Origin of the sequence: Chitinophaga tropicalis (assembly GCF_009758205.1) — a bacterium.
Taxonomy (GTDB): Bacteria; Bacteroidota; Bacteroidia; order Chitinophagales; family Chitinophagaceae; genus Chitinophaga; species Chitinophaga tropicalis.
The window spans coordinates 403,701-511,191 of record NZ_WRXN01000006.1 but is presented as its reverse complement, the minus strand read 5'-3'; the positions used below and the strand labels follow the sequence as shown (position 1 = coordinate 511,191).

Sequence of the window (107,491 nt, the reverse complement as noted above, 5' to 3'; positions counted from 1 at the left end):
ATGTTTTGCCTCTTGCCATACTTCCTATAACACAATAAGCATCATATGGTTAACAAAAAGGCGCCTTTTATCTAAAAAAATGTATAAAAAGCTGAAGCCGTCCCAAATTACTTTTGAGACGGCTTCTTTTAATATTAATAATTGCGGATTACACCAAGGTCATAAGGAATATTGCCATATTCCCCATAGTTACCATTTACTACTCCCTGGATCAGCAGTTGGCAACGGTCAATGTTATCTATCTCCATTTTCTCATCTATGCCGGAACGTAAAGCCTCAATATGAGAAACCTGGTCTGTCCAGACCTCAGACAGAAAACTCAGGTTATCCCTCGAGGCCCATTTCTCGGCAACTTTTGTCCAGGTCCCGCCCAGGCTGCTGGCTGTCCATAACTCCTGGTACCGGTTGATGTCCTCTACAATCATGTAATATTTTCCATCTGCTTTGTTCCTGTAAACATGAGGCGCTTCAAAAGTGCTGGTGGCAACCACCGCAGGAGCTTCCCAGCTGTAAGGGAAGTTGGCTACGGTTGTTCTCCGCCTTTTAATGGTACGTGAACCATCCTGGGCAGAATAAAAACAATACACATAAGTACCGTCAGATATACACCAGAAGTCTATTCCATCGTTAAATCCCATGCTTCTTACAGGCGTCCATAAGGAAGGATTACCTACATCTGTCGATGTTGAGAATGAGGCTCCCTGCCCGCTCTGGTAGATCAGGAACCATTTGCCTTTTACCGGGAACCAGAAGACCTGCGGTGCACAGAAATAGGACCCTGCATTTAAGGCGCTCATGAAGGTGCGGTTGGCCGTTTTCAGGTTGGCAATGGAAGTAGCAGAGGCGTACCCCATGCGCCAGAGGCCACCGGTACCTTTGTCACGACCGGTATAAAAAAGATGGTATTTGCCGCCTGAGTAGATGATAGAAGGATCTTTTACCGCCAGGTCATCAAATGCTCCTGCCGGCCCATCCAGGAAGCACCTGGCTTCTGCATACCATCTTGGAGTCGGGTTTGCATCAGCAGTCACAACAGCGCTTAATTCTGTGGTGACAGACAATGAATCTTCCACCTGCTTTTTTGCACAGCAGGTGAATAGTGCTAGCAGTATAACCGCTACACTTACGTATTTTAACTGTTGCATAGCTTTATGATCAGGGGTTTGACACTAATGTTGTTATGCTGGATGCGGGCAGGTTAATACCAAAGCTGCCATTTGAGACACTCAAGGTACTTGATGTCAGGTTTGATGAGCTTGTAGTTACATAGCGATTGAAACCTGTAACTGTTACTCCGCTGATAGTAAATGGCTGATAGGTTATTTCAGCGTTTGTATTAATAGCAACAATGACAATTTTTGACCCGCTCTTATAAGCTGTGGTGTATACACCAGTGGTTGGATTGGCCGGACAGGCTATTTTGGTATACCCCGGGCGAATATATCTTGCAAAATGGGTCATAACATAGCCCAGTTTGGTGATATTACTGTTTTCATCTATTGGTCCGTAAAACCGGCGTATATACCACCACACGTACGCCGCCCATCCGGCATTCATACAATCGTGGATCTCTTTGGCGGCTGCCATGGCATTATTCCAGTCATTGCCACTGATAGAAGAATTGGTATAATGTTCCGTCATCCATACTGATTTACCAATGTTGCCTAAGTTATAGGGCGTTTTACCATAAATATGTCCGCTTACAAATAGTGTCTTTGATTTTGCGGTGGCATTGCCCAGGTATGTGTTTATGAAAGTCTGGTCCATATTAAATGGCTCCGGCGCCATTATGGGAGCGCCGCAATTATCGCCCTGGGCAGCTACAAAATTGGCGATCTCCGCCGCTGTGGCATGCATCCATCCTGAGGCGGAATAATTGGGTTCATTCCAGGGAGAGAGGGCATATACGCCGCCTACTGCTGTTGTATAAGCTTTCAGGTGAGCGGCATAATTTGCCCATGAAGATGATTTCAGGTAAAGTCCGTCCATCATCGACGCCGGGGCGTTCCAGGCGGTAGCAATTACTGTGGCACCATAACTTTTGGCTGCATCGATAGTAGGTTTTTCAGCTGCAAACTGGCTGCTGCTGGTGGGGACCATTACCCGCAGGATGCTCAGGCCAATTCCACTGGTAGTGGAAAAAGCTTTGGTCCTCTGATCAGTTGTCAGGTCACCTATCCATAAAGGAATACTCATACCGCCAAACCCCCGGATAGTTTGTTGTACGGTAGCAGCATCAATTGTAGCTGTTGCCAGTATGGCTGCTTCGGAGGAAGCATCGCCTCTCTGACCATTTGGGGTAATTTCTTCTGAAGCCTGGTCTTTGGAGCAGGAAGAAACAATTAAGCTAAGGGAAAGGCATGACATTCCCAGTGCCCTGAGAAGGAGGTTTGTTTTCATAGTTAATTTGTTTTCTGTTATTGTTTGATTTTGAGGTGATAATTTCACACGTGGAAATAACGCGACAGCGAATGTAATACGACTTTCAGGGGAACTGTGGTTGATTTCTCTAAAAAAATAGCACAAATGTTTAAAATGAACGAACATTCGTTTATATTTGCATCCAATTATGAGAAGTAAAGACGAAAATAAAGAGTTGGTTATACGCGAAAAAGCGATTGAGATGATTGTAAATGAAGGCTTTGATGGCTTAAGTATGCAAAAACTCGCAAAAGAAGCTAATATTTCGGCCTCAACAATCTATATATATTTCCAGAGCAGGGAAGACCTTCTGAATAAGCTTTTTATAGAGGTGCAGGAGAAGTTTGAAAAAGATGCGCTGAAAAATTTTGATCCTAAAATGGATTTTGAAAGCGGATTATGGCTGCAATGGAAGAACCGTTACAATAATATCAGTAAAAATCCACTGGAGTTTCAGTTCCATGAGCAGTTCCGTAATTCTCCGCTTATCAGGCATAAGGACATTAAACCTACTGCTTTCAAAGAATTAATGAATGAATTTGTACGGAACGCTGTTAAAAAAGGAGAATTGGTGAATATTCCCATTGTGCATTACTGGGCTATTGCTTTCGGGCCTTTCTATACCCTTGTAAAGTTTCACGTTGAGCAGGCCTCTATGGCGGGAACGCCCTTTACATTAAAAGAACAATCATTGAAACAAACCTTCAATCTTGTTATGAAGGCATTGAGACCTTAAAAATTTTTTCTCATTAAAACGAACGAACATTCGTTTATTAAACCAATATAACTATGACTATTAATCACCTGAATTTAATTGTTACTGATGTAACCCGTAATGTCAATTTCTTTGAAACCTATTTCAATTTTAAATGTGAAGCTGTAAAAGGAGATAATGTGCTTGCAGTTTTAAAGAACACCGGAGACTTTACGCTTGTTCTAATGAAGGGAGAAGAGGCTTCCTACCCTAAAGACTTCCATATCGGGTTTATGGTTGACAGTGAGGAAGAAGTGGAAGCCATTCATAAAAAATTGCTGGACGGACAGATCAATATTACCAGGGCTCCTGGAAAAATAAGGAACAGTTTTGGATTTTATTTTTATTTTGACAACCTGTTTATTGAGGTTGGGCATTATTTAAATTAAAAATATGGTACAGCAATTTGAGAAAACCCTTATCATAAACGCTTCTCCCAGTACCGTATGGAACGCATTAACAGATCCCCATCTGCTCAGACAGTGGATGGGGGACCCTGAAATGAAGATAGAGGTCATTACCGACTGGAAAGCAGGAGGTCCTATTGTCATAAAAGGTTTTCACCATGTGGTATTTGAGAATAAGGGCACAGTCCTGCAATTTATACCCAATCATCTCCTTAAATACGATTATTTAAGTTCGTTGTCACGATTGCCGGACACACCGGAGAATCGTACTATCCTTGAATTTATACTGACTCCTGCTGTTGATCAGACAACTCTTTCACTGACCATCAGCAATTTTCCTACTGACTCAATATTTAAACATATAAATCTTTACTGGCGGTCAACAATAGAAATACTGAAAAAATTTATTGAGCGATAAATATGCTGACCGGCCGGGTATGTTATTTTCATCGCAGTTTGTTGTTAAATTACAACCATGAAAATAAAAGCAATTATCACCGGAGCAACAGGCATGGTTGGTGAAGGCGTTCTGCTTGAATGCCTGGGCCATCCTGATGTAGAACAGGTACTTGTTATCAACAGGAAGGCCGGCGGCATCTCTCATCCTAAACTCCGGGAGATCATTCATACGGACTTTTTCAACCTCTCTCTTATTGAACAACAACTAATGGGGTATAACGCCTGCTTTTTCTGCCTTGGCATCTCCTCTGTTGGCGTGAGCAAGGAAGAATATAAACACATTACCTACGATCTTACCATGCATGTGGGGCAGTTGCTGGCAGGTCTGAACCCTGAAATGACGTTCTGCTATATTACCGGGGCAGGTACAGACAGCAGCGAGCAGGGAAAAATGGCCTGGGCCCGGGTAAAAGGAGCTACGGAAAATGCCCTGATGCGGTTGTTCAGAAACGCCTATATGTTCCGTCCTGGTTTTATGAAAGCCAGTCCCGGGCAGAAAAACATCAAAAGTTATTATAAATACTTTGCCTGGCTTTACCCTGTTGGCAGGCTAGTTTATCCTGCCGGCTTCTGTACACTAAAAGAAGTGGGGCAGGCTATGATCAATGCTGCCGTTAAGGGATATCCCAAAAAGGTGCTTGAAGTGAAAGACATTGTTGATCTGGCTAAAGCCTGATACAGGATGCGCTGCCGGTCAGGCAGCGTCCTGTAGTAAAATTTTCCCTCCTGTGCAAGTTTCCCTACAGCTACCATCCCTTTAAAAGAATAACTGATTTATTAATTAACTCATTCATAAAACATTGTAAATATGTAACAATGTGAAAATATTGTATCTTTCAGACTATTGTTAAAAACCCTGGCGGGCCCAGTTAACAAATGAGACCTAAAATTGTAATTAGGTGTATGTATCGTACATAGCCTGTTGCACTTATTAAAATATCTTACAATTGCTTAAAACCGGCAAATGGAGTCCAGTAAAGAACAAGCAGAAAAACCACTGATATCGAAAGGGATTGATGGCTTTTTCAGAGACATTTATTACATATTCAGGTTCATCAGCAGGTTTTTCAAAGAGGTTTTACGGCCCCCTGTAGAGGTGAAAGAATTTATACGCCAGTGTTACCTGGTTGGATATAAGTCATTGGCGCTGATCACTATGACCGGTTTTATTACCGGTCTTGTTTTCACGAAACAATCCAGGCCTTCCCTGGCGGAATTTGGTGCTACTTCCTGGCTGCCCTCCCTTATTGCAATTGCTGTGATCAGGGCGCTTGCACCGTTGGTAACAGCACTTATCTGTGCTGGTAAAGTAGGTTCCAGCATAGGTGCAGAACTGGCTTCCATGCGGGTAACCGAACAGATAGACGCTATGGAAGTATCTGCTATCAATCCCTTCAAGTACCTGGTAGTGACCAGGATCATGGCTACGACAGTATGTATTCCCGTACTGGTTGGTTATACCGGTCTTGTAGGGTTAATGGGGTCTTTTATAGATGTACACATGAACGAGCAGACAACGCTCACCACTTTCTTCCAGGAAGCCTTTAAGAATATTACATTCCTGGATTTCATTACTACCGGCGTCAAAGCTGTTGTATTCGGCTTTACTATTGGTGTAGTAAGTTGTTACCAGGGTTATCATGCTACCCAGGGTACCCAGGGTGTGGGTAAAGCGGCTAACATTTCTGTAGTAATATCCATGTTCCTGATATTTATTGAAGAGATCATTATTGTTCAAATATCTAATTCCATCCGTTAGACATGAAATCATTTACACCGGAAATAAATATGAACGAGAAGGTGATCGATATCCGGGACCTCTACAAGTCTTTCGGCTCCAATCATGTACTGCGTGGGATCGCTATAGATGTACATAAGGGAGAGAATGTTGTCGTACTTGGCCGTTCAGGCACCGGAAAGTCTGTATTGATCAAGATCATTGCAGGCCTGTTAACACCAGATTCCGGCTATGTCAACGTACTGGGTAGAGAAGTAGATAAACTGGATACACAAGGCTTACGGGAACTACGCCTTAAAATAGGCTTCTGCTTTCAGCATGGTGCACTATACGATAGTATGACCGTAGGCGAGAACCTGGCATTCCCTCTGAAACGGAATACCCCACATATTAAAAACGAGCAGGTGAAACGAATGGTGAATGTAGTGCTGGAAGCCGTTGGATTGGCGCAGACCATCAACCAGATGCCATCTGAGCTTTCCGGTGGACAACGCAAACGTATAGGCATTGCCCGTACGCTTATTCTCCGTCCCGATGTTATGTTGTATGATGAGCCTACCGCAGGTCTGGACCCTATTACCTGCACTGAGATCAACAACCTTATCAACGAAGTACAACGCCGTTTCAATACCAGCTCCATCATCATTACGCATGATCTTGCCTGTGCAAAAGCAGTGGGCGACAAGATAGTAGTAATGAAAGAAGGACAGTTTGTTAAACAGGGCAACTTTAATGAAGTGTTCAGCACAGAAGACGATCTGATCAAAGAATTTTATGATTACAACTTTATACAGTAAGATATGAAAGAAACAAGCAACAGGCGCTCAGTCATAGTCGGCATTTTTATCTTTATCGGATTGCTGATAGTACTTGTTGGCGTACTCGCACTGGGAGGACAAAAGAAGGCATTTGTGAAAGCCATCCAGGTAACAGCCATCTTTTCCAATGTCAGCGGTGTACAGGCAGGGAATATCGTCTGGTATTCCGGCGTAAAGGTAGGCTCTGTGAAAAAGATCACCTTCCTGACTCATGACAGCATAGAAGTGCTGATGAATATTGAAAAAAGCTCCGCGCCGTTCATACGGAAAGATGTGGTTGCAAAGATCGGTTCTGACGGCCTGGTAGGGAACAAGATCATTGCCCTCTCCGGCGGTACAGATAAGGCCCGCCCTATTCAGGATGGCGATCACCTGGGAGTATCTGTGGCCCTTAGCCCTGACGATATTATGAACACCCTGCAGGAAAACAATAAACAGTTACTGGGCATCACCAGCAATCTTCAGACAGTGAGTAAAAAGATAGTGGAAGGAGAAGGTACTCTTGGTAAACTGTTAACAGACGAGTCACTGTATAACAGCCTGGCGCTTACCGCTGCCGCCCTGCAGAAATCGGCCAGCAACACAGAAAAGCTGACGCAGGGGCTGGCAGATTATGCTCATAGTCTGCGCCGTGAAGGTTCACTTACCAACAGCCTTATTACGGATACCGTTGTATTCAGCAACCTGCGCACTGCGGTAGCCCAGATGAAAGAAGTGGCGGGTAATGCAAATGCTGTTGTGGAAAACCTGAAAAGCACCAGCCAGAGCCTGAACAGCAACCTGCAAAGTGCTTCTTCACCAGTAGGCGTACTGTTAAATGATGACCAGGCGGGAGAAGATCTGAAGCAGACGCTTATGAACCTCAACAAGAGTACCGGCAAACTGGATCAGAATATGGAAGCACTTAAACATAACTTCTTCCTCAGGGGGTATTTCAAACGGCAGGCAAAAAAAGCAGAGAAAGCGAGGAAAGACAGTATTAAGAACGCTAAATAATAAAGCAAGAGGCTGTATTGAATACAGCCTCTTTATATATAGAGCCCTGATAGCGCTATCAGGGCATTTACTTTACACCCTTCCACCATTCTTCAAAGACCTGCTCATTATTATGCAGGTCTACTACCTGCCCTATCATAGGCGTAGCCAGCGGAATATCAGCGATTGCCTTTATCCTGCTCAATGGTTCATCCCAGGGATGATTACTTAATGTGAATTTAGAAGAATGTACAGGTAACAGCCTCTTTGCCTTCAGGTCTTTTGCGGCCTTCAGCACTTCTTCCGGCTGCATGTGAATGTACTTCCATGCCAGATCATACTGACCGTTTTCAAGAATGGCAAGGTCTACAGGACCAAATCTCTTCCCTATCTCTGCAAAATGGGTATCATAACCGCTATCACCTCCTATATAGATCTTCATAGCTGGTGTCTGCAATACATAAGACTGCCATAATGTATTGTTCCGGGCAAAGCTCCTTCCGGAAAAATGACGGGTGGGTGCAGTATGTACCATAAATCCGTTTCCCAGGTCCACATCCTGCCACCAGTCCGTCTCTATGATCATATCAGCTGAATAGCCCCACCTTTCCAGGTGAGCCCCTACTCCCAGCCCACAGATCACTTTACCTACCTTTCCTTTCAGCGCCAGTATGGTCTTATAATCCAGGTGATCGTAATGGTCGTGCGATATGAACAGGTAATCTATTGGCGGGAAGTCGTTAACAGCGTAAATATCGGCACCTTTGAAAGCCCTGGTACCTCCGGGCAGGGGCGAAGCGCTGCCGGAAAATACAGGGTCTGCCAGGAAGCGTTTCCCTCCTGCCTGTATAAAGTAGGACGAATGGCCAAACCAGATCAGTACGTCCTGTTCGGGTGTAAGGGCCAGCAAATCAGTCTTTACAGATGGCAGTGAATCTACCGGGCGTAAACGGACCCTCTTTTTGAACATAAAATCATACAAAACGCCGCCCATACTATACCCTTCTGAGAGCTGCGGCGTGTTGTGAACATTCCGGAACTGCCCGTCTTTATAATGAGGTGATCGTTTTATCAACTCTAATCTTTTTCCTGACGGCTTTTCCCCGAATAAAGGATGTCTCATATATATTAATACTGTGATTATCAATAACACAAGTATAACCAGTGTTACTTTCAGGCATTTAACAATTATCCTGATTAATTTCTTCATACCAGTTTATTGACGAACCAGATGCCCGGATATTTTAACAAAACAAAAAAATATTTCGCTTGCTGTTCTAACGTGCATAATTTAATTTTGCACAATACAATTTTAAGCAATGAATCTTCTGAAGCTGGAAAATCAATTATGTTTCCCTTTATATGCCCTTTCCAGGCAGATCACCAACATCTACCGGCCGTTGCTGGAAGAGATAGATCTTACATATCCGCAATACCTGGTAATGATGGTGCTCTGGGAACATAAAAGATTGTCAGTAAAAGATATAGGCCATCATCTCTGGTTAGACAGCGGGACGCTGACGCCCCTGCTGAAGCGGCTTGAACAGAAAAAGCTCATTACAAGGGAAAGAGACCCGCAGGATGAGCGGCTTGTCCAGGTAGAGATCACGCCTGAGGGTATTTCCCTGAGGGAACAGGCAGAGAAGATCCCGCTGGAGCTTATCAATACCCTTCCCATTACAAAAACAGAAGGTAAACAACTGGTAAAACAACTCTCCGCCATTCTGAAAGGTTTATCAGCAGCATCATGATCAAAAGCAAAAATTCAGATATATGGAAACAATTTATACGGCGCAAGCTATAGCAACAGGAGGCCGGAACGGGCATGTAAAATCTTTTGATGGAGCACTGGACGCAGATGTAAGGGTGCCTAAGGAAATGGGAGGCCCTGCAGGGAGCTATCTGAACCCGGAAACGATGTTTGCTGCGGGATATGCAGCCTGTTTTGACAGTGCACTGAATCATGTAGCAAGACTGGAAAAAGTACAGACAGGTACTACAGCAGTAACAGCTTCAGTGAGTATCGGTAAACTGGATAATGGCGGTTATGGCCTTGCAGTTACACTGGAAGTGGAGATACCAGAGCTGGATAAGGTACAGGCTGAGGCATTGGTTAACAAAGCTCACCAGGTATGTCCTTATTCTAATGCCACAAGGGGTAACATTGACGTCAAACTGGTGATCAAATAAATAACAAGGCCGCATCAGATTGATGCGGCCTCTTTCACTTAAATCGATTCTTCATAGACATTCCCAAACCTGTCTGTCGCTTTCACCGTGATCTTCGTTGCCTGGGCAGATGGTTTTGCAAAGAACATATGGTCATTTAATGTTGGCTCTACAAACTTATGTTTCTTAGGCAACTGTGGCCCTAAATATAGTTCCACTGCCCATGGGTCATAAGCTGTCCGTTGTTCCATCGGACCTTTCAATATACCATCCTCATACCATTCTACTTTCCATTTGCTATCCCAGTTCCATACGTTTACCGCAATCTCTTCAGGAGATTCCGCCACTTTACCTTTGGGATAGATCCTCAGCTGTTTATCTTTATCTAAACCAGTAGATTTATAATACCATTTGATCTCAGCGCCGTCTACTTCATACACCCCATAACCACCTGGTGTACCATCCCCACAGATAGGCCCTGTCCACCATGCGCCGCAAACCGTGCCATGATTATGTTCCATGATGCCATCCTTTTCCCAGTTATCATTGAAATGGGTATGGCCGCTCATGATATGCACCTTGTAAGGAGCCAGCATTTTATATAGTTGCTCCCTGTTAACCACAGCGCCACCACCTATTTCTTCCTTAGCCCTGCGTGCAGTACCGGTGTAGGTAGGAATATGCAGGCTCAATACAATAGTAGAACCGGGTTTTACCAGCGCCAGGTCCTGTTCCAGCCATTGTAGCTGGTTTTCTGTGATGTAGCCTATATACTTTTTGGCTGCGCCAACAAAAAACACATCATCCAATGTGATATAGTGTATCTCTCCCCTGTTAAAGGAATAATAGGTAGGACCGAACTGCTGTTTGAAAGTTCTGGCAGATCCGTCATCAGTGCGGGCGTCAGTATCCATATCGTGATTGCCTATCACATTATAGAAAGGAATACCTGATAACTCAACTGCCTTTTTGTAATCTTCAAACAATTCAAAGTGGTCCCATACCAGGTCTCCGCAGCCAATGCCATGTATCAGCGTATCCTTGGGATAGGACTTTATCACCGCCTGCAAGTCAGGAACGGACTGGCTCAGCAGCAATTCACAGTCCTGTTTTGACCTCATCTGTGTATCGGCCCATACCACAAAGTTATGTTTGCGGTCATCCACCTTCAGCTTTTCCAGGTTGAAATCATGTTTGAATGAGCTGCTGTCTTTGGGAATAGCCTTGTAGAATTCTGTTATCCCCTTGTGCTCAGGGAAAGCATATCCTGCCGGTACACTGATATACACAAACTCTGCAGTACCATTGCTAAGCAATTCATACTGCCCATTCCTGTCTGTTTGCGTGATGTTAATACCATCGGTCACGGCTACACCCGCTATTCCTTTTCCCTGGCTCTGTACTTTTCCTTTCAGGGTAACACCGGAAAGGTCTATTCTTGTTTTTCTGAATAATGGCCTGGCGTTCAGGATAGCCCCAGGTACTGTCAGCAATGATCCTGTCAGACCAATGTTCCTCAAAAATTTTCTTCTGTTAAGCATAGCTGTTTATTGTAGTATTGTTGCGCCTTCTCCTTCTATTTCGCTAAGCGCAGATTCTTTGGTAAGTAATACGTTGTTCTGGCTTCTGGCCTTCATCCATTTTCCCAGGGAGGCATTATATTTACCGCCCAGCATGTTAAAGTATCCCAGGTCTGCAGTATTGTATACAAAGCTGAGGGTATTGATACCGCTTCTGTAATATTGCTGGTCTTCCAGTGTAATAGGATTCTTTACATCGTAGAAGTCTGTATTGGTGATACGGTAGCCTTTTTCCGGCGGACCAGCAGTATACAAACTACCACCGGTAGCAATAAAGATCACGTCTACAGGTTTGGAATTGACAGCTACTACCGAGTCTTTAAATACGGCTATACCAGAGGCATTACCGCTGTTGGCAAACAAACCGCCTGTTTTGGTGCCGAATCCGTCTCCGTCAGAAGTAGTATAGTTAAAGGCCCTGATCCAGTTTGAAGAGGCCATGCTGGTAGAGCTGCTTCCGTTTATCATTTTACCGGCGCCACCTACATAGAAGAAAGTGCCTTTCGCTGCTTTACCCTGGTAGAGATTGAATTTATAGGTACGCATACCGCCGGTAGCCCAACCTTGTGCAGGAAATCCTGTAGGAGTGGACGCATTGGCGTTGTTGGTCACTACTACTGCATAAGGGGTAGCAGCAAAGTCAATATCTGTGGTAGCCAACAGCTGTATATATTCATAGTTACCATCGCCACCTTTTACATCACTCATAAATCCGGTGATAAGTACAGGTGCAATCTCTATAACAGCGCTCAGCTCTACTACGTCTTTGGATGTGCGTACCCGTAACTGAGGGATCAGTTGCCCTTCTTTACCGATGGAGTTAAAAACAATGCCATAGTAATTAGCACTTACAGAAAGCGGTTGTTGTGCAAAGGCAGCAGTGGCTTCTGTATGTAAGGTAAGATCTCCAAACCCGTCATTGAGGTTCTTATCGCCTGCCAGTACATCTCCCGCTACGGGCAACGGGTTAAATCCCCCTTTCACGACCACAGACAATGTACTTTCATATGCTTCCGGATCAGACAGTATAAGATTGGTGGCTACGCGGTTAATAGGAATAGGATTACCTGAAGATACTTTGGTAATACGATCTGTAGTGATACCGACAAGCTCCAGCAAACCGTTCACCCTGTTCAGTTTTGCGCCTTCCACATTGATGATCACAGAATCTCCCGGCACAAAATCATTCGCAGCATCTCCCAGCGGAACAGCAATACCCCTGAGCTGCGATAAACGGCGGCTGTCCTGTACAATCAACAGACCAGCAGGCAGGTTACCGCCTGAATGATCGGATACCACCATGGCAGCAATGCTGTGAGAACCATCCATGTTACCTGTAGTAAGGGTCACTTCGCTTCCTTTATACAGGGCTCTGATATCAAAAATGGCTATGTAAGGACTTATTTGTGCACCGGGATAATTATCCTTCTTACATCCCCAGAATACGAGTAATGCCGGTAAAAAGACTGAATATATTATGAGCTTTTTCATTTCAGAATTTTTCATGTTTAACTTTTACGGTTTCTGCCACCATACCTGTGTGGAGATCACATCAGGGCCCTGGTTGTTTACTGCAATCCTGTAATTGGTAGGATTGGTGGATTGTACATATACCGGGTAAGTCATTCTTGCAGGCATTACCCCGTTATTTCTTAAGCCTGAGCCATGAGGCAGTGACGGGTGACCGGTACGCCTGTATTCAAACCATTGCTGCAGGTCTACCAGGAACAGGGCATAGTATTTCTGCAGATGTATCCTTTCCATCTTCTCTTCCAGCGTAGCGCTTTCTATCCACTGGATATCGGCAGCGGTCAGGTAAGTGGTGATAGGCACAGACCAGGCAGGTAGCCAGAGGGTGATACTGTTCAATGCACCATCGTTATAGAAAGTTTCAGCAGAACCATTGATCCATCCCTTTGCAGCAGCTTCTGCCAGGATAAATTTCACTTCAGCATAGTTCATGATCATACCGGCCAAAGGCTCTGTCTGCAGGGAAGTAGTAGAGGTATTGGAATAGAAATAGGCCTTTTTAACAGGATTCTCTCCGGGAGAATAACCACTTGGAATACCTTCGAACCTGCCAGAGTATGGAGCTATACCCCACCTGTTGATATTGTTTGTTCCATAGGTTGGAATGTCAATCCGGGGATCATTCCAGTCAGAAAGATTATCAATAAAGAAACTGCCAAGACCGGGAGATCTGAAGTCCTGTTCCCTGACGTTGCTCGAATAAGGCGATGTATAAGGTCCGGAACCAGTCCACCTTAAGATGGCAGATTCATCGTTACTTGCAATGACAGGATAAGAAGATGCTTTCAGATCAACGATCTCCTTGATCTTCGCTATACAGCTATCAGCTACTTCCGCTTTCCCGGAAAGCCTGAGCAGCAGTCTTAAATACAGAGAGTTACCGAATTTACGCCAACGAGCCACGTTGCCATAGTAAACAGGATCGCTGGAGGCATTGATACCAGTGCCGGTGCTTAGCAACGTATTTGCCTCTTCCAGTTTTTTAAAGATATCCATATAGATATCTTTCTGTGCATCAAAAGCGGGTTCATAGATACCGCTGTCTTTAGCAAGGTTAGACTGGAAATAAGGTACATCTCCGTAGGTGTCTGTCAGCATGGAATAGATCCAGGACTGACAGATCAGTGAGATTCCCATGTATGATGGATTATATGTCAGTTCCTGGCTGGCAGCCTTGTAGATGTCCTTGAAGTTGGTCAGCTCGGAATACCATCCGTTGTAGAGATAATCTGCCCAGGTAGCGCGATAGTCATACCTGAACACCTTTCCTTCTGCATCACTCATATCTACTGTTATCTGCATCAGTTCATTATTGAAGTTGCGGTTACGCAGCATGTTGTAGGTCATGGTGCTTACCAGTGCCGGCGCCAGCAATTGCTGTGGCAGAGCGGTAGGCGTTCCGTTGGGATCAGTATTGGTTTCCTTGAAATCCTTTGTGCAGGAAGAGAACAGCATACTGCACAGGAGGGCAATACCGGTTATTCTATATATGATCTGTTTCATTATCTGAAAATTAAAGTCCGATTACCAGGTTAAATCCGAAAGTACGGGTAGATGGGAACTGTCCTACCTCAAAGCCCCGTATGATGTCTGTTCCGGTCAGCGTACCAAACTCAGGATCAAACATTGGCCATTTTGACCAGATGAACAGGTCGCGGCCATATACCCCTACGGTAGCACGTTGCAGGCCCAGTCTTTTGGTCATGGCAGGATTGAGGGTATAGTCCAGGCGGGCTTCCCTGAATTTGATAAAGTCTGTGCTGAAAATGCTGCCTTCTGCATTGTCAGCACCGTAGTGTGAACGGTAATATTCATCAATATCAGTAGCTATTACATCATTCTTCCTGTATTTACCATCTCCTTCTGCCACCACACCATTACCAATGATACCGCTGTAGCGGCCTGGTAAGGTCTTGGCCAGTTTTCCCTGTTCAGCCATTTTGTAGTGAGTGAGTGAGTGTGCTATACCGCCGTACTGGGCATCGAATAACAGGTGCAGGTTAAATTGTTTGTACTGGAAGTCATTACTAAATCCCAGCTTCCATTTGGGAATAGTATTACCGAGAAATTTAACGTCTTCTGTGAGCAGGGCAAAACCGGTCTTGGAATCATAGATCACCTGGCCGTCAGGGGCGCGCTGGTATCCTCTTCCATACAGATCACCCATACTGCCGCCTACTTTCGCTACTACCTGTCCGCCTCCTACATAACCTGTTTGCAACACAACAGAGCTGTCTGCCAGTCTTTCTATCCTGTTGCTATTAGTAGAGAATACGATGTTGGTATTCCATTTAAGGCCTTTCTTAATTTCGACCGGAGTTGCATTGATGGCCAGTTCCAGTCCTTTGTTGCTCACTTCACCGGCATTGATCAGCACCTGTGTATAACCGGAAGCGCGGTCTACTATACGTCTTAAGTGCTGGTCTTTTGTATTGCCCCTGTAAATAGCCAGGTCAAAGCCCAGGCGGTTATTGAACATTTTCACGTTAGCACCTGTCTCATATGTGATAGTCCTCAGCGGCTTCAGATCAGGATTGGCTAATAGTCCGGGGTTTTCAAGTCCGCCCTGGTACAGGCTACCTGCAGTTACATAGTTATATGCTGTGAGATAAGAGGTAGTACCCCCGCTACCTACACTGGATGCAGAGAATCTCAGCTTGGCGTAGCTGAATGCTTTAGGCAGCTCAAATACTTCTGAAGCAATGAAGCTCAGGTTAAGTGAAGGATAAAAGAAACCGGCATTGGTAGTACGTTCAGGAGTGGCAAGTGTGCTTGTCCAGTCCTGGCGGGCAGTCATATCTGCAAAAAGAAATTCTTTATAGCTGGCGGCAAGAATACCATAGAAACTGTTGATAGCATACCTGCTGCGGAAAGGCATGGTTACCAGCGGACCAGCAGCGTTGGCCAGGGTATAGATACCAGGGAAGGTCAGGGAGTCTGCACGGGTCTCATCTCTGTTATACCTGTTCCTTAAAGCGCTTCCACCTGCTGTTACAGAAAATTCAAAATCAGGCGATACCTGTTTGGCGTACTTCAGCAGGAAATCGCTGCTGGCTTCCATAGCAAAGATGTTCTGCGTACGGTAGCTGCCTTTAGGGAACTTCGCACCAGCATCATAAGGTCGTTTCTGTGCACGCTGTTCGTATGAGAAGTCTATAGAGGTCCTTACCATCAGGCTTAATTCCTTTGTAAAGTTGTAGGTAGCCTGGATATTACCTGTAATACCGTTGCGGTTAGATTCGTTGATAAACTGATAAGCTACTGCATAAGGGTTTTCGGGATAAGAGCTGTAAGGATATTTAATAGCCTGATTTTCTCTTCCCTTTACCCAGTAATCCCTTAACCAGTCCAGGTTAGCATTGGGTTGCCAGAAAATGTACCAGTACATGAGCGACTGGTTACCATATCCTGAACCAGGCAGGTTATCGCTAGACTTATTAGTATAGTTTACTTTGGAGGATATCTGCAGTTTATCTGTCACCTTTGAATTAACAGACATGGATACGGTGTTGCGCTTGTATCCGGTATTGGGAATGATCCACTTGTTAGATACGTTGGTGAATGAGAAACGTGCGCTGGTCTTATCAGTACCACCATCTATGCTGATGCTGTTATTGAAGGTCTGGCCGGTCTGGAAGAACTTCTGTATCTGGTTGCGGTAAGGCACCCAGGGTGTTCTTTCTGTTCCCCTTGTTTGTGTAACAGGATCATACTGATAGAACATTTGTCCGTCAAACTTAGGCCCGTATGCAGAACTGGTACCGCTGGTGCTGGCGCCATCAGGAGAAGTGCCGTATGAATAATAATCTGCACCGTCGAGGCCCTGTCCATATGTATATTGCAGATCAGGCCAGCGATTCACCTGTTCCAGGGATGTGTTGGAATTCCAGGTAACGCCCAGGCCTTTTTTTCTTGATCTGCCGGATTTTGTTGTGATGATCACGGCGCCATTAGCGCCACGCTGTCCGTAAAGGGCAGATGCACCGGGACCTTTGAGTATAGTAACTGATTCAATATCTTCAGGGTTGATATCATTCAGACCACTGCCATAGTCGGCCGGCATATTATCACTGCTTGTGCCATAGGCCGATTCTCCATCAATACCGTTACGGCGGCCACTACTCTGATTTATCACCACACCGTCCACTACTATCAGCGCTTCATTGTCGCCGTTCAGGTTATTCTCTCCACGAAGAATGATCTTGTTGGAACCGGTAGGACCCGCATTTGACCTCACCAGGCTCAGGCCAGCCACTTTACCGGATAAAGCGTCTGTCCAGTTGGCAGACATTGCTTCTGTCAGGTCTTCTCCTTTAACAACGGTAGTGGCATATCCCAATGCTTTTTCTTTACGTTGAATACCCAGTGGGGTAGTTATCACCACTTCGTTCAGCGCCTTCATATCTGTTAACAGCTGTACGTCCAGGTTCTGTGTTTCTCTTACCGGTATTTCCCTGATGCTGTATCCCACAAAAGAGAAAACCAGCGAACTACCTGCCGGCACTGTAATCATATAATTACCGCTCATATTGGTGATAGTGCCTTTGGTGCCGTTCTTTGAGCGTACGTTCACTCCTATCAGGGCTTCTCCTTTTTCGTCTGTCACCTTACCACGGATAACGATATCTTCCGGTATAGCTCTTACCACAAATGAATTACCGCTGCGAATAGCTTCGTACCCGGTTCCCCGTAATGCAGTTCTCAGTATTTCAGGAACGGTGGCATTCTTCATGTTGAGAGATACCTTTATATTACTGTTCACATTATCTCCACTATAATTCACGACATACTTTGTGTTCTTCTGGATAAAGATGAACACATTTTTAAGCGGTTGTTTATCCAATGTAATATCCAGTCCTGACTCCGCTGTCTGCGCATATACGGATGGCCTGAACGCCCAGAAAAGGAATAGCAGTAATAGTGCTGCCAGCCTTGCCATACCCTTCAGTTGCGGGTAGCAGATTCCGAGCGGGCCTCCCCGCTTTTTTGTACATTTGTTCATTCATTTAAAAATTTAGCTCGTACTGAATTTGGGCACCCTGTTCCCGCAGGGTGCTTTTTTTATTGTATAATAATATGGTTATCAGTGATCGTATAACTGATGTTACTCATTAGTTTCAATTGCTGCATGACAGACTGAATACTGTTGTTCCTGAATGTAGCTGTAAACCTGTGTTTCAATAGTTCCGGATCTTTTACTTCAAATTGTATGGCATATTTATGCTGTAAGACCTGTAATACTTCCTGTAAGCCGGCATCCTGGAAGATACACTCTCCTCTTATCCAGGCTGCAACATTGCTGATGTCTGTTTCCTCTTTTATAATTGTCCCTTTATCCTTATCTAATATTGACCCTGTGCCGGCAATAAGCTCCAATGATGTTCCGGCGGTAACTGCTATCCTGCCACTGTTTACAAATACTGAAGCCTTTTTCTCATTGTTATAATCCCTGATGGAAAAAGATGTTCCCAGTACCTGTACTTTCAGTTGCTGTGTGTTTACAATAAACGGATGTTCTGCATCCTGTGCTATTTCAAAATATGCTTCCCCTTCTTTTAGGTAAACAATACGTTCGCTTCCTTCAAATTCTTCCGGAAATGATAATTCACTGCCACCATTAACAGTAATACGTGTTCCATCGGGGAGTAATAGTGTACCATGATTGCCGTCCGGTACACGCATGGTATGGTAACGTTTGGCCACCTGCACGTTTTTTTTATTGCCGGCTATAAAGCCATTCTTCCATAAAAAGAACAGGCTGCCTGAAACCAGGATAAACATGGCGGCATACTGGCTTATCTTCTTCCATTGAGAGAGTACTGTGCGCTTACCGGAATAACCTGTTGCCGTCCTTACGCGTTCCATTGCGGCTGTTACTTCATCTTCCGGCAATTCAAATTTTCCTTGTTGTAAATAATCATCTACAGGAAACAGTTCCAGGCGTTCTTCCTCAGTTAAAGCGGCCAATGCCTGTTGCAAGTCTTCTTTTTCTGAAGGAGTCAGCTTACCTGCTGCAAAATCATCCAGTTGTTTCCTGATACCCTGTAGATCCATTTAGGTGATAGTGTTTATTATAAGAACAATAAAACGGAATGGCTACCGTCAGGAAAGCAGGTTAAGGAATTGTTACCAGATAAAGAATATGCTGGCAATGCTGGCGCGGAGGGAACGGAGTACACGTCCTATATAACGTTCTACTGTTTTTTCAGATACTCCTTCCATAAGGGCTATCTCTTTGTAGGTAAATCCTTCTTCCCTGTTAAGCAGGTAATAACGGCGGGCTGTTTCTTCGTGAGTATTAATGGTGTGATCTATGATCTGCTGCTGTTCTTTTACTTCCATCTGGTTAAGCGCGGCAGATTGTGGTTGGCTGGCGCCCAGGTAAACAACTGTATAGGCATCATGTTGCTTCTTTTCTTTCAGAGCCAGTTTAAGATGATCAAGGAAACAGTTGCGGGCTATGATCAGTATATAACGTTGTTTTTCTTCAGGGGTTTCAGGAAGCAGGTCCAGCTTCTGCCATACTTTCAGGTAGGCTTCCTGGGCCAGGTCTCTTGACAGTTCTTTATTATTGCTTATCTTTTCCAGGTAGGCTACCGTATTGGGATAGGTTTCCTTAAATAGCCGGTCAAAATACATCGCACTATATGTGGTGTTGATTCGCATTTTTATTTTACCTGTTCAAGGGCGCTAAAGTAGATGCACAATGTAAATTTTGTGTTAACTTATCATTAAGTTTAGGGTAAGAATTTAAACCGGATCATACCATGATCGAAGAAACAGACGTGCGTATTGGTAACATCGTATGGTATTACGATTATAACATGATAGAAACCACCTTCCGCATAGAAGGTATACTGGCAGGTCATGTTTATAACTCGACCCTTCCCAAAAGCAAACTTCCTTTTGATAAAGTACATCCCTGTATACTGGAAACAGAGCATCTGCTGGAATTTGGATTTCTGCCGGGCGACAAAGAATACGGGGAAGATATTAATATCTATTCCTATAAATATAACCGTACAAACAGCATTTACATCAGGCACACTGCCAACGGATTTCAGCCGCTGGCCCCCTCTGCCTCTGGTATGGTGCCTTATGGCCGGCCATTGCTGCACTTGCATCAGCTACAGAATTTATTCTATGACCTGACAAGAGATGACGTTTTCATACAATAACCCTAATCAATGATTTTTTACAATTCTACCTTTCCAGCCCCTGGTACCTTTGTAAAAACAAATAAATGAAAAACACATTTCTGCTGCTGGTGTCTATGCTTGTTAATAGCATAGCTCATGCACAACCCATCTCTGAAAACAAAACAATTAAAATGAATAAGACAGTTGTAAACAGGTTGTACGAAGAAGTACTGAACAAAAGGAATATGACAGTATTAAATGATATCGTCTCTGAAGAATATACCAGCGTAAACGGGGCTAAAGGACCGAAAGGCTTTGAGGGAGCAGTGCTTCCCCTGCTGGCGGGCTTTCCCGACATCAGCTGGGAAGTGATATCATTAACCGCAGAAGATGACAGGGTAATAGCGCAATGGGAATGGAGAGGTACTCACAGGGGGCAGTTCCAGGAGTTTCCGGCCACCGGCAAGCAGATAACCAACAGGGGAGCGACCACTTACCTGTTGAAAAACGGCAGGATCGTCCATTCTGAAGTAGTACCAGACAGGCTGGGCTTCCGGCAGGAAATGGAATCTGCTCTTTTTAAGGATAAGGTATGTTTTATTGACAAGTTCCTTGTACCGGCAGCGGCCCAGGCTGCATTCAGAGAGCGGGTGACCATCAACAGAAAATTCATTAAACAGCTACCCGGGTTTATAAAGGATGCTGCCTATGAGTATACAGATAATGATGGTAACCTGGTATTTGTAACAGTGGCTCAGTGGGTTAGCAGGGATGCTTTCAACAAAGCCAGGGAAGCTGTACAAGCTGAATATAAGAAGGAAGGTTTTGATGCGGCCGAAATGTTCAAACGTCTGAACATTACGGCCGATAGAGGGCTATATACCGAATTGCAGGAACATTAAACGAAGGAAGTATACCGGCCTCAATAACCGGGTTTCGTCTTTGGAGAAACCTGGTTATTTGAGAGAGGTAAAGCCGGCTTGTGGCCAGCTACAAAATCAAACGGACATACTGCCTGAGAGCGTTCTTTCCTCTACTTTCCAGCCCCCGGCTAACTGCTGTATATCCCATAAGCGCTTATACAGCCCCGGGCAATTTACCAGCTCTTCGTGCCGTCCCCATTGCTCCACTTTCCCTTCATTCAGCACGAGGATGGCATCAGCATTCCTGATAGTAGCCAGCTTATGCGCCACTACTACAACTGTTTTCTCTTTTACCAGTTCCTGTATAGCTTTCTGTATATAGATCTCGTTCTCAGGGTCGAGAGAAGCTGTTGCTTCATCCAGTAATATTACCGGCGCATTTTTCAACAGCGCCCTGGCTATACTGACCCGCTGTTTTTGTCCGCCGGAAAGCATGTTACCACCCTCTCCTACCCTGCTTTGCAGCCCACCCGGCATTTCCCAGGCAAAATCAAGCACCTGCGCCTTTTCTGCTGCGTCCAGTATTTCTTCTTCTGTAGCGTCCATACGGCCAAAACGGATGTTGTTATAAATGGTATCGTCAAACAGGTATACTTCCTGGAACACTTCGCTGATAAGACTATATACCTGCTCAGGCTGCATATTCCTGACATCTGTACCTCCAATTTTTACTGAGCCGCCCTGCACGTCATGAAAGCGTGCCAGCAGGGAGGTGATGGTGGTTTTTCCCGAGCCGGAAGGGCCTACCAGCGCCAGCATACTTTTTTCCGGTATATGGAACGATACGCCGTCCAGCACTTTTTTCCCTTCTATATAGGAGAAATGTACATTGTCAAACTGCAGGTCATATTGGCGGGGAGTACCAGCTGTGCCGGACAACTGCGGTGGAGTATTCAGCAAATCCACTATGCGGGCCAGGCTGATATTCATATACCGGAGTATAGTATAATCTACCAGCGCCAGCTTCAGCGGTTCGTACAAACGATATCCCAGGATGAGGAAAGTTATAAGTGCCGCTACTGTCAGTGTGCCGCCGGTAAAGTAAGTGATGCCTGTATACGCCATCCACAGAAAACATAGTTCAAATATTACGGCTGCTGTGAGGACAAAGGGCCCAGGAATAGCTTCTGTGCGGATACTGGCCTTCCGGAAATCATTAAAAGCCTTTTCAAGCACAGTAAACCGCTTGCCGGTAAGACCATATGATTTGATATGCCGGATGCCCTGTACGTATTCCAGGAACCTGGCACCTGTTTCATTACGTGCCCGTATATGTTCTGCACCTTCTTTGAGCAGGAACTTCCCGGATATCTTCACCACCACCCAGCTGAGGGGCAGACCAACCAGCAATATCAGTCCCAGGCGCCAGTCTGTAACAAACAGAAACACTGAGATGATGATGGTGGAAAAGATGGTGCTGATAATATTGCCGATAGTATGTACAAAGATGAGCTCAAAATTAGCTACGTCCTGCAGCGCTACCGAAGCCAGATCTGCCGGATCCCGTTGTTTATAGGCTCCCATGGAGAGCTTTTGCAGGTGCTTTCCCAGCTTCATCCTGAGATGCGTGGAAAGTGTATATGTCATCCTGTTACTGGTAACGTATGTAGTGCCGGAAAACAACAGCTGTACTACCAGCAGCACTGCTATGATAATAACATAGGCCCATAAACGATGTTCATTCACCTGTGCAGAGAACAGCTCCCGGACAATGAGTAAAAGGCTGCCGGTTGGAACGGCCACAAACAGGCTGAGTAACAGCTCCAGCAGGAAGCTTTTACAAACAATGCCCGGCGCCAGACGGAATATATAAAAGATGTTTCTGATCATTTTCTTTCCTGGTTAAATAGTAAATTCTTTTGCGCGGATATGTGCATGCCACAGCTGCCGGTATACTTCACAATTGTCCAGCAGTTCTGCATGTTCTCCGATATCGGCTACAGTACCTTTGTCTATTACAATGATCTGGTCACTATCTACAATGGTGCTCAGCCTGTGAGCAATAACGATAACGGTCTTATTTTCTATAAGTTTACTGAAAGCCTGCCGGATCAGGTATTCATTTTCAGGATCACTAAAAGCGGTGGCTTCGTCCAGTACCAGGATAGGTGCATCCTTAAGAATGGCCCGGGCAAGTTGTATGCGTTGTTGTTCTCCTCCGCTCAGGTGAACGCCCCTGCTGCCCCAGCGGGTCTGGTACCCATGAGGAAGAGCTGCAATAAAATCATGGCAGCGGGCCGCTTTTGCTGCAGCAATGATCTCTTCTTCTGTTTTATCCATGCCCATGCGTACGTTCTCATATATGCTCTGGCCAAACATAAAGCTGTCCTGGAATACGAAGGAAACATCTGCCATCAGCCTTTCAGGGGATATCTGCCGTATATCCGTCCCTCCTATCAGGATACGTCCTTCCTTCACGTCCCAGAAGCGGGCAATCAGCTGTCCGACGGTAGATTTTCCTGCTCCTGAAGGGCCTACCAGCGCTGTTACTGTACCCTGCAGTACCTTAAAGCTGACATGGCTAAGCGCCTCCCTTTTCCCTTCATAACTGAAGGAGACATTATCAAACCTGATACTGAAATCGTCTGGCAACCGCTCATTCCCTCCTGTTTCCTGTTCATGTTCAAACAGTATCTCATCCAACCGTTTTACGCCGTGATTGATCACAGACAGCTGGGCTCCCAGGTTGTGCAGGGCAAACAACGGACGGATATAACCTACTCCCAGGATAAGGAAAAGAAAGAGTACAGGTAGTTCAAGACCATTGCGGAAATAAAAATACAGACCTACTGCCAGTACCGGCAAGGTGGCATTACTTACAAAGCTGCTAAATACACCGTATGCCACAGAAGTACGGCGTATGAAAGCGTCTACCATCTTCCTGAAATGAAATACTGCATTGCTGTAGCGGTCAAAACTTTCTCCTGTATGACCGAATATCCTGACCACCGGCATAGCTCTTATGTATTCCACCACAACCGCATTCATATGTTCCAGGGAATTGTGATAATCTGTGAGCATGGCCATTTTTTTCTTATTGAACATTAGCGGTACAGATACTGCCACCAGTATGATGGGCACACAGCTTGCCAGTGCCAGCCGCCAGTCAACGGTAAAAAGATATCCCAATGTGATCAGGGGCATGGCAGCACATTTTACAAAGTCCGGGATGGTATGGGCAATAAAGTTTTCAATACGCTCAATATCGTCTGCCAGTATTTTTTTCAGAACGCCTGAATTATTCCTGTTAATAAATCCCAGCGGCAACTTACCAAGCTTATCGGCCATTTGCTTTCGCAGCTCATAAAGAATATTGAATGCTGCTACATGAGAAGCCATTCCGGAAGCATACAGCAGCATATAAGCACCTGTTACACAAGCAATTGCCCAGACAATATAGTAACGAATAAGCGCCATATCCGGCCCGGGGCCCAGTAAGGACCTGATAATAGCATAGATCAGCAGGTAGGGCGTCAACGCTAGTAGTGCGTGCACTACTGCCAGTATACCAGAGAGTACCAGAAGCCGTTTACGGCTGCCCGCTATCTGCAGCAGACGGGCCACACCCGATTTTTTTGTTCCTTTTTCTGTGCTCATTTCTAAGTGATATATTTGTTAAAGCAAAATTGCAACTTGCCTTCCGGGCAGTTTTTATACTATCGGGATTTAAATTGACATAATCGGGATTCTTTATGGGAGTGATGATAGGCGATAATAAAGGCCAATGGCAACTGGTGAGCGAGCATAGCGCTCTTCAGATGTTAACGTCTGCTACCCCACTGGTAACAGAAAGACGCGAGAAATTCAGCTGGGGTACAGGCGATATGGAAATGGTGCAATTATTCTTCCAGAATATCTTTATTGTGTACGGCGATATGCACCTGCGTCAGCAGCACTTCCGCATGCTCAATTTCGATATGCCGGATACGGTAGAACTGCATTTTTCCTTACAGGGAGGCGGAACGGTATATAACAGGCTGACCGGCGATACATTTCAGTTCAGGGCTAATGAACATAACATCACTTATGTAACAGAGCTGGAGGGGGACGCTACCTATAATTGTGAAGTGCCGCATACCTTCTTTGAAGTTCATTTTGCTACCCCTTATTTCATTGAACTGGCAAAGGACCTCAATTCTGCAATGGAACACTTCCTGGAGAATGTAAGTAAAAGGAAGGATGGTAGTATTGCGGTGGAAAACCGCACTGCAACTATCCCTATGCTGCAATGTATCAGGGACATTATGAACTGTAATTATAAGGGCGGGCTGAAATTGCTTTACCTGCAGTCTAAATGTATGGAGTTGCTGTCTCTGCAGGCAGATGCGTTTGCGCAGGTTGAAACGCGGTCTGTGTTAAGATCGGCAGGTGATAAAGAACGTATTATCTATGCCAGGGATTATTTATTGTCCAACCTGAGCACTCCTCCTACTATCGATGAACTGTCTGTTATTTCCGGCACCAACAGCTTTAAACTGAAACGCGGTTTTAAAGAACTGTTCAACACCACAGTATTTGGTTATCTGAACAATGCCAGGCTGGACAACGCAAGAGAACAATTATTATCAGGTATTCCGATCAAGAACGTTGCCGATGAACTGGGATTTTCGTCTGTGCAGCACTTCAGCAGCGCCTTCAGAAAAAAATTCGGCTGTCCGCCGGGAATGTTAAAGAAACACCTGTAAGCCTTACTGCTTCCTTACATATTTTGTGAGGATCACAATTACCTGTCCCTCTATCTTTCCTTCTATCTGTTCTGTATTATCTTCCACAAGGCGTATATTCTTTACAACTGTTCCCATTTTTGCATTCAGTGTGGAACCTTTCACATCGAGCGATTTGATCAGCACAACTGCGTCTCCGCTTTGCAGCACGGCTCCGTTGCAATCCCGGTGAAGGTCTACGGTAGCATCGTTCTCATGATCGCCGGTGGCTTTTGCCCAAGCCAGCTTTTCATCGTCCAGGTACATCATGTCCAGGCTGTCTGCCGCCCAGCTCTCATTTCTCAGGCGGTTCAGCATACGCCAGGATACGACCTGAACACCAGGTACTTCACTCCACATGCTGGTAGTTAAACAGTTCCAGTGAGCGCTGTCCAGTTCTTCCTTCTTCTCTATCTGTGCAAGGCACTTGTTGCAGATCATAATACAGTTATCCGCATCGCTGCCGGATTGAGGAGGTACTTCATACAGCTTTAATGCAGATTCAGCCCCGCATAATTCACATTTGTGCTCACTTCTTTTCAACAGTTGTTCTTCCAGTTTCATGTTTATCCTTTATTAATGAAGGCTGCAAAGGTACTTAAAAAAAAGGCAGAGGGGAATATCCCCCTCTGCCCATACATAAAATCCCCCTTTTGTAAGAAGTCCTAGAAATTGGGGTTCTTAACTGCAGCGCTGCCTTCACCCGGCGGGTTCAGGTCAGATTCATCAGCAGGAACATCCCAGTAATCAAGGAAGTCGTAATTAATGGTCACATTGGTATTTACAGTGCCGGCAGATGTAAGGAAGGTATTGCCATAGCTTCCTCCACCATTGGTAACATCATATGTCCAGCCCCATCTCCTGCTGTCATAGAAAGACAGACCACGGAAAACCAGGGCTACTCTTCTTTCTTTTACAAGTTCATTCAAAGCTTCTGTTTCAGATAGCCCTGTACCGGCTACGGCAGTTACTCCGGCGCCCATATAATCACGCACAGCATCTATATAGGCAAGGCCTGCATCTGTATTATTCAGCCTGATATTAGCTTCTGCCAGCATCAGGGCGTTCTCTTCGTAGCTGCCTGCAATAAACAGCTCATACGCTCCTACTGTTTTACTGCCATACATGTACACGCCATCTCCGCCGCCGCCGTCAATAATACTGTAACGCGTACCAAAAGAGATATCATCGAGGTAGGTAGTGGCAGTATTAAAGTTAGCAGACAGGCGTTTGTCGTTGCTTGCGAAATTCTGTACAAACCGTTCGCTCAGCCTGAAGGTGGAGGAAGTGTTCACTCCTGTGGTCAGCGAAGCTACGGTACCTCCTGAAGCGGTGAAAAAGCCGTTGGCAGCGGCGCTTCTGCCGGTAAACACATAATCGCCTTTCTGGATACCGTTACCTGCCAGTGTAAGCACAGTGTTCCAGTCGGCCGCTGTCATTGGCGTAGTAGAGGAATTAACAATAGTAGCATTCGGGTTTTTGTTCACAAACGGGGCCAGCTTGTTAACAAGCAAGTTGCGGGCCAGCATGGTATTAATGTTCCTGATCCACATAGCGGTGGTAAGTACGCCTCCGTTGCCTACCTGGCAGAACGAAGGGATCAGTTCTGTTAGCACCGCCTGGTAATCGGATGTACTTGAAATGCCTGTTTGCAGGAGGCTGGCTGCCATGTTAAAATATTTGTTTGACTCTGCCAGTACAGAGTCTTTCACTACATAGTGATTGCTTTTTCCTCCTGCCTCATTCACGATCAGGCCGGAGTAATACATAGAACCTATAGATGCGTAAGCATATCCTTTCCACCAGTAACACCAGATCTTAATCGTATTGGCCCTGGTAGTGGCATCGCCGGAGAAAGATATATTGTCTATCAGGCTTAATACCGTATTGCAGGCGCTGTTCATTGCATACATGTTGAGCCATTGGTAATAGAGCGGGTTATATCCTGCTCCTGTCTGGGCGCGGGTGTTATTTGCCCGTAACTGGGAAATATTGGAAAGGGAGGTATTCACCTGGGTATTGTTGTCCAGGACATAATATTCAGGAATACTGATAGTACTGATCAGCTGGTTGGATGCCTGGGCACCGACAACGTCTGCCAGCAACTCGCTATAACCATAAGGCAGCGAAAAATAACTGTTACCCAGCCAGTCATCGCCATTCTTGAAACCGTTAACATATACAGCGCCGACAGACAATGCTACCAGGCCCGATTCTGTGTTTACATTTCCTTCAACAGTAGGCAGGTTCGGGTTTCCTACATTCAGTTCTTTCTTGCAGGCAATTGTACCGGACAATAGCAGTGTACAAAAAAGTATTACCAGATATTTATTGTTATTCATGACCTTCTTTTTGAGATAAAAAATTAGAACCCTACATTTAAGCCAACCATATAAGATTTGATATTCGGCAGTGTGCTATGGTCCACCCCTCTGTCAAATGAAGAGTTAACGGCGCCGGAGCTAACCTCGGGATCAAATCCGGTATATTTGGTAACAGTAAGGATATTCCGGCCGGTAAACACCACCTGCAGCTTTTTAAAGCGTTTAACGTTCATCACTTTGGCCAGATCAAATCCGAGAGAGATATTCCTTAATCTTAAGAAAGAAGCGTCCTCATAAAAATAATCTTTGGTGGCATTGTTACCGGGCCCGTACAAGCTGCCCCAGGAGCCGGAATAAGCGCTGCCGTAATACGCTGTATAAGCGGCAGTAGTACCGTTGATGGTAACAGGTTTCGTAAAGTCTCCATGAATACCGTCACGATACATCCATTCTTTTGTCTGGTTGTAAAGGTGACTGCCATATACCCAGTCAAACTGGAAAGAGAGAGAAACAATGTCTTTAAATGAAAAAGAGTTGATGAAAGAAGCATTGAACTTCGGATTAGGATCACCAAATGCATAGGTCTCGGCAGAGAACTGTATACCTCTTGTAGCAGTGTCTACCAGGTGACCATTTACAACTTCATATTTCCCCGCGTCAGCATCAGACAGGTACTTAGTACCATCTTTATAAACAGCATCTTTGCCGGTAAGCGCCTTTAAGCCATAGATCTGTCCTATCTTCTGACCTGCTGTAAGCACCAGCGCGGTACTGCCTGCCGACGAAGTAAGGATAATATCTGCGCCGCCATTGATCTTGTCTATCATGGATGCCTGATGACTGAAATTGGTTGTGAAATCCCAATTGAAGTTCTTTGAATGATATACCGGCAGGTTCAGCTGGAACTGGTAGCCCTTGGAAGACATGTTGATGGCATTATTCAATATGCCGGTGGCACCTGAAGAAAGCTCAGAACTTACCGTATAGATCACATTCTCGCTCTTGCGTTTCCAGTAGGTGAATGAACCATTCAGAGAGCCCAGCCATTTACCTTTGTTGAGGTTTACGGTAAAGTCTGTACCGGTTTCAAACTCTTTGGAAACTTCCACTTTCAATGCAGAGTTCTGTGCAGTTTCAGGTACAGAGTATACCAGTGAAGATCCGAGAGAGCTTTGGTTCAGGGTAGGATACCTGTCAAAAGGGCCAGGCTGTATACCTGCTTTACCATATGCTGCTCTCAGTTTAAAATAAGGTATCCTATCCTCCATTTTTGCTGACCAGAAATTAAATGAAGAAGGCAGTACATAACCATCTACGTGAGGGAATGTGAAAGGAGAAGAACCACTGCCAAAGGCGGAAGACCAGTCACTTCTGAAACCACCGGTGATACCGCCATAATCACCAAAATCTATTTTCTGGTTCAGCAGGTAACCATAGGTCACAAATGTTTCTTCATAGTTACCATTGGTATTGGTGACAGAAGAAGTAGGCGCCACATGTACTTCTGTAGCTGTAGCCAGGTTGACGGGTGATGTCAGGGGCAGGCCCAGGCCGTAGATATCATACTCTTTATACTTATTCTTACGGTAATCGTATGAGATCTGTGTGCTGGTCTGAATAGGGATATTCAGGCCAAAGTCTTTTTCAAAGTCGGTTTTGATGTAGGCGCTACCCAGGAAGTTCTGGAAGGTGGTATTATAATCCCATTTATCTATCTCGCCTGTCAGATCAGAGGCGAAGGTGTAAGCCCAGGAATCATAGTAGGTAGCATTGGCGTTCTGTGTCTGGTTCTTATAGGTCCAGGTAGTAGTCTCTGTTCTGTAGTTGATACCGTATTTGGCGTCCAGTTCCAGGAATTTGTTCACCTGGTAATTTGCGTTAAAGCTTTGAACGATGTCTATTTTATTATCCAGCCCGCTTACATACTGCTTGACATAATATGGGTTGAAGGCGTTTATACTGAGAAAGTCGGCGGTCTGATATGCAGGGGAATTTCCGTCGGCCATTTTATACTTCAGGTCAAAGAAAGGCGAGGTATTCAGGAAGCTGAAAACATCGTCTACATTACCTGTCTTACTGCCTTTACCGTAAAGATATCCTCCGGCCCCGCCCAATCCGGGCACTAGTGTATTCTTTGTATATACCAGCTGTGTAGTGGAACGTATCCTGAAGCCTTTGAATATCTCTGTGCCCAGGTTGGCGGTGAAGTTGGAACGATCTACGTAACCATTCTTCATCACCGGGCTGGTGGTATGGTTATTGGCTACAGAGATTGCAAAATCACTTTTATCTGAAGCTCCGGAGAAACTGATGTTGTTATTCCAGGTATTTCCTGTCTGGAATACCTGTTTGAAGTGATCATAATACTTCAGGTTGGCATTGTAAGATTTATTGGCAATGTTACGCGGGTCCAGCACTCCATAACGGGTGGCTCCGCCATAAGTATAAGAGATCCCTTCAATGGAACCATAATCGTTGTACGTAAGGATGTTGCCTGAAGCGTCTACAATATTATTGTTTGCATCTGTCAGGTAAGGATGCTTATCTGCTTTCTTTACGTTGCCACTGTTAATATAGCTGTTGAAGGAATAGTTGGTATTATAATTAACAGCTATCGTTCCCAGCTTTCCTTTTTTGGTGAAGATCTGTATTACACCATTGGCTCCCTGTGCACCGTATAATGCTGCTGAAGCTGCGCCCTGCACTACTTCTATGCGCTCTACGTTACTCAGGTCAAGTGAGTTGAAGTCTGTAGCTGAAACCTGTACACCATCCATCATGATGAGAGGTTTGGTACCGTTCTGCACAGTATTAATACCTCTCAGCAGTATGTTGACAGGGTCTCCGGGGTTACCACTGATAGAAGATATCTGGGCACCGGGTATTTTACCTACCAGCGCCTGGTCAATAGATGTGGATGGTCCGCTGGTCAGTTTATCTGAAGTGATGGACTCTACTGCAATACCCAGTTTTCTTTTGCTGGTGGCTGTTCCCACACCGGTTATCACTACCTCGGAAAGTATCTTTTTATCAACGCCCAGTTTTACATTAATAACGGTGCCGTCTATTGGAACCTCTTTGGTCTCAAATCCGATCGCAGAGATAATAAGGGCTTTCCCTTTGGTTGCAGGTAAACTGAAAGCGCCTGTACCATCTGCGATGGTAGCGCCTCCTCCTTTGATCTTAATAGTTGCTCCTGGAATAGGGTCTCCGGCATCGTCAACAACGGTACCGGTAATTTTTGAAGTGGTTTGTGCCTGTAACGGACAAGTAAATGCATGGCATAGCAATACCATCAGGCATAGCAGAAGGCTCTGTCTTATCATAGATGTGCTTTAAAATGTGACTGTCGTAAGTCTGTTATATTGTTATATTAGCCATAAAATGGGCTTCCCGGCTGTTCTCCGGCTTGTTTGTTGTTCACCAATAAAATGGCATTGTCCCCCCATGCCTTTCAGACACAGTACAGATAGATGTGGTTAAATGCTTTACGCGCCTGAATTGGCACGCATATTCCCGTTCCAGATAAGTGATTATCTAATCAGTAGTTACAAACAAAGGATCAAGAGTAAAAGACTTGTAAGGATACATGTGATCTGTGAGCGTCATAAGCAATCACCAGGTGGTTCACTCTCTTCAATGCCGTCATTGTTCCATCACAAAAGTTCAGTTCGCATTTAGATTTTGGTTCAGCGTTCGATTTAGTTGTATTCTTATCGAGTAAGCGTCTGTGTAAATATAATCGCTTTTTTCAAACCAGGCAATAGGAGAAAGCGATTTAAAAAAATATACTTAAAAGAGTAATCGGATAGCAGGGCATTTTTATCCGGTCTGAAAAAATAATTTTTAAATGAGCGCTCGCTCACTTATCTTTGTATTCATATGAGACCGCGTGACGAATCAAAAATTTCCGCCATTAATGAAAAGGCGATAGAAATGATCGCTGATGAAGGCCTTGAAAATTTCGGCATCAATAAGCTGGCAAGAGCAGTAGGTGTATCTCCTGCAACTATCTACATATATTATCCGGATAAAGATGAATTAATTAACCAGATAAGTATAAGCGAAGGCTTAAAGATGTGTAGTGCTGTACTGGACGGGTTTGATGAGAATATGAACTTTGAAGAAGGGCTATGGATACAATGGCAGAACAGGGCCAGCTATGCTATGGCCAATCAGCGGGGCACCAGGTTCTTTGATCAGCTACGCCATTCTACTTATAAAGAAAGAATGCAGGAAGCAATAGGTGAAGAAATGAAAAAGAAGGCAGGTGGCTTTGTCAAAAATGCTATTAAACGGGGAGAAATAAATGATATGCCTATGGAGGTATATTGGTCTGTCGCTTTCGCTCCTTTATATTCTCTTGTAAAATTCAATGAAGATGGGTATAGTCTTGGAGGAAGGAAATTTAAGTTAACACAAAAGATCATGAAAGAAACTTTCAGCTATGTAATCAAAGCGTTAAAAAAATAGCGCGGCATCCGGCCATCAGCCGGTTAAATACAACGTTATCTATATATTACCCAACTGCCTGTTGTGAAAACAACACAGGCATAACCATGCAATAAACGATCAATTTATCAACAAATCAACTAATGATGAAAAACGCCATTCCATTCACTCCCTATCAGAAACTGGTCATAGTTTTACTGACCTTAACCCAGTTTTCCGTAGTACTGGATTTCATGATCATGTCACCTCTGGGAGATATGCTGATGAAGTCATTAGATATTAACACACAACAATTCGGCCTTGTGGTATCTGCCTATGCTTTCAGTGCAGGTACATCAGGATTGCTCACTGCAGGTTTTGCAGACCGCTTTGACAGGAAGAAGCTCTTTGTATTCTTCTATGGCGGCTTCATTATAGGTACGCTCTGCTGTGCCATCTCTACTACCTATCCTATGCTGGTGGCAGCCAGGATAGTGACCGGCCTGTTTGGCGGCGTGATCGGCTCCATTTCCATGGCTATTGTTACAGACCTTTTTCCCATAGAACAGCGTGGACGGGTAATGGGATTTACGCAGATGGGATTTGGCGCCAGCCAGGTCCTGGGCATTCCTATCGGCCTGTACCTGGCTAATTTCTGGGGATGGGAAGCTCCCTTCTTCCTTGTGGTGGGTATTGCAGTGGTACTGATGTTCCTTATCTGGACAGGTATGCAGCCTATTACAGCGCACCTGGCTTTTCAAAGGAAAAAAAATGCGCTGGAGCATTTGTGGCATACTATAAAAAAAGGGCATTACCGTGCGGGATTTGCTGCCACTGCGCTGTTCTCTATAGGAGGTTTTATGATGATGCCTTTTGGCAGCGCATTTGCCATCAACAACCTGCATGTTACACAGCAGCAGTTACCATTACTGTTCATGGTATCGGGTATTGCTTCCCTGGTGGTTATGCCGTTAGTAGGAAAACTCAGTGATAAAACCGACCGCCTGCAGCTGGCTATCATCTTTACCTTCTTTATGATGATCATGGTAGCTGTTTATACACATCTGACGCCTTATCCTTTACCGGTGATCATTATGCTGAACGTGCTGATGATGATCTGCCTTATAGGGCGTATGATCCCTTCTATGGCGCTCATTACCGGCGTGCCTGAAATGCAGGACAGAGGAGCTTTTATGAGCGTCAACTCTTCACTTCAGCAAATAGCCGGAGGTATTGCGGCTGCGGTTGCGGGGATGATAGTGGTACAGGAAACCAAAACAAGTCCGCTTAAACACTATGATACTGTGGGTTGGGTTATCATTGGTGTTTCTATGATATGTATCCTGTTACTGGCAAGAGTAAGCAGTATTGTAAAAGAGAAGGCGAAAAATGCCGCTCCTGTTATGCCGAAGGTTGATGTTATACCGGAAATGTAAAGAAAAAGGCCCCTGCAGATCTGCAGGGGCCTTTTTCTTTTTACACCGTTTCGTCCAGCACTACTGCTTCGGGGGCGTTCTTTCTGACAGACTCAATGCCATTATCTCTGGCAGTTGTACTGCTGTACATTTCACTGGTGCCAATTACCTGTCCGTTAGTGGCTTCCAGGTTAAAATAATGATTTCCGTTCTTAGCTTCTTTCTTTTCATAACGATCTTCATGAGGGGCGTTCTTTTTAACGGATTCAATACCGTTCAGGCAACTTGCCTTTGCATTATATCCTTCACTGATCAGGATAGTCTCTCCATTACCGGCTTTCAGCTTAAAGCGGTATTCGCCGTTGGGGCTTTTGGTAACATAGAATTTACTCATCGTGTGATGTATTTAAATAATGGAAAAATAAGTGGTGTATCCGTTTGAATTTTATTGAAGCAATAACAAAAATCAGTTCACATCTTTTCCTTCTTTTAACAGCCCGATCATACGTTGCAGGCTTGATTTATTCTGAGGGTCAGGAGCCAGGGTTTCAGCCTGTGTTGCATATTTCAGGGCAGCCTTATAATCGCCGTTAGCGGAGTATCCTCTTGCAAGGCCTACCAGTGTGGTAAACTGACCAGGATATTTCTCTGCGTTCTTTTTGAAGATGTCCAGCGCTTCTTTATTTTGCTTCTGCTGCACCAGCTGTCTGCCGTACTGGTGTAATTCCTGCATACCGGCGTAAGGCATGGCTTTCTTCATAGCAGCCGCCGCTTCGTCTTTACGCCCCAGCTTATTCAGTATCTGAGCTTTTGTGCTCCAGGCAGCAAAGCTTTTATCTCCTCCAAAAGTAGTGCTGGTAGCGGTATCAGACCATAACAGCGCTTCGTCCAGGTTTACATCGTGCTGCAGGCTCCATTGGGCTGCCTGTTCCCATCCTTCCCACAGGAATCCCCTGGAAGAACGGAGCTCATTACGGAAAGATGTTATCTGGTCATTGATATAATCTACTTCCACCTTAAAAGGAAACATCAGTTTTTCCCATTGCAATCCTATCACCGCACTATTTTCGGTCTGATCCATGAACTCGTATTTGAGCCGTTCTACATTCTTATCCAACGCAACCGGTTTTACTTTTATTCTCAGTACATCTTCTTTATCGTTGTAGTAATAGCTACCCCAGGAGTTGGAGTTCCGGGAGAAGATGACGGTACTTTCATTGGGGCCGTAAGCTACAAACAAACCGTATTTGCCTGCCGGCAGCGGTTGTCCGTCCACCTTGACATTGCCTGAAAATTCGATAGTGGTATTCTCATTAGCGCCTGCCCGCCACGGTGCTGATTTGCTGGAACCAAAACCGGGATCTGTAAAACCTTCCGGGACCAGTTGTCCCCATATCTTGCCTTCACGCCCTTTTACAGCGGGCCTGTCATAATGGATCGTTATATCTGTCAGCCCTATGCGTTCGCTGACTGAGGCTTTTTTATTGCCGCCACTGGGAGCGGTTGTTAATGGTATCTGTGAGAAAACAGTAAAGGATAGGCATAACAGCCCGGTGGTAATGTATAGTAGTTTCATAACTGGGGTATTTTATTGTTAATCTACTTAAAAAATTCAGTACGACATTCATACTGTGATAAACGGTACAGTGGTCAGATTTGTTTATGAAACGGGTAAAAAATAACCGTCTGCCGGCTCAGTCCTCTACTATACATAAATAATTAACTAATAAATAACCGACTAAAATCAAATATATTACATATAATTCTGTGCATTTCCTGTGGATAACTTTGGCCATAAAACGGTTACTACGCATAATGGATAGTAAGTGACCTACTAACTTTGATATTGTTAAGTAAATAGCTGGTTATATGAGGAAAGTTGCGCTATTGGTCCGTTTTCAATTACCGTTTTACCTGCAAAGGATTGCAGCCATTGTATCGTTACCTATATCCATCCACAAACAAAAAGCTTTCTAAAAATTATTGTTTGGGTTAACCCCACAGTGCTGTGTCGCCGTCCGCCGGAAGCGGGCGGCTGGCATGGTCTGTATGCAGATTATTTCACTGTAAAAACTCAAAGCGAAGCTAATGGACAATCAGGAAAAAGACCCCCAAAAAATAACCAGTACCAGCTTTTCCTGGAAGCCCTGGGAACTGTTTGATCATATTCAATCAAGGGCATCCATGCTGCCCGGTGGATTTGAAGTGGACCAATGGAACAGACAGGCGGTGAAAGCCCTCTGTCATTACTTTACGGGATGTACCTCCTTTGAGAAAATGAGCCCGCCAGGACAATCCTGGAAACTGCATAAAGGGCTGCTTATAACGGGCAATACCGGTGCAGGAAAAACTACGCTCATGCAACTGTTTAAAAGGAACACCCGCCAATGTTACCAGGTGGTGAACTGCAGACAACTGAATGTGCTCTTTGCCATACAAGGATATGAAATGCTGGGTCGTTACAGCGTGCCCATCCGTATTCCGCTGGCCGAAGAAACCTTTTATCAGCAGGAGTTAGGTACCTGTTTTGACGATCTGGGCGTGGAAAACGACAATGTGCGTATTAACGTCATGGCAGAGATCATCCTGAACAGGTATGAGAACAGTACACCCTGGCATTATACTTATATCACCACCAGCCTCACGGCCGGCCAGATAAAACAACGCTACGGATCACGCGTACAATCAAAAGTGAGGGAGATGTTCAATATGATAGTTCTCCCCGAAAAAGACCGCCGTTAATAACGGCACCTATTAACCTAAAGTAAAAAGCACCAGAAAAAATATGAGAGGACAACAATCACTTTTCAACAATTATCTTGAAAGCCCTGCAATTAAAACTGTCAGGAAAGGACGTTCTGCAGATATGATAGCGCTCAGGGATGAGTGCCTGTTACACAGGTATTATTATCATATCAAATTACTGGGTAAACGCTATGATACAGCTCTTACAGAACTCTCAAAAGAGTTCTGGATCAAGAACAGCAATATCATTTATCGTATGCAATGCAACAGCGACCGCCTGGAGCAGATCATGAAAAAAGAGCAACCGGATGTGAAAACATTACGGTCGTTATATCCGTGGATAATATGGTAAAAAAGAAAGCCGGTCGCTCTAGCGACCGGCTTTCTTTGTGTTTATTTCGTACTTTTCGAAATACTTATCCGGCCAAAAATCCTCACCTCTCCGTTGTATCCATCCTTGTAGTCTGTACGTATCCTTCTAATTTCTCCTTCCTTATCCTGATATGTATAAATATCTTCAGGTTTTGTCTTTCTCACGCTCTCATCATATAACTGCGCATACAGATCAATAATATCACTGACTGAACCGGTAATACTCACAGACTTGATCTCGTCAGGGTTTACATCAATATTTTTATTAAAATCGATGATCACCCATTTTTCCGGGTTGCCGGCAGCAGTGAGTTTCACTTTTATAATGCGGGTATTAGATTTTGTTCCTGCACTATCCGGTGGATTAAGTTTCATTTTCTCTGCAATAATACGTGCAAAGGGAAATGCGGAAGCAACAGGTTTTCCAATGATCTTCAGATCCTGTCCGTAAGAAGTTGCTGATGCAAGACAGGCTACTACGGATATTAATAAAAGACGTACAATTTTCATGTGAGCTAACGGAAATTTAAGTGTAAAGATAAACAAAATCTATACCACTCTCCTACTGGCAGTGCACCAGTCCGGAGCTTTATATCATACTCAATGCGAAACTTCTCAGAAAACCGCTTTTACCTTCGGTAAAAGCGATTTCTGAGGATGCTTTTCCGGCCTGTGGCCGGCTAAGAATTTAATCAGGACAATAACTCTAATGGTGGTTTCTCTATCTCGCTTGTGACAGAGGGGGCCGGGTATTCATTAAAGTCCAGGCTGTAAGTAATGACCCTTACCCGGAATGTCCAGTCTCTGTCTACCCTGTCTTCCGTGCTGATCTTTGTACGTGCAAGCGGGGCAATACTACCATTTGTCCATCCCTGTAAAGCCTGATGTAATTGTCTTTCTGCTTCATAATAATTCAATACTGTGGCAGTGTCGATAAAAGTTGTGTTGTCTGCTGCCGTAACACGATATGCCAGCCTGAACACCAGTTCTCCTGCGGCTGCCTGTACATTCTGTGTCAGTTCAGCAAATGTAAAGTTCGTAAAGTCAACAAACACGCAGGGCCATACAGCAGGAGCGCCCTTGTAGTTTTCTGTCTGTAACAGTTCGGGGTAAACGCCTTTAATGGCAGGTGCGGCAGTGGTAATGTGCGACTGCAGTGCGGAAAAAAGATTTGAAAATAAACTATCCATTCTTCAATTTTTAAGATGATCAATTTTTTTGTTGGTCAACAGTGTAAAGGTCGGTTCAATACACATCTTTTCCATTCGTGCTTTCAATGATTGTACATACACCGCATATTCACTCAGCTGAAAAAGTATAAGCATTGTTTCACGATTTTTTCAGGGGCTGATGTTGTTGTTTCTTTGTATTGTAATCGCTTGCTGACACAGTAAGTAAAGAGAAAAAAAGCTGTTCGTGAAAAGAGAAATTACTGATAACGGGCGGTACAAATTGTTAACCTCGATGTTACTATTAAATACAATTATACAAACAGATCCTGCACAGACCATCTGGCAGCGGCTAGGCGATCAGGCCTTCACGGTTGTGGTATTAATTGGTATTGCATGGCTACTATGGAAACGCCAGATAAAACTGGAAGACCGTTTAACACAATACCTGGATGATGACCGGGAAAAAATGCTGGGTGTGATAGAGAACAACACCAAAGTAATGGAGCGGCTGGAAGATGTGCTGAACAGGAATAACCCCAGTTAAAAATGCGTAAGATAGATTTCATTGTACTCCATTGTACGGCAACCCCTCAGGACACACGTCCTGAAGCCATCCAGCGATACTGGAAAGAAAATCTCAAATGGAAAAGTCCCGGCTATCACTACCTGATACAAGCATCAGGGCATGTGATACAACTGGCTACGGAAGACCGTATCTGTAATGGCGTAGCAGGACATAATGCAAATAGCATCCACGTCAGTTATATAGGCGGAGTAGATGCTGATAACAAGCCGGCAGATAACAGAACGGAAGCGCAGCGTAAGGCCATATGCGAACTGGTAACAGAATTAAAATACCAGTACCCGCAGGCGCAGATCCTTGGTCACCGGGACTTTCCATTTGTTAAAAAGGCGTGCCCATCTTTTGATGCGCGTAAAGAATTTAAAGACCTATAAAACCATCCCTATGGCATTTTGCAAAAAAGCAGGACAAAAGATCAAACAGGTATTAAAACAGTTTGATTCATTCATTGCGCTGCATGCTGAAGAAGCGCTGCGCGTAACAAAGATCATTAAATCAGCGTTGGAAAGCCCGCTGGCAGACCTTCTGGAGGCCATCATACCGGGCGATGCCGATACGATCTTCAAAAACAAAGTATTACAGGCGCTGGAAACAGGCATTGACACATTGAACATTGTAAACACCTGCAGTAAGGAGCCCAACCTGGAAGCAAAGCTTATTTGCTTTGTAGCTGCACTGAAGAATGTAACACCGGAACTGCAGGATGCGGTACTGCAGAAGCTGCAAAGTATTCTTTTGCGCGAACTGGATGGCAACACCAAGAAGCAGAATGTTTATGACCTGTTCAGTCAGGCTAAATACAGTGAAAGTAAATAGCAATTAAACAAATTACAATGACCAAAAAAATTGAGAAATGGGATTACCAAAAGTAGCAATTACATTAGGAAACGGCAACCTGGGAACAAGCGTTGCTACTGACGACGGCGTAGCAGGACTGGTACTGACAGGCGTTGCAACCGCCAACCTGCCACTTGGCACACCAAAAGTTATCTTCAACCTGAGCGAAGCTGAAGCTCTTGGTATCACCGCAACCGGTACCAATGCCAGTGCATACCGCCACATCAAAGAATTCTATGATCTGGCCGGAGAAGGTGCAGAGCTCTACATCATGACCGTAGCAGACAGTGTTACGCTCACCCAGATGGCAGATGTTACCAATGCGAGCGGCGCATCGAAACTGCTGGATGCAGCACGCGGCCGTATCAGGCTGCTGGGTCTTACCCGCACACCTGCGGCTTCTTATATCCCGTCTCTGACAGACGGTCTGGATAAAGACAGCCTGGATGCTATCACTAAAGCACAACAGCTGGCAACAGCTTATACCGCACAATATAAACCTGTGCGGGTACTGATAGAAGGCCGTAAGCTGGATACTGCAAACACTGCTACACTGAAAGACCTGCGTACCTATACCGCAAACCGTGCAGGCATAGTGATAGGCAGCACATCCAACGATGGCAGCGCTTCTGTGGGACTGGTACTTGGCCGGGCTGCATCCATACCAGTACAACGCAACCTGGGCCGTGTAAAAGATGGTTCTCTACCTGTTACTTCAGCGTATGTGAATACAGTGAAAGCAGAAGACCTTACCTCCGGCGATATGCTGCATGACAAGGGCTATATCTTCTTACGCACATTTATTGGCCGCTCCGGTTATTTCCTGAACGATGATCCTATGTGCGCTCCTGCTACAGACGATTATAGTCAACTGGCATTGGGAAGGGTGATAGACAAAGCGTCCCAGGTAAGTTACCAGACATATGTTGATGAACTGAACGATGAGATCGTTATCGACGAAAATGGTAAGATTAGCGTACCTGTGATCAAATATCTGCAGAATAAAATTGAATCTGCTGTAAACCTGGCCATGGTAGACGAGATCAGCTCTTTCAGCGCTTTTATAGATGCAGATCAGAATGTGCTCAGCACTGGTAAGCTTACCGTCAGGGCATCTATCGTACCTATGGGATACACTAAAACAATTGAAGTATTGCTCGGCTTCACGAACCCTGCCCTGCAGTAATGCCGTTATTCAACTTTTAAAAAAGAACCAATATGATTTTTGACAACAAAGAATGCACCTGGGCCAATATGAAAGTGGTAGTGCTGGGTAAAGAACTGACAGGTATCCGTGGTATCAAATACAAACTGACGCAGGAAAAAGAACACCTGCATGGTGCGGGTGACGAGCCTATCGGTATCCAGCGTGGTAAACGTACCTATGAAGGCGAGATCAAACTGCTGAAATTTGAATACGACGTACTGGCTGATGCAGTAAGAGCTGCGGGTGGCAGGGACATCCTTGATCTGACAGCAGACATCATTGTGACCTATGTAAAGGACAGCACATCTGCTCCACGTACAGACATCATCCGCGGTTTCCAGTTCAAGGAATTTGAAAAAGGCTGGGAACAGGGCGCCAAGTTCATGGAGATCACTCTGCCGATCGTATTCATGGGCCTGCAGCAGAACATCTAATCCCTGACATGGTCCTCCTATTTAATTACAAAACACTTATACACTAATATACTATGACAGTAGAAAAACCGGTAGCAATTACCAAAGAACACATTGATGCATGGAAGCAGAAATATAAAGATGTATTTAAGCTCACTGCCGCTGATGAGAAGGTAGGTTACTGCAGAAAGCCCACCAGGGATGAAGTAAGCTACGCAATGACCCAGATAGCAGGTGATCCGCTGGCTTACCACGAAACACTTCTGAAATCCACCTGGCTGGGTGGAGATGAAGAGATACTGAACGATAAGTCTTATCTCTACGGACTGGGTGCGCAACTGGACAAACTGCTGGAAGCGAAAAAAGTTGAAGTGGAAAAGCTTTAAGCGAGGCGTCCGGCGAATTTGAGAAAAACCCTTTCGGGTATATTCAAACGCTGTTCGAGTATTACCTGCCCCAGGTTGACACCTCGCAACTTACAGATGCTCAGTGGGCAGAAAAATTTGCGCAACTGCACGATATACGGCAGAGAGAAGCCAAAGGACTGCCACTATTCTCAAAGTAGCATTGTGCATAAAATTTAATAACAATGGCAGAAAACACAAGCGATGAATTTTATCAGATAGGCCGGGCCGCAGAAGCAGCTACCAGTAAGGTCTCGATCTTCCAGAGAACGATGATGAGCAGTACCCAGTCAATGGGATCTTCATTAACAGAGCTTCGGGAACAGATCACGCAGATTGAGATTTCTACAGCAAGAGCTTCCTCTCTTTCGGCAGCAGCCGTTTCAAGAACAAAGAAACCCCAGGAAGAGCCTCAAAAGGAAAAGAAGAAAAAAGATGAGGGTGATGAGTTTAAAGTTGGCGATCTTATTAAAGGTGGTACGGGCCTGTTGAAGATGGCGATGGACCTGCAAACAACGCAGGTAGCCTTCCAGCAACTGACGGGCAGTGCCACCACTGCCAAAGCACTGATAGGCAGTCTGCAACAAATGGGGACTACCACTCCTTTCAAGAGCAAAGACCTCATGGAAAACGCCAAAGCCCTGCTTGATAGTGGCACCTCCGCTGCAAATGTAGTACCTATACTCAGCTTGCTCGGAGATGTGGGCAAAGGCAACCAGGAAAAGCTTAACGGGCTCACCAAAGCATTTGGTCAGATACAGGAAAGTGGAAAGCTCACAGAGACTTCTATGAAAGCAATGGTAGATGCGGGTTTCAATCCACTGGACGAAATAGCCAGAACATCAGGTCTTTCTATGGAAAAGCTAAAAGCAGATCTGGCAGCAGGAAAGATCTCTGTCGATCAGGTCACTACTTCACTGATCTCTGCAACCGGGCCAGGAGGACAGTTCTTCGGCGCCATGCAGCAGCAAAGTGATACCGCCGCAGGTAAGTGGAACCAGTTCAACGAAACAATGAATATGGCCGGTACCACGCTGGGCACTGCTCTTCTGCCGCTGGCAACAGATTTCATCAATAACGTGCTTATTCCGATGGGAACAGCATTACAGATGGTGGCCGGATGGCTGGCAGAACATTCAGGACTGATAGAAGGTCTGGCTGTAGTAATAGGTGGCGCTCTCATAGGATATAAACTCTGGGCAATAGCACAAGGCGCTGTTAACCTCGTCATGAGCCTCAATCCTGCAGGACTTGTAGTGGCAGGAATTGTGGCACTGATATCAGGCATCATATATCTGTGGAACACTTTTTCAGGATTCAGGGGCGCCATTGTGGGGGCCTGGGAATGGCTGAAAGCATTCGGTACGCTGATAAAAGATTTTGTTATAGACAGGATCAAAGGCCTGATCACAGGCATGGGCGGCCTCGCAAAAGCGCTGGGATATATTTTTGAAGGTGAATGGAGCAAAGCATGGGAAACAGGCAAACAGGCAGTTTCAGACCTCACGGGCATCACTGCTGCGAAAAATGCCTACAACAATGCAGGTAGTCTTGGGAAAGCATTCTCAAAAGGGTTTGATGATGGCGTGAACATGAAGCCGGTCTCTCTGAAAAGCCTTATGCCTAAAACGCCCGCCGCTCCCAGGATGGCGCAACCAGCTGATTATTCCACGCTGGGCAATACTCCAACCCGTGCCAACGCCAGCAACGGTTTAAATACTGCACAGGGAAAAGTAGAAGGCATCACCGGTGGCGGAGCACGCAATATTATCATTAACCTGCAAAAGCTTTTTGATGATATCAATATCAACTCTTCTACCGTGCAGCAAGGTGTATCAGATATGGAGCAAATAGTAACAGAAGCATTGCTCCGGGTTTTAAACAGTGCAAACGCAATTGAATAATTATGGCAGCAAGTTTCGACATACAAAAAATCTTCCAGACAACGTGGGGGTACACACCTCCGGTATTTAATATAGCCAAACAACCTGAAAACCCCGGCGATGTTGCACAATATTTCGCCAAGGGCCTTCACGGACGCTCTTATTTCATGCCGGTAACATTGGGAGGAACAGTACTTCCCAACCCCGTGATACGCATCACAAGTAAGAAAACCATTGTGGAAACCGTAATGGTGAACCGCATGGGTACTGTGAAAGAACTGATAGGTCAGGAAGATTTTAAGATCAACATCAAAGGTATCATTGTTTCAGAAGACAACAGCTACCCGGCAAAAGAGATCAAAGCTATCCACGATCTGTACATCCTGGATACAAGCCTGGAAATAGTGTGTGTACTTACAGACATCTTTATGCAAGGTAAAAACACTGTTGTGATCACTGATATCAGCTGGCCTGAAATATCCGGCACACAGAACATCAAGACATACGAGATAAACCTCGTAAGTGACTGGAACTTTGACCTAAATGAAATATAATGTTCACCCTCAGATGTAAGATCACAATAGGCGGCTTCATGTTCACATCTATAAATGATGTAAAGATCAAAAGAAGTATACACTCTTTTATCGATACCGCCACAATCCTGCTTCCGGCTTCTGCAAGGCTTAATTTTAAGGAGAACGTCAAACTGTCCACCAAATCCGTATCTACCGCCAAAGTCTTTAATGAAGGAGATCCTGTTGAGATCTGGCTGGGATATAATAACGAATATCCTGAAGCGCCGGAATTTAAAGGCTTTATAAAAAGGGTCAACGCGGCATCTCCCTGTGAGATAGAATGCGAAGGTTATAGCTGGCAGCTGAGAAGGAAGAATGTTCTCTGGTCTTCCGGTAAAGAAAAGACCACGCTGAAAAAAATGCTGGAAATGCTGATAGACGGAACGGATATAAAGCTGAGTAACGAAATTCCGGATATCCAGCTGGAACAGGTTTGTGAAGGCAATATCAGTGGTACCGACGCGCTGGACTGGATCAAAAAGAACCTGTACCTCACTGTCTATTTTTCCGGCAACATTCTCTACGCCGGGCTGGCCTATATTCCACAACCTGATAAAACAGCTGTAGAATATACCATAGGATGGAACCTGGTGAAAGATGATCAGCTGAAGTTCAGAAAGGAAAAGGACGTAAAGATACAGGTGAAAGCTGTTTACTTCGACAAGCGTAACAAAGCCGTGGTAAAAACAGCTGGTGATAGCAGTGGCGCTATCAGGACCATCTTCGTACAGAACATCGAATCAGAAAAAGAGCTGTTGCAGGTAGCAGAAAGAAAAGCACAGGAACTGAGATACGATGGCTACGAAGGGAAAGTAACAGGGTTCCTTGTGCCTTTTGCCCTGCCTGGCTATAGAGCTACGCTAAAAGATGCAAAGTATAAAGAACGCGATGGCACTTACCTGATAGAAAGTACAGAAGTGAAATTCGGCACCGGCGGTGCAAGGAGGATCAGCGAAATAGGCGTTAAAATAAGCAAGAACGATGAGTAGAATACAGGCACAGCTAATTGAGGGGCTAAGGAACCTCAGCAGGGAAAAAGCTACTATCATATCTGCACAGGTAGAAGATTCCAATAAAGATGCAGGCACTATAGACGTGATCACCTTCGATGGATTGAAAATACCTAATGTGCGTCTGCGTTCAGTGATCGAAGAAGATGATAAAGGCATGATCATATTTCCAGCTAAAGACAGCAGCGTACTCATAGCCAGGATCAACAGGAGTGACAACTATCTTATGATAAGCATGGAAGAACCTGAACTGATCAGATGCAGGGTAGGTGAAAAATACCTGGAGCTGGATAAAGACGGGCTGAAAATAAGTGCCGGCGAAGAATCTCTGAAGAAATGCCTGGACGATCTGCTGGATGAAATTGTAACGATCTATGCTCCTATGAACAAGGCCGCTTTTGCAGATATTAAACAGCGATTAGCTAAACTTTTAAAATAATCATATGCCCCTGAACAAAAGTGGACTGGAACAAAGTATTAAAAGCGCTTTCAAAAGTATGAAAGATGCTGGCGGAGACGAAGAGCAGGGCCTTAATCAGCTTTGCAGCAAACTGGCAGAAGCCGTAGATACTTATGTTAAGACAGCCACGATTAATTACACAACGGGACTGACCACCGCCGCGGGCGGTGGTCCGGTCACCGGAGTATTCAATGGTAATCTATCATGAAAGATATATTGTTAACCCAGGATATTGACCTTGACATACAGTCAGGCGATCTCAAAACCGGTTTCAGTGATCTGCAGCAGCAGGAGTTATTGCTGATGAATAACAGGGGAAGCTTCAAGGAATTTCCCTCCGTTGGGATAGATGCCTTTGGCTTTCTGCAGGACAATAATACCTCTGCTTTGCTGCGGGAGATCCATAAGCAGTTCCTTGCTGACGGCATGCAGCTGAAGTCGATCAACGTTACAGACACCGGGCAGCTAAATATTGATGCAATTTATGGAAACAGTTAATGTTAAACCCCACCAGTGTCTGCTGGACATCTCCATACAAGAGAAAGGAGGCATCGGCGCATTGTTTGATTTTGCTGTCGTAAATGACCGCAGTATCACGGATGATCTCAAGGCCGGCGGCATATTGCTGATACCCGATACAGAGATCATAAACAAGCGGACCTTCCAGCTCTATGAAGATGAGGGCGTGATACCTGCCAACGCCTACACTGCAGATGATGACGCTGCTATCAAAGGTGGTATTGGTTACATGGGAATACAGGTCGACTTCCGTGTAAGTTAAACAAGAGTAAAAAAATAATTATGGCAAGAACAATCACCGAAATACAGGATGACATCATCAACAGGATAAAGGCAACAGCGGGACTTGCCGACCTGAACAGCACCAGTAAGGTGGCCGTATGGCGGCTGTGGACTTACATTGTAGCTGTATCTGTGTGGGCGCTGGAAAACCTGTTTGACCTGCACAAAAACGAGGTGAACACCCTGATCAATGAAAAAGCCCCGCACAGCCTGCGCTGGTACGCTAATAAAGCGAAGGACTTTCAGTATGGGTCAGAACTGGTAGCCGAAGAAGACTACTATGACAACACTGGTCTTTCTGAAGAGGATGTTGCGGAACAGAAGATCATCGCTTTCAGCGCTGTTGTAGAACAGGCAAAAGGTCTGCGCCTCAAAGTAGCGCGCATTGTGAACGGTGATCTGGACGCTCTCAGCACTATACAGCTGCCTGCTTTCGAAGAATACATGAACCGTATCAAAGATGCAGGCGTGAATCCACTCGTTGTAGAAAGCCTTCCTGCTGATAGTCTGAAACTGTCTCTCACCATCTACTATAACCCATTGGTGCTGGACAACACCGGTTCACGGCTGGATGGTACAGACCCGGACCCTGTGGGCAAAAAAGTAAGGGAATACCTGAAAACACTGCCTTTTAACGGAACGATGGTATTGGCCTACCTGGTAGATGCCTTACAGCAGGTAGATGGCGTGGTCATCCCTCATATTGAACAGGCGCAGGCAAGATACGGCTCACTGCCCTACACCGCCTTTGATGTGAAATATAGTCCTGACGCAGGTTACCTCCGCATATTGAATGCTACAGACCTGACCATCTCGTACATACCACAAAGCGCCATTATATGAGTAAGATATTTGACATAGACTATCCAAAACTGGTGCGGCTGTTAATACCACCCAGGATGAGGAAGCTCAGACACGTAGCCTGGCTACAGGCATTAACCAACCCTGTGAACTACCTGTACCAGCAGTTCAAACGCAACAGGGATGCTAATCTTTACCGGCTCAATATTACGCCACAGGTAGTATATATGGAAAAGCTGCTGAATGACAGATATGATATTTCCGGCCGAAGGATCCGCATTAAAGATGCTATCACATATACGGCTGAATATCTGTACCAGGATGCAGAGAACAAACCATTGTATATCTATAAGGAGGAAGAGAACAAACCAGTATACCTGTTCACGGAATCTGAAATAGGTAGTGACTCGGTGGATTTCTATGTGCTGTTACCGGCTGGTCTGAGTTACAATGAGAATGAGATGACAGCATTGATCAACAACTATAAACTGGCAGGGAAGAGCTATAAAATACAAAACGTATGAATAAAGTAGAACAATTGACAAACCTGGGTGGGTTTCCTATGACCCAGTATACGCTGGACTTTATGCAGCAGTCATACAGGAATGCCCTGGGTGCGCTTGCAAAGCTGGTAGGCAGCGCTGTAATAGTGTCAGGCATGGAGGAAACAGGCAATACTGTTGCGGATGGCTGGATCAGTTACAACGGCGAATTGCTGCCCTTTACCGGAGGTCCCAAACAATCTACCTGGATCATAGAAGAAATAACGGAAGACCGTCTCTTTGCAGACCAGGTAACACGTACTGTTTATTTCACCCGCAGGGCACGTTTTGCTTCCGGTGGTATCAGCTACAGCAGCCTGCAACGCATTGAAACATTGCTGGGGCTGAAAGGTGTGATCGCATCGCTGGATACGAGACTTACCCAACAGCTGGCCAAAGTCTGGAAAACCGGCGACATCATTGAACTGGATTGCACAGCAGCCTATATATCTGCCAACTTTGACGGTACCGGTTTAGGTAAGAACGAAAGAGCAGGATGGGCCATATGTAACGGCAATAACGGTACGAAAAACAGGAACGGAAGATTCCCTGTTGGCTACGATCCTTCCAGGGCAGGTTATAATGTACTGGGCGCAACAGGCGGACAGGACTCTGTAACGCTGACCACCGCACAACTGCCAAGCCACATGCACACAGGTAATAAGCAGGTGTCTGCCCGTGGCTGGCCAGACGATTCAGGCGACAGGACCGACAACTATTATTACATCCATGCATCAAGGGATGGCGCACAATTCTATCAGACGTTTGATACGAACTATACAGGTTCTAACCAGGCGCATGAAAACCGCCCTCCTTATATCGTGACTCTCTGGATAATGAAATTATAATACTATGGCGATACGCGAACGGAACAAACTAAAAGACTGGTTTCAAACGGGGGATTACCCCACGCAGGACCAGTTCTGGGACTGGCTGGACAGCTTTGTGCACAAGTCGGAAGACAAAGTGGACATTGACGGTATCGCCGGACTACGCAGCCTGCTTGACAACAAAGCTGACCTTGAGGCCTACCATATCCTGTACCAGCAGGTGCAGGATATGGTGTCAGCCAGCCTTAAAATAAGAAGAGCAGATGTACTGCAACCTTTAACAGATGAAGCGTTGAATGCACAATACCCGGACGCAGTGCCAGGTACGCAGGTCATCTGTCCCAACATTCAAGAAGGCGGCGAAGTGTATGAAAAATTTGACCAGGAAAACAACACATGGTTCAGATTGTATATGACCAAAGCTGCTGCCAATTATCCGGGTGTGATAGCAGGCATTGAACTGGACAACTTCGTTTAGTCATCCTAAAAAAAGCAAGAAATGAATTTCGAACTTAAGAAAATAAAATGGGAGCCGGGGAAAGCCGCTACACAGCTGCAACTGATGACATTGCGTGTAAGAAGGAAAAGTGATGAGGACGAAGCGATCAATTATACGCTTATTGCTGATGAGATGCAGGTATATACTGATGGTACTATCTTAAACCCTCCCGTGATCAAAAACCTGGAAGAGGATACTACCTATGTTTTCAGGATCTCTAATAACGATCCTGCCGGCGGACAGTTTGATATGGTATACACTACTCCCCGGGAAATGGAGACAGCAGAGATCACTAAAGCATATTATCACAATTCAGAACTGATCTGTAATAATTCTACCGGCTTCCTGGACGCAACGCTTCCTCCCAAAATAGGCGGTTATTATGGCCTGGAATATTCACTGGCAGACTGGTTCGGTTATAATCCGAACATTACACTGGTGGGAGGGCCGGTGTGGAAAAAAGCAAAGGACCTGATAGGAATCAGTTTTACCGCCAGTGCAGACAGGATACAGGCACCTACCAGCCTGGCACTGGAAAGAGATGTCAAAACAAAATACAGCCTGGGTCTTCATTTCTATGTGAATGCTGAAGACCTGCCAGCTACGGGTATCTGGCCGCTTGTTTCTTTTGGCGCAGCACCAGGTGGCAACGGCATCTTGTTATATGTTAACTGTGATACAAAAAAAGTACACTGGCGACATCAGAATGGTGAGGTTATAGAAGAGATAGTCAGCGCAACTACTATCAACACAGGTCAATGGAACAAAATACTTGTGTTCAGAGCAGCTGATATAACCGCTTCAAAAATGTGGCTGAACAGTTTCAATACGTTTACGGGAGCGCTTACTGATGCAGGCGTACCAACACTGAACCGTATAGGGACCCCACTCAATGTCGGCACTATGGGAGGCATTTTCAGTAAATTTTACTACAACTCCCTGCTGGTGCTGGACGACAATGTTGCCGGTAAATACATGGAGCCACCCTACCCTGTTGGCATCCTGGAAAACCCGGATAATCCCGAAGATAAATACAGCATCTACAGGAAGAACATGATCGTCATCAACAATAGCCGTATTGTGTGTACTATTCCTCCGGATGCCCCTACAGGCTACAGGCTATTTTATATTCAGAACAGTTCCGGTGTAACAGCGCCGGTTGGGATCAGCATCCTTCCTTTTGACAAGGTGGCCTATCCGCTGGAACTTGATTTCAGTACTGACAACGGCGTAGCTGAAAGCCAGCTGAAGTCTAACTTCTATGCTATGGCTAAAAGCTGGGGGGGGGCTAACGGTGGCGTATCTCCGCAGAACATTTATATGCAGGATGGCCTGCTGGTAATGGAAGCACATGGAGATCTTTATGATGGTAATGTGCAGGGGTATGCCAAGAATGGAACTCTGAAACTGCATGACAATCCCGAAGACCCGCTGTATAATGCGCCATGGACAACAAGAGTAGGCGCCGTAATAGCCTCTAAGGAGTATTGTGGTTATGGCAGCTATGTTGTAGAAGCAAAGCTTCCGCGGGAAATGGGTGTGGCGCCTGCATTCTGGACATTCCATTATGGAGAGGTGTATCCGCAGGACCCCCGATACGAACAATTGCTGGCACAGGGATTACACCGCCAGGGCAGTTTTGCAGACGGATATTATGTTGTTGAGAACAACGAGATTGATATGGAGTTGCCCAGTCATAATGCCAATCATATTTTCGCTACAGTTGCAGAAATGCTTTCTCCCAATTATCACATAAACTGGAGTGGAGAGAAAGTGGCTGTGGAATCAGATCCTGACCCTGCCAACAATGGTACCTGGCAGCTGAACAATGTAGCCCAGCCTAATGTACTGAGCAGCTGGGCTAAGCTCAACAATGAAGTACAGCATCTTCATCAGCCACGCACCAACAATATCAAGTGTAATAACTGGAAAGGCGAACTTGGCTCCGGCAAAGGATTCACGTTTGGTACAGATCCATTCAATGACGAATATCTCTCTATGTTGACAAGCATTGGAAAAGATGTGTGGGATGATGAGTTTCATGAGTTTCGTTTTGACTGGTACGCTGACAGGGTTGAGTTTTATGTTGACGGACAACAGATACAGGTGAACAGGCATTTTGTACCAGACATTCCGGGCAGGTGGACCATTGGTTTGTGGTTCCCTTCACAGCCTAATCCTGAACGGCCCTGGCAGGTAAATCCAACAGGTGCATGGGCAGGGCCTGCGGCCACCTGGAGGTATCAGAAAATGACAATCAGGAAGATTTCACATACCCCTTTCATAGATGAAGACGCCAATGGCGCCAACAGAATGGTAGGAGAAACATATCCGTTTGACGGCTTCAAGAGTTTTCCTCTTCCTCAACCGTAAATAAAAAATAACACATGGCAATTAAGAACAGAAATACGCTTAAATCCTGGTTTGAAACAGGAGACTATCCTACACAGCAACAGTTCTGGGATTGGCTGGATTCTTTCTTTCACCTGCAGGATGATAAACTGCCGCTGGATAATATAGACGGGCTACGCGTCCTGCTCAATGCCAAAGCAGAGAATGAAGTGCTGGATATGCACATGCAGGATAAAGAAAATCCGCATGCTGTTACCAAAGAACAGGTAGGCCTGGGAACGCTTCCCAATGCCAAAAGCGATGCCATAGATCAGAATAACAGCGAACAGCTGGCTACCAGCGCTGCTGTCTTCCAGTTGAACCAGTTATTAAATAAACTGAAAGACAAAACGGAAGTGATCACATTTGATACAAACGGTGTATTTGAAATGGAGAAGGGAGATCTGCTGGAAACCATTGTTGTGTTGCCTCAGGCCCCCATTACATTATCCATAGGGAACACGGAAGGAGGAGATGATATCCTCCTTCCTATGGAGTTCCCTGCTGGCAGCAGTTATGCAATAGGTCTGAATGTCTATGCAGATGAACAGGTGAAACGGCTTTATCTCTCCGGCATCACAGCGCCCGTGTCAATTAAATTCTATAAACGATAATAACAGACGATGAAGAAAATTATTTTACTGTTGCTGCTTGTACTGGCAACCGGAGCAAGCTATGCACAGGACGGCAACTTCAGGCGTGCTACTGTGAGAGACAGTATCTGGCTGAGCGGAAAATGGTTCAAGGAGATCAGCGATGACAGCACCCTTGGTACCGGCGCATCCAATATCCTTCCTACTCAGAAAGCATTGAAAGGCGCATTGTACGATGTGGTGGCTAATAAGGTCAGGAACATCTATGTTTCAAATGGAAGCCTGAACAGCAACAGGCGGCTGACCGGGAATAAGCAATATGAGTTGTTTATGGATTCCCTGACGGCATTCGGTGTAATGACACGCAGTTTCACGGAAGATTCCCTTGCAACATTCAATCTCAGCACATTCACTGCCTCTATGGCCAGTTATGTTACAAGCGCCAATAAAATGGCTGTAGTAGAAGTCAATGCGCTGCCAAGGCCATATATTGCATTACACAGCGGTTATCTGACGGCGGCCGGCTTCTATCTTGATTCTACTAATAATATAGGTCTTGGTAAAAATAATCCAACAGAAAAGCTGGATGTAGTGGGCAATGTTACAGCTACCGGGACGGTGAACAGCCAGGCCTTTAAAAACGGGAACATCGGTTCGCTGACATTTGCAGGTAATGGCTCTCCCGTTATATTGCGCTCAAACAATGAAGATCTGCAGCTTTTATCAGGCAAGCACCTTTCCATTTCTGCGGAAAAGAATATGATATTATCCACCGGCGATTCGGGCGCCGTTATTTTTAATAACCCGGCCACCTTTACTGCCGCTGTTTCTGCGCCTTTCCTGACAGTGAACGCAGATATTGCATTAACAAAGGCTCATCATACCTTACGTGTCAGAACGGCAGGTATTACCATTACGTTACCCCCGCCAGGGCCTGTCTATGGCCGTATCTATTGTATCATGAATGCCTCTGACGGGTATATCTATTTCAATAGCGGGTACGTGGATAATAATATAGTGCTCAACGACGTGGCTTCAAGCGGCGTTGTGTGGTTACAGAGTGATGGCTTTAACTGGTATAGAATTAATTAGGAGGACCATAAATGCTAAAAGCCCGGGCGCTATCTGCCCGGGCTTTGGCTTGCCGATGTAAAGTTCCATAGTGCCTCATTCTGATCTTGTCCAAAATAAAGTAGTTCATCATTAAAAATTTCAACCGGCAGTAATTTACTTTTCAGCAATACTGCCGTAGCTTTATAGACGCAGACAAAATCTTACCGTTATGAGTCAACAAAAAATAGGCTGGGCCGGTCTTGGCAATATGGGAACTCCAATGGTGCGCAACCTGGTGAAGGCAGGATTTGATGTGACCGTATACAACCGTACCACTGCAAAAGCAGAAGCACTGCGGAAAGAAACGGGCGTAAAGGTGGTTACCTCGCCTAAAGACCTGGTAAAAGATACTGACATTGTGATCACCATGCTGTCTGACGATGCTGCATTGAAACAGGTATATGAAGGCCGGGACGGCCTGTTATCTGTTACACTTCCTCCGCAGTTGCTGGCAATAGACATGAGCACGGTATCGCCGGACACTACCCGTCAGCTGGCGGCGCTTTGTGAGGCAGAAGGCATATGGTACCTGGATGCGCCTGTATCAGGCAGTGTAAAGCCGGCAGCTGAAGGCCAGCTCATCATTATGGCCGGCGGCAGAAAGGAAGATTTTGACCGTGCGAAACCTATTTTCGATTGCCTGGGTAAGGCAGCCTATTTACTGGGAGAGAATGGCGCCGGCAACTATGCCAAATTAGCTATCAATACATTCCTGGGCATTACCATGCAGGGCCTTGCCGAAGCGGTCATATTTGCCCGCAATAACGGCATTTCCCCGGATCAGTTCTTACCCCTGATCAACAGCGGTCCGCTGGGCAGTATGATTTCCGGCATAAAATCACAGAACATTATAGAGCAGGATTTCACGCCGGCATTTGCACTGAACCTGCTGGCAAAGGATATACGCCTGGCCAGGGCACAGGGCCTGGATACACCTGTTGGCAGCGCGTTGTCTGATACTTTGCAGGCAGCAGTGGAAAAAGGTTTTGGTGCTGAGGATATGGCTGTTATAATTAAATATCTTGAAGATCACCACGCCATCTGAATACATTAAAAAGCTGTATCGTGTGTGATACAGCCTTTCAGATAGTGCACCAGTTCCAGGGGCTGGCCTGTGGTTGGCCAGGGATTTAAACCGGTAATGGATTCAGAGTGGGATTCTGGCGCTGGTGCCAATACGGATAAATTGAGTTTTTTATCTTTAATAATACCCGACTACCCGCAAATATCATTGTTTATTTTAAAAGGAACCCGGTTATAAGATAAACGGTCAAAAGTGGCATAAAACAACGGATGAAGCTGCCAGAACAGCAGGTTATTTGCTTTTGCATATTTTTTGTACCGCTTATACCATATTAAATATATACTTATGGCTACTTTTTCGGAGATCATAAATGGGGATAAACCTGTATTGGTAGATTTCTTTGCAACCTGGTGCGGGCCTTGCAAGACGCAGGCGCCTATCCTGGAAGAGTTAAAACAAAAGGTGGGGGATGCTGCTACTATCCTGAAGATAGACGTAGATAAAAATCCTGCGGCAGCCAATGCCTACCAGGTGCAGGGCGTGCCTACCCTGATCCTTTTCAAGCAGGGTAAAATAGTATGGCGGCACTCGGGTGTGGTACCGGCCAATAATCTTGAACAGGTGGTCAGGCAGAATGCCTGATAGCCTGTCCATCTATTCTTTCCATTTCACCGCTTATGACCTCAAAAACGGGCTTTATGCCATTTTATCCACAATGCCCTACTGAGTGCTGTTACCTTTAGGTAACAATTCTCTGTGATGATGGATAACTCAACAATAAATCAATACGCCACTGCTTTAAGCTACGCCTCTTTTATAAGTGCGGCCTACCAGGTATTTGATGCTTATTACACCACAGACCGGAACATTAATCCTGTACAGGAAGATTATCCATGGTTCCCGGAGAATTATACACTTGTTTACAATATTCATATGACCGATTCCCTGCTCGGTTTCAAAGATCCTGTCTATTATGGTTTCCTGGCCAAAAGTAACTTCTCTCCTGATTATCCCGTTTCCTATGTTCTTGCGTTGAGAGGTACTTCAGATTACCTGGAATGGGCGGACGATCTTGATATTCTTCCTTCCCCTACTCCTTTTGGTCATAGCAGTGGCAATGTTGTATCGGGTTTCCTGGACCGGTTCAACAGTATGACCTTTTCTATTCCAGGGGCAAAAAAGCCTAAGGGTCTGTTCAAAGACATTCGTTATAGTATCAGCATAAAGGACCTCCATTCTGACGGCATTCAGCCTATTGTGTGTACCGGTCACAGCCTGGGCGCAGCCCTGGTCACACTCTTCGCCGCCGGCGAAGCGTATTCCCTCTTCCCCTGCCGTGTATATACCTTTGCCTCCCCCTGCGTTGGTGATGATGCCTTTGTATCTTATTACAATGGGCTCATCACCACCAGTGAACGGTATTATAACATCCCGGACCTTGTTCCTACTATCCTGGACGTATTTGGTTACAACCAGGTAAATACCGGCATACCACTTAATTCCCTTAGTCGTGCTGATATTAGCTGGTATCCTGCCTGCACACATTCACTGAACACCTACATGTACCTGCTGGGCGCAGATGCCAGTGTACTGAACAGTAATTGCATAGTAGCGCAGGATGCGATTGACGTTACAATAAAGAAACTCAGCTTCAGAAAAAGATACTAATTACTCACTATGGTTATGCAGAAAAACCGCATTGATATCCATCTATGCGGCTTTTTTTATTGTATGGAGATCTTCAGCTCTCTGAAACAAATTCTTCGTTCTTTCTCCGTATAGTCTTTTCCATTTGCTCAAAATACTTCAGTGCTTTCCTGTACTTATCCCGTTCAAAAACGGGCACTTCCTTTACAGTGGCCTCATAGCCATCATTTGCCTGGGTATTTAACCGGGGAGCCTGCCCTTCTGCTATATCAAAGTGGTAGAAGTCGTATTCATCATCACCCAGCACACGGATTATGGAGATACGGGGCGTCTTTTCTCCGGCATTGCCGGGAGGGCGGAAGCCCCATTGAAAAGCGCCATATTCTACAACATGATCTTCGTTATAGTAATCATAGTGTTTAGCCCTGATCAAAGGCAGAGACAGCAGCTCTTCCAGTTTTTCCCCTGTAACTTCCGCTCTGAACTTTTCACGGTAGTATACCATTTCTGAATACTGTTGTAACAGTGTGCGCCAGTTCTCTTCGAGGAACTGATGATAGCTGGCAGGTGCATTGCTATCCAGTTCCAGCCAACGTTCGCCATCCAGCTGTTTATATGCTTTAGCTATGCGATAGACGCCGGGACTGTCCTGAGCAAAATAGATCACGCAGCCAAAATTCTCTTCCTGCTGGAAGTAGACTGTGAGTGTATGAAGTTGTCCGTTCAGCATCAGTACTCTCCGATATACATCATTGTCTTTATACTGCAACATTACTCTGTCAGCTTCACCTGTGTATCCGGTCAATACATCACTGTCTGCGAAGCGGAAGATGTTCGTCTCACTGATAAGATCATCCTGAAAGAAGGAAGGCGCCTGGGGATCCTTTAAAAAGTCTGCACGGAGTACAGATTCATTATTATCCAGAGCTCCCAGTATTTCTCTTCTGTCCAGCCAGCTGGACCAGGAGTATATTTCATCATCATATTCATCGTCCGGCTCTGACAGGAAATGTTCTTCGAAAAGAGCAGGTAATGGATCTCTTTCTTTATAACCTTTATCTTCGTCCCAGAGAAGGTACTCCAGGTCTATCCTGTCTTTCTGTTTGAAACGTTTATAGTCAAAGCTATAATCAGTGGATATAAAAACTCTTGCCTGTACTGCACCCTTACTTATCAGGGTCCCATGGTTATAATGGCCCCAGTAAAGATCTTTAACGTACAGATTGCCGGTAACATATATTTCCTGTCCGCCTACTACGATATTATCTGCTGTCAGGTTTCCAAGTATGATCAATCCTGTGGCGCCGTCTGTATCTTTATTATAGATATTACCAGCTTTAAGATTGCCTTCTATGAGGATAAGGAAGATAGATTCTCCATTCCCACCGGGATCATCCAGGTTGATGTTGGAAGTTTCCCAATCTCCTTTGTGATGCATTACCAGCTCTTCTTCAAACTCTCCGTTATTTTCTTTGTTTCTCCATGCTGCCCAGGAATCTGCCGGCAGCAGATGTTTTATTTCTTTAAATTTCTTCTGTTCCATATTCTTCAAAAATAGGAAAAGCGATTTTTTCGGGAGAAGAATTTTGGGCTTGCGGCCGGCTAAAAAGAGGATTTATTCTACATGCTTCGAACGCATGGGATGTAATATTTTCATCCAATAGGCGTGCGTGTTACCTTTCTGGTGCATAACGAAAACCAGTACGATCAGTATGCCCATGATACCTTCTGCAAAAACCACCATATTCACACCGAATATATGCGCCAGGTAACCTATTACCAGGCTGCCTACGGGTAGCATTCCCTGGTAGGACATAATATAGTAGCTCAGCGTCCGGGCTTTCATTTCTGAAGAGGCGTGGGTTTGCAGGTAAGTATTGATAGCAGAGTTCTGTATCATTAATCCGACGCCTGTAGCAGCAGTGGCCAGCAGCGCCATGAACATGGAAGAAGAAATGGCCAGGCCCAGCAGCGCTACGGCAAAGACGATGCTTGACATTACGGTGATCTTTACCAGGTCTTTTCCAGGTCTTAACATAGCCATATATATTGCGCCCCCCAGGGCGCCGAGTCCTGCGGCGCTTTCAAACCAGCTGAAAGTGGTGGCATCTCCATGAAAAACATCTTTTGCAAATACGGGTAACAGTGTGGTATAAGGTATTACCAGCAGACTTGATGCCGCCAGCATTACGATCAGGGAAGAAAGGTCCGGAGATTCTTTCAGGTATTCATATCCTTTACGCAGGTCTGTCCAGATATCTGCACCGGATGCTGAGGGAGTGCTGAGTTTCAGTTTCATCATGGATAAGCAGCAGATCACGGCAATGAAGCTCAGGAAGTTGATCAGGAAACAGATATCCTCGCCAAAGGAGCTTAGGATAATACCTGCCAAAGCCGGTCCTACCAGCCGCGCGGCATTAAAAGCAGAGGAGTTCAGGGCAATGGCGTTGGGAAGGTCTTCTTTATTGTCTACCAGGTCTCCCATCAGGGACTGTCTGGCGGTAGTATCGAAGGCATTGATAAGTCCCTGGGCCAGGCTGAGAACGGCTATCCAGATCATATTATAGTAATTCAGCCATACCATGGCTGCGAGGACGCCGGCTTGTATCATCAGGCCGACCTGGGTCACCATTACTATCCTGAATTTGTTATGCCGGTCTATAAAGCTACCTGCGAAGGGGGAAAGTACCAGGGAGGGGATCATGCTGAGAAAAGTAACAAGGCCCAGGAGAAAGGCTGATTCTGTAAGACGGTATACCAGCCAACTGATTGCGACCCGCTGCATCCATGTTCCTATCAATGAGATGGCTTGTCCTGTGAAGTGGAGCCGGAAGTTATGGTGTTTAAGCGAACGAAATATTGACATATATAATAAAGTAAATTAATAAAGTTACTTTACAAAAGTACGACTTTATCAGCAATGAATGAAAAACTGCGAGAGAAACGTTCATGAACGGGCATCACGCAGAAGAATGAAAATTCCTGATTCCAGTCTATGGAGCATCATGACTGCAGTTAAGCTTACAGACTTAGCTGCAATTATCCGGAGACTATACCGTGGCGCTAAAGTGATACCGCAATACATACACTAAACATGCTTAAGACATGCTTTAAACATGCTTCAAAGGTACTTGAAAGGTAAAGTTGAGGGGAAGGATCTGTATAGGAAACATATATGGACCTGGTCTGGGAGGAGGATAAAATTGATCCCGGAGGTGATGATGGACCAGTTAGGCTACTACCATATTAATAAAAAAATCCATGTAATGATAGTTCTCTACATTTTAAAAAAGTAAAGTAACTTTGCCAATTGACTTAAATCTATATGTCGACAAATACTTATGAGGTAGCTGCTTCTTTACGCAGCACAATAACACGCCTGGTGCGTCAGCTACGAAAGCAGAATATAGCGTCAGACTTTTCCAATGCAGAGCTATTAACGATGGGCCTGCTGGACCAGCATGGCAGCATGCTGCCTTCTGCCCTGGCAGAAATGGAGCGGATCTCCGCGCAGGCTATCTCACAGATCATCAACCGTTTATCTGAAGCTGGTTGTGTAAACCGGGTGACAGACGAAACCGACAAACGTAAAGTATTTATTTCCCTTACCGAAAAAGGCCTTCATCACCTGGTAGAAAACAGGCGTATCAAGGAAGAATGGCTGGTAAAAGCCATGGAACGTCTCTTTACCGCAGAAGAGCTGAAACTGATAGAAGCCTTCCTCCCACTTCTTCAAAGGCTGGCAGAATACAATGGTTAAAAGCCGTTTATACATTTTAACATTTTCGACCGGAACAATTAAGTAATTTTATATATGTTTTAATCTGAAAGTGAAAAAGGACAGCTTACTATTTAGGAAGACCGGTAAACCACCATTATCCCTGTAAATGAATTTGTTATGTTAATAAAAGGTACAATTGAAAGGTATTATTTCGGTGCGGACAAGTCAAAATATGGTAAAAAATATTATTATCTTCTGTAACTTTGTCTCCCGGCTCTGGTCTGACCAGTGAGAATAAGGCTGATTGTTTCTATATCGCGGGCATTTGCTCCGTTTATTCCAATCCTATGAATATGAAAAGATTATTTACACTCCCACTACTATTCACTGCGTTTTCGCTTCCGGCTATCGGTCAAAACTACAAACAGGATTTCGAGAAATTGTGTGTTAGCGGAGACACCGCCAAACAGCGCACGTTACTGGCAAAATGGGAAAAAGCCCGACCCAGCGATGCCGAATTGTATATTGCTTACTTTAACTATTATGTAAGTAAGAGTAAAACGGAAGTAGTTACCGTCAATCACACTGCCAATGGCGCAGCTTTACTGAAAGCCGGGAAAAATGGCGACCCTGCCGGTTACACCAGTGAGATCGGCTATAAAAAGGACCCGCTCAACAAAGGATTCAAATACATCAATACCGGGATATCCAAATATCCTAACCGCCTGGATATGCGTTTTGGTAAGATCTATATGCTGGGTGAGAATTATAACTACACTAATATGACCAAAGAGCTGGTAGCAGCTATTGATCACTCCAGCAAGATCAAAAACCAGTGGAAATGGGCTGACAATAAGCCACTGGAAAAGCCTGAGCAGTTCATGCTTAATGCAGTACAGGAATATGTGGCACAGATCTATAATGTAGGGAAAGGACAGGCAGATAATATGAAGCTGATCTCAGAAACTGTGTTGAAATATTATCCTAAACATGTGGCCAGCCTTTCAGACCTCGGCCTTGCCTATACGTTAAAAGGAGATAATGACAATGCGCTGAAGGCTTTCCTGAAAGCTACGGCTATTGATCCTAAAGACTTTATTGTACTGAACAATATCGCCAATATCTATGCAAAAAAAGGCGATGATGCCAATGCCATTAAATATTATGAGCTGACGCTCAAATATGGCGACCAGGAAGCTAAAACCCTGGCCAATGCAGAGATCAAAAAGCTGAAAGAGAAGAAGCCAACGCCTAAAGCTACTATGCCTAAACCAGCTGCAAAGGCTGCAACTACAAAGACTTCTGCCACAACGAAGAAGGCTACGGAAAAGACTTCAGAAAGCAAATCTTCAGGTACAAAATCATCTTCTTCCAAAACAGCTGCTAAAACCAAGACAGGCAGCTCTGCGAAGAAGTCTTCAAAATAAGGTGAAGATAGCTGGCCTGTGGCCAGTCTTTCAACAAAAAGGGTTTCGCCGAAGCGAAACCCTTTTTGTTGAGTCATTTCTTTACGCTATTTAATGGCCTGCAACAAACTGCAAAATTCAAGCTTCTCGTCAGACGTAAGAAAGGAATTTGCAATCGTTTCATTGATCAGGTCACTTGTGAGCGAAAACTCATCGTAGAGGTCATTCTGTTCCACTCCATACTTCTTTGCTGTAGAAAATGTGACCGCCATCAATATTTCTTTTGACGGAACTTTCTTTTCCACCAGCAAAGGTCTGATGGAATACAGCATCTCATTGTTCGCAACTTCAATCTTCTTAAGGTAATCTGTTTTTCCACTCCTCGAAAAATAATAACGTGTAAAAAGGAAGACAATGAGGGCCATCATAAGCCCGAAAATTGCTACCATAACAGTGGTGCTTTGTAAGTGTATCATAGGCGTAGGTAAAAATGAAATATTAAGGCTATACCCAATATATAAAACACCAGTGGCAATGAAATATAATAGCACTTTCCCATCCTCTAAATGAGTACTGTTACTGCAAATTGCTCCTATTTTACCTCATACTGTAATACTACCATTACCGGGAAATGGTCTGAAGGCACCCGGGCGGTATACTTATCCAGGGATACTTCTTTCGGGAAATTGGCGCTGCCGGCCTTTGCAACATCTGTATCCCTGCTTCTGTAAGTATCTGTCAGTATGCCATATCTTTCTGCTTTGAAATCGCTGCTCAGGAAAATATGATCTATCCGGCTATCTGTCTTTGCGTTAGGATTAAAAGCGTTAAAGGTACCGTTCAGGGCATATTTTATACCTGCTGTTTCATAAGCATCTTTCAGCACGCCTGAGTTATTAACCACTCCATAGGAAGGGCTGTTCTGATCTACATTGAAATCGCCCGTAACTATTACCGGCAATCCTCCTGTCATTTGCTTCACTTTTGCCAGCACCAGTCTGGCGCTTTCCTCACGGGCTTTCACACCTACATGGTCCATATGCAGATTGAAGAACCAGAAGGTAAAACCTGTACTGATCTCTTTGAACTTACCCCAGGAACAGAGCCTTGGCAATGCGGCATCCCATCCTTTATTAGGCCTGTCTGTTACTGTTGACATCCAGAAGTCCCCTTTTTCCAGCAAGCTGAACCGTGTGCTGTTATAAAAGATGGCAGAATATTCTCCTGCCTGTTTACCGTCGTCACGTCCTACGCCGGTATAGGCATACCCGGGCAGGGAGGCTTTAATATCTTCCAGCTGATGATGCAGGCATTCCTGGGTTCCGAAAATATCAAAACCATAAAAACGGATCATAGAGGCAATGACAGGGTAACGCTGTTTCCATCCATTACCGTTTGCAGCATCTTCTTTGTTGGCATCGTTCCGCATGTTGTAAGTGGCTACTGTGATCTTCTGGGCCATTGCTGTATAAAACAGCATCATCATGCAAATCATCAGAAAACTCCATTTCTTCATCTGTTTCTCAGTTTTAATTATGATAGTTTTTAATTTTTAGCGGCGCGAGGCCGGCAAAAGAGTTAAGTACCTGTAAGTAGACACAAGAATACTCAATATAATTTCAATCATTTGTGAAATAATCCTGAAATTTTTCATGATCCTACTGACATAGGGTTGTCACTTCACGTCTTTTACTTTGTATCATCATCAAAAACAAAATATCATGGAACTCATTCAATCTCTGCTGAAGGAAATGGAAAAGGAAGCACAGACAACACGTAAAATGCTGGCCATTATCCCGACTGACAAATTTGACTGGCAGCCCCATCCCAAAAGTATGACCATCAAAAGACTGGCTACACATATTGCAGAACTTCCTTCCTGGGTCAGCATGGCGCTGACCACAGATGAACTTGATTTTTCCAATAACCCGTATGAACCTGTAGATATAAAAGACACCCCAGCTTTGCTGGAATATTTTGAACGTTCTCTCGAATCCGGCAAGTCTCATCTTGAAAAAGCAGATATCGCACAGTTTGATGAACCATGGACACTCCGTAATGGCAGTGAGATCTATGATGTTTCTCCCAAAGGAGATGTGATCCGGATGTCTTACAGCCAGATAGTGCATCACAGGGCACAGCTGGGCGTGTTTCTTCGTTTGCTGGACATCCCTATTCCGGGCAGTTATGGTCCCAGCGCTGATGAATCATTCTAAGGCTGCTGATGTCATATCTTTGTATACGCGCCTGAAGTAATGGATAACGAAATAAATACCAGACAACGTAAGATCATCCATATTGATATGGATGCTTTCTATGCGTCTGTAGAACAGCGGGACAATCCCGAATACAGGGGTAAGCCTATTGTTGTAGGAGGTTCTCCGGAAGGGCGTGGCGGCGTTGTAGCTACTGCCAGCTATGAAGCGCGCAAATTTGGCGTACGCTCTGCCATGCCCTCCAAAAGAGCCCTGCAGCTATGTCCGGACGCAATCTTTGTCAGGCCCCGCTTTGATGTATACAAGGATGTATCCCGGCATATACGTGAAATTTTCAGCCGCTATACGGATATAATAGAACCACTCTCCCTTGATGAGGCTTATCTTGATGTAACTACAGATAAACAGCATATCGGTTCTGCAATAGAGATAGCCAAACTGATCAAACAGGCTATATGGGATGAACTGAACCTGACGGCTTCTGCCGGGATCTCGGTAAACAAGTTTGTTGCCAAGATAGCATCAGACATGAACAAACCCAATGGGCTGACCTTTATAGGACCTTCATCCATAGAGGAATTTATGGAGAAACTGCCGGTAGAGAAATTTCATGGTGTTGGAAGGGTAACGGCAGATAAAATGAAAAGAATGGGACTGCATACGGGTGCAGATCTCAAACGGTTAACAGAGAACGATCTTAAGCAACACTTTGGCAAACCCGGTGCATTTTATTACAGGATAGTACGCGGGATAGACGACCGTGAAGTACAGCCTCACCGTGAAACCAAATCTCTCGGTGCAGAGGATACCTTCCCTTACGATCTTACAAAGACAGAAGAAATGAATGCAGAGCTGGATAAGATCGGCAAGATAGTATGTGAGCGTTTGCAGCGTTATGGATTAAAAGGCAGGACCATTACCCTTAAAATAAAGTACGGTGATTTCAGGCAGATAACACGTAACCAGTCCCTTCCTTTTCCTACAGGCGATCTCAATAAAATTCTTGAAACAGCCAAACAACTGCTGTTATCTACTGACCCTGAAGATAAACCGGTAAGGCTTCTGGGTATCTCTCTTTCGAATTTCAATGAAGTGATCCAGGTATCGGGCCATTCACAAAACCCCGCACAGCTTTCTCTCTTTGACGATCTTCCATAAACCACAAATGCCGCCCTATTAAAGGAACGGCACTTGCTATCGTTTTTCAACTGCTCTAATCAGTTAGGATATCCTGTATTTTGTCCGAGGTTGGGATTGAGCACGCGTTGTGTCTGCGGAACAGGGAACAGCTCCCTGAAGCCTTCAGATGCGGAGTGGTCCCACCAGCTGGCAGTAGTATACTTACCCCAGCGGATCAGCTCCTGGCGGCGGTAGCCTTCAAAGATAAGCTCACGTCCCAGTTCTGCCAGCAGCTCGTCCATCGTCAGCGTGGTAGTGGTATACTCGTGAGTGCCCCAGTCTTCCGGTGCAAATGCACGTTTCCTGATAGCATTTACCAGGTCTACTGCTTCCTGTGTAGCTGCGCCATTGTTCTTTCTCATGATAGCTTCTGCTTTGGCCAGGTACACCCATGTTAAACGGTAAACGGCCCAGTCAGTGCTTCTGTAATGAGGATCGGAAGTGGGCCCGAGCTTATATTTATTGAAGCGTACGCCACTGTTCTCTTCACCCTGTGTCATGTCGGATACGGTGCTGCCCTGTTTGTTCTTACGGATGTTATCTACAAATACCAGCTGCTCACCATTGTATTCATTGCCACCACTGGAGATAACGGGCACGGTGCCATTGGAGCCGTATCTCCACTGTGGTCCTTCCAGAATCCATTCTTTCTTACGTTTGTCAGCATTCTCGAAGGTGGTATACACTCCCGGGATCACTACCACGCCATCATTACCGTTCAGTGTATTGCCGTTGATCTGGCTCTGGTTGAAGTGATAGAAATCTCCTGTCCACTGTGGGGTGAAGTTGGAGATCTGGTAATCGTATGCGATGGAGAAGATGATCTCTTTGGAAAGATCGTTATCCGGTTTGTAAGTATCGGTCAGGTTCGGATCCAGTTCCAGTGCGCCGTTCATGCCACCTGCTTCGTTGTTGATCAGTTTATTGGCAGCATTGATACAATCGTCCCAGCGTGGGGTACCGGTCCATTTCTCTGCGTTCAGGTACAGTTCTACCAGCATGGCATAACCACCGGCTTTAGACATACGGCCCAGCAGGGATTTTGAAAGTACGGGGCTTTTATCGATGTTGTCCAGGATCTCTTTTTCCACGAAATCAAATACCTCTTTACGTGTCTTTGTTTCGGGGCTCAGCGGGATACCTACCTGGGTAACGATAGGCACATTACCCCAGATATCCATGATACGCAGGTAGTGGAAGGCGCGCAGCAGGACCAGTTCTGATACGTAGCCGTCTTTTTCCTGCTGTGTCAGTCCCATGGCGGATGCTTCACGTTTATTGATATTCTCTATGGCATCGGTACAGAAGCCGAGACCTGTCCATAACAGGCTCCAGCAATCTCTTACCGGGCCATCGTCTATGGTCCAGGTGTGATAGTGCAGGCGTATCCAGTTGCCTGCATCGTAGCCGTGACGGCCTTTCTGGGGCCATGCCAGCTGATCGGCCGAAAGTTCGCTGAGGCGCCACCAGCCGTTCTGGCCGGGGGTGGTCCATGCGTTGGCGTGGGTATAGGGTCTCAGTACAGCAGATACAACTTCATTTTTGTTATTGTAAAAGTTGTCGGTGATCAGCTGATCGTATACTTTTTCTGACAGGTCTGTACAACTGTTTGCGAAAACAGGTAATAAGGCCAGTGCTGTATAGGTAGTTATTTTTTTAAATCGTTTCATGCCTTGTGTTTTAATGTTTAGATCAGAATCCAACGTTCAGTCCCAGGATAAAACCTCTTGAGCTCAGGTAAGGCCTGCGGTCGTCCGTTGTGTTCAGTGCGTCTATGCCGGGATTGAGCCCTGTATCTTTGATGAAGTCAGGGTCGTTACCGGTGTATCTGGTAATAGTGGCCAGGTTGGCGCCGGTCACGTACACGCGCATGTTGCGTATCAGTTTTGTTTTGAAAGGGATGTTGTAAGCCAGGGTCACTTCATCCAGTTTCATATATCCACCTTTTTCCAGATAGTAATCTGAGTACTGGTAGCTGTCATTCAGTTTTGCATGTTTGGTGAAAGCAGTTTCCAGTACATTGCTTGGCAGGGATTGCCTGTTACCGTTAAACATTTCCATGGTGTTCAGCACATCGAAACCGAATTTGCCGCGCATGAACACACGCAGGTCAAAACCTTTGTAATGCCAGGTGTTGGTGAGTGACAGATAATATTTAGGTATTGCATTACCAAGAACGGCATGATCTTCTTCGCTGTTGATCTGATCAGGAGAAACTTTTGAGCCATCTGCTTTGTAGAACAGCCATTTTCCATCGTCTGTGAGGCCGGCAAAGCGTTTACCGTAGAAGTTACCGATACGGTCTCCTTCAAAAGTGCGGATAGCATCTCCCAGTGCGCCGTATCCGCCGATACCGCCATAGGTTTTGCTTTCTATCTTATAAACATCGTTGGAGAAGCGGTCCAGTACGCTGCGGTTGGTGCTGAATGCCACATCTGTGCTCCAGGTCAGTTGCTTTGACTGTATGATATTTCCGCTCAGGGTAATTTCCAGTCCTTTGGAAGAGATAGAGCCTACGTTGGCGTAGATGCTGTTCCTTACGAAGGGAGGCAGCTGTGTGGTGAATGTTTCCAGTACGTCGTTGGTAACGCGTTTGTATACGTCGATAGAACCTGTTAAGCGTCCTTTGAAGAGGCTTGCGTCAACACCAATGTTCACTTCCGCTTTTCTTTCCCATTTCAGGTTTGGGTTAGGGTTCCTGTTAGGGCCGTAGGTCTGGCGCCATATACCATCGGGGTTGATATAGTTACCACCTGTGCCCATTGTAACGAGAGATACGTAGTTGTTGATACCGGAGTTTCCTGTGATACCGTAACCTACTCTCAGTTTCAGCTGGTCTACAGCAGTCAGGTTGCTCATGAAAGCTTCTTCACGCAGGTTCCAGCCTGCGGAAATAGCGGGGAAGTATCCCCATTTATTGTTGGCACCGAAGCGGGAGGAGCCTTCACGGCGCAGAATGAATGAAGCCATATACTTGTCTTTGTAGGCATAGTTCAGTCTTCCGAAGAAAGCGATCAGTGTATTATCATTCTTGAAGCTGCCCATGTTGGCTTTACCCAGTCCCAGCTGGTTACCTGCGCCGAGGTTATTCTCTTCAAATACGTCGTTCACAAAACCGTAGTTGCCTGCGTCAAAGCCCTGGTCTACTTCATAGCGGTAGCTGTAACCACCGATAGCAGTGATGTTATGTGCGTTGTTCACTGTGAAGTTGTATTCCAGGGTAGGTTCTAACGCGTATTTAACATGCAGTTCATTGGCCTGCCATGCGTAGCCTGTGGAATCATAGGTTTCGTAAGACAGTTCAGAGTTCAGGTCTGCATATCCTCCTTCTGTCCAGGTGTCACGGATCACGGAACCGAAGATGGAGGCTTTCAGTCCTTTGATGATGTCGAGAGAAATTTTCGCATCTCCTGAAGTGGTTTGCTGCTGACGGATGTCTGTTTGCTGGTGCAGCCTGGCCAGTTCGTTGGTGCTGGTCTGTTCAAAGTAGTAAGAGCCGTCAGGATTATAGGGAGAATAGGTAGGATTGAAAGTATAATAGCCATTCAGGTTACCACCATCTGTCAGCATATTTGCTTTGTTGAAATTGGTAGACAGGTTGAAGGAAGCTGTAAGGCGGTTATCAAGGCCCCTGGAAGTAACGTTCAGGCGGCCGCCGTATTGCTGGCGGGAGTTAGCCAGCATCAGGCCATCCTGGTCCTGGTAGTAGACACTTGCGCGATATGTGTTCATATCATTACCACCGGAAAATGCCAGGTTATGGTTCTGTGTAAGGTTACTGTGGTTTACCAGCAGGTCTACAAAGTCTGTTCTGTAGCCTTTATCTTCTGTGATGATATCTCCGCTGGCTATTTTTGCAGCGTATTGATCTGCGGTCAGGAATTTAGGTCTTCTCTGTACGTATTCCTTACGGAAATAGGTGTTGTAATCTACGCGGGCGGGGCCGGATTTACCGCGTTTGGTGGTGATGATGATCACGCCTCCGTTGGCCTGTGTGCCATAGATGGCCGCTGCAGAACCGTCTTTCAGTACGGAGAAGGAGGCGATATCATCCTGCTGAAGGAGGTCCAGGTTGCCGCCGGGTATACCATCGATCACTACCAGGGGCGACATAGAGCCTGTTAATGATGTAACGCCGCGCAGCTGTATGGTAACGCCGGTATTGGGGTTTGTGCCGCCAGTACGGGTTATGGTCAAACCGGCTACTTTCCCCTGCAGCAGGTCCATTGCATTACGTGCGCCGCTCTGTCTGAAATCTGCTGCGGAGACAGAGGTGATGGCAGAGGTTACTTCAGACTTTTTCTGTGTACCGTAACCTACTACCACTACATCTTTAAGACCTGTTACATCGGCCGTCAGCGCTATGTTTGCATTATCTGAAGCGCCAAGTACGACTTCTTCTTTTTTGTATCCTACAAATGTGAAAACGAGGGTATTTGCACCCTGGGGCACTTCCAGTTTATACACCCCGGAAGTGTTGGTCTGGGTACCTTTGCCCGTACCCTTCACCTGTACAGAAACGCCCGGCAGTGGCGTACCTCCGGGGTTTTCCGTAACTTTACCAGTGATGGTCCTGGATTGAGAGAATGCCCACAGTGATGATAGCAACATATACATACTGCATAGGCATACCCGTGAAAGAAATGAGAATCCTTTCTTCATACTAATTTTGGTATTAGGTTGAAAATAAAATGACAAGTAAATCCCGATACGTTCCTTTGCGCTCATCTCAAGGAACGTTCAGACAAATTTTTCATAAATGCCGAAAGTCAGACCTGGTTTATATTTTAACTGATTTTGGTATCTATAAGTAAAGGCTTTTTTAAAAACGTGTGAATAAAATAAGTTTCAATAACGTTGACTAAGACAATGACTCATCCTGGCGTAGCCGTCCCCATGGTTTTTCCCTTATATAAGATTCAATAGTTCCTGCGGATTACGTCCTCTGTTGTCTTTAGTAAAATCGATTTAGCAATCCGGGATAAAAATAGAGAGTTTTTTTACAAAGCAAAATATTATAAGAGGGTTTTGATTTGCGTTAACAATGTTTAATTTTTATTAACAATTAAGGAGTTATAAGAGGTCAACTATATACTACGTGTATTCAATAACGTTATAAACGCTGGTTCATTGTATTAATATTTTCACGGTAACCAGCAGCTGACCGTTGTGCCGCATGGTGTGTTCTGCTGCGTGGAACAGTAATCCCATTACGGTGGATGGAAGTTGTTTACGGCCTATTCCCCTGAAGCTGGTCAGTGTTGTTTCATCTGTATCTTTTAATTTCTCTACAGACAATTTTATTTGCCGGTCAAGGGCGGCAAGCAGTCCTGCTATTGTTACATCTTCATTTCTCCGGCCTTCCGAGGCTAAATAAGCCAGTTGTTCTTCTGATAACGGCATTGCTGACGCATAAGTGAACAACCTGTCTAAAACGCCTGTAATATGCTGTAAATGGAAAGCAGGAGAAGCCATGCCGGCAGGCTGTTCCCAAAGCAGAGACCCGGGAAAATCCTCAAACAGCTCATGGATCTCTTCTCCAGCCTGGAGTAAGGCGTGTGCTACTGGTTGTAATAAAGGAGGAACGCCTGTTATGGGCCCCCGCATCCATACTTCTGGTTGTTTCATATTTTATTTTTTCAGTTTCAGCACTACATGTTTAATATTCTGCCTGTTGTATGTATAGGTAATATGCAATAATCCGTCTTTTGACTGGATAATAGCCGGATAGCTGAATTCCCCTTTTTCATGTTTTTCCAGTTCATACACATCTTTCCAGTTCTCACCATCCCTGGAAACGGCTACTCTCAGTTCATTTCTTCCGTCAGACCAGTCCTTTCCTGCAATGGCGGGGTTATATACCAGTACCTGCCAGCCGTTCCGGGTAGTTACTGCGTCAATCCCGGAATTGGGGTTCAGCATATGTTGTCTTGTGAGCGGGCTCCAGCTACGTCCGTTATTGCCGGACCAGCTCTGAACAATTACGTTTTGCCTGCTTCTGAGCAGCATCTGCAGCCGGTTACCCCGGTGAAACAGGATGGAGGGCTGGATCACGCCAAATGTATCACAATCTATTGCTATGCGTTGCCAGTGATGGCCGGTGCTGTCTGATATCTCTACGTGTGCGTTCCAGACCTTCTCATCCAGGCTCTCTGTACTGGAAGGATGCAGGATGGAGCCGTCTTTCAGTTGTACGGGCTTATTCCGGACAGGCCCGAGTATACTGTCTGGCAGCCGCTGGGCTGCTGACCAGGTATGGCCGTTGTCTATACTTGTTTTCATCAGTCCCCACCATTCCCGGGGATTGGGCCCTACTTTGTAGAAAAGGAACAACCTTCTCTGGCGGGACAGGAATAATACCGGGTTCCAGCTGGCATAACGGGTAGTTTCATTCACTACTCCGGTAGCGGCTATTTCAGGTGCTGACCATTTACCTTTTGAGAAAACGGAGGTATAGATACATACGTCAGGTGCACTTTCCCTGCTTCCTCCAAACCAGGACGCCATCAGTTCACCTCCGGGTAGTTCTGTGATTGTGGAAGCATGTGCTGCCGGTACGGGCGGTTTCTCCATCAGGAATTCTTCTTTAACAAGCCTGGCCTGAGGCTGGGCAAATACGGGAGATAATGCGGTCAGCAGCAGGACCGGTAAAAGACATTTTTTCATTATGCTATTCTCTGACACCATAAAAATTGACAAGGCCACAAAGATAACAATGTCTGCCATTGTTAGCTTTGTGGCCTTGCCCCCCATCTAAATTATTATAAAGCCTGCCTATTCTTTTACATCCCAGAATACTTTGGTATCGCGCGTATCTTTTGCTTTTACATCAGCGTAACTGGTGTTGTAAGCAACCTCGCTGGTGGGATATAACAGCCTTTTTGGAGGCAGTTCAAATCCAACTGTCGGAGCTACCGGCACGTTCAGCTTTGGATATTTGGTACGGCGATATTCAGCCCAGGCCTGGCGGGACTGCAGTATGTTGAAGTGCAGCCATTTCTGGGTCAGGATCTTCTCCTGTTTTTCCTCTGTAGTACCAGTGTAAGCTATAGCAGCATTCTGCATAAAGGCATCTACAGTGGCAGTGGAAGGCTGAGTCAGCGCTTCATACTTGGTGCTATTGGTGTTATACAGGAAATATATGAAAGCAATGGCCTGACGCACGGCAAGCTCATAACTTCCTTGTGCTGTACCACCAGAAAGGCCCCAGCGCTCAAATGCTTCAGCTTTGAGGAAGTTCACTTCCGGGGCAGACATATAAATGCCTGGCAGTTTGTTATTGTAAACATAAATAGTAGAATCCCAGATAGCGTAGTACTTCAGACTGTCTGACTGCTGGGAGTTACCATATGTATTAGGCATTGCCCTGTATTCTGCATTTGGTACAAAGACATCTCCTACTTTCACGACGTTCTTTTCAAACATGAATGGGATACGTGGGTCGTTGACCGGCTTCATTACAGTATTCAACAGGTAGTCCGGAGCTGCCTGTGCACTTACTTCTGTAAATGCGGCGCTCAGGGTGTTGGTATAGTTGGTATACTGGTACAATATTACATCTGTATTGGCAGGGTTATAGTTATCACCAACGCCGGCGCCATCAATCAGCGGATATTGTATAGGATTGGAAAGGATCTCCTGCAGTTCTGTTTTTACTCTTGCTTCAAAGTCCGGTACGTTGGAAACGCGCATCAGGTAACGGAACCTGAGGGAGTTTACAAAACGGCGCCATTTGTCTATGCTACCACCTAACAGGTAGTCCTGGGTAGCAAAGGACGCAGCAGCATTTGTATTCAGTGTAGCAGCAGCCAGCCAGTTTGAAACGTCTTTCAGGCCTGTCAGAACAGTATCATATAATTCTTTCTGGTCCTGGAATTTTGCGTTTGCAATTGTGCTGGTTACGTTCAGTGAACCGGCTTCAGTGAAAGGAATATCTCCGTAAAGATCTATCATCTGTGCGGTCTGGTCAAGCAGTAAAGCTCTTCCTGCGTACATAAAGATCCTGAAGTTATCACGTTCATCTATTGGCAGGAGGTTGAACAGGCGCTGCATGGTACGGTACTGTGCCATTATACCGTTGCCGGTATTGTATGCGCCTGGATCATTACTCTGGTTACTGGGCGTATAGAAATCATTCCAGAATTTCTCTGTATAGTCCATATTCTGCTGATAACGGTTCTCCGAGTTAAACAATATGCTTGTTTGTGCGAAGGCGCCTGTTACCAGGAAGGTCATTGTACGCATATCATAATACTGAGGGCGTACACGGTTATTTTCCAGTATGGAAGAGAATAGTTTCTCTATGGAAGGATTTGTGGTTTTGTCAGGATCTACGTAGTAGTCATCCAATTGGCGCTTACAACCGGTACCGGTAATCATTGCTACCAGTACTATCAAGCAACCTATAATCTGTAATTTCTTTTTCATATCATTACTGTTTGTACGGGTCATCTTTTAAAATTAGAAGCTGGCGTTCAGACTGAAACCGAAACTACGTGTAGCTGCAGTAGAGCCCTGGTCAATACCCTGGTTTACCCAGCTTCCACCGAGTGGCGCTTCAGGGTCCAGGTTCTTCATAGTCCTGTACACATACAGCAGGTTCCTTCCGATCAGGGAAAGGCGCAGGCTCTGTACATGCAGTTTAGTTGCTGCTGATTTAGAGATGTTATATCCCAATACAAGTTCTCTCAGTTTAACGTAGTTATTCTTCTGAATGGTAGGCTCATTCCAGCTTGCCTGCGCGTCATTGAATGTCTGACGGTAGTATTTTGCAGCCTGAATGATCTGGGTATTTTCCTGACCATCTTCGGTTACACCATCCAGGATCACGCCGTCATGCCATACTGGTCCATTCGGAGAAACGCTGTTGTGGCTTTCCAGGCGTACTGACTGACCAGCTGCGTTAACGTAGTAAGGAATACCGCCGTTATCAGCGTCACGATACTTCATGGTTGAAGTATACATACCTGCGGCAGTACCGTATTTCAGCGGAGTAGATACGATCTTTCCACCAAAGCGGTAATCCAGCATAAAGTCCAGAGACAGGTTATGATAAGTGATAGTGTTGGCAAAACCGCCTACTATTTTAGGCAGCAGGTTGCCTACTTTCACATATTTGGATACGTCGAACTCGTATAAGCCGGAGCTGCTGATGATGAATCTTCCGTTAGCATCTTTTTTGCGTTCGTACATGTAGATGTTACCGATAGGCTGGCCTTTTTCAGCAACAACTTTCAGAGACTGTACGGAAGCATATTTGAATACGATCTGTTCTACGCCGGGAGCCAGTGTTTCAACTCTTGAAACGCTGTTGGCAAAGTTCAGGCGGGTAGTCCACTTGATCTTACGGTTCACAGGCATTGCGTTCAAGGCAACTTCGATACCGCGGCTGTGCAGCTGACCTACGTTGGTGATCCTTGTCTGAGCACCGTTACTTACAGCAACGGCCAGACGCATCAGCAGATCGTTCACTTTACTGTTATAGTAGGAAACATCCAGGCCCAGGCGGTTGCTCAGGATCTTGGTTTCAAAACCGAACTCCATTTCTTTCTTGATCTCAGATTTCAGTTCTTCGTTACCATAGTTGTTCTGTGCAACGAGTACAGGAACGGAACCTGTGGTAGTTGGAACTGGTTTCTGTGTATAGGTGATGTTAGATTCGAACGGAGGGGGAGCGTTACCCACCAGACCATAAGATGCACGTACTTTACCGTAAGAGAAGATCCTTGGCATGCGGAAAGCTTCAGTAAAGACGAAGCTACCGTTAACGGAAGGATAGAAGTAGCTATTGTTCTTGGATGGCAGTGTGGAAGAATATTCCTGACGTGCCGTAGCTTCCATGAACAGGTAGTTATTGTAGCTCAGGTTCATGATACCCAGGTAAGCATATTTCAGCATACCGCTACGTTTTTCAGTTGTTGTCTGAACGTTGTAAGAGTTGTTGATACTAAACCAGTTTGCAGTTACCAGACCACCGTTTGTAGAGGAAGACTGATCGCTGAAGCTTTCCTGGCGGGCCTGGTAGCCACCGCTGAAGGAGTAACCAAATTTCTTGTTAGGATCATTTGCATATGTTAACAATAAGTCACCATACACAATGCTGTAACGGCCTTTAACTACTGCATACTGACCGGTGCTGGAGCCGGTATTGAATGCAACCGGTTTTTCGTTGTATTTCTTGGTCTCGGTGTTTAAGCTGGTGAAGTCATTACCAACCCTGGTACGGAATTTCAGACCTTTTGCAACATCGATGTTCAGGGTTACGCTGGAAAGCAGGCGGTCCTGTTTCTCAATCTCCCTGTTACGCAGCTGGTTCCAGAGGAAATCCAGGAACTCGGGGCGGATGTTGTATCTCAGCGCCTCATCAGGATTCAGCTGGGTCTGATCGTAAGCAACCCATTTGTAACCTTTGGTAGTTTTGTATTTATCGAACATAACTGCCATATCTTCCGCACGGCTGAAGAAACCGTTAAAGCTGTTGAAGATCTGAGCCATTACCATAGGCCTGTTGGTCACTTTAGTGCTCACATAACCACCTACTACGTCCAGGCTTACTTTGTTATGCAGTTTGATAGTACTGTTCAGGTTAAAGGTATTACGCTGCTGTTCACCACCTACCTGGATACCTTTGTAATCACTGCGGGTGTAAGAGAAGCGGTAATTTGCTTTTTCCGTCATATTCGAAAGGGATACATTCAAATTTGAATTGTATCCCTTCTGGAACATTTGTTTATAGTTATCTGGCTGGGGGGAATAGGCGTGCATTGTGCCATCCCACCAGGGAACCATCTGGCCTTCCATTTTGGGGCCAAACTGACCATAGGCCCTGAAATAAGGCCTTACTGTTCCATCTGTTCCTTCAGGGATCCAACCATCTGCTCTGGCGCCGTTTGCAATGTTCACTTCTCTTTCGTAACCGGGCCCATACACGTTCTGGTATTGCGGAGCGAAAGCTACTCTTTCAGCAGTAGCAGAGTAGTTCAGGTCTACACCCATTCCTCTGCCCCTGGCGCCTTTTTTAGTTGTAATAACCACCACACCGCTGGATGCGTCGGAACCGTACAATGCGGTAGCGCTCGCACCTTTCAGTACTGTGAGGTTTTCAATATCTGCAGGGTTAATATCAAGGATACCGTTACCGCGGATACGGGAATCGGACCAGTAGTCGCCGTTGTTAGAACCGGCGCCGCCTGTTTCGTTATTGTTCCTGATCTGAACACCATCTACTACATACAGTGGTTGTGTATTATAGTTGAGGGAGTTGATACCGCGGATCTGAACGTTCACTGCACTGGTTGCACCACCTGGGGCGGTGGTGATCTTCACACCGGCAGCTTTACCATACAGGGCGGAAGCAAAGTTGGTAGCACCGGCGGCGGTGATCTGTTCTGAAGTGATAGTACTTACTGCGTATCCGAGAGCCTTTTGCTCTCTTTTGATACCCAGTGCTGTTACTACCACTTCTGTGATCATTTTATCGTTCTGCTGCAGAGTGATCGTCATAGCGGTTTTACCACTTACAGGGACTTCCTGTGTTTTAAAACCTACGAAGGAGATCACCAGTACAGCGTCTTCAGGAGCACTGATAGTGAATCCACCATTTTCATCTGTTGCAACCCCATCGTTAGTTCCTTTGATCTTTACAGAAGCACCGATCAAAGCTTCACCAGTCTGGTCCAATACCTTACCGGTTATTTTAATAGCCTTCAGCTGAGAGCCTTCAGGCATGATCACGATCAGGTTGTTAGCCAGCTCTTTATAAGTCAGGCCGGATTTGTCCAGGATAAGGTCCATTACTGTAGATATCTGCGCATCCTGCACATGAATGTCCAGTTTGTTATTTACAGGAACATTCCTGTTACTGAACATAAAGCGGTAATCGCTCTGACTTTCAATAACAGATAATACTTTCTTAAATTCCGCATCACGGAGGTTAAGAGTGATTTTAGTGTTGGCCAGGACATTCATACCCGTCAGGAGTATTAATCCAAACGTGAGTTTCATAAGTAGCATTGGCTTTAGAAGCCCGTAAGGGATCTTTACGCCCCTGGGGCGTAGGTGAAAATTCATAATTCAGATGTTAAGGGTGATTAAAGTGTTAAATGCCGTGCCCGTGCGAAAAGCCTGACATTTAAGGATCTAATTCATCATATAACGGAGGCCGTTAGGCAGAAGCCTCCGTATTATCTTTACTAGTAAGTACTCTTATTTCCCATAGACAAAATTTTAAACGTTAAACACTTTGTTTCTGGTGAAATGAAAGGGCAATACATAGGTTTGGTTCATACATAGGTATTGGCATAGGGTTCTCATCTCACCTTTCACGCTTTATGAAAGGAATTTTTTGTTTACGATCTTTTTCCGGCCTGCCGTTCTTTAGTATATCACGATTGTTGAATCTTCGATCCTGTAGCTGAAACCTTCGGTCAGGCGCAGGGCATGGAATGCTTCTACAACTGTCTCTCCTTCCAGGATGCCTGTAAATCTCAGCTGCCTCATATCGTTCCTGTTAAAGCGGATGCTGACGTTATACCAACGTTCCAGTCTTTTTGCCAGTGTTCCGAAATCTTCATCCTGGAATACCAGTTTGTTCTGGAGCCAGGAAGTTTCCATGATCATCGTATCCCGCTGCTGGAAATAGGTCAGTGTTGTAACTGCCGATGATACATTCTTTACTGCAACCGACTTCTTCCTGGTGGAATCTCCATTGTTGACCACAAATTTCTGGGATGGTTTCAGCACGAATTTTTCATCCGGATTATCATTTACTGATACTTCAATGGCGCCTTTCAGCAAGGTAGCCTCTGTAGAGGTCTCATTAGGATAGGATTTCACGTTGAACGCGGTACCTAATACCTTAATGTCCATTTTATCCGTATGAATTATAAATGGCTTTTCTGCATCTCCATGCACATCAAAGAAGGCTTCCCCTGTCAGGTACACTTCCCTGCTCTTCTCCGGGAAGCTGGTGGCGTATTCAAGTTTACTGTCGGCGTTCAGTGTTACTCTAGTGCCATCTTCCATCATAAAGGTGGATTTCTCTCCTTTGGTGGTAGTTTTGGCAACAAGATTAGAACCGCGCCATACATTGAAGTACAGCCCTCCTGTGATCAGCAACGCAACTGCTGCTGCCGCACCGGCAATCCAGCCGAGACGCGCCCTGCTACGCATAGGCACTATCAGAGGCTCATGTTCTCCGGTACCGGTACCTTTCTCCAGTTCATTGATCCTTGTCTGCACATTGGCGAAAAGACGCCTGCCATCTATATACTCATGATGATTCTGGGCCCAGTACATGCGGAACATTTCATACTGCTTTTGCAAAGCAGCATTCTCACTAATCATATGTTGCAGTTCCTGGCCTTCTTGTGGTGTTGAATCACCAACCAGGTCCTTAATAGCAATTTCAAAAAAACGTTCACTCATTGTCCGATGGAATAACCCTTTGTATATAGGACAACTTTTAAGTCGTGATATGCGTACAAGGTTTAAAATTTTTTTTAACATATATATTTTTAGGCCTAATTGCCCATAAATATTACCAATATGAGCAATGTAGTTACTATGTCTATGTCGTTTGTAGCTGATTTATCGGCTTTTTTCAGGTAGGGCTCCATCGCCTTACTCATCTTTTTCATTGCCCGCAGCATCTGAGTATGCACGGTTCTTGGGGAAATGTTCAGTATTTCGGCTACTTCCTTGTATTTCATGCCGTTCTCCTTGATAAGCCGGAAAATAATACTGCACTGACGGGGTAAAGAGGAAATGGCCTGGTCCATCCTGAATATCAACTCTTTCTTTTCCAGTTCCATTTCAGGAGATGCGCTGTTTACCAGTTGCGCCCCGCCTTCATGATCATCGATGTTTACCAGTTGAATACTGGAAAAACGTTTATTATAGTTTAATGCGTGGTTCTTAACAGCTATAAAAAGATAGGTTTCCGGCTTCTGCACTTCTCTCATCTGCGCCCTGTCCATCCAGCATTTTACAAATACATCAGACACTATCTCTTCAGCAACCTGTTGATAATGAACATACATAGTGCAAAACTTGATGAGTCTGGGGTTTAATTCATGGAATAAAACCTCAAATGACTTGGAATCGCTATCAACCGTGATGCGCTCCCATAGATCATTTATATTAACCTCTTTTTGCATTCTAACTTTTCATTATATTTCAGACGGCAATGTAGTAAAAGTATATGGCAAATAAAAATAATAAATCTTTCTGAATTAATTATTTATAATATATATTATCTACAATTTATTACGAAAATTAATGCCGGAGCGGCTGGAAATAAAAAGGCCCTTTCCGCGGTGCGGAAAGGGCCTTTTTAAATTAATTTTCAATCAGTTATTGCTGTTCCATAAACATAATATCCCTGTCAAACAGGTAGAGACCACTTTTATCATCTCCGATCAGCTCCAGTTTGTCATTACACTCGCGTGCCAGGCGCTCTTCCTCTATCTGTTCGTTCACATACCACTGCAGGAAGTTGTGGGTAGCATAGTCTTTTTCCTGTAAAGCGATGTCTACCAATTCGTTAATACCTTCACTCACCTTCACTTCATGGGCAAACAGTTCTTCAAAAGCCTTTTTCAGGGACACGAAGGTCAGTACAGGCTGTGCCAGTGCGGGAACAATGGCAAAACCTCCTCTTTCATTGATGTAGTGGATGAGTTTCAGCATGTGCATTCTTTCTTCATCGCTGTGTTTGAAGAAGAATTTGGTAACTCCTTTCAAACCAGGCTGAATATCTGCCCAGCTGCCCATCGCCAGGTAAGCCTGGGAGGATTGCGCTTCCATCAAGACCTGGCCATTCAGCGCCTCCTGCATTCTTTTTGACAACATATAGCTTGCTTTTAAGTGTAAAGAGATAAGTGTAATATAAATAGACGATAATTAAATCATTTTACAAAATCTTCCCGGTGAGGACTGAATACATCTATCAGCACCCCGTCTTCCAGGCAAAGTGCTCCATGGATCATGTGAGGGGGAATATAATACGCATCTCCTGCCCTCAGCACTTTCTTTTCCCCACCAATAGTGATCTCAAACACCCCGCTTTCGACATGTGAGATCTGGGAATGATGATGTTCATGCAGGGCGCCTATTGCTCCCTTCCGGAACTCTACTTTTACAAGCATCAACCTGTCATCGTGCGCCATTACTTTACGGCGTATACCCGGCTCCGGCGTTTCCCAGGCTATATCGTTATCTGCAATAAATACCTTCTTCATGAGATAAAGATACTAAATAAGAAAAGCCGTACCACCAAAGGTAGTACGGCGATAAATTGTTCAGAAAAAATCGCTTTCGCCTTCGGCAAAAGCGATTTTTTCTAAGAGAGAATTTTTTGGCCTGTGGCCGGCTAAAAACTCAAACTGATATGCCATTACTTAATGAGGCAGTATCTCTGTGAGCCTTTTATCCAGCTCCTCACCTCTCAGGTTCTTAGCTACGATCTTACCATCGGGGTCCAGCAGGAAATTCATGGGCACTCCCCTGATGCCATACATCTTAGCTACTTCATTATCCCAGAATTTCAGATCTGAAACGTGCGTCCACGTTAGGCCATCTTTATGAATGGCTTTCAGCCATGCCTCCTTACCATTAGGCTGGTCCAGGGACACGCTGAGGATAGTGAATTTATTATCTTTATGCTTATTGAAAGCAGACACCACATGTGGGTTCTCTGCACGGCAAGGGCCACACCAGGAAGCCCAGAAATCAACCAATACATATTTCCCCCTGAAATCTTTCAGACTTACCGGGTTGCCCAATGTATCGTTCTGTGTAAACAACGGCGCTTCTGCACCGATAGCTGTCTGTTTCCAGCTGTTAAGCAATTTGCCAAATTCCTGTCCTTTCTTACTGTTCTTCACATTGGCAGCCAGGCCGCTGAATAAGGTATCCAGCTCTCCTATCCTGTCAGGCATACCACCTGAATACTGCTGTAAAGCATCCAGGCTGATAATTGACTTAGGATTGTCTTTTATGAATGCGAGGTACAGTTTCTTTCCTTCCTCGCGGATGGTATTTACCTTCTCATCTATTTTCTCCCTGAATTCAGGCGAATTTCTATCTTCCTCACTGGCAGCCATATACTCTGCATTAAGCGCCATATACATGTTATCTACCGGCTTTAAGGCATCCTTTAAACGTTTGTCATCATCGTTTACGGGAGAGCCTTTGATGGTAGCCTTCATCAGTGAATCGGGGCTATTGAAAGTGATAGTACCTTTTTCTACATAAAAGATAACGGCATCACGCATCCTGGGGTTAAGAGAAGGGGTGGGATGCTTTAAGACCATCATTGCCTGGGTAGGGCCATCAATTGTGCCTTTAAATTCAAAAGCACCGTCTTTCAGTGTGGCAGAATCTCTGATCTCCTTACCATCAATACGGTACATGAGCTGTAGTTTGGCAGGGTCATTCAGGCTGCCGATCTTCCCTTTCAGTACAAAATTTCCTTTCTGGGCCAGCAATATGCCTGGGCTCACTAAAAGGGCCATAAGTAATGTCTTTCGCATTTTGGTTTGGTTTGATTTTGTTTTTACGTAAGCTCAAAATAAGCAAATAATATGAAGCAGAACGGCAGTGGGTACAACTTTGGGATGACCGGAAAAAAAAGGCCCCGCACTTACGGAGCCTTTCATTATTCAATTGATAATCAGTTAATATTATTCAATTCCAAGATCTTTCTGAATATCTTCCAGCGATCTGCCTTTGGTTTCCGGCATGATCTTCCAGATAAACAGTAGCTGCAGCAGCATCATTCCGCTATAAAATATAAAGGAGTAAAAACCGCCCAGCCTGCTGCTTTCTACTATTATAGGGAAGGTCCAGGAAATAATGGCGGCCATGATCCAATGGGTAAAACTACCCAATGAACCGCCTTGTGACCGTACCGTATTCGGGAAGATCTCTGAGATGAACACCCATATCACTGCTCCCTGTGAGAAAGCAAAGAATGCAATATAGCCGATCAGGTACACCAGTACATTTCCACCCAGGGTAGCCGGATCGCGGAAGGCATAGGCGGTCAGTGCCAGGAATATGATCATGCCAACAGAACCTATCAGCAGTAATGTTTTACGGCCAAACTTATCTATTACGGTCATAGCCAGCAGGGTGAACAGCAGGTTAGCTGCGCCAATATAAACCGGCTGCAGGAAAGCCTTTTCAGCGCTGAAACCGGCCAGCTCAAAAATCCGCGGGGCGTAATATAGTATGGCATTGATGCCGGCCAGCTGGTTGAACATAGCCAGCAACACGGCATACAGCACCGGTTTGGCATATCTTGGCTGGAACAGCCTTTCTTCATGTGTTTTTACTGATTCACGGATGGAGCGGATGGCTTTTTCCACATCTGTTTCCTCCAGTTTACGCAGGATAGGTATGGCTTCAGCTTCCCTGTTATTCAGTATAAGCCAGCGGGGGCTTTCAGGAATAGTGCGCAGCAGTAGCCAGAACAACCCGGCAGGTACCATCATGATACCCAGCATCCAGCGCCAGGCGTCATCTCCCAATCCTACAAAGAGGAAGTTGGTAAGATAGGCAATGAAGATACCGCCTACTATATTGAGCTGGAAGGAACCTGCCAGACGACCGCGCAAATGCGCCGGAGCTATTTCTGAGATATACATAGGCCCTACTACAGAAGAGGCGCCTACTGCTATACCGCCCATAAAGCGGAACAGTACAAATAGCAGCCAGGCGGAGATAGACGCGCATCCGATAGCAGATATGAGATAAATAACGGCAATGGTCTGTAATACTTTTTTACGGCCATAGGTCTTAGCCGGCGTACCTACCACTAAAGAGCCGATTACGGTGCCTATCAGGCTGGAGGCCACCGTAAAGCCTTGCCAGAAGGAATTGAGCGACCATAACTGCTGTATGATCTTTTCTGCACCGGAGATCACCGCTGTTTCAAAACCGAACAGGAATCCGCCCAGTGCTGCGATCAGTGCTATTCTAACAGGATAAGAGAACATGTTTATTCAGTTGATTTATTGTATTGCTGTGATCCTGATGGCCTGTCCGCCGGATGGCTGCAGCTTTACATCCAGCACTGCGGATGATGTAACGCTACGTTTGTCAATGCGTACATGCGTAGCAGTATTGACAGCTGCATCGTCAGAATAGATACAGGCCGTGTATTTTTTTCCCGGCTGCAGAAAATCCAATGCAACCTTCACCTGCCGGGCATTATTGTTGGTAATTGTTCCAACATACCAGTCATTCCCGGACCTGCGGGCTGTGCAGACATATTCCCCCGGCGCTCCCTGCAACACTCTTGTCTCATCCCAGTTTACCGGGACCTTTTCCCAGAATTCAAGTTCGGGCTCGTTTTGAGAAAAAGCAGGTTTATCATACCAGAAGAGGGTCTGTATGGGACTATAATAAACAGCCGCCAGTGCCAGCTGATGGGCATGTGTTGTTTTGATCCGCTTATCATAGTAACAGAGCGTATAATCTGCCGCGCCGCTGATAAAACGGGTAAAAGGTAATACGGTATTATGTGTGGCATCCGGCATCTCTTCATTTCCGCGGATACCTTCGGCTGTCATTAAATTGGGCCAGGTACGCTGCTCACCCGTAGGGCGGTAATCGTCATGTACATTTACCATGATCTGGTTCTCTGCAGCCTTTCTGATGGCTTCCTGCAGCCATACTGTCCAGCGGTGGGAGCCTACCTGCACGAAGCCGAACTTCACTCCTTTTATGCCCCAGCGGTGGAAAACCGTGAAGAGGCTGTCCTGTTGTGCCATCAGCGCCTGCTGATTAACATACAGCCAGATGCCAATGCCTTTCTGTTTACCATATTCCACGAGGGCGGGCATATCCAGCGGGGCTACTACTTTGGTAGCATCTGAAGTGAATGTAAAAGCAGGGCCATACCATTTCCAGTCAAACAGCAGATATTGCATACCATGTGCTGAAGCAAAATCTATCACGGCCCTGGCGCCATCCATGGTAAGTGTCATTTCACGCATGATCTTGCCGGGTTTGATCCATTTTGGATCAGCAATACGGGAAGGCGCATTCAGGTTGAGGATGATATCGTTATTCTCTACCAGCTGTCCGGGTGTGTCTGCTATCATAATAACGCGCCAGGGTGTGCCTACCGGTGATACAAGATCGGCCGGGTCGTGCATTGCTGTGAGGATGGTATTGGGTTTATCTTTACTGAGTTTAAATTTGGTGCGGGAATAATCTGTCAGCCCGGCTTCTGCCAGACAGGCCCATTTGCCGCCGGGCAGCTGCAGGGTAAGGGGGCGTTCACTTTCGTCCGGCCATTGCTGTAGTGGCAGCAGATGATAAGGCGCCTGCGCCCAGCCGGCATACCATGCCATAGTGCCTTCCGGCAGGGAGAACTCGGTGTTCTCTGCTGTAACGCGGTAATAACTTCCTTTGGGATGTTCCGGGAAGAAGTAACGGAAAGCTACACCTGCGTTATATGCACGCAGCTCTACCTGCATTACATAATCAGGATTATCGTCTTTCACCAGTTCTATGGTAACTGCATTGTAGTGGTCATGTATGGTACTGCGTTCTCCGTAAACGGGTTTCCAGGTGGTATCTTTTGTCCAGGCAGTTTTCTTTCTTACAACCAGGTTCTCACACCAGCGCGCATGCCTGTCTATCTTCAGCGCCATGGCGCTTTCAGACAAATGGTTATCCAATTGGATATCCAGGGCGGATTCATGGATCACTTCTCTGTTATTATGGAAAACGTGGTAATACATTGTTTTGTGGTGAGCGGCATCTTCGCGCTGAAAAAACTGTATCCTGAGTTTTTTATCCGGCGATTCCAGTATCACACCTGTACTGTCTGTCACCTGCCGGGACATAACGTTGTTACTAAGCGACGAAAAAAGTAAACATAAAAAACCGTAAAACCAATACTTAGTCATCAATTTGTGTTTTTAAAATTCCAGTATCTGTCTGACCATCACAGGTAATTGCGAACCGGCATAAAAGGAAGAAAAGCCTGTTTTACCGGCATTTTCTGTATTTATACGTGCCAGGATGAACCCGTAGGTATTATTTGTTTTATCTATCCATGGATAAGCGCCTGCCCAACCAGGGCTGCTGATCAACACAGCTTCATTGTTTGCACAGACCTCTTCTCTCCATTCTCCCAATCCGTATATGTCATTCCTGCTTGTATGTCTTGCATTGTGTACAAACTCTCCATATTTCACATATGCCTTACCGGTATGGTCTGCCTGCATCACTTTAACAGCCTGTTCAGAAAGGACCCGTTTGCCTTTATACACTCCGTCCCCCGATATCATAGACAGGAAAGCGGCATAGTCCCTCAGTGTACAACGTGCGCCTCCACCTATCATGGGATTATGCCCGGGGGTTTCATCTACCGGTGTGAAATGAGTGTCTTTCATACCCAGCGGTATTGCTATTTTCTCCTGGAAAATAGTTTCCCACTGTTTGCCTGTGGCCAGCTCCGCCATACGCCCTGCTACCTGCATGGCCAGTCCGCCGTAATGGAAGACAGCGCCGGGAGCAGTATCTGCAGGTAATGAAACGATATGAGCTACTGACTCTTCGAGCGACTGGTAATTATCCGGTCTCCTGCCTTCAGGCTGATAGTCCGGATAGCCGGCCGTGTGGGAAAGTAATTGCGCCAGGGTGGCTTCTCCTTTTCCGTCCTTAAACTCCGGCAACCATTTCCTTACTTTATCATTCCAGGATAATCTGCCTTCATCCACCACAGCGGCAATGGCAGCTGCCGCCAGCCATTTGCCGGCAGAAGCGATATAAGCTACCGTACCCGGCTGATAGCTGCCAAAGTAATGTTCATAGATGACCCTGTTATCCTTTGCAATGATCACCCCGGCTCCGGGATAATAGCTGCTGTCTATCCAGCCCTGTACTTTCTTTTCTACAGGTGTGAAATCGTATTTATGCGTTGCCTGTGCTGTGGCTTTTTCCAGGTCCCAGTAAACCACATACCGTTCATGATGCAGGTTGTAATATGGTACCAGGGTGATACCTTTTGTGGTGAACGTGAGCGGGCTGCCGTTGACAGGTCTGATCTGTGCCGGGTCCAGGCTGTGTACCAGTGTTGCAGGAACTTTATAATCGTAATTGTAATACTGGTAGGGATCTGCCGGATCGTGAAAAGGCGCGGGCATATCCTGTGTTCCCATCTTCCCTGCCAATACTACCGGCCCGTAAGCGATGGCAGCTTTTGTACTATCATCAGGGGCTTTCACCAGCCTGAGCGACATAGGATAGGTCACTTCTATCTTATCTCCGTTCTTCCATTTCCGGTTCAATACTATATAATTTCCAGGCTTATTGTACTGTTTTATATTCCTGCCATTGATCTTTACTTCAGCGCCATCTTTTGCCCAGGCAGGATAACGGATATAGAGAGGCACATCTACAGGAGCATTACTGCTGATGGTGAACTGAGTGGTAGCTGTTTCAGGGAACTTTGTTTCCTGGGTAAGGGTAATACCCTTTTCTTTCCAGGTTAAAACGGAAGGGATGAACAGGTTGATATAAATTCCTTTTCCATCATGGTAATAGATGGCTTCTGCATATTTCGAGTGACTTTCAAACCCTGACCCAACGCAGCACCAGAAAGACCTGTCATATGTGCTGTACAGCCTGTATGCGCCGGCCAGCATGGGAGTAAAATAACATACCATACCGGTAGCGGGGTCCTGTTGTCCTAATATATGATTGTACAGCGCCTGTTCATAATAATCTGCGTACAATGCTTTTGCATACCAGCAAAACAGGTGCCGGGTAATTTTCAGCATGTTGTAGGTATTACAGGTCTCTCCTGTATAACCGGTCAGGTGAGCTGCTATCTTTCCCGGTCCAAAAAAATGTTCATGATCACTGTTGCTGCCAATTGCATAAGTGTGTTGCGCTACTACCTCATTCCAGAAATAAGTAGCTATCTGTTTGCCTTTCTCATTACCTGTCAGCTCATAATTCCTGGCCTCTCCTGTTATTTTGGGGATAATGGTATTAGCATGTAGTTTATTGAGCCTGTCTTCCTGTTCTGCAAGCGGGTCTAAAGCGGCATGATGATAAAAAAGCCTGGCCAGTTCGAGATGCTGCGGGTTGCCGGTGATGGCATAAAGGTTATAGAAAGCCTCATTCATTCCACCGTATTCATTTTTCAGCATACCTGCCAGTTGCTGAGAGCTAAGCGTTGCCAGTTTATTGTACGCCCAGCCGGCCATTCCGTTCAGGATCTCCAGTGCCTGGGGGTTGCCTGTAAGGCTGTAGGTGTCTATCAACCCTGCAAATATTTTATGCAGTGTATACCAGGGCGCCCATACTGCTTTTCCTGCAATATTCCTGTCTATATAATACCGGGGATAGGCGCTGAGATAGCCATCCTGGCCCAGTGCTTTCTGTACTTCAGCCAGGGAAGTTACCAGGCTGTCGCTCTTCTTCTTAAATGCTTCATTGCCTGTGGAGGCATACTGTAATGCAAGGCCTGAGAGGATATGGCCTATGCTGTGGCCGCGTAGTTCCATGTCCAGGGCTTCCCAGCCTCCCAGTGGTTCCGGCATTTTGGTCTTGCCGTCCTTCTTGTCTGTCAGCATGCCGGCATTCACCCTGAAACTATGTATGAGCCTTTCATTGGGCAATGCGAGCAGCCATCTTCCTTCCCGGGTCATATTGTCTTTAAAACGGCTGTCCAGCAGGCGTATATCTTTCAGATCAAAGCTATAAGCCTTCATAACGGGTTGTACTGCTGTGGACTGCCCGATGAGCTGTTGTACCGGGTACTGGGCCCGGGACAACAGTGCTGACAACAAGAGGCATAAAAGCCCTATATGTGGTTTTCTTCTTACCATCCTTCGTTCTGGTCCAGGTTTGGATTCAACAATCTCTGCTGGGAAGGAATAGGTAACAGGTAGTTCTTCTGTTCCCATTTCCTGGCACCCGCATCTTCTATGATATACACACCATCAGCATCCATTTTGGCTGTACTGAGGCTGGGCCAGCGGGTTTCATATGCTGTGCCTTTCCATTTGATACCCTGCAGGGGCATAGGCATTTCTGTTTCTGCCGTTTTCCAGCGTTTCAGATCGTCTACTCTGAATCCTTCCATGAACAGTTCCAATGTTCTCTCTCTTCGTATTTCCGTGCGCATGTCCAGTCCATTACCTGCAACCAGTGCGTTGCTGAGCTTAGGCATTGTTTTATTCACACGGTTTCGTACCAGGTTCAGGGATTTGTCAAGGTCTGCATCGCTGATGGTCTCAAACCGTTCGAATACTGCTTCTGCGTAGTTCAGCAATACTTCAGCATAGCGGATCACGGGATAATCGTATGCTTCTTCATTATCACTCAGGCCTCTTTCAGAAGCCCATTTCTGGTTGTGGTAACCACTGGAAAAAGCGCTATTGTGTTTCCCGCGGGAGTGTGCCAGATCTGTTGCATCTCCATTCCAGGTAATACGGCAGCCCAGGCCTATTTCATTATCCCAATGATAGTAACCGTCACGTACCATCGTGTAACGCATACGGTTATCCCTGTTCGTGAATTCTGAAGTGGTGGTAGCGTAGCCCTGGAACATGGGTGATTTATCTACCGGTAATCCGTCCTGGCAGAGGTACATATTGGCAAACTTGCGGGTGATCCAATAGATATTTGCAAAAGCAGCATGTGTAATGTTCATGCGGATCTGGCGTAAACTATAGTCATACCTGTTAGCAAGGATATATTCTTTGTTCTCTGATTTGGTGATGCTCAGTGGATTTGACTTCTGATTTTCCAGTATGAACATATATTTCAAAGCAGAATCTCCCAGTCCGGCAGAAGCGCCGGAAGTACCAAAAAGTGTATACTGGTTACTGTTAATCACTTCATTGCTACGGAAGATGGCGGTATCCAACAAGGCATTGGCCCTGGCCGCATTCCCCCTGAACTTCTGCCAGGTGCCTTCATATAAGGCTACCCTTGACAGGAAAGCCTGTGCTGCGCCTTTGCTGACCCGTCCTTTATCTGCCGCGGTGATGACAGCTTCGATAGGAAGATCAGGGATAGCAGCATTCAGGTCTGTAATAATGAAATCGACGATCTCATCACGGGTATTGCGGGGCGCCTGCAATTCGGGTGAATTTACATTCAGCAGTTTATCTATCAATGGTACGCCTCCGTAAAGCTGCAGCAGATCAAAGTACACATATGCCCTGAAGAATTTTGCTTCTGCTACATATTTGCTGATCTCCGCAGGACTACTGTATTTCGCTGCCTGCGCCAGCAGGTAGTTAGTGGTGCGGATACGGCTATAAGCTGTATCCCACCTTTTGTCTGTCAGAGGAATGGTATTACTACCGTTACTGAATACGTTCCTGCTGCCGGAAGTGATGAGGTCACTGCGCAGATCACTGTGAGGAGCAGGGCCGGGATTGGCGCCTTCACTACCGTCAGCCAGCACAGTATTAAAACTGGCCATGAAGGTATAAAATTCATTAGCGGCCAGTTTGAACTGGTCTGCGTTCTTCCAGTAGTCCGCATCAGATATCTCATTCAGCGGTTTCAGGTCCAGGCTTTTCTTACAACTAAACAGGGCTAATCCTGTTATCAGCCAGATATATGGAAAGATCAGTTTTTTCATCCGTGATTGTTTTTACTGTTTGCTGATTTAAAGCGTTGCGTTTATACCAAAGGTGAGGTAACGGTAGAAGGGAAAACGTTCTGCACCACTTACACTTCTTGTTGTTTCCGGGTCCCATCCGTCATTGATATGTGTTACTTCCCACAGGTCATTACCGGAGAAGTATATACGCAGTCTTTTGATATTCGCTTTTTTCATCCATGCTTCCGGCAGTGTATACCCTACTACCAGGTTCTTCAGGCGCAAGTAAGCGCCGTTCTGCACATACCAGTCAGACGTCTGGTAGTTGTAGTTATTTACAGAGCCGGAGGCTGATAATCTTGGCAGTCTTGCGCCGGTACGTTCCGGTGTCCACCACTCTTCATAGAAAGCGGCATTCTGTCCCTGGAAAACGGTAGCCAGCGGATAGCGCCAGCTGTTAACGCGGGAGATGGTACGTTTACCTACTCCCTGGAAGATGGCATTCACATCAAAACCATTCCACTGGAAACCGGCGTTGAAGGAAAAGCTGATGCGGGGAATGTCTGTACCCAGGGATACGGCATCTTCAGGGAAGGTCAGTTTACCATCGCCATTTACGTCTTTGAACATATTATCTCCGATGCGGAGGCTGTTGCGGGGATCAGTGCTGTTGGCGTTCAATCCGCCGGCAATGTTGCTGCCATTGGCAAAGAGCAGCTGTTTATAGTCGTCCAGTGTTTTCTGGTCCTGTATACGTCCTGCATATTTCAGTCCGAAGTAAGATCCGATAGGATATCCTTCCACAGTGAGGTTATATCCGCCGTTGGCATTGCTGATCACTTTCTGTCCGCCGAAATCCACCAGTTCATTCCTATTGTCTGAGATATTACCGCCTATGAAATAAGTGAACTTGCCGATATTATCTTTCCAGGTTAAGGACGCTTCCCAGCCTTTGGTGCGGAGTTTACCGTTATTGCCGGCAGGTGCGGTAGTACCCAGTACAGCAGAATAGGTACGTGCAATGAGCATATTCCTGTTCTCTTTTATAAAATATTCTGCTGTACCTGACAACCTGCTGTCCAGGAAAGAGAAGTCCAGGCCAACGTTGGAGGTCTGTACTTTTTCCCATGTCCTGTCCAGCGCTACCAGGCTGCCGGGCGATACTCTTACTACAGGAGAGGTGCCTATGACAGGCTGGTTGGTGCTTGTTGGTCCGGTGCTGATATTGAGGTTCAGCAGGTTGATATAATCATAGAGATTGATACCGGACTGGTTACCCACAGAGCCCCAGGAAGCGCGTAATTTCAGGTAGTTGAGAATGTTGTTGCCTTTCAGGAAGCTTTCCTGAGAAAGGATCCAGCCGGCAGAAAAACCGTAGAAAGGTTTCCAGCGGTCGTCTTCTGTGAAACGGGAAGATCCGTCATAACGGAAATTGGCTTCAAAGAGGTATTTGTCTTTGAAGGCGTAGTTGAGTCGGCTGAAATAGCCGGCCAGCGCCCAGTGGTTGCGGCTTTCCCCTACACTTTTAGTAGTGAGATCGCCCACACCGAGGTTGAGGGAAGGCGGTACCCCGGGAATGAGATCGAAGGTCTTGCCATTGAAAGATTTAAATTCATCTCTTTCGTATTGTGCACCAGCCATTACGCGAACGTCATGGATTGCATTGAAGCGTTTAGAGTATTCGAGGTAGCCGTTCAGGTTGAAGTAGGCATCCTTGATCTGCTCTTCCTTGTAAGAGCTGCGGGTAGGCAATGTAGACAGCATCTGTGTACCGGTATAATCGTACCAGTTCACCATCTTTTCTTCTGTGGAAGTATTGGTAAGGCCGTAGTAGTAGCTGGCGGCGCCTACAGCACGCAATCCCGGTAAGATATTATAGGTGAGGTTTACGATGGAGTTGATACGTGTATTATATTCTTTTGTATCTCCTCCCAGTTCTGCCATCCAGTTAGGCGCGGCATTGCCGGAGCCTGATCCCCATATATAAGGTTTACCGTTCTTTGTTGCTGCCGGGAAACCTGGTTGTGTGTAGTTACCCAGTAATTCTCCCAGGCGTGTAGGTTGTACCACATCGTTCTTTTCCAGGGAGATATTAGTTTCCAGTTTCAGTTTTGGCGTGAACTGGTAATCATTTGCGAGCCTTACGTTATAGCGCTTGTTGGAATTATTGCCCCATTGCAGCAGGCTTCCGTCTCCGAGGTATCCCAGGGATACCCTGTAACCCGCTTTATCATTCCGGCCGGATACGCTTAGCTGATGTTCTGTTGAAGTAGCGTTGCCATAGAGTATGTCCTGCATGGTACCGTTAAAGAAGACGAAATCCTTTACGTCTGCAAAGTCGTTCTTATAGGGATAATCGGCGCGGGAATACCACATGGAATCCGGGCGATTGATAGCTGCCAGCGCCATGTTATACCAAACATTGTTAGAAGTGTTCTGATCGCTTTCCTGGCCATATTTCATCATATTGGCCCATTGCATTACGTCCATCACTTTAGGCTGCAGGCCTACTTTCTTTATAGATACAGAGCCGTTGTATTCTACTATTGGTTTGCCTGTCTTTGCTCTTTTTGTGGTGATCAGCACTACGCCGCCTGCAGCGCGGGCGCCATAGATAGCCGCTGATGCGTCTTTGAGGATAGACATGCTTTCAATATCGTTCGGGTTGATGGAGTTCAGTGCGTTCAGGCTTACGTAGGGCAACCCGTCTACTATTACCAGCGGGTCTGCTCCGTTCACGGAAGAAGCGCCCCTGATCTGAAACTGCCAGTTCTCTTTACCTGGCATGGCGGAAGAGCGTGTCACTACTACTCCGGGTACCTGTCCCTGTAATGCGGAGAGCGGGTTGGGCACCGGTCCTCTGTCTGCAAAAACTCTGGAGGTGATCGTAGATACGGAGCCTGTCACAGTGGTGCGTTTCTGGTTACCATAACCTACTACTACCACATCATTGAGGCTATTTACAGTAGCTTCGAGCCGGATGGCGATAGTGAGGCGATCGCCCACTATCACTTCCTGTTCTTTAAAGCCTACGCTGGAGAATACAAGCGTTTTATCTGTTGGCGTCAGCTGTAGTATAAAAGTACCATCCGGGCCGGTTACAGTACCGCGGGAGCGGTTCTCTTTCGATAGTACGGAAATACCGGGCAGGGGATTACCGTCAGCGTCTGTTACTCTTCCGGTAATGGTTTTGTCAGGCTGCACACCTTCTGTTACCATGAGGGGAGCAGCGCGGTTATCATCTCCTGTTCGGGAGAGGATGATATAGTTCTTCTGTACTTCGTATTGCAGCTGTAACGGCGCCAGCAGGTCTGCCAGCACTTTATCCAGCGTTTTGTTCTCTGCTTCCAGGTCTACCCTGCGGGCAACGGGCACCATTTCCGGGCTGTATACAAACTTAGCACCGGTGGCTACCTCTATTTCCGAGATGGCTTTCTTCATCTCCACGTGAGACAGCTTTAACGTGACCTTCCTGTTGAGCAGGTCCTGGCCGGGTAGTAACCCGGCATATGCGCATAAGGTACCGGTAAGCAAAAGAACGGGTATCAGCGACACTTTCATAACGATGATTGCTAAAGGTTTGCACAATCTTTTTTTCATAACTTGCAATAAGTTTTAGTTGCTTCTTGTGATTAGAACTAATACAGCTCCCGGACATTGCTTCCAACAATTCCATCCGGGAACTTACCGGACCAGTGATGTTGGCGCATCACTGGTTTTTTATTTTACGTTGCTGAGGAATTTTTCACATCATGCTGATCTATTTACAACTCCTGGCAGTGATAACAATACTACCATCCACTATTTCATAACTGGCGCTGATGGATTTACAAACGATGGATAATTTTTCAAAGAAAGGTTCATTCCCGAAGGAGGCTGTGATAGAGCAGGATGACAATACCTCTTCATCAAAGATGACGGGGATGCCATATGCTTCTTCCATAGTACGGAATACTTCTGTGGCTGGTGTGGCGTCAAATACAAATGCGGTGCTCACATCCTGCTTAACCGGCAGCGGATGTGCAGCAACGGTCCTTGTCAGTTCGTTGGTTGGTTCATCGAAGATCACTTCCTGGTTAGCTACTACAAGTAATCCTTCTGTTGGTTTCTTCTGTTGTTTGGAAACAGCCACCCTGCCTGAAGATACTGTTACATAGGTTTTGCTTTCTCCCGGCAGCGCCCTGATCGTGAATGTGGTGCCCAATACTTTGGTGAGCGTCTTTTTTGCGTGTACCAGGAAAGGCTTTGCCGGGTCTTTCTGCACATCGAAGCTTACAATACCTTCTACAGTAACTTCCCTGTTCTTTTTTCCAAATGCTGCTTTATTGTACAGGATCCTGCTTCCCGGCTGCAATACTACCTTGCTGCCGTCCGGCAACTGGAAATGTTGTTCTCCGGCGCTCTTGTTTTCTGTATTTACTGCTATCTGCTGAGGCTGTTCTCTCTCCTTCCCTGTTATGAGCCAGAGCACCAGTATTATAGCTGCTGCCAGTCCTGCCCATTTTTCCCAACCAGGCAGGAGCAGGCTGAAACGTTTTTTGTGAAGCGGCAAAGTAGCTTCCGCTTTTTCCCTGATCTGCCGTAGCTGTTCATCTATTTCACTTTCCGGCAGCTGTGGCCGGGGAGACTGCATGGCTAATATTATAGCTCTGGCATCTGTAGCCAGGGATTTACGGGCGGGGTCCTGCTGTTGCCATTCTTCCCAGAATGCAACGTCTTCCGGAGCGCTATTCAAGGCATAGCGGCGAAAGGAATCATTAAATATGAGATCTTCTACGGTATTGAACTGCATGTGTATGCTAAGGCATTTGATAATATAGAGGAGGGGTATGGGATAGATCTACTGGGTTTCCAGGATTTTTTTATAATAAAAAATAGGGCTGTATAATAGTCGTGGTATCACTTTTATTTCATGAATATCTTACCCTCCATTAATTAATTGACAATCAACAATATATAACAGTCTCTACCGAGTATGAACTTATAATTAGTTTACAAGTTTTAAACAATCTGGTAACCTTCTGTGTATTTTTCTTAGTACAAAATAACCCCATTCTATATCACACATAAAATAAACACATGTGAAAATCTTTACCCCATTCATCCTGGTCTTTTTCCTGCTTGCCCCTCTGTTTGTAAAAGGCACCATCCAGATCGGAATAACAAGTCCTGAAGCAAACCGCCGATATGACGGGAAGATTGATATCAGCGTTAATGTTTCATCAACTTCCGCACTGGATTCTGTAGCCGCAACGGTTGGCGACAGTACTATTATACTGGTGCATCAGGGAGGGAATACCTACAGCGGCAGTCTACTATTAAAAGATTTCCCTAATGGAAATCTACTGTTAAAGGCATATGCCAGAAATATGCAGGGAGAATCGGCAACTGCCACGCGGACTTTCATATATGATGCGTTTCCGACCGTGCATGTTGAAGCGCCTGCATATTATGCGTCCTTTAACACCAAAATACATATTAAGGCATCGGTCAGTGATATTGCGCAGGTAAACTGCAAGGGGAATGTGCGTTCAAAACCGGCATCCTTTAGTCTTAATTTTGTGAATAGTATAGATACGGTGGTAGATGTTTTCCCTAAAGATACTGCAGCACAGTTCCAGCTTATTTTTTCGGCAGTAGATAGTGCGTTGCAGGTAACGGCAGAGGCGCTCACCATGTCCTGCGACAAGAGTAAAAGCCTGAGCCATTATTTTACAGGGACTGGCCTGATACTGGACTTTAAGAAAGATCGTGCTTTAATGATGACGGGAAAAGAACTAGATCCCAAATTTTTTCATATCACGAATATAGCAGACAGTACAACTGCTGACATCAATTTTGATGCTGTTGAAGCGAGTACCGGCAACGCATATGCCAAGTTATGCCCCGGGGGTGCGGCCTTCCTGGTTATTTACTACGACTCTGCAAGCAATAGTGAAAAAGGCCATCTGTGCCTGTGGGAAAATGGTATACTGACCAATATTTCGAAGCCATTAGGTATTACAGCTTACCTTACGGACATTCAATGCGAGGGAGACTATGTCATGTGGCTGACCGAAAATCTCCGGGTTGCGGTTACTAATGTGGTAACGAAAGTCACTACTTTCAGCGGCGGCTCCCGGGTCATTAATATCAATAATGATCTGACGTCTGATGGCACAGCCGTTTATTCCGCTATGGCGGGAGGGAATGAACGGTACCAGATCTTTAAATATTCGGCAGTAACGCAAATAACCACGCAGATCACTCCGGGAGAGGTGAATATATATCCTTCAACAGACGGCAACAATATCGTTTATCTGCGACGGCAATATGGGCAAACCGGCCCGTTTAATATTCGTTTTTATGATGGTGTGACAGATAGTATTATCTCTCAACAGGCAGAGGCCACCGGCTATAAGGCCTACCGGCTGAAAGAAGGCTATGTGCTATTTGAAAAACCTGACCAGCAGGGCAAGCTGCAGGTCTTATTAAGAAGACCTGATGGAACAAATGTCCGGCTAAGCCCTTTCCTGACAGACAGCCGTGTGGACAGGCTGGGTAATAAAGGACGGGCAATGTTTTTTAACTACAATAATTTACGCAGGTATTATGCAGATAGCCTGACTGGCACAAAACCGATATCTGGTCCTTATGGCACCACCTATTTCCTTGATTCAACATTCTACCTTGTGCTGGGAGGTTCTGCCTATAAATTCAATACGGCTTATGTGGCTAATCCTCCGGTGATCACGTCTTTCACTCCGGACACTGCGGCAACAGGCCAGACGGTAACTATTAAGGGGAAAAGTTTCATTGAAATAACGGATGTTACTTTTGGTGGTACACCTGCGGCATCTTATACAGTAACAGGTGATACGATCATTAACGCTGTTGTAGGAGCAGGTAAAACCGGTGCTGTGGAAGTCACCACGTCTGGCGGGCGTAGTACTGTGCCTGGCTTCGTTTATATTCCGCCTCCTTCAATTACAGCTATCAGTGCGGCTTCAGCCATGACGGGTACTGTGATCTATATAACGGGCATAGCGCTTAACGATGCAACTTCTGTTACGTTTGGCGGTGTTCCGGCAGCTTCGTTCACCGTTCAATCCCAGAACAGAATAGCGGCTGTTGTTGGCAATGGTGCAAGTGGTGATATAGTAGTGACTACGCCGGGTGGTATTGCTACAAAAAATGGATTCACGTTCGTTTTTTCGTTACCCGCCAGCAATTTCAAACTGACCAATACCGGTGTAAGTTGTAAAGGGGCAACAGATGGTACTATCAATATCACAGCTGTTCAGCACCTTAGTTATACAGCTACAATAACGGGCAATGACCTCGATTCTTCTTTTGCTTTCACATTGCCGGTGACTATGACAAATCTTGCAGCCGGCACCTATGATATCTGCATTACGGTGGCTGGTCAGCCTGGTTATCAGCAATGTTTTTCTTCTATGATCGGCGAGCCGGAAGATCTTTCCGTGTATATAGCCATGAACCAGAACGGCTCAGAAGCTATATTGTCAATGACGGGGGCGGAGGCATATCACCTTACAGTGAATGGGGTGAGCACCACTACTGAGAATGCACAGGTAACACTCCATCTTAAAAACGGATTGAACAGCATATCAGTAAGAACGGATAAGCCTTGTCAGGGTACATTCATAAAAGAGATCATGGTGGATAATGGTATGACTGTTTATCCGAATCCTTTCCGGAACACTGTTTATCTCAATCTTGGTGCGAACGTGGTACAGGATGCATTGATCACGGTGTTCAATGCTGATGGGAAACTGGTTTACAGTCGCAGATACACCAATCAGTCAGGTAATATCTCTATTCCTCTTTCAGATGTCAATGACGGCATATATGTGCTGAAATTACTTGCAGATAAGAGAGAGACCATCTTTAAACTTCTGAAAAAATAAGCGATGAAAAAAAGCTTAACTATATTCCTGATGATACTGGCGCTGGCATGTAAGAAGGACGAGGAGCCGGTACCAGCTCCAACAAAAGCTACGCTAACATTCCCTGCTGAAAATGCGGCATGTACCAGCGGCACTGTTGTAACTGATTCAACAGCTTCCATCACATTCACCTGGAATGCGTCAGAGAACACGGACAAGTATGAATTAAGTTACAGAAACCTTATTACGCGTGTGCTTACCAGCCAGATCGTGACGACAAACCAGGCAGCGGTTACTTTATCGCGTAATACGCCTTATTCCTGGTATGTAAGGTCTATCGGTGATCATTCTACAGATACAGCGCAAAGTGATACCTGGAAATTCTATATGTCCGGCCCCGGCACTATATCTTACTCCCCTTTCCCGGCAGCTATTACATTACCGGTGTTTAATCAATCACTGCCTTTCAGCACAGGTAAAGTGAAACTGGCATGGACGGGAAGTGATGTAGATAATGATATTACGGGCTATGATGTTTATTTCGGTACAACTACCACACCACCGTTATTACAGGCAAATGTTACAACGATGTTCATAAACGGGGTTACTATTACACCAGCTACCACCTTTTACTGGAAAGTGATTACACATGATGCGGAAGGGAATACTTCTGACTCAGGATTATACTCGTTTATCGTAATCTAGGATAGAAGCGGGCCAGGTTTGATGTACAACCTGAGAAACTGCTCAAAACCGGGTTTTGCCTTCGGCGAAACCCGGTTTTTGAGCAAGAAGAATCTGGCCTGCCGCCGGCTAAAAATTTAAACCGGTGTACTTTCAAATTAATTGTTTGCAAGTTTTTCCATCTCTTCACTATACCGTGCGCCGGTGTTTGGATATTTAGCCAGCAAGGCTTCGAGCCCGGCCAGATCTGCCGGGGTAAGATCTACATCTACAGCGGCGGCATTTTCTGCAAGGTATTTTCTCTTCTTGGTACCAGGGATAGGAATGATATTATCTCCCTGCGCCAGCACCCACGCCAATGCCAGCTGGGCCGGAGTGCAGTTCTTTCCTGCGGCGATAGCAGCAAATCCTTCTGCCAGTAAACGGTTATTCTCAGCGTACTCCTGCTGATAACGTGGTAATGAACGGCGGAAGTCATTCTCTGCCAGGGAAGATACATCCAGTGTATTGGTGACAAGGCCACGGGCCAGGGGGCTAAAAGGTATAAAAGAGATCTTCAGCTCTTTCATCAGCGGCAGTATCTCCTGTTCAACACTCCTGGTAAGCAGGGAATATTCGCTCTGCAATGCTGCAATGGGATGCACGGCATGTGCCTTGCGGATGGAAGCAGGAGATGCTTCTGATAAGCCCAGGTGAAGCACTTTTCCTTCTTTTACCAGTTCAGCCATAGCTCCTACGGTATCTTCTACAGGAACTTTAGGATCTATACGGTGAGCGTAATAAAGGTCTATATGATCTGTTTTCAGGCGTTGCAGGCTCTTCTCTACTGCTGTTTTAATATAAGCAGGAGAGGCATCGAAGCCCCGGGAGCCATCATCAAACAAACGAAAGCCGAATTTCGTTGCAATGAATATCTTATCCCTGTTAGGTACCAGCACCTGGGATACCAGTTTTTCGTTCTCTCCGTCAGCATATACATCTGCCGTGTCCCAGAAATTGATACCCAGTTCAATTGCTTTTTCCAGTGTGGCAATAGATTCTTTATCATCCGGCTGACCATAAGCATGGTTCATGCCCATACAGCCCAGCCCTATTGCTGAAAGCCGGACATCTGTGTTTCCTAACTGTCTGTATTTCATGATGAAAGTTTTTAAGTATTTCCGTTTATGTGACAAAGGTCAGAAGAAGTATGGGGATGGCATATAGCAAAAACAAAGTGATTATTGTAAAATTCAAACAATAATAAAAAATAGTGGGGAGTTGCTCAAAAAAAATGCTTTTGCCTTCGGCAAAAGCATTTTTTTTGAGCGGGGGGGGTAGATAACCGGCCTGCGGCCGGTTAAGATCTTTTTAAGAAGAGATCTGGCCTGCCGCCGGTTAGTTTATTTCAGTAAAGTATCCAGCTCCTGTTCTGTTATCTTCACTATAGTTCCATGCCGGATGCCTTTTGGCAGGGAGATCTGATCGGAAACATCCTTCCATTCTTTCAGGTTGGCAGAACTTATAGCGCCGTATTTATGGTCAGTATATTTATCAAAATAGATCAGCCATAACTTTCCCAGCTGCAGTGTGGTAGGCCCTTCTGCCCAGTACTTCCCTGTAATTGGTTTTCCTGCGGCACTGTAAGGGCCGGTCAGCTTTTTGCTGAATGCCAGGCGCAGGTTCTTTTGTACCGGTTCTATCGTTTCATCCTTCATCACCATCATAAACTGTTTTCCCTGTTTCACGATAGTAGCATCTATGACGTTAAAGCCCGGCTCATAAAGTAGTGCAGTGGGTGTATAGATTTTAAAATCTTTAGTGGTGACATAATACAACCGGTGGTTATAACCAGCTTCTTTGGCGGAAGCGGTTTCGGTGTATTTACCGGTAATAGTGGTTGACCAGTAGATCATATAAGTTCCGGACTTACTGTCATACGTGATCTCCGGCGCCCAGCAGTTCCTTGCCCCGGCCTCGTGGTCCATTACAGGCAGATATTGCTGTTCTGACCAGTGGATAAGATCTTTTGAAGAAGCATATCCTATGCCTTTATCATTCCAGCTTACGGTCCAGACCATGTGGAATGTGCCGTCTTTTCCACGGATAATGCAGGGGTCTCTCATCAGCTTATCCTTACTGACAGTTGGGGTGAGGAAGGAGGAATCATTCTTTAAAGCCGTCCATTTATATCCGTCCCGGCTATAGGCCAGATGCAGGCCATCTTCACCATTTTCTTTAAAATATGCGAAAACATAAACATTCTGTGCAATACCTGAGAAGGCAAGAAGAAGAAATAAAATACTCAGCAGCGTTTTTTTCATGCAACAATTTAGAAAATTAACGGTATAAAAACGAATGCGGCCATCGACAGTCCAGGTACGAGTTCCATCTGGCCACAAATAGCTTTACAACGTTTCAGCGCATCATGCAACAGGTTATAGACAGATTGCCGGTTCAGCATCATGATATCTGCAATATCAGTCATCTCTCTTTCCATATAAAAACGCAGATAGATAATTTCCTGCTGGCGGGCTGTTAACTGTGACAATACCCGGCGTACAGACAGGATTTTTTCCTTCAGCTGTTCTTCCATCATCATCTGTTGTTCTGCCGTGAGTGGTGCGTCAAAGCCTGATTCAAATATGAAGGGATCTTCCACATATTGTATTCTCAGCTTTTCCTTTTCTTTCTTCAGTTTACGGCGTAAAGCAGTGAGCAGATAGGTTTTTACATACTGCACATCCCCGATGGTATGGCGTTTGTTCCAAAGCAGCAGGAAAATATCCTGTATACAGTCTTTCACCAGGTTTGCATCTCCGGTAAAACGGGCTCCGTAGTTAAAGAGGTCCGTATAATACCTTTTCATCAGCTGTTCAAAGGCCTGTGTATCTCCCTCCCGGAAACGCTTCCATAAACAGTCCGGCTGATGACAGTCAGATTCATACTTCTGCATAAGAATAGGCTTTGTTCATAACGTTAAGAGAAGAAAGGCCGGCATCCCCGCTTTCATTGTTCATAACCTGAATACTGAACGCAAACGTTTGCATATCACAGACTAAAATAGCACTAATATTAAACAGATGCAAGTTTTTTGTGTCAGATGAACACTTCTTTTCAGCCATTCTCATAACGTTGGAATTTTATAGTACGTTGTTCTTTACATGTTGTATACTGGATTCCCTTATAATAAGTGTAGTGGGCAGTACCACTGTGCTCCGGGGCGGAGGCTCAGGAGCTGTTGCCATACAGGCCATGAGCTGGCGGATGACCTGTTCCGATATTTCGGTTACCGGCTGAGCCAGCGCTGTAATGGCAGGAGTGAATAAGGAGAAATGTGTATTGTCGTCAAACCCGATCACGGCCAGGTTGTCAGGTATCTTTAACTGCAGGCTGTTAATGGCTTCCAGTCCGGCGGTAGCCAGGTAATTGGTGGCAAACAGCACTGCTTCCAGCCTGGGATTGTCTATAAGAAAACGGCGGATGTTGTCAGTTATCTTACCGGGAGTGGTTCTCTCTTCAAAAGGGACTTTCAGCACGCAGGGGGTAAGATCCCGCTCCTGCATGGCAGATGTATAGCCGTTCAGGCGGTCTCTCATTTGTGTCTGTGCAGAGCTGAGCGTTACAAATCCTATTTCCCTGCAGCCATGTTCCAGGAAATGCTGTATGGCCTGCCAGGCGCCGTCATAATTATCTACCACTACATTACAGGTGGAGAGGCCCGGGAAATAGCGGTCAAACAGGATAACCGGGAAACCATCTTCCATCAGTTCCTTAATATCTTCTTCAATGCCGGGGGGAGGGGCAATGATATACCCGTCTACCTGTGCATCCCGGAATGCCCTGATCAGGTTACGGGCAATTGTAGCATCATTTTCAGTACTGGCGTAAAAGATCCTGTAATCCTGTTCACCGGCCAGTTTTTCCACGATGCGTGCAATACTGGCAAAAAAAGGATCAGAGATACCCTCGACCAGCATACCTATAATCCGGCTTTTGCCTGTGCGCAGGCTTTTAGCTATCCTGTTAGGGCGGTAGGATAATTTCCTGGCATAGTCCAGGATCTTCCTCTCCATCTCCTTACTGATACGTTTTTCAGCTGCTTTACCGTTCAATACGTAAGACACTGTGGCGGAGGAAACCTTCATTTCCTTTGCTATATCGTGTATGGAGATCTTTTTCTTCATTCTTCACTTAATCGATTATGCTGAATAATAAAAAGAAAGGAGGTATTTTCTTCATTCGTGGAAACACATAACAATTGATAGTATACCAGTTTAAACTTTTTTATGATACATGGCGGGAAAAATTGCTCAAAAGATCGCTTTCGCCTTCGGTGAAAGCGATCTTTTGAGGGGAGATTTCTGGCCTGCGGCCGGCTAAAAATTCAAACTAGTTTATTTTCGTACCTTATTTTTGTTTTCGTAACGGCTTTATGCTGATTATGCTTAATCAATTAAGCTAAGCTGATGTTAAGTTAATATTAATCTATCAGCCTGCTACTTTCTAAAGGGACTTTATTTGGGCAAACGTTTGCACTGAATGGAACAGATCACCATAAAAGATATAGCGAAGGCTTTACAGCTTTCGGTTTCCACGGTTTCACGGGCGTTGAAGGGGAGTTATAAGATCAGTGAGAGCACCCAGCGGCTGGTGAGGGACTACGCGGAAAAGCATAACTATAAGCCTAACCTCAATGCGCAGGGATTGAAGAACAAAAAGAGCCGTTGTATAGGGGTGGCGCTCTGCTCTATTCCCAACAGTTTTTTTGCAGAGGTGATCTCGGGTATAGAATCTGTTGCCTATAATAAAGATTACCTGGTGATAGTTACCCAGAACTTCGAGTCCTGCGAGCGGGAGGTGCGGAACCTGGAGAACCTGACCTGGCGTTCTGTGGATGGCCTGCTCATCTCCCTGTCTACCGAAACGGAAGACTACAGTCATTTTCAGCAGTTGCACGAGCAGGGCTTGCCCCTGGTATTCTTTGACCGGGTCACTGACGCTGTCAGGACGCACCAGGTAGTAGCTGACAATGCCGGCGGGGCTGCCAGCGTTACCCGTCACCTGGCAGATAATGGCTACCGGCGGATTGCACACATTACCAGCTCTCCTCATATCTCCATTACTAAGGAACGAATAGCAGGATACCGGCAGGCGCTGGAAGAAAGAGGGCTGCCTTTCCGGGAAGATTATGTGAAATATTGCCTGCATGGTGGTATGCTGATGGAAGAAACGGCGGCAGCGTTGGATGAATTGTTACAGATGACAGAACCACCGGATGCTATTTTTACAGCGTCGGACCGTCTTACTATGAACTGTTTTACCCTGTTGCGGCAACGGGGTATCAGCATTCCTGGCCAGATGGCGTTGGCGGGGTTTAGCAATTTCAATTCTCCGGAACTGCTTAACCCTTCGCTTACGACTGTTAAGCAACCAGCTTTTGAAATGGGAAAAATAGCGGCGGAGCTGCTTATACAGTTGATAGAAAGCAAACGGGAGGTGAAGGATTTTCAGAGAATAGTGTTGCCGACGGAGCTTGAAGTAAGAGCTTCTTCGGGATGTTTTTAATTGCTTGATTGCTTGCAAAAATGGCTTTCACCGAAGGTAAAAGCCATTTTTGCAAGGAGGTCCATGGCTTGCAGCCGGCCAAAATTTTAATTTAGAAATGTATATACCTTTCCTTTTTGTGTGGCTATATCATACTGTACAGATGTTGGCAGGGGTAGCAGTTTTACTTCTTTTGCATTAATAACAGGTGTTGCCACATTCGTTATCATATAGAACGGATTTTCATTCTTTCCTTTAGCCTCTTTCAATCCGTCACCTTTTAAAGTACTGTTACTGCATATCCGCAGATTTCCTCCCAGTGTTGAGCGTATGACCGCTTTAGTTACTTTTCCATCCTGCCATACCAGTTCTTCTATTAAAAACCCGCCCCTGGCCCTTAAGCCACGGATACTACCATTCTTCCATTCTGCCGGCAGGGCAGGCAACAGGTAAATATAGCCGTCATGGCTCTGCATGAGCATTTCAGTAATGCCGGAAGTACAGCCAAAGTTGCCATCGATCTGGAAGGGAGCATGGGAATCAAACAGGTTGGTATAGGTACCTCCTCCTTTCTTGCCGGCGGGGGTCAGCTGATTACGTATCAGTGTCAGCGCATGCTCTCCATCCTGCATCCTTGCCCACCAGTTCACCTTCCATCCCATGCTCCATCCGGTAGATACGTCGCCGCGTTGCAGCAAGGTGGTTTTGGCCGCGCTGGCCAGTTCCGGGGTACGGTTGGGCGATATCTGTGCGGAAGGGAACAATCCGTACAGATGAGAAATATGACGGTGTTTATCTTCAGGGTCGTCTAAGTCTTCAATCCATTCCTGTAATTGTCCGTATTTACCTATCTGCATGGGTGGCAGTCTTTTCCGGATTGCCTGGAAGGAATCTACCAGTGCGGCATCTTTTTGTAATATTTTACCGGCGTAAATGGCTGCGGTGAGTGCGTCGAATACGATCTGGTTATCCATTGTGGTACCTGCGTCGAAGGAAATGCCTGGTCTTGTTTTAGGTGCATTCTCAGGCGATGTGCCAGGATTGATCACTAAATATTTGCGGGCGGGATCTTCTACCAGGTCATCTACAAAGAACAGGGCGGCGCCTTTGATTGCGGGATAAACATCTGCCAGGTAAGTCTTATCTCCGTTGTAGAGGTATCTTTCCCACAGGTGCTGGCTGAGCCAGGCCCCGCCCATGCTCCAGATGCCGGAGTAAAGCCTGTCTACCGGACCGGTAATACGCCACAGATCTGTATTATGGTGGGCTACCCAGCCGCGGGCGCCATACATTGTACGGGCGGTTTCCTGTCCTGTTACTGACAGTTCTTTCACCATCTGTATCAGGGGCTCGTGCATTTCCGGCAGGTTATCTTTTTCTGCCGGCCAGTAGTTCATTTCGGTGTTGATATTGATAGTGTATTTGCTGTCCCATGGTGGTCTCATTTCCGCATTCCAGATACCCTGGAGGTTAGCTGGTTGTCCGCCGGGCTGGGAGGAAGCTATCAGCAGGTAACGGCCATACTGGAAGTAAAGCGATACAAACTGCGGGTCATATGCTGAGGCAAAGTTCTTCAGTCTTACATCTGTTGGTTCTTTTGCGGCATCTGATGTGCCCAGGTCTATCTTCACCCTGTTGAAATAATGCTGGTAGCCGGCAATATGAGCTTTCTCCAATGCTGCCAGGGGTTGTTTCTGTGCAGCATTCAACCAGTTGACGGACCGTTTTACAGGATCGGCGCTGATGTCTTTATAGTTTACATAGTTGGTGGCGACAGATATATAGATCACAGCGCTGCTGGCGTCTTTTACGTTGATGAGGGTATCCTGTGCGGAGATGCTGCCACCGGTGGTGGTGATCTTTGCAATGCCATGAAATTTTACTTTGCCCTCTACAGTTTCATGACTGCCGGTTATGCCGTTGATGGTCAGCTCCTGTGCGCCAGCTTTAACAGTGGCTTTGGGCTGCGGGGTAGTTAGAAAGGCGGAGAATTGCAAAGCACCGGGTTTACTGCTGCTGAGTTTTACGATTATGACCTGTGCCGGTATGGAAGCAAACACTTCACGGGTGTATTTTACGCCATTTACAGTGTATGTGGTGGTAGCAATGGCTTTGTCTATGTCCAGTTCCCGGTAGTAGTCCTGGTACTGTTCATGCCCCGGGAAGGCAAGGCGCAGACTGCCTACGGGCTGGAACATCTGTCCGTTGGAGTTTTTTGTCTGTACTTTCTGTGCTCCCAGTTCATAGGCTTCTTTATACTTACCTTCAAAGATGAGGCGGCGTATTTCGGGGATGGCAGCCCGGGCCTCCGGGTTCTCGTTACGGTTGGGGCTTCCGGTCCATACAGTAGATTCATTCAGCTGAATCTCTTCTTCTGCCGGGTTACCGTATACCATGCCGGCCAGCCGGCCGTTCCCAACGGGCAATGCGGCGGTCCAGACATCTCCCGCCGGTTGGCGGTACCATAATTTAAGCGGTTGTTGTTGTGCAAATAAATGGGTTGTTACAATGCTCAGTACAAGCAGCAAGTATTTCTTCATAACCGGAATTGTTGATCCTGTAAAAAATAAGAAGACAGCGCCGTTATGAATTTCACTGTCAGCGCCGTCTCAAAAATATTGCATGGTTTATTTTACCTGATACTAATGCGGTATCTCATCTATCAGCACTACATCCCAGGGCTGTAGTATTTTGCTGATGAGGAGTACCCCTGTATTGCTGGACAGCACCTGTTCTTCTCTTACCGCCAGGGCCATCTGCTGCAAATTCTTTGCCTGTTCTGCTGAGGGAACTTCCGGATTGCCGGACTGTTTCCAGGCGGCCAGGGCGTTCCCGTCGTCCTTATCCAATATTTCCACATTGAAACGGGCATCTTTTGTGGCATTGGTGATCTTGAAAGTTATTTCCTTTGCTTCTCCCATCTTCAATACATTTCCTACTACATCCGCTCCACCGGCGGGAGGAGCAGTGGTTAACGCAGCAGGATAATTGTATATGATGGCGGTCACTTTCTGAGTAGCCTTGTGACGGGTTACAATGATACCGTCTTTATTATATACCAGTTCATCTCCCAGCATACTCAGCATGCGGTAAGCATGAAAAGCGGGTTTGGGAATGCCCTGGTAGTTGAGCAGACCGGGGCCTCCGTAAAAGGCGCTGCTGGCGCCGGTTTCTTCCACACTGTCTGTAAATGCGCGGTAGGCCATGGAATCTACCAGTCCGACACTGTCTACATTTGCTTTTACGATAAAGGCGGCCGCAGGTGTGTTATCGCGCATCTCATCTTTAGTAGCAGGGCTGGAGCTCCATTCTGTCAGATGTATCTCTGCTTTTGGAAAAGCGCTCTGTGCTACTACCTGCTTCAGCCATTGCAGATCTTTCAGAGTGGCTTCGGCGCTGCGGGTACGTCCTTTGCTTTTATTAGCTGTAAAGTCTGTAGGATAAGGATGTGCTGATACAAAATCAACCGGCAGCTGTTCCTGTTTACAATATTCCAGGAAATCCTCAATCCATATACCTTTCCATTTCAGGCTATCGTTATCACCTGTGCTTTCAGGCAATTGTTTTCCTTTATCTTCTGTTTCCCCGTCAAAGCGGCCATCCGCCACAAAGCTTCCGGTAGCGGGGCCGCCGGTGCGTATCTGTGGAGAAACGGCCTTGATAGCTTTTACTGCGTTCTTATAAAGAGCAAAGTATTGTGTTTTTCCATTACCCTGCAGGTTGGGCTCGTTCAGGATCTCAAAATACCAGGTATTTACTTCACCCGCGCCGAAACGTTCTACTGCATGTTTGGTGAAATTACCTACCAGATCGCCCCATTTTGCAGCATCTACAGGGGGTTTTCCAAAGCCGAGTGAAAGGAAGGGCTTAACACCTGATTTCACCATACGGTCCAGCAGCTCATCCATATACTGCCAGTTATATCCTGTGCCGGAGGCCATATCATCACGGAATATGCTATGCAGGCGGTAATACTGGAATCCGCAATATTTTTTAGTAAACTGAAGCTGTTCAAACCAGGCCTGCCGGAAACCATCTGTTCCACGGCCTGCCCCTACACACTTATTCCAGAAATGAGTAAAAGCACGGCCCTGACCTTTGGCGTCAATTAATAACGGAGGTTGTTCTTCCCAGATAGAACGACCTAAAGTGGCTTGTGGCAATAACACGCCGCCTGCAGCGGTGATTATTGCCTGCTTTAGAAAATTTCTTCTTTCCATGTGTATAGGGTTATTAGATATATATATATTTCCTTCCCCTTATTTAGCAGCCGTTTTTCATATCGTGCCACTGCTCACTTCAACAGATCGGGGATAGGTGCTTGATTGATAATTTTCTACGTCGGAACAGACAACAATTGATTTACAATGTACATTATTTTATCAGAAATGCAAACGTTTGCATAAAATCCTGACTACAATATACATATGAACAAAATACTCCATGTTTTTCAGATATACAAGAAAGAAGTAAGTATTTTTTAATATTTATGTTCTTATGGCTGCGGGGTAACGTTTATAGCCTTTCAAGGCATGCAATTTGTACTTCCTACTGTAAAACCTGCTATGGAAAAAAGGATAATAGGGATCCTGCTTA

92 protein-coding genes (1 of these 92 running past the window's edge) are annotated in these 107,491 nt (G+C 45.6%); 47 read left to right on the top strand and 45 right to left on the bottom strand.

Annotated elements, in window-relative coordinates; translation table 11 throughout:
- Nucleotides 1-134: 134 nt before the first annotated feature.
- Nucleotides 135-1,145 (bottom strand): non-reducing end alpha-L-arabinofuranosidase family hydrolase, encoded by a 1,011-nt coding sequence (locus GO493_RS16755; RefSeq protein ID WP_157307357.1) that lies wholly within the window; start codon nucleotides 1,143-1,145, stop codon nucleotides 135-137.
- A gap of 10 nt (nucleotides 1,146-1,155) precedes the next feature.
- Nucleotides 1,156-2,400, bottom strand: a complete 1,245-nt coding sequence (locus GO493_RS16750) for a glycoside hydrolase (RefSeq protein WP_157307356.1) — start codon at nucleotides 2,398-2,400, stop codon at nucleotides 1,156-1,158.
- Nucleotides 2,401-2,569: 169 nt separating this feature from the next.
- On the opposite strand from GO493_RS16750, the gene GO493_RS16745 reads away from it, so the two are divergent.
- From GO493_RS16745 to GO493_RS16715, 7 genes are all read left to right on the top strand, one after another.
- Entirely contained in the window at nucleotides 2,570-3,157 is a 588-nt protein-coding gene (locus GO493_RS16745) for a TetR/AcrR family transcriptional regulator (protein ID WP_157307355.1), read from the top strand.
- Between the two features lie 53 nt (nucleotides 3,158-3,210).
- Nucleotides 3,211-3,564, top strand: a complete 354-nt coding sequence (locus GO493_RS16740) for a VOC family protein (RefSeq protein WP_157307354.1) — start codon at nucleotides 3,211-3,213, stop codon at nucleotides 3,562-3,564.
- Nucleotides 3,565-3,568: 4 nt separating this feature from the next.
- Nucleotides 3,569-4,000 carry an SRPBCC family protein gene (locus GO493_RS16735; protein ID WP_157307353.1) on the top strand — a complete coding sequence of 144 codons (432 nt, stop codon included), beginning with the start codon at nucleotides 3,569-3,571 and terminating at the stop codon, nucleotides 3,998-4,000.
- Between the two features lie 57 nt (nucleotides 4,001-4,057).
- Entirely contained in the window at nucleotides 4,058-4,717 is a 660-nt protein-coding gene (locus tag GO493_RS16730; protein WP_157307352.1) for a Rossmann-fold NAD(P)-binding domain-containing protein, read from the top strand.
- A 288-nt stretch (nucleotides 4,718-5,005) separates the two neighbouring features.
- On the top strand, nucleotides 5,006-5,800 hold the full coding sequence (locus tag GO493_RS16725) for an MlaE family ABC transporter permease (RefSeq protein WP_157307351.1): 795 nt from the start codon (nucleotides 5,006-5,008) through the stop codon (nucleotides 5,798-5,800).
- A 2-nt stretch (nucleotides 5,801-5,802) separates the two neighbouring features.
- The gene (locus GO493_RS16720; protein ID WP_232538875.1) at nucleotides 5,803-6,576 is read left to right on the top strand and encodes an ABC transporter ATP-binding protein; all 774 of its coding nucleotides are present in this window, start codon (nucleotides 5,803-5,805) and stop codon (nucleotides 6,574-6,576) included.
- 3 nt (nucleotides 6,577-6,579) lie between these two features.
- Complete coding sequence (locus tag GO493_RS16715; RefSeq protein WP_157307350.1) at nucleotides 6,580-7,593, top strand: MlaD family protein; 1,014 nt, start codon at nucleotides 6,580-6,582, stop codon at nucleotides 7,591-7,593.
- 67 nt (nucleotides 7,594-7,660) lie between these two features.
- Here GO493_RS16715 and GO493_RS16710 read toward each other — a convergent pair whose 3' ends face one another.
- Nucleotides 7,661-8,695: an MBL fold metallo-hydrolase gene (locus GO493_RS16710; RefSeq protein WP_232538874.1), complete on the bottom strand. Its 1,035-nt coding sequence runs from the start codon at nucleotides 8,693-8,695 to the stop codon at nucleotides 7,661-7,663.
- Nucleotides 8,696-8,891: 196 nt separating this feature from the next.
- On the opposite strand from GO493_RS16710, the gene GO493_RS16705 reads away from it, so the two are divergent.
- Together GO493_RS16705 and GO493_RS16700 are read left to right on the top strand one after the other, a co-directional pair.
- Nucleotides 8,892-9,323, top strand: coding sequence for a MarR family winged helix-turn-helix transcriptional regulator (locus tag GO493_RS16705; protein WP_157307348.1), 432 nt, complete (start codon nucleotides 8,892-8,894; stop codon nucleotides 9,321-9,323).
- Between the two features lie 22 nt (nucleotides 9,324-9,345).
- Nucleotides 9,346-9,762: an organic hydroperoxide resistance protein gene (locus GO493_RS16700; protein ID WP_157307347.1), complete on the top strand. Its 417-nt coding sequence runs from the start codon at nucleotides 9,346-9,348 to the stop codon at nucleotides 9,760-9,762.
- Between the two features lie 38 nt (nucleotides 9,763-9,800).
- Here the strand turns inward: GO493_RS16700 and GO493_RS16695 are convergent, their stop codons facing one another.
- From GO493_RS16695 to GO493_RS16670, 6 genes are all read right to left on the bottom strand, one after another.
- Complete coding sequence (locus GO493_RS16695) at nucleotides 9,801-11,282, bottom strand: calcineurin-like phosphoesterase C-terminal domain-containing protein (RefSeq protein ID WP_157307346.1); 1,482 nt, start codon at nucleotides 11,280-11,282, stop codon at nucleotides 9,801-9,803.
- A 6-nt stretch (nucleotides 11,283-11,288) separates the two neighbouring features.
- Nucleotides 11,289-12,812 (bottom strand): DUF5689 domain-containing protein, encoded by a 1,524-nt coding sequence (locus tag GO493_RS16690; RefSeq protein ID WP_198315735.1) that lies wholly within the window; start codon nucleotides 12,810-12,812, stop codon nucleotides 11,289-11,291.
- Nucleotides 12,813-12,836: 24 nt separating this feature from the next.
- On the bottom strand, nucleotides 12,837-14,354 hold the full coding sequence (locus GO493_RS16685; RefSeq protein WP_157307344.1) for a SusD/RagB family nutrient-binding outer membrane lipoprotein: 1,518 nt from the start codon (nucleotides 14,352-14,354) through the stop codon (nucleotides 12,837-12,839).
- A 10-nt stretch (nucleotides 14,355-14,364) separates the two neighbouring features.
- Nucleotides 14,365-17,853: a SusC/RagA family TonB-linked outer membrane protein gene (locus GO493_RS16680; RefSeq protein WP_157307343.1), complete on the bottom strand. Its 3,489-nt coding sequence runs from the start codon at nucleotides 17,851-17,853 to the stop codon at nucleotides 14,365-14,367.
- 59 nt (nucleotides 17,854-17,912) lie between these two features.
- A complete protein-coding gene (locus GO493_RS16675) occupies nucleotides 17,913-18,905 on the bottom strand; it encodes a FecR family protein (RefSeq protein ID WP_157307342.1) in 993 nt (330 codons plus the stop codon).
- 72 nt (nucleotides 18,906-18,977) lie between these two features.
- Entirely contained in the window at nucleotides 18,978-19,517 is a 540-nt protein-coding gene (locus GO493_RS16670) for a sigma-70 family RNA polymerase sigma factor (RefSeq protein ID WP_157307341.1), read from the bottom strand.
- Between the two features lie 101 nt (nucleotides 19,518-19,618).
- On the opposite strand from GO493_RS16670, the gene GO493_RS16665 reads away from it, so the two are divergent.
- Nucleotides 19,619-20,029 (top strand): hypothetical protein, encoded by a 411-nt coding sequence (locus GO493_RS16665; RefSeq protein ID WP_157307340.1) that lies wholly within the window; start codon nucleotides 19,619-19,621, stop codon nucleotides 20,027-20,029.
- Between the two features lie 65 nt (nucleotides 20,030-20,094).
- A complete protein-coding gene (locus GO493_RS16660; protein WP_157307339.1) occupies nucleotides 20,095-20,892 on the top strand; it encodes an ester cyclase in 798 nt (265 codons plus the stop codon).
- A gap of 96 nt (nucleotides 20,893-20,988) precedes the next feature.
- On the opposite strand, the gene GO493_RS16655 is transcribed toward GO493_RS16660, so the two are convergent.
- Together GO493_RS16655 and GO493_RS16650 are read right to left on the bottom strand one after the other, a co-directional pair.
- Complete coding sequence (locus GO493_RS16655; RefSeq protein ID WP_157307338.1) at nucleotides 20,989-22,743, bottom strand: ABC transporter ATP-binding protein; 1,755 nt, start codon at nucleotides 22,741-22,743, stop codon at nucleotides 20,989-20,991.
- 12 nt (nucleotides 22,744-22,755) lie between these two features.
- The gene (locus tag GO493_RS16650; protein ID WP_157307337.1) at nucleotides 22,756-24,510 is read right to left on the bottom strand and encodes an ABC transporter ATP-binding protein; all 1,755 of its coding nucleotides are present in this window, start codon (nucleotides 24,508-24,510) and stop codon (nucleotides 22,756-22,758) included.
- 95 nt (nucleotides 24,511-24,605) lie between these two features.
- On the opposite strand from GO493_RS16650, the gene GO493_RS16645 reads away from it, so the two are divergent.
- The gene (locus GO493_RS16645; protein WP_157307336.1) at nucleotides 24,606-25,598 is read left to right on the top strand and encodes a helix-turn-helix transcriptional regulator; all 993 of its coding nucleotides are present in this window, start codon (nucleotides 24,606-24,608) and stop codon (nucleotides 25,596-25,598) included.
- 3 nt (nucleotides 25,599-25,601) lie between these two features.
- Here GO493_RS16645 and GO493_RS16640 read toward each other — a convergent pair whose 3' ends face one another.
- The 3 genes from GO493_RS16640 to GO493_RS16630 form a co-directional block, all read right to left on the bottom strand.
- On the bottom strand, nucleotides 25,602-26,180 hold the full coding sequence (locus GO493_RS16640) for a PhnA domain-containing protein (RefSeq protein WP_157307335.1): 579 nt from the start codon (nucleotides 26,178-26,180) through the stop codon (nucleotides 25,602-25,604).
- 101 nt (nucleotides 26,181-26,281) lie between these two features.
- Nucleotides 26,282-27,958: a RagB/SusD family nutrient uptake outer membrane protein gene (locus tag GO493_RS16635; protein WP_157307334.1), complete on the bottom strand. Its 1,677-nt coding sequence runs from the start codon at nucleotides 27,956-27,958 to the stop codon at nucleotides 26,282-26,284.
- 23 nt (nucleotides 27,959-27,981) lie between these two features.
- Nucleotides 27,982-31,266, bottom strand: coding sequence for a SusC/RagA family TonB-linked outer membrane protein (locus tag GO493_RS16630; protein WP_157307333.1), 3,285 nt, complete (start codon nucleotides 31,264-31,266; stop codon nucleotides 27,982-27,984).
- Between the two features lie 556 nt (nucleotides 31,267-31,822).
- Between GO493_RS16630 and GO493_RS16625 the strand changes: the two genes are divergently transcribed.
- On the top strand, nucleotides 31,823-32,413 hold the full coding sequence (locus GO493_RS16625; RefSeq protein WP_157307332.1) for a TetR/AcrR family transcriptional regulator: 591 nt from the start codon (nucleotides 31,823-31,825) through the stop codon (nucleotides 32,411-32,413).
- A gap of 125 nt (nucleotides 32,414-32,538) precedes the next feature.
- Complete coding sequence (locus GO493_RS16620; protein ID WP_157307331.1) at nucleotides 32,539-33,807, top strand: MFS transporter; 1,269 nt, start codon at nucleotides 32,539-32,541, stop codon at nucleotides 33,805-33,807.
- 40 nt (nucleotides 33,808-33,847) lie between these two features.
- Here GO493_RS16620 and GO493_RS16615 read toward each other — a convergent pair whose 3' ends face one another.
- Together GO493_RS16615 and GO493_RS16610 are read right to left on the bottom strand one after the other, a co-directional pair.
- A complete protein-coding gene (locus tag GO493_RS16615; protein ID WP_157307330.1) occupies nucleotides 33,848-34,180 on the bottom strand; it encodes a YegP family protein in 333 nt (110 codons plus the stop codon).
- Between the two features lie 72 nt (nucleotides 34,181-34,252).
- Entirely contained in the window at nucleotides 34,253-35,362 is a 1,110-nt protein-coding gene (locus GO493_RS16610) for a DUF2911 domain-containing protein (protein ID WP_157307329.1), read from the bottom strand.
- A 512-nt stretch (nucleotides 35,363-35,874) separates the two neighbouring features.
- Here GO493_RS16610 and GO493_RS16605 point away from each other — a divergent pair.
- Nucleotides 35,875-36,528: a P-loop NTPase family protein gene (locus GO493_RS16605; protein ID WP_157307328.1), complete on the top strand. Its 654-nt coding sequence runs from the start codon at nucleotides 35,875-35,877 to the stop codon at nucleotides 36,526-36,528.
- Between the two features lie 43 nt (nucleotides 36,529-36,571).
- On the top strand, nucleotides 36,572-36,883 hold the full coding sequence (locus GO493_RS16600) for a transposase (RefSeq protein ID WP_157307327.1): 312 nt from the start codon (nucleotides 36,572-36,574) through the stop codon (nucleotides 36,881-36,883).
- A 41-nt stretch (nucleotides 36,884-36,924) separates the two neighbouring features.
- Here the strand turns inward: GO493_RS16600 and GO493_RS16595 are convergent, their stop codons facing one another.
- Complete coding sequence (locus tag GO493_RS16595) at nucleotides 36,925-37,413, bottom strand: hypothetical protein (protein WP_157307326.1); 489 nt, start codon at nucleotides 37,411-37,413, stop codon at nucleotides 36,925-36,927.
- 182 nt (nucleotides 37,414-37,595) lie between these two features.
- Complete coding sequence (locus GO493_RS16590; protein WP_157307325.1) at nucleotides 37,596-38,093, bottom strand: hypothetical protein; 498 nt, start codon at nucleotides 38,091-38,093, stop codon at nucleotides 37,596-37,598.
- A gap of 274 nt (nucleotides 38,094-38,367) precedes the next feature.
- On the opposite strand from GO493_RS16590, the gene GO493_RS16585 reads away from it, so the two are divergent.
- From GO493_RS16585 to GO493_RS16475, 23 genes are all read left to right on the top strand, one after another.
- Nucleotides 38,368-38,619 carry a hypothetical protein gene (locus tag GO493_RS16585; RefSeq protein ID WP_157307324.1) on the top strand — a complete coding sequence of 84 codons (252 nt, stop codon included), beginning with the start codon at nucleotides 38,368-38,370 and terminating at the stop codon, nucleotides 38,617-38,619.
- Nucleotides 38,620-38,621: 2 nt separating this feature from the next.
- The gene (locus GO493_RS16580; RefSeq protein WP_157307323.1) at nucleotides 38,622-39,032 is read left to right on the top strand and encodes an N-acetylmuramoyl-L-alanine amidase; all 411 of its coding nucleotides are present in this window, start codon (nucleotides 38,622-38,624) and stop codon (nucleotides 39,030-39,032) included.
- A 10-nt stretch (nucleotides 39,033-39,042) separates the two neighbouring features.
- Nucleotides 39,043-39,474 (top strand): hypothetical protein, encoded by a 432-nt coding sequence (locus GO493_RS16575; RefSeq protein ID WP_157307322.1) that lies wholly within the window; start codon nucleotides 39,043-39,045, stop codon nucleotides 39,472-39,474.
- Nucleotides 39,475-39,511: 37 nt separating this feature from the next.
- Nucleotides 39,512-40,681 (top strand): DUF2586 family protein, encoded by a 1,170-nt coding sequence (locus tag GO493_RS16570; RefSeq protein ID WP_157307321.1) that lies wholly within the window; start codon nucleotides 39,512-39,514, stop codon nucleotides 40,679-40,681.
- A gap of 32 nt (nucleotides 40,682-40,713) precedes the next feature.
- A complete protein-coding gene (locus GO493_RS16565; RefSeq protein ID WP_157307320.1) occupies nucleotides 40,714-41,136 on the top strand; it encodes a hypothetical protein in 423 nt (140 codons plus the stop codon).
- A gap of 53 nt (nucleotides 41,137-41,189) precedes the next feature.
- The gene (locus GO493_RS16560; RefSeq protein ID WP_157307319.1) at nucleotides 41,190-41,501 is read left to right on the top strand and encodes a hypothetical protein; all 312 of its coding nucleotides are present in this window, start codon (nucleotides 41,190-41,192) and stop codon (nucleotides 41,499-41,501) included.
- Nucleotides 41,502-41,704: 203 nt separating this feature from the next.
- Nucleotides 41,705-43,423: a tape measure protein gene (locus GO493_RS16555; RefSeq protein ID WP_157307318.1), complete on the top strand. Its 1,719-nt coding sequence runs from the start codon at nucleotides 41,705-41,707 to the stop codon at nucleotides 43,421-43,423.
- Nucleotides 43,424-43,425: 2 nt separating this feature from the next.
- Nucleotides 43,426-43,956 carry a DUF6046 domain-containing protein gene (locus GO493_RS16550; RefSeq protein ID WP_157307317.1) on the top strand — a complete coding sequence of 177 codons (531 nt, stop codon included), beginning with the start codon at nucleotides 43,426-43,428 and terminating at the stop codon, nucleotides 43,954-43,956.
- The gene (locus GO493_RS16545) at nucleotides 43,956-44,966 is read left to right on the top strand and encodes a hypothetical protein (protein ID WP_157307316.1); all 1,011 of its coding nucleotides are present in this window, start codon (nucleotides 43,956-43,958) and stop codon (nucleotides 44,964-44,966) included. The genes GO493_RS16550 and GO493_RS16545 overlap by 1 nt, the downstream gene beginning before the upstream one ends.
- Complete coding sequence (locus GO493_RS16540) at nucleotides 44,959-45,426, top strand: hypothetical protein (protein ID WP_157307315.1); 468 nt, start codon at nucleotides 44,959-44,961, stop codon at nucleotides 45,424-45,426. The genes GO493_RS16545 and GO493_RS16540 overlap by 8 nt, the downstream gene beginning before the upstream one ends.
- A gap of 4 nt (nucleotides 45,427-45,430) precedes the next feature.
- On the top strand, nucleotides 45,431-45,655 hold the full coding sequence (locus GO493_RS16535; RefSeq protein WP_157307314.1) for a hypothetical protein: 225 nt from the start codon (nucleotides 45,431-45,433) through the stop codon (nucleotides 45,653-45,655).
- Nucleotides 45,652-45,945: a hypothetical protein gene (locus GO493_RS16530; protein ID WP_157307313.1), complete on the top strand. Its 294-nt coding sequence runs from the start codon at nucleotides 45,652-45,654 to the stop codon at nucleotides 45,943-45,945. The genes GO493_RS16535 and GO493_RS16530 overlap by 4 nt, the downstream gene beginning before the upstream one ends.
- A complete protein-coding gene (locus tag GO493_RS16525) occupies nucleotides 45,932-46,228 on the top strand; it encodes a hypothetical protein (protein WP_157307312.1) in 297 nt (98 codons plus the stop codon). The genes GO493_RS16530 and GO493_RS16525 overlap by 14 nt, the downstream gene beginning before the upstream one ends.
- A 20-nt stretch (nucleotides 46,229-46,248) precedes the next feature.
- A complete protein-coding gene (locus GO493_RS16520) occupies nucleotides 46,249-47,091 on the top strand; it encodes a nucleotidyltransferase (RefSeq protein WP_157307311.1) in 843 nt (280 codons plus the stop codon).
- On the top strand, nucleotides 47,088-47,573 hold the full coding sequence (locus tag GO493_RS16515; protein WP_157307310.1) for a hypothetical protein: 486 nt from the start codon (nucleotides 47,088-47,090) through the stop codon (nucleotides 47,571-47,573). The genes GO493_RS16520 and GO493_RS16515 overlap by 4 nt, the downstream gene beginning before the upstream one ends.
- Nucleotides 47,570-48,439, top strand: coding sequence for a phage baseplate protein (locus GO493_RS16510; RefSeq protein WP_157307309.1), 870 nt, complete (start codon nucleotides 47,570-47,572; stop codon nucleotides 48,437-48,439). The genes GO493_RS16515 and GO493_RS16510 overlap by 4 nt, the downstream gene beginning before the upstream one ends.
- A 4-nt stretch (nucleotides 48,440-48,443) precedes the next feature.
- On the top strand, nucleotides 48,444-48,899 hold the full coding sequence (locus GO493_RS16505) for a hypothetical protein (protein WP_157307308.1): 456 nt from the start codon (nucleotides 48,444-48,446) through the stop codon (nucleotides 48,897-48,899).
- A 21-nt stretch (nucleotides 48,900-48,920) separates the two neighbouring features.
- Nucleotides 48,921-51,293, top strand: a complete 2,373-nt coding sequence (locus GO493_RS16500) for a glycoside hydrolase family 16 protein (protein ID WP_157307307.1) — start codon at nucleotides 48,921-48,923, stop codon at nucleotides 51,291-51,293.
- 14 nt (nucleotides 51,294-51,307) lie between these two features.
- Nucleotides 51,308-51,925: a hypothetical protein gene (locus GO493_RS16495; protein ID WP_157307306.1), complete on the top strand. Its 618-nt coding sequence runs from the start codon at nucleotides 51,308-51,310 to the stop codon at nucleotides 51,923-51,925.
- Between the two features lie 9 nt (nucleotides 51,926-51,934).
- Entirely contained in the window at nucleotides 51,935-52,996 is a 1,062-nt protein-coding gene (locus tag GO493_RS16490; protein WP_157307305.1) for a hypothetical protein, read from the top strand.
- A gap of 190 nt (nucleotides 52,997-53,186) precedes the next feature.
- Complete coding sequence (locus GO493_RS16485; RefSeq protein ID WP_157307304.1) at nucleotides 53,187-54,062, top strand: NAD(P)-dependent oxidoreductase; 876 nt, start codon at nucleotides 53,187-53,189, stop codon at nucleotides 54,060-54,062.
- A gap of 324 nt (nucleotides 54,063-54,386) precedes the next feature.
- On the top strand, nucleotides 54,387-54,683 hold the full coding sequence (gene trxA / locus GO493_RS16480) for a thioredoxin (protein ID WP_157307303.1): 297 nt from the start codon (nucleotides 54,387-54,389) through the stop codon (nucleotides 54,681-54,683).
- Between the two features lie 117 nt (nucleotides 54,684-54,800).
- Nucleotides 54,801-55,709: a lipase family protein gene (locus GO493_RS16475; RefSeq protein ID WP_157307302.1), complete on the top strand. Its 909-nt coding sequence runs from the start codon at nucleotides 54,801-54,803 to the stop codon at nucleotides 55,707-55,709.
- Nucleotides 55,710-55,782: 73 nt separating this feature from the next.
- Here GO493_RS16475 and GO493_RS16470 read toward each other — a convergent pair whose 3' ends face one another.
- Both GO493_RS16470 and GO493_RS16465 read right to left on the bottom strand, forming a co-directional pair.
- Complete coding sequence (locus GO493_RS16470; RefSeq protein ID WP_157307301.1) at nucleotides 55,783-57,231, bottom strand: hypothetical protein; 1,449 nt, start codon at nucleotides 57,229-57,231, stop codon at nucleotides 55,783-55,785.
- A 72-nt stretch (nucleotides 57,232-57,303) separates the two neighbouring features.
- Complete coding sequence (locus GO493_RS16465; protein WP_157307300.1) at nucleotides 57,304-58,554, bottom strand: MFS transporter; 1,251 nt, start codon at nucleotides 58,552-58,554, stop codon at nucleotides 57,304-57,306.
- Between the two features lie 459 nt (nucleotides 58,555-59,013).
- On the opposite strand from GO493_RS16465, the gene GO493_RS16460 reads away from it, so the two are divergent.
- Both GO493_RS16460 and GO493_RS16455 read left to right on the top strand, forming a co-directional pair.
- On the top strand, nucleotides 59,014-59,448 hold the full coding sequence (locus tag GO493_RS16460) for a MarR family winged helix-turn-helix transcriptional regulator (protein WP_157307299.1): 435 nt from the start codon (nucleotides 59,014-59,016) through the stop codon (nucleotides 59,446-59,448).
- Between the two features lie 314 nt (nucleotides 59,449-59,762).
- On the top strand, nucleotides 59,763-60,836 hold the full coding sequence (locus GO493_RS16455) for a tetratricopeptide repeat protein (RefSeq protein WP_157307298.1): 1,074 nt from the start codon (nucleotides 59,763-59,765) through the stop codon (nucleotides 60,834-60,836).
- A gap of 86 nt (nucleotides 60,837-60,922) precedes the next feature.
- Here the strand turns inward: GO493_RS16455 and GO493_RS16450 are convergent, their stop codons facing one another.
- Both GO493_RS16450 and GO493_RS16445 read right to left on the bottom strand, forming a co-directional pair.
- Nucleotides 60,923-61,291, bottom strand: coding sequence for a hypothetical protein (locus GO493_RS16450; protein WP_157307297.1), 369 nt, complete (start codon nucleotides 61,289-61,291; stop codon nucleotides 60,923-60,925).
- A gap of 116 nt (nucleotides 61,292-61,407) precedes the next feature.
- A complete protein-coding gene (locus GO493_RS16445) occupies nucleotides 61,408-62,331 on the bottom strand; it encodes an endonuclease/exonuclease/phosphatase family protein (protein ID WP_157307296.1) in 924 nt (307 codons plus the stop codon).
- A 205-nt stretch (nucleotides 62,332-62,536) separates the two neighbouring features.
- Here GO493_RS16445 and GO493_RS16440 point away from each other — a divergent pair, with 205 nt between their 5' ends.
- Together GO493_RS16440 and dinB are read left to right on the top strand one after the other, a co-directional pair.
- The gene (locus tag GO493_RS16440; protein WP_157307295.1) at nucleotides 62,537-63,031 is read left to right on the top strand and encodes a DinB family protein; all 495 of its coding nucleotides are present in this window, start codon (nucleotides 62,537-62,539) and stop codon (nucleotides 63,029-63,031) included.
- A gap of 39 nt (nucleotides 63,032-63,070) precedes the next feature.
- Nucleotides 63,071-64,189: a DNA polymerase IV gene (gene dinB, locus GO493_RS16435; RefSeq protein ID WP_157307294.1), complete on the top strand. Its 1,119-nt coding sequence runs from the start codon at nucleotides 63,071-63,073 to the stop codon at nucleotides 64,187-64,189.
- A gap of 59 nt (nucleotides 64,190-64,248) precedes the next feature.
- Here the strand turns inward: dinB and GO493_RS16430 are convergent, their stop codons facing one another.
- From GO493_RS16430 to GO493_RS16350, 17 genes are all read right to left on the bottom strand, one after another.
- On the bottom strand, nucleotides 64,249-65,880 hold the full coding sequence (locus GO493_RS16430) for a RagB/SusD family nutrient uptake outer membrane protein (RefSeq protein ID WP_157307293.1): 1,632 nt from the start codon (nucleotides 65,878-65,880) through the stop codon (nucleotides 64,249-64,251).
- Nucleotides 65,881-65,902: 22 nt separating this feature from the next.
- Complete coding sequence (locus tag GO493_RS16425) at nucleotides 65,903-68,872, bottom strand: SusC/RagA family TonB-linked outer membrane protein (RefSeq protein ID WP_232538873.1); 2,970 nt, start codon at nucleotides 68,870-68,872, stop codon at nucleotides 65,903-65,905.
- A 465-nt stretch (nucleotides 68,873-69,337) separates the two neighbouring features.
- Nucleotides 69,338-69,838 (bottom strand): DinB family protein, encoded by a 501-nt coding sequence (locus GO493_RS16420; protein WP_157307292.1) that lies wholly within the window; start codon nucleotides 69,836-69,838, stop codon nucleotides 69,338-69,340.
- A 3-nt stretch (nucleotides 69,839-69,841) separates the two neighbouring features.
- Complete coding sequence (locus tag GO493_RS16415) at nucleotides 69,842-70,876, bottom strand: sialidase family protein (RefSeq protein WP_232538872.1); 1,035 nt, start codon at nucleotides 70,874-70,876, stop codon at nucleotides 69,842-69,844.
- 108 nt (nucleotides 70,877-70,984) lie between these two features.
- Nucleotides 70,985-72,637: a SusD/RagB family nutrient-binding outer membrane lipoprotein gene (locus GO493_RS16410; protein WP_157307290.1), complete on the bottom strand. Its 1,653-nt coding sequence runs from the start codon at nucleotides 72,635-72,637 to the stop codon at nucleotides 70,985-70,987.
- Between the two features lie 33 nt (nucleotides 72,638-72,670).
- Nucleotides 72,671-76,213, bottom strand: a complete 3,543-nt coding sequence (locus GO493_RS16405; protein WP_157307289.1) for a SusC/RagA family TonB-linked outer membrane protein — start codon at nucleotides 76,211-76,213, stop codon at nucleotides 72,671-72,673.
- Between the two features lie 372 nt (nucleotides 76,214-76,585).
- Complete coding sequence (locus tag GO493_RS16400) at nucleotides 76,586-77,635, bottom strand: FecR family protein (protein WP_198315733.1); 1,050 nt, start codon at nucleotides 77,633-77,635, stop codon at nucleotides 76,586-76,588.
- Nucleotides 77,636-77,730: 95 nt separating this feature from the next.
- Nucleotides 77,731-78,366, bottom strand: a complete 636-nt coding sequence (locus tag GO493_RS16395) for an RNA polymerase sigma-70 factor (RefSeq protein ID WP_157307287.1) — start codon at nucleotides 78,364-78,366, stop codon at nucleotides 77,731-77,733.
- A 196-nt stretch (nucleotides 78,367-78,562) separates the two neighbouring features.
- Nucleotides 78,563-79,060 (bottom strand): ferritin, encoded by a 498-nt coding sequence (locus tag GO493_RS16390; protein WP_157307286.1) that lies wholly within the window; start codon nucleotides 79,058-79,060, stop codon nucleotides 78,563-78,565.
- Between the two features lie 56 nt (nucleotides 79,061-79,116).
- Nucleotides 79,117-79,449 carry a cupin domain-containing protein gene (locus GO493_RS16385; RefSeq protein WP_157307285.1) on the bottom strand — a complete coding sequence of 111 codons (333 nt, stop codon included), beginning with the start codon at nucleotides 79,447-79,449 and terminating at the stop codon, nucleotides 79,117-79,119.
- A gap of 159 nt (nucleotides 79,450-79,608) precedes the next feature.
- Nucleotides 79,609-80,742, bottom strand: coding sequence for a TlpA disulfide reductase family protein (locus GO493_RS16380; protein WP_157307284.1), 1,134 nt, complete (start codon nucleotides 80,740-80,742; stop codon nucleotides 79,609-79,611).
- A gap of 150 nt (nucleotides 80,743-80,892) precedes the next feature.
- Complete coding sequence (locus GO493_RS16375) at nucleotides 80,893-82,209, bottom strand: sugar porter family MFS transporter (protein ID WP_157307283.1); 1,317 nt, start codon at nucleotides 82,207-82,209, stop codon at nucleotides 80,893-80,895.
- 15 nt (nucleotides 82,210-82,224) lie between these two features.
- Nucleotides 82,225-84,069: a glycoside hydrolase family 97 protein gene (locus tag GO493_RS16370; RefSeq protein WP_232538870.1), complete on the bottom strand. Its 1,845-nt coding sequence runs from the start codon at nucleotides 84,067-84,069 to the stop codon at nucleotides 82,225-82,227.
- A gap of 75 nt (nucleotides 84,070-84,144) precedes the next feature.
- Nucleotides 84,145-87,066: a beta-L-arabinofuranosidase domain-containing protein gene (locus GO493_RS16365; RefSeq protein WP_157307281.1), complete on the bottom strand. Its 2,922-nt coding sequence runs from the start codon at nucleotides 87,064-87,066 to the stop codon at nucleotides 84,145-84,147.
- Nucleotides 87,060-88,835, bottom strand: a complete 1,776-nt coding sequence (locus GO493_RS16360; protein WP_157307280.1) for a RagB/SusD family nutrient uptake outer membrane protein — start codon at nucleotides 88,833-88,835, stop codon at nucleotides 87,060-87,062. Before GO493_RS16360 ends, GO493_RS16365 begins: the two co-directional genes overlap by 7 nt.
- Nucleotides 88,836-88,862: 27 nt before the next feature.
- Nucleotides 88,863-92,396, bottom strand: coding sequence for a TonB-dependent receptor (locus tag GO493_RS16355; RefSeq protein ID WP_157307279.1), 3,534 nt, complete (start codon nucleotides 92,394-92,396; stop codon nucleotides 88,863-88,865).
- A gap of 160 nt (nucleotides 92,397-92,556) precedes the next feature.
- Entirely contained in the window at nucleotides 92,557-93,588 is a 1,032-nt protein-coding gene (locus tag GO493_RS16350) for a FecR family protein (protein ID WP_157307278.1), read from the bottom strand.
- A 289-nt stretch (nucleotides 93,589-93,877) separates the two neighbouring features.
- Between GO493_RS16350 and GO493_RS31370 the strand changes: the two genes are divergently transcribed.
- Together GO493_RS31370 and GO493_RS16340 are read left to right on the top strand one after the other, a co-directional pair.
- Entirely contained in the window at nucleotides 93,878-96,706 is a 2,829-nt protein-coding gene (locus GO493_RS31370) for a T9SS type A sorting domain-containing protein (RefSeq protein WP_157307277.1), read from the top strand.
- Nucleotides 96,707-96,709: 3 nt separating this feature from the next.
- Nucleotides 96,710-97,390 carry a hypothetical protein gene (locus GO493_RS16340; RefSeq protein WP_157307276.1) on the top strand — a complete coding sequence of 227 codons (681 nt, stop codon included), beginning with the start codon at nucleotides 96,710-96,712 and terminating at the stop codon, nucleotides 97,388-97,390.
- Nucleotides 97,391-97,527: 137 nt separating this feature from the next.
- Here the strand turns inward: GO493_RS16340 and GO493_RS16335 are convergent, their stop codons facing one another.
- The 4 genes from GO493_RS16335 to GO493_RS16315 all read right to left on the bottom strand — a co-directional run bounded on the left by GO493_RS16335 (nucleotide 97,528) and on the right by GO493_RS16315 (nucleotide 101,535).
- A complete protein-coding gene (locus GO493_RS16335) occupies nucleotides 97,528-98,508 on the bottom strand; it encodes an aldo/keto reductase (RefSeq protein ID WP_157307275.1) in 981 nt (326 codons plus the stop codon).
- A gap of 243 nt (nucleotides 98,509-98,751) precedes the next feature.
- The gene (locus GO493_RS16330) at nucleotides 98,752-99,672 is read right to left on the bottom strand and encodes a glycoside hydrolase family 43 protein (RefSeq protein ID WP_157307274.1); all 921 of its coding nucleotides are present in this window, start codon (nucleotides 99,670-99,672) and stop codon (nucleotides 98,752-98,754) included.
- Nucleotides 99,673-99,680: 8 nt separating this feature from the next.
- Nucleotides 99,681-100,304: an RNA polymerase sigma factor gene (locus GO493_RS16325; RefSeq protein WP_157307273.1), complete on the bottom strand. Its 624-nt coding sequence runs from the start codon at nucleotides 100,302-100,304 to the stop codon at nucleotides 99,681-99,683.
- Between the two features lie 187 nt (nucleotides 100,305-100,491).
- Nucleotides 100,492-101,535, bottom strand: coding sequence for a LacI family DNA-binding transcriptional regulator (locus tag GO493_RS16315; protein ID WP_157307271.1), 1,044 nt, complete (start codon nucleotides 101,533-101,535; stop codon nucleotides 100,492-100,494).
- Nucleotides 101,536-101,890: 355 nt separating this feature from the next.
- Here GO493_RS16315 and GO493_RS16310 point away from each other — a divergent pair, with 355 nt between their 5' ends.
- Nucleotides 101,891-102,916, top strand: a complete 1,026-nt coding sequence (locus GO493_RS16310) for a LacI family DNA-binding transcriptional regulator (protein ID WP_157307270.1) — start codon at nucleotides 101,891-101,893, stop codon at nucleotides 102,914-102,916.
- Between the two features lie 86 nt (nucleotides 102,917-103,002).
- Here GO493_RS16310 and GO493_RS16305 read toward each other — a convergent pair whose 3' ends face one another.
- Both GO493_RS16305 and GO493_RS16300 read right to left on the bottom strand, forming a co-directional pair.
- A complete protein-coding gene (locus GO493_RS16305; protein WP_157307269.1) occupies nucleotides 103,003-105,435 on the bottom strand; it encodes a glycoside hydrolase family 95 protein in 2,433 nt (810 codons plus the stop codon).
- Nucleotides 105,436-105,537: 102 nt separating this feature from the next.
- A complete protein-coding gene (locus GO493_RS16300; protein ID WP_157307268.1) occupies nucleotides 105,538-107,115 on the bottom strand; it encodes a GH39 family glycosyl hydrolase in 1,578 nt (525 codons plus the stop codon).
- A gap of 312 nt (nucleotides 107,116-107,427) precedes the next feature.
- Between GO493_RS16300 and GO493_RS16295 the strand changes: the two genes are divergently transcribed.
- Nucleotides 107,428-107,491: the start of a hypothetical protein gene (locus tag GO493_RS16295; RefSeq protein ID WP_232538869.1), read on the top strand. The gene runs 164 nt beyond the window's last position; only the first 64 of its 228 coding nucleotides appear in the window; the start codon lies at nucleotides 107,428-107,430; the stop codon falls past the right edge of the window.

Excerpts from the sequence above, each read along its gene's own strand:
- GO493_RS16695 (WP_157307346.1), bottom strand. The coding sequence starts at position 11,282 with ATGCTTAACAGAAGAAAATTTTTGAGGAACATTGGTCTGACAGGATCA.
- GO493_RS16540 (WP_157307315.1), top strand. The coding sequence starts at position 44,959 with ATGAGTAGAATACAGGCACAGCTAATTGAGGGGCTAAGGAACCTCAGC.
- GO493_RS16440 (WP_157307295.1), top strand. The coding sequence starts at position 62,537 with ATGGAACTCATTCAATCTCTGCTGAAGGAAATGGAAAAGGAAGCACAG.
- GO493_RS16610 (WP_157307329.1), bottom strand. The coding sequence starts at position 35,362 with ATGAAACTACTATACATTACCACCGGGCTGTTATGCCTATCCTTTACT.
- GO493_RS16470 (WP_157307301.1), bottom strand. The coding sequence starts at position 57,231 with ATGGAACAGAAGAAATTTAAAGAAATAAAACATCTGCTGCCGGCAGAT.
- GO493_RS16455 (WP_157307298.1), top strand. The coding sequence starts at position 59,763 with ATGAAAAGATTATTTACACTCCCACTACTATTCACTGCGTTTTCGCTT.
- GO493_RS16505 (WP_157307308.1), top strand. The coding sequence starts at position 48,444 with ATGGCGATACGCGAACGGAACAAACTAAAAGACTGGTTTCAAACGGGG.
- GO493_RS16545 (WP_157307316.1), top strand. The coding sequence starts at position 43,956 with ATGTTCACCCTCAGATGTAAGATCACAATAGGCGGCTTCATGTTCACA.
- GO493_RS16520 (WP_157307311.1), top strand. The coding sequence starts at position 46,249 with ATGGCAAGAACAATCACCGAAATACAGGATGACATCATCAACAGGATA.
- GO493_RS16475 (WP_157307302.1), top strand. The coding sequence starts at position 54,801 with ATGATGGATAACTCAACAATAAATCAATACGCCACTGCTTTAAGCTAC.
- GO493_RS16700 (WP_157307347.1), top strand. The coding sequence starts at position 9,346 with ATGGAAACAATTTATACGGCGCAAGCTATAGCAACAGGAGGCCGGAAC.
- GO493_RS16400 (WP_198315733.1), bottom strand. The coding sequence starts at position 77,635 with ATGAGTGAACGTTTTTTTGAAATTGCTATTAAGGACCTGGTTGGTGAT.
- dinB (WP_157307294.1), top strand. The coding sequence starts at position 63,071 with ATGGATAACGAAATAAATACCAGACAACGTAAGATCATCCATATTGAT.
- GO493_RS16705 (WP_157307348.1), top strand. The coding sequence starts at position 8,892 with ATGAATCTTCTGAAGCTGGAAAATCAATTATGTTTCCCTTTATATGCC.
- GO493_RS16500 (WP_157307307.1), top strand. The coding sequence starts at position 48,921 with ATGAATTTCGAACTTAAGAAAATAAAATGGGAGCCGGGGAAAGCCGCT.
- GO493_RS16720 (WP_232538875.1), top strand. The coding sequence starts at position 5,803 with ATGAAATCATTTACACCGGAAATAAATATGAACGAGAAGGTGATCGAT.
- GO493_RS16730 (WP_157307352.1), top strand. The coding sequence starts at position 4,058 with ATGAAAATAAAAGCAATTATCACCGGAGCAACAGGCATGGTTGGTGAA.
- GO493_RS16525 (WP_157307312.1), top strand. The coding sequence starts at position 45,932 with ATGGAAACAGTTAATGTTAAACCCCACCAGTGTCTGCTGGACATCTCC.
- trxA (WP_157307303.1), top strand. The coding sequence starts at position 54,387 with ATGGCTACTTTTTCGGAGATCATAAATGGGGATAAACCTGTATTGGTA.
- GO493_RS16390 (WP_157307286.1), bottom strand. The coding sequence starts at position 79,060 with ATGTTGTCAAAAAGAATGCAGGAGGCGCTGAATGGCCAGGTCTTGATG.
- GO493_RS16630 (WP_157307333.1), bottom strand. The coding sequence starts at position 31,266 with ATGATAAGACAGAGCCTTCTGCTATGCCTGATGGTATTGCTATGCCAT.
- GO493_RS16380 (WP_157307284.1), bottom strand. The coding sequence starts at position 80,742 with ATGCGAAAGACATTACTTATGGCCCTTTTAGTGAGCCCAGGCATATTG.
- GO493_RS16360 (WP_157307280.1), bottom strand. The coding sequence starts at position 88,835 with ATGAAAAAACTGATCTTTCCATATATCTGGCTGATAACAGGATTAGCC.
- GO493_RS16755 (WP_157307357.1), bottom strand. The coding sequence starts at position 1,145 with ATGCAACAGTTAAAATACGTAAGTGTAGCGGTTATACTGCTAGCACTA.
- GO493_RS16395 (WP_157307287.1), bottom strand. The coding sequence starts at position 78,366 with ATGCAAAAAGAGGTTAATATAAATGATCTATGGGAGCGCATCACGGTT.
- GO493_RS16585 (WP_157307324.1), top strand. The coding sequence starts at position 38,368 with ATGTTACTATTAAATACAATTATACAAACAGATCCTGCACAGACCATC.
- GO493_RS16460 (WP_157307299.1), top strand. The coding sequence starts at position 59,014 with ATGTCGACAAATACTTATGAGGTAGCTGCTTCTTTACGCAGCACAATA.
- GO493_RS16535 (WP_157307314.1), top strand. The coding sequence starts at position 45,431 with ATGCCCCTGAACAAAAGTGGACTGGAACAAAGTATTAAAAGCGCTTTC.
- GO493_RS16615 (WP_157307330.1), bottom strand. The coding sequence starts at position 34,180 with ATGAGTAAATTCTATGTTACCAAAAGCCCCAACGGCGAATACCGCTTT.
- GO493_RS16580 (WP_157307323.1), top strand. The coding sequence starts at position 38,622 with ATGCGTAAGATAGATTTCATTGTACTCCATTGTACGGCAACCCCTCAG.
- GO493_RS16680 (WP_157307343.1), bottom strand. The coding sequence starts at position 17,853 with ATGAACAAATGTACAAAAAAGCGGGGAGGCCCGCTCGGAATCTGCTAC.
- GO493_RS16750 (WP_157307356.1), bottom strand. The coding sequence starts at position 2,400 with ATGAAAACAAACCTCCTTCTCAGGGCACTGGGAATGTCATGCCTTTCC.
- GO493_RS16560 (WP_157307319.1), top strand. The coding sequence starts at position 41,190 with ATGACAGTAGAAAAACCGGTAGCAATTACCAAAGAACACATTGATGCA.
- GO493_RS16485 (WP_157307304.1), top strand. The coding sequence starts at position 53,187 with ATGAGTCAACAAAAAATAGGCTGGGCCGGTCTTGGCAATATGGGAACT.
- GO493_RS16740 (WP_157307354.1), top strand. The coding sequence starts at position 3,211 with ATGACTATTAATCACCTGAATTTAATTGTTACTGATGTAACCCGTAAT.
- GO493_RS16335 (WP_157307275.1), bottom strand. The coding sequence starts at position 98,508 with ATGAAATACAGACAGTTAGGAAACACAGATGTCCGGCTTTCAGCAATA.
- GO493_RS16550 (WP_157307317.1), top strand. The coding sequence starts at position 43,426 with ATGGCAGCAAGTTTCGACATACAAAAAATCTTCCAGACAACGTGGGGG.
- GO493_RS16555 (WP_157307318.1), top strand. The coding sequence starts at position 41,705 with ATGGCAGAAAACACAAGCGATGAATTTTATCAGATAGGCCGGGCCGCA.
- GO493_RS16635 (WP_157307334.1), bottom strand. The coding sequence starts at position 27,958 with ATGAATAACAATAAATATCTGGTAATACTTTTTTGTACACTGCTATTG.
- GO493_RS16450 (WP_157307297.1), bottom strand. The coding sequence starts at position 61,291 with ATGATACACTTACAAAGCACCACTGTTATGGTAGCAATTTTCGGGCTT.
- GO493_RS16685 (WP_157307344.1), bottom strand. The coding sequence starts at position 14,354 with ATGAAACAGATCATATATAGAATAACCGGTATTGCCCTCCTGTGCAGT.
- GO493_RS16570 (WP_157307321.1), top strand. The coding sequence starts at position 39,512 with ATGGGATTACCAAAAGTAGCAATTACATTAGGAAACGGCAACCTGGGA.
- GO493_RS16600 (WP_157307327.1), top strand. The coding sequence starts at position 36,572 with ATGAGAGGACAACAATCACTTTTCAACAATTATCTTGAAAGCCCTGCA.
- GO493_RS16310 (WP_157307270.1), top strand. The coding sequence starts at position 101,891 with ATGGAACAGATCACCATAAAAGATATAGCGAAGGCTTTACAGCTTTCG.
- GO493_RS16465 (WP_157307300.1), bottom strand. The coding sequence starts at position 58,554 with ATGTCAATATTTCGTTCGCTTAAACACCATAACTTCCGGCTCCACTTC.
- GO493_RS16495 (WP_157307306.1), top strand. The coding sequence starts at position 51,308 with ATGGCAATTAAGAACAGAAATACGCTTAAATCCTGGTTTGAAACAGGA.
- GO493_RS16715 (WP_157307350.1), top strand. The coding sequence starts at position 6,580 with ATGAAAGAAACAAGCAACAGGCGCTCAGTCATAGTCGGCATTTTTATC.
- GO493_RS16655 (WP_157307338.1), bottom strand. The coding sequence starts at position 22,743 with ATGATCAGAAACATCTTTTATATATTCCGTCTGGCGCCGGGCATTGTT.
- GO493_RS16710 (WP_232538874.1), bottom strand. The coding sequence starts at position 8,695 with ATGAGACATCCTTTATTCGGGGAAAAGCCGTCAGGAAAAAGATTAGAG.
- GO493_RS16420 (WP_157307292.1), bottom strand. The coding sequence starts at position 69,838 with ATGAAACAACCAGAAGTATGGATGCGGGGGCCCATAACAGGCGTTCCT.
- GO493_RS16370 (WP_232538870.1), bottom strand. The coding sequence starts at position 84,069 with ATGTCCCGGCAGGTGACAGACAGTACAGGTGTGATACTGGAATCGCCG.
- GO493_RS16445 (WP_157307296.1), bottom strand. The coding sequence starts at position 62,331 with ATGAAGAAATGGAGTTTTCTGATGATTTGCATGATGATGCTGTTTTAT.
- GO493_RS16660 (WP_157307339.1), top strand. The coding sequence starts at position 20,095 with ATGAAAAACACATTTCTGCTGCTGGTGTCTATGCTTGTTAATAGCATA.
- GO493_RS16645 (WP_157307336.1), top strand. The coding sequence starts at position 24,606 with ATGGGAGTGATGATAGGCGATAATAAAGGCCAATGGCAACTGGTGAGC.
- GO493_RS16650 (WP_157307337.1), bottom strand. The coding sequence starts at position 24,510 with ATGAGCACAGAAAAAGGAACAAAAAAATCGGGTGTGGCCCGTCTGCTG.
- GO493_RS16575 (WP_157307322.1), top strand. The coding sequence starts at position 39,043 with ATGGCATTTTGCAAAAAAGCAGGACAAAAGATCAAACAGGTATTAAAA.
- GO493_RS16325 (WP_157307273.1), bottom strand. The coding sequence starts at position 100,304 with ATGCAGAAGTATGAATCTGACTGTCATCAGCCGGACTGTTTATGGAAG.
- GO493_RS16490 (WP_157307305.1), top strand. The coding sequence starts at position 51,935 with ATGAAGAAAATTATTTTACTGTTGCTGCTTGTACTGGCAACCGGAGCA.
- GO493_RS16365 (WP_157307281.1), bottom strand. The coding sequence starts at position 87,066 with ATGGTAAGAAGAAAACCACATATAGGGCTTTTATGCCTCTTGTTGTCA.
- GO493_RS16670 (WP_157307341.1), bottom strand. The coding sequence starts at position 19,517 with ATGCGAATCAACACCACATATAGTGCGATGTATTTTGACCGGCTATTT.
- GO493_RS16725 (WP_157307351.1), top strand. The coding sequence starts at position 5,006 with ATGGAGTCCAGTAAAGAACAAGCAGAAAAACCACTGATATCGAAAGGG.
- GO493_RS16355 (WP_157307279.1), bottom strand. The coding sequence starts at position 92,396 with ATGAAAAAAAGATTGTGCAAACCTTTAGCAATCATCGTTATGAAAGTG.
- GO493_RS16595 (WP_157307326.1), bottom strand. The coding sequence starts at position 37,413 with ATGAAAATTGTACGTCTTTTATTAATATCCGTAGTAGCCTGTCTTGCA.
- GO493_RS16375 (WP_157307283.1), bottom strand. The coding sequence starts at position 82,209 with ATGTTCTCTTATCCTGTTAGAATAGCACTGATCGCAGCACTGGGCGGA.
- GO493_RS16515 (WP_157307310.1), top strand. The coding sequence starts at position 47,088 with ATGAGTAAGATATTTGACATAGACTATCCAAAACTGGTGCGGCTGTTA.
- GO493_RS16410 (WP_157307290.1), bottom strand. The coding sequence starts at position 72,637 with ATGAAAAAGAAATTACAGATTATAGGTTGCTTGATAGTACTGGTAGCA.
- GO493_RS16350 (WP_157307278.1), bottom strand. The coding sequence starts at position 93,588 with ATGCAGTTCAATACCGTAGAAGATCTCATATTTAATGATTCCTTTCGC.
- GO493_RS16620 (WP_157307331.1), top strand. The coding sequence starts at position 32,539 with ATGAAAAACGCCATTCCATTCACTCCCTATCAGAAACTGGTCATAGTT.
- GO493_RS16405 (WP_157307289.1), bottom strand. The coding sequence starts at position 76,213 with ATGAAACTCACGTTTGGATTAATACTCCTGACGGGTATGAATGTCCTG.
- GO493_RS16385 (WP_157307285.1), bottom strand. The coding sequence starts at position 79,449 with ATGAAGAAGGTATTTATTGCAGATAACGATATAGCCTGGGAAACGCCG.
- GO493_RS16340 (WP_157307276.1), top strand. The coding sequence starts at position 96,710 with ATGAAAAAAAGCTTAACTATATTCCTGATGATACTGGCGCTGGCATGT.
- GO493_RS16690 (WP_198315735.1), bottom strand. The coding sequence starts at position 12,812 with ATGAAAAAGCTCATAATATATTCAGTCTTTTTACCGGCATTACTCGTA.
- GO493_RS16425 (WP_232538873.1), bottom strand. The coding sequence starts at position 68,872 with ATGAAGAAAGGATTCTCATTTCTTTCACGGGTATGCCTATGCAGTATG.
- GO493_RS16315 (WP_157307271.1), bottom strand. The coding sequence starts at position 101,535 with ATGAAGAAAAAGATCTCCATACACGATATAGCAAAGGAAATGAAGGTT.
- GO493_RS16665 (WP_157307340.1), top strand. The coding sequence starts at position 19,619 with ATGATCGAAGAAACAGACGTGCGTATTGGTAACATCGTATGGTATTAC.
- GO493_RS16565 (WP_157307320.1), top strand. The coding sequence starts at position 40,714 with ATGATTTTTGACAACAAAGAATGCACCTGGGCCAATATGAAAGTGGTA.
- GO493_RS16305 (WP_157307269.1), bottom strand. The coding sequence starts at position 105,435 with ATGAAGAAATACTTGCTGCTTGTACTGAGCATTGTAACAACCCATTTA.
- GO493_RS16530 (WP_157307313.1), top strand. The coding sequence starts at position 45,652 with ATGAAAGATATATTGTTAACCCAGGATATTGACCTTGACATACAGTCA.
- GO493_RS16625 (WP_157307332.1), top strand. The coding sequence starts at position 31,823 with ATGAGACCGCGTGACGAATCAAAAATTTCCGCCATTAATGAAAAGGCG.
- GO493_RS16330 (WP_157307274.1), bottom strand. The coding sequence starts at position 99,672 with ATGAAAAAAACGCTGCTGAGTATTTTATTTCTTCTTCTTGCCTTCTCA.
- GO493_RS16415 (WP_232538872.1), bottom strand. The coding sequence starts at position 70,876 with ATGAAAAAATGTCTTTTACCGGTCCTGCTGCTGACCGCATTATCTCCC.
- GO493_RS16430 (WP_157307293.1), bottom strand. The coding sequence starts at position 65,880 with ATGAAACGATTTAAAAAAATAACTACCTATACAGCACTGGCCTTATTA.
- GO493_RS16735 (WP_157307353.1), top strand. The coding sequence starts at position 3,569 with ATGGTACAGCAATTTGAGAAAACCCTTATCATAAACGCTTCTCCCAGT.
- GO493_RS16675 (WP_157307342.1), bottom strand. The coding sequence starts at position 18,905 with ATGGATCTACAGGGTATCAGGAAACAACTGGATGATTTTGCAGCAGGT.
- GO493_RS16605 (WP_157307328.1), top strand. The coding sequence starts at position 35,875 with ATGGACAATCAGGAAAAAGACCCCCAAAAAATAACCAGTACCAGCTTT.
- GO493_RS16590 (WP_157307325.1), bottom strand. The coding sequence starts at position 38,093 with ATGGATAGTTTATTTTCAAATCTTTTTTCCGCACTGCAGTCGCACATT.
- GO493_RS16640 (WP_157307335.1), bottom strand. The coding sequence starts at position 26,180 with ATGAAACTGGAAGAACAACTGTTGAAAAGAAGTGAGCACAAATGTGAA.
- GO493_RS16510 (WP_157307309.1), top strand. The coding sequence starts at position 47,570 with ATGAATAAAGTAGAACAATTGACAAACCTGGGTGGGTTTCCTATGACC.
- GO493_RS16300 (WP_157307268.1), bottom strand. The coding sequence starts at position 107,115 with ATGGAAAGAAGAAATTTTCTAAAGCAGGCAATAATCACCGCTGCAGGC.
- GO493_RS16745 (WP_157307355.1), top strand. The coding sequence starts at position 2,570 with ATGAGAAGTAAAGACGAAAATAAAGAGTTGGTTATACGCGAAAAAGCG.